The 88,931-nt window shown below is 72.5% G+C and carries 74 protein-coding genes, 1 tRNA gene and 5 pseudogenes; 45 read left to right on the forward strand and 35 right to left on the reverse strand.

Annotated features, from left to right (window positions below; all coding sequences use genetic code 11):
• Positions 1-126: 126 nt before the first annotated feature.
• Positions 127-795: pseudogene (locus AC0ZLC_RS30750) on the reverse strand (phosphatase PAP2 family protein); the annotation flags it as partial.
• 147 nt (positions 796-942) lie between these two features.
• Between AC0ZLC_RS30750 and AC0ZLC_RS30755 the strand changes: the two are divergent.
• The gene (locus AC0ZLC_RS30755; protein ID WP_476755216.1) at positions 943-2,562 is read left to right on the forward strand and encodes an ABC-F family ATP-binding cassette domain-containing protein; all 1,620 of its coding nucleotides are present in this window, start codon (positions 943-945) and stop codon (positions 2,560-2,562) included.
• 149 nt (positions 2,563-2,711) lie between these two features.
• Positions 2,712-2,930 (forward strand): DUF6158 family protein, encoded by a 219-nt coding sequence (locus tag AC0ZLC_RS30760; protein ID WP_358854579.1) that lies wholly within the window; start codon positions 2,712-2,714, stop codon positions 2,928-2,930.
• A gap of 182 nt (positions 2,931-3,112) precedes the next feature.
• Here the strand turns inward: AC0ZLC_RS30760 and AC0ZLC_RS30765 are convergent, their stop codons facing one another.
• Positions 3,113-3,664 (reverse strand): type 1 glutamine amidotransferase domain-containing protein, encoded by a 552-nt coding sequence (locus AC0ZLC_RS30765; RefSeq protein ID WP_476755217.1) that lies wholly within the window; start codon positions 3,662-3,664, stop codon positions 3,113-3,115.
• 195 nt (positions 3,665-3,859) lie between these two features.
• The gene (locus tag AC0ZLC_RS30770; protein ID WP_476755218.1) at positions 3,860-5,659 is read right to left on the reverse strand and encodes a thiamine pyrophosphate-requiring protein; all 1,800 of its coding nucleotides are present in this window, start codon (positions 5,657-5,659) and stop codon (positions 3,860-3,862) included.
• 241 nt (positions 5,660-5,900) lie between these two features.
• Here AC0ZLC_RS30770 and AC0ZLC_RS30775 point away from each other — a divergent pair, with 241 nt between their 5' ends.
• The 4 genes from AC0ZLC_RS30775 (at position 5,901) to AC0ZLC_RS30790 (ending at position 10,735) form a co-directional block, all read left to right on the forward strand.
• Complete coding sequence (locus AC0ZLC_RS30775) at positions 5,901-6,695, forward strand: RNA polymerase sigma factor SigF (protein WP_476755219.1); 795 nt, start codon at positions 5,901-5,903, stop codon at positions 6,693-6,695.
• Between the two features lie 523 nt (positions 6,696-7,218).
• A complete protein-coding gene (locus AC0ZLC_RS30780; protein ID WP_476755220.1) occupies positions 7,219-8,031 on the forward strand; it encodes a hypothetical protein in 813 nt (270 codons plus the stop codon).
• A gap of 146 nt (positions 8,032-8,177) precedes the next feature.
• On the forward strand, positions 8,178-9,425 hold the full coding sequence (locus AC0ZLC_RS30785) for an aminotransferase class I/II-fold pyridoxal phosphate-dependent enzyme (protein WP_476755221.1): 1,248 nt from the start codon (positions 8,178-8,180) through the stop codon (positions 9,423-9,425).
• A complete protein-coding gene (locus AC0ZLC_RS30790; RefSeq protein WP_476755222.1) occupies positions 9,422-10,735 on the forward strand; it encodes an MBL fold metallo-hydrolase in 1,314 nt (437 codons plus the stop codon). The genes AC0ZLC_RS30785 and AC0ZLC_RS30790 overlap by 4 nt, the downstream gene beginning before the upstream one ends.
• On the opposite strand, the pseudogene AC0ZLC_RS30795 reads toward AC0ZLC_RS30790, so the two are convergent.
• Both AC0ZLC_RS30795 and AC0ZLC_RS30800 read right to left on the reverse strand, forming a co-directional pair.
• Positions 10,623-11,255, reverse strand: a pseudogene (locus AC0ZLC_RS30795) (DedA family protein); the annotation flags it as partial. The gene AC0ZLC_RS30790 and the pseudogene AC0ZLC_RS30795 sit on opposite strands and share 113 nt — an antisense overlap.
• Complete coding sequence (locus AC0ZLC_RS30800; RefSeq protein WP_476755223.1) at positions 11,252-12,025, reverse strand: MBL fold metallo-hydrolase; 774 nt, start codon at positions 12,023-12,025, stop codon at positions 11,252-11,254. The gene AC0ZLC_RS30800 and the pseudogene AC0ZLC_RS30795, both read right to left, overlap by 4 nt.
• Positions 12,026-12,130: 105 nt before the next feature.
• Between AC0ZLC_RS30800 and AC0ZLC_RS30805 the strand changes: the two genes are divergently transcribed.
• The 5 genes and pseudogenes from AC0ZLC_RS30805 to AC0ZLC_RS30825 all read left to right on the forward strand — a co-directional run bounded on the left by AC0ZLC_RS30805 (position 12,131) and on the right by AC0ZLC_RS30825 (position 16,066).
• A complete protein-coding gene (locus tag AC0ZLC_RS30805) occupies positions 12,131-12,562 on the forward strand; it encodes a hypothetical protein (protein WP_476755279.1) in 432 nt (143 codons plus the stop codon).
• A 155-nt stretch (positions 12,563-12,717) separates the two neighbouring features.
• On the forward strand, positions 12,718-14,832 hold the full coding sequence (locus AC0ZLC_RS30810) for a phage holin family protein (RefSeq protein WP_476755224.1): 2,115 nt from the start codon (positions 12,718-12,720) through the stop codon (positions 14,830-14,832).
• A 231-nt stretch (positions 14,833-15,063) separates the two neighbouring features.
• A complete protein-coding gene (locus tag AC0ZLC_RS30815; protein WP_476755225.1) occupies positions 15,064-15,492 on the forward strand; it encodes an OsmC family protein in 429 nt (142 codons plus the stop codon).
• 131 nt (positions 15,493-15,623) lie between these two features.
• Positions 15,624-15,737, forward strand: a pseudogene (locus AC0ZLC_RS30820) (Hsp70 family protein); the annotation flags it as partial.
• A 35-nt stretch (positions 15,738-15,772) separates the two neighbouring features.
• Positions 15,773-16,066 carry a hypothetical protein gene (locus AC0ZLC_RS30825; protein WP_476755286.1) on the forward strand — a complete coding sequence of 98 codons (294 nt, stop codon included), beginning with the start codon at positions 15,773-15,775 and terminating at the stop codon, positions 16,064-16,066.
• Positions 16,067-16,160: 94 nt separating this feature from the next.
• Here AC0ZLC_RS30825 and AC0ZLC_RS30830 read toward each other — a convergent pair whose 3' ends face one another.
• Positions 16,161-17,024 (reverse strand): helix-turn-helix domain-containing protein, encoded by an 864-nt coding sequence (locus tag AC0ZLC_RS30830; RefSeq protein ID WP_476755226.1) that lies wholly within the window; start codon positions 17,022-17,024, stop codon positions 16,161-16,163.
• Between the two features lie 225 nt (positions 17,025-17,249).
• Positions 17,250-18,086, reverse strand: a complete 837-nt coding sequence (locus tag AC0ZLC_RS30835; protein WP_476755227.1) for a helix-turn-helix domain-containing protein — start codon at positions 18,084-18,086, stop codon at positions 17,250-17,252.
• Between the two features lie 132 nt (positions 18,087-18,218).
• Between AC0ZLC_RS30835 and AC0ZLC_RS30840 the strand changes: the two genes are divergently transcribed.
• The 3 genes from AC0ZLC_RS30840 to AC0ZLC_RS30850 all read left to right on the forward strand — a co-directional run bounded on the left by AC0ZLC_RS30840 (position 18,219) and on the right by AC0ZLC_RS30850 (position 21,428).
• Positions 18,219-18,524, forward strand: a complete 306-nt coding sequence (locus tag AC0ZLC_RS30840; RefSeq protein ID WP_476755228.1) for a 4a-hydroxytetrahydrobiopterin dehydratase — start codon at positions 18,219-18,221, stop codon at positions 18,522-18,524.
• Between the two features lie 4 nt (positions 18,525-18,528).
• On the forward strand, positions 18,529-19,269 hold the full coding sequence (locus AC0ZLC_RS30845; protein ID WP_476755280.1) for a class I SAM-dependent methyltransferase: 741 nt from the start codon (positions 18,529-18,531) through the stop codon (positions 19,267-19,269).
• A 269-nt stretch (positions 19,270-19,538) separates the two neighbouring features.
• The gene (locus tag AC0ZLC_RS30850) at positions 19,539-21,428 is read left to right on the forward strand and encodes a rhamnogalacturonan lyase (RefSeq protein WP_476755229.1); all 1,890 of its coding nucleotides are present in this window, start codon (positions 19,539-19,541) and stop codon (positions 21,426-21,428) included.
• Positions 21,429-21,667: 239 nt separating this feature from the next.
• Here the strand turns inward: AC0ZLC_RS30850 and AC0ZLC_RS30855 are convergent, their stop codons facing one another.
• Together AC0ZLC_RS30855 and AC0ZLC_RS30860 are read right to left on the reverse strand one after the other, a co-directional pair.
• A complete protein-coding gene (locus AC0ZLC_RS30855; RefSeq protein WP_476755230.1) occupies positions 21,668-24,334 on the reverse strand; it encodes a cellulose binding domain-containing protein in 2,667 nt (888 codons plus the stop codon).
• Positions 24,335-24,477: 143 nt separating this feature from the next.
• Positions 24,478-27,393: a glycoside hydrolase family 48 protein gene (locus tag AC0ZLC_RS30860; protein WP_476755231.1), complete on the reverse strand. Its 2,916-nt coding sequence runs from the start codon at positions 27,391-27,393 to the stop codon at positions 24,478-24,480.
• Positions 27,394-27,646: 253 nt separating this feature from the next.
• On the opposite strand from AC0ZLC_RS30860, the gene AC0ZLC_RS30865 reads away from it, so the two are divergent.
• The 3 genes from AC0ZLC_RS30865 to AC0ZLC_RS30875 all read left to right on the forward strand — a co-directional run bounded on the left by AC0ZLC_RS30865 (position 27,647) and on the right by AC0ZLC_RS30875 (position 30,822).
• A complete protein-coding gene (locus AC0ZLC_RS30865; RefSeq protein WP_476755232.1) occupies positions 27,647-27,958 on the forward strand; it encodes a hypothetical protein in 312 nt (103 codons plus the stop codon).
• 11 nt (positions 27,959-27,969) lie between these two features.
• Complete coding sequence (locus tag AC0ZLC_RS30870) at positions 27,970-29,706, forward strand: glycoside hydrolase family 6 protein (RefSeq protein WP_476755233.1); 1,737 nt, start codon at positions 27,970-27,972, stop codon at positions 29,704-29,706.
• A gap of 192 nt (positions 29,707-29,898) precedes the next feature.
• Entirely contained in the window at positions 29,899-30,822 is a 924-nt protein-coding gene (locus AC0ZLC_RS30875) for a class I SAM-dependent methyltransferase (protein WP_476755234.1), read from the forward strand.
• 123 nt (positions 30,823-30,945) lie between these two features.
• Here AC0ZLC_RS30875 and AC0ZLC_RS30880 read toward each other — a convergent pair whose 3' ends face one another.
• From AC0ZLC_RS30880 to AC0ZLC_RS30890, 3 genes are all read right to left on the reverse strand, one after another.
• A complete protein-coding gene (locus tag AC0ZLC_RS30880) occupies positions 30,946-31,737 on the reverse strand; it encodes an aldo/keto reductase (protein WP_476755281.1) in 792 nt (263 codons plus the stop codon).
• Between the two features lie 282 nt (positions 31,738-32,019).
• Positions 32,020-33,846: an AMP-dependent synthetase/ligase gene (locus AC0ZLC_RS30885; RefSeq protein ID WP_476755235.1), complete on the reverse strand. Its 1,827-nt coding sequence runs from the start codon at positions 33,844-33,846 to the stop codon at positions 32,020-32,022.
• Positions 33,847-34,157: 311 nt separating this feature from the next.
• Positions 34,158-35,027 carry a LysR substrate-binding domain-containing protein gene (locus AC0ZLC_RS30890; RefSeq protein ID WP_476755236.1) on the reverse strand — a complete coding sequence of 290 codons (870 nt, stop codon included), beginning with the start codon at positions 35,025-35,027 and terminating at the stop codon, positions 34,158-34,160.
• A 164-nt stretch (positions 35,028-35,191) separates the two neighbouring features.
• Between AC0ZLC_RS30890 and AC0ZLC_RS30895 the strand changes: the two genes are divergently transcribed.
• Positions 35,192-36,244 carry a bile acid:sodium symporter family protein gene (locus AC0ZLC_RS30895; protein ID WP_476755282.1) on the forward strand — a complete coding sequence of 351 codons (1,053 nt, stop codon included), beginning with the start codon at positions 35,192-35,194 and terminating at the stop codon, positions 36,242-36,244.
• Here the strand turns inward: AC0ZLC_RS30895 and AC0ZLC_RS30900 are convergent.
• Together AC0ZLC_RS30900 and AC0ZLC_RS30905 are read right to left on the reverse strand one after the other, a co-directional pair.
• Positions 36,138-37,373, reverse strand: a complete 1,236-nt coding sequence (locus AC0ZLC_RS30900; protein WP_476755237.1) for a hypothetical protein — start codon at positions 37,371-37,373, stop codon at positions 36,138-36,140. The two genes, AC0ZLC_RS30895 and AC0ZLC_RS30900, sit on opposite strands and share 107 nt — an antisense overlap.
• Positions 37,374-37,383: 10 nt before the next feature.
• The gene (locus AC0ZLC_RS30905; protein ID WP_476755238.1) at positions 37,384-39,261 is read right to left on the reverse strand and encodes an exo-alpha-sialidase; all 1,878 of its coding nucleotides are present in this window, start codon (positions 39,259-39,261) and stop codon (positions 37,384-37,386) included.
• A gap of 399 nt (positions 39,262-39,660) precedes the next feature.
• On the opposite strand from AC0ZLC_RS30905, the gene AC0ZLC_RS30910 reads away from it, so the two are divergent.
• A complete protein-coding gene (locus AC0ZLC_RS30910) occupies positions 39,661-40,203 on the forward strand; it encodes an isochorismatase family protein (RefSeq protein ID WP_476755239.1) in 543 nt (180 codons plus the stop codon).
• Positions 40,204-40,312: 109 nt separating this feature from the next.
• On the opposite strand, the gene fdhD is transcribed toward AC0ZLC_RS30910, so the two are convergent.
• Positions 40,313-41,161 (reverse strand): formate dehydrogenase accessory sulfurtransferase FdhD, encoded by an 849-nt coding sequence (gene fdhD, locus AC0ZLC_RS30915; RefSeq protein ID WP_476755240.1) that lies wholly within the window; start codon positions 41,159-41,161, stop codon positions 40,313-40,315.
• Positions 41,162-41,434: 273 nt separating this feature from the next.
• On the opposite strand from fdhD, the gene AC0ZLC_RS30920 reads away from it, so the two are divergent.
• The 15 genes from AC0ZLC_RS30920 to AC0ZLC_RS30990 all read left to right on the forward strand — a co-directional run bounded on the left by AC0ZLC_RS30920 (position 41,435) and on the right by AC0ZLC_RS30990 (position 57,614).
• Positions 41,435-42,139 (forward strand): PRC-barrel domain-containing protein, encoded by a 705-nt coding sequence (locus tag AC0ZLC_RS30920; RefSeq protein WP_476755241.1) that lies wholly within the window; start codon positions 41,435-41,437, stop codon positions 42,137-42,139.
• Positions 42,140-42,451: 312 nt separating this feature from the next.
• Entirely contained in the window at positions 42,452-43,390 is a 939-nt protein-coding gene (locus AC0ZLC_RS30925; RefSeq protein ID WP_476755242.1) for a beta-ketoacyl-ACP synthase III, read from the forward strand.
• A 169-nt stretch (positions 43,391-43,559) separates the two neighbouring features.
• Positions 43,560-44,234, forward strand: coding sequence for a GntR family transcriptional regulator (locus AC0ZLC_RS30930; RefSeq protein WP_476755243.1), 675 nt, complete (start codon positions 43,560-43,562; stop codon positions 44,232-44,234).
• Positions 44,235-45,000: 766 nt separating this feature from the next.
• Positions 45,001-46,011 carry an AraC family transcriptional regulator gene (locus tag AC0ZLC_RS30935; protein ID WP_476755244.1) on the forward strand — a complete coding sequence of 337 codons (1,011 nt, stop codon included), beginning with the start codon at positions 45,001-45,003 and terminating at the stop codon, positions 46,009-46,011.
• A gap of 105 nt (positions 46,012-46,116) precedes the next feature.
• Positions 46,117-46,338, forward strand: a complete 222-nt coding sequence (locus AC0ZLC_RS30940; RefSeq protein WP_476755245.1) for a hypothetical protein — start codon at positions 46,117-46,119, stop codon at positions 46,336-46,338.
• Between the two features lie 97 nt (positions 46,339-46,435).
• Positions 46,436-46,969 carry a MauE/DoxX family redox-associated membrane protein gene (locus AC0ZLC_RS30945; RefSeq protein WP_476755246.1) on the forward strand — a complete coding sequence of 178 codons (534 nt, stop codon included), beginning with the start codon at positions 46,436-46,438 and terminating at the stop codon, positions 46,967-46,969.
• Positions 46,970-46,974: 5 nt separating this feature from the next.
• Positions 46,975-47,529, forward strand: coding sequence for a TlpA family protein disulfide reductase (locus AC0ZLC_RS30950; RefSeq protein ID WP_476755247.1), 555 nt, complete (start codon positions 46,975-46,977; stop codon positions 47,527-47,529).
• Positions 47,526-49,385, forward strand: a complete 1,860-nt coding sequence (locus AC0ZLC_RS30955) for an ABC transporter ATP-binding protein (RefSeq protein WP_476755248.1) — start codon at positions 47,526-47,528, stop codon at positions 49,383-49,385. Before AC0ZLC_RS30950 ends, AC0ZLC_RS30955 begins: the two co-directional genes overlap by 4 nt.
• Positions 49,382-50,050 (forward strand): S26 family signal peptidase, encoded by a 669-nt coding sequence (locus tag AC0ZLC_RS30960; RefSeq protein WP_476755249.1) that lies wholly within the window; start codon positions 49,382-49,384, stop codon positions 50,048-50,050. The genes AC0ZLC_RS30955 and AC0ZLC_RS30960 overlap by 4 nt, the downstream gene beginning before the upstream one ends.
• 164 nt (positions 50,051-50,214) lie before the next feature.
• The gene (locus AC0ZLC_RS30965) at positions 50,215-51,396 is read left to right on the forward strand and encodes an ROK family protein (protein WP_476755250.1); all 1,182 of its coding nucleotides are present in this window, start codon (positions 50,215-50,217) and stop codon (positions 51,394-51,396) included.
• A 156-nt stretch (positions 51,397-51,552) separates the two neighbouring features.
• On the forward strand, positions 51,553-53,091 hold the full coding sequence (locus AC0ZLC_RS30970; protein WP_476755251.1) for a sugar ABC transporter ATP-binding protein: 1,539 nt from the start codon (positions 51,553-51,555) through the stop codon (positions 53,089-53,091).
• Entirely contained in the window at positions 53,088-54,107 is a 1,020-nt protein-coding gene (locus tag AC0ZLC_RS30975) for an ABC transporter permease (RefSeq protein WP_476755252.1), read from the forward strand. The genes AC0ZLC_RS30970 and AC0ZLC_RS30975 overlap by 4 nt, the downstream gene beginning before the upstream one ends.
• Before the next feature lie 28 nt (positions 54,108-54,135).
• Positions 54,136-55,194: a substrate-binding domain-containing protein gene (locus AC0ZLC_RS30980; protein WP_476755253.1), complete on the forward strand. Its 1,059-nt coding sequence runs from the start codon at positions 54,136-54,138 to the stop codon at positions 55,192-55,194.
• A 76-nt stretch (positions 55,195-55,270) separates the two neighbouring features.
• Positions 55,271-56,512, forward strand: coding sequence for a Gfo/Idh/MocA family protein (locus tag AC0ZLC_RS30985; RefSeq protein ID WP_476755254.1), 1,242 nt, complete (start codon positions 55,271-55,273; stop codon positions 56,510-56,512).
• Positions 56,513-56,543: 31 nt separating this feature from the next.
• Positions 56,544-57,614 (forward strand): sugar phosphate isomerase/epimerase family protein, encoded by a 1,071-nt coding sequence (locus AC0ZLC_RS30990; RefSeq protein ID WP_476755255.1) that lies wholly within the window; start codon positions 56,544-56,546, stop codon positions 57,612-57,614.
• A 167-nt stretch (positions 57,615-57,781) separates the two neighbouring features.
• Here AC0ZLC_RS30990 and AC0ZLC_RS30995 read toward each other — a convergent pair whose 3' ends face one another.
• Positions 57,782-59,131: a DUF2254 domain-containing protein gene (locus AC0ZLC_RS30995; RefSeq protein WP_476755256.1), complete on the reverse strand. Its 1,350-nt coding sequence runs from the start codon at positions 59,129-59,131 to the stop codon at positions 57,782-57,784.
• 144 nt (positions 59,132-59,275) lie between these two features.
• On the opposite strand from AC0ZLC_RS30995, the gene AC0ZLC_RS31000 reads away from it, so the two are divergent.
• From AC0ZLC_RS31000 to AC0ZLC_RS31010, 3 genes are all read left to right on the forward strand, one after another.
• Positions 59,276-59,363, forward strand: a tRNA-Leu gene (locus tag AC0ZLC_RS31000).
• A 156-nt stretch (positions 59,364-59,519) separates the two neighbouring features.
• Positions 59,520-59,942 carry a hypothetical protein gene (locus tag AC0ZLC_RS31005; RefSeq protein WP_476755257.1) on the forward strand — a complete coding sequence of 141 codons (423 nt, stop codon included), beginning with the start codon at positions 59,520-59,522 and terminating at the stop codon, positions 59,940-59,942.
• A gap of 102 nt (positions 59,943-60,044) precedes the next feature.
• Positions 60,045-62,816, forward strand: a complete 2,772-nt coding sequence (locus AC0ZLC_RS31010) for a KGGVGR-motif variant AAA ATPase (RefSeq protein WP_476755258.1) — start codon at positions 60,045-60,047, stop codon at positions 62,814-62,816.
• A 135-nt stretch (positions 62,817-62,951) separates the two neighbouring features.
• On the opposite strand, the gene AC0ZLC_RS31015 is transcribed toward AC0ZLC_RS31010, so the two are convergent.
• The 11 genes from AC0ZLC_RS31015 to AC0ZLC_RS31065 form a co-directional block, all read right to left on the reverse strand.
• Positions 62,952-64,478 carry a DEAD/DEAH box helicase gene (locus AC0ZLC_RS31015; protein WP_476755259.1) on the reverse strand — a complete coding sequence of 509 codons (1,527 nt, stop codon included), beginning with the start codon at positions 64,476-64,478 and terminating at the stop codon, positions 62,952-62,954.
• Between the two features lie 319 nt (positions 64,479-64,797).
• A complete protein-coding gene (locus AC0ZLC_RS31020) occupies positions 64,798-65,001 on the reverse strand; it encodes a cold-shock protein (RefSeq protein WP_100580096.1) in 204 nt (67 codons plus the stop codon).
• A 460-nt stretch (positions 65,002-65,461) separates the two neighbouring features.
• Positions 65,462-65,863, reverse strand: coding sequence for a hypothetical protein (locus AC0ZLC_RS31025; RefSeq protein ID WP_476755260.1), 402 nt, complete (start codon positions 65,861-65,863; stop codon positions 65,462-65,464).
• 535 nt (positions 65,864-66,398) lie between these two features.
• Complete coding sequence (locus AC0ZLC_RS31030; RefSeq protein ID WP_476755261.1) at positions 66,399-67,367, reverse strand: alpha/beta fold hydrolase; 969 nt, start codon at positions 67,365-67,367, stop codon at positions 66,399-66,401.
• Positions 67,367-67,600: an acyl carrier protein gene (locus AC0ZLC_RS31035; protein ID WP_476755262.1), complete on the reverse strand. Its 234-nt coding sequence runs from the start codon at positions 67,598-67,600 to the stop codon at positions 67,367-67,369. The genes AC0ZLC_RS31030 and AC0ZLC_RS31035 overlap by 1 nt, the downstream gene beginning before the upstream one ends.
• Positions 67,601-67,648: 48 nt before the next feature.
• Entirely contained in the window at positions 67,649-68,689 is a 1,041-nt protein-coding gene (locus AC0ZLC_RS31040) for a beta-ketoacyl-ACP synthase III (protein ID WP_476755263.1), read from the reverse strand.
• A gap of 199 nt (positions 68,690-68,888) precedes the next feature.
• Positions 68,889-69,752 (reverse strand): glycosyltransferase family 2 protein, encoded by an 864-nt coding sequence (locus tag AC0ZLC_RS31045; protein ID WP_476755264.1) that lies wholly within the window; start codon positions 69,750-69,752, stop codon positions 68,889-68,891.
• The gene (locus AC0ZLC_RS31050) at positions 69,740-70,753 is read right to left on the reverse strand and encodes a glycosyltransferase (protein ID WP_476755265.1); all 1,014 of its coding nucleotides are present in this window, start codon (positions 70,751-70,753) and stop codon (positions 69,740-69,742) included. Before AC0ZLC_RS31050 ends, AC0ZLC_RS31045 begins: the two co-directional genes overlap by 13 nt.
• The gene (locus AC0ZLC_RS31055; RefSeq protein ID WP_476755266.1) at positions 70,750-71,820 is read right to left on the reverse strand and encodes a glycosyltransferase family 4 protein; all 1,071 of its coding nucleotides are present in this window, start codon (positions 71,818-71,820) and stop codon (positions 70,750-70,752) included. The genes AC0ZLC_RS31050 and AC0ZLC_RS31055 overlap by 4 nt, the downstream gene beginning before the upstream one ends.
• Positions 71,817-72,929, reverse strand: coding sequence for a glycosyltransferase (locus AC0ZLC_RS31060; protein ID WP_476755267.1), 1,113 nt, complete (start codon positions 72,927-72,929; stop codon positions 71,817-71,819). Before AC0ZLC_RS31060 ends, AC0ZLC_RS31055 begins: the two co-directional genes overlap by 4 nt.
• Positions 72,930-73,248: 319 nt before the next feature.
• A complete protein-coding gene (locus AC0ZLC_RS31065) occupies positions 73,249-74,058 on the reverse strand; it encodes a CDP-alcohol phosphatidyltransferase family protein (protein WP_476755268.1) in 810 nt (269 codons plus the stop codon).
• A 108-nt stretch (positions 74,059-74,166) separates the two neighbouring features.
• Here AC0ZLC_RS31065 and AC0ZLC_RS31070 point away from each other — a divergent pair, with 108 nt between their 5' ends.
• The 5 genes and pseudogenes from AC0ZLC_RS31070 to AC0ZLC_RS31090 form a co-directional block, all read left to right on the forward strand.
• The gene (locus AC0ZLC_RS31070) at positions 74,167-75,147 is read left to right on the forward strand and encodes a zinc-dependent alcohol dehydrogenase (RefSeq protein ID WP_476755269.1); all 981 of its coding nucleotides are present in this window, start codon (positions 74,167-74,169) and stop codon (positions 75,145-75,147) included.
• A 153-nt stretch (positions 75,148-75,300) separates the two neighbouring features.
• Positions 75,301-75,699, forward strand: a complete 399-nt coding sequence (locus AC0ZLC_RS31075; protein ID WP_358853004.1) for a 6-pyruvoyl trahydropterin synthase family protein — start codon at positions 75,301-75,303, stop codon at positions 75,697-75,699.
• Positions 75,696-76,892: a glycosyltransferase family 4 protein gene (locus tag AC0ZLC_RS31080; RefSeq protein ID WP_476755270.1), complete on the forward strand. Its 1,197-nt coding sequence runs from the start codon at positions 75,696-75,698 to the stop codon at positions 76,890-76,892. The genes AC0ZLC_RS31075 and AC0ZLC_RS31080 overlap by 4 nt, the downstream gene beginning before the upstream one ends.
• Positions 76,889-77,818 carry a class I SAM-dependent methyltransferase gene (locus AC0ZLC_RS31085; protein WP_476755271.1) on the forward strand — a complete coding sequence of 310 codons (930 nt, stop codon included), beginning with the start codon at positions 76,889-76,891 and terminating at the stop codon, positions 77,816-77,818. Before AC0ZLC_RS31080 ends, AC0ZLC_RS31085 begins: the two co-directional genes overlap by 4 nt.
• A 68-nt stretch (positions 77,819-77,886) precedes the next feature.
• Positions 77,887-79,020 (forward strand): annotated as a pseudogene (locus tag AC0ZLC_RS31090) (lysylphosphatidylglycerol synthase transmembrane domain-containing protein); the annotation flags it as partial.
• A 290-nt stretch (positions 79,021-79,310) separates the two neighbouring features.
• Here AC0ZLC_RS31090 and AC0ZLC_RS31095 read toward each other — a convergent pair.
• Complete coding sequence (locus AC0ZLC_RS31095) at positions 79,311-80,030, reverse strand: creatininase family protein (RefSeq protein WP_476755283.1); 720 nt, start codon at positions 80,028-80,030, stop codon at positions 79,311-79,313.
• Positions 80,031-80,251: 221 nt separating this feature from the next.
• On the opposite strand from AC0ZLC_RS31095, the gene ribA reads away from it, so the two are divergent.
• Entirely contained in the window at positions 80,252-80,944 is a 693-nt protein-coding gene (gene ribA / locus AC0ZLC_RS31100) for a GTP cyclohydrolase II (RefSeq protein ID WP_476755272.1), read from the forward strand.
• 45 nt (positions 80,945-80,989) lie between these two features.
• On the opposite strand, the gene AC0ZLC_RS31105 is transcribed toward ribA, so the two are convergent.
• From AC0ZLC_RS31105 to AC0ZLC_RS31115, 3 genes are all read right to left on the reverse strand, one after another.
• The gene (locus AC0ZLC_RS31105) at positions 80,990-82,216 is read right to left on the reverse strand and encodes a serine hydrolase domain-containing protein (protein ID WP_476755273.1); all 1,227 of its coding nucleotides are present in this window, start codon (positions 82,214-82,216) and stop codon (positions 80,990-80,992) included.
• A 71-nt stretch (positions 82,217-82,287) separates the two neighbouring features.
• Positions 82,288-83,760 (reverse strand): MFS transporter, encoded by a 1,473-nt coding sequence (locus tag AC0ZLC_RS31110; protein WP_476755274.1) that lies wholly within the window; start codon positions 83,758-83,760, stop codon positions 82,288-82,290.
• On the reverse strand, positions 83,757-84,332 hold the full coding sequence (locus AC0ZLC_RS31115; protein ID WP_476755275.1) for a TetR/AcrR family transcriptional regulator: 576 nt from the start codon (positions 84,330-84,332) through the stop codon (positions 83,757-83,759). The genes AC0ZLC_RS31110 and AC0ZLC_RS31115 overlap by 4 nt, the downstream gene beginning before the upstream one ends.
• Positions 84,333-84,440: 108 nt before the next feature.
• On the opposite strand from AC0ZLC_RS31115, the gene AC0ZLC_RS31120 reads away from it, so the two are divergent.
• Complete coding sequence (locus AC0ZLC_RS31120) at positions 84,441-84,941, forward strand: TIGR03618 family F420-dependent PPOX class oxidoreductase (protein WP_476755276.1); 501 nt, start codon at positions 84,441-84,443, stop codon at positions 84,939-84,941.
• On the opposite strand, the gene AC0ZLC_RS31125 is transcribed toward AC0ZLC_RS31120, so the two are convergent.
• Positions 84,894-85,859: an NAD(P)-dependent oxidoreductase gene (locus tag AC0ZLC_RS31125; RefSeq protein WP_476755277.1), complete on the reverse strand. Its 966-nt coding sequence runs from the start codon at positions 85,857-85,859 to the stop codon at positions 84,894-84,896. The genes AC0ZLC_RS31120 and AC0ZLC_RS31125 overlap by 48 nt on opposite strands.
• A 298-nt stretch (positions 85,860-86,157) precedes the next feature.
• Here AC0ZLC_RS31125 and AC0ZLC_RS31130 point away from each other — a divergent pair, with 298 nt between their 5' ends.
• Positions 86,158-86,721 (forward strand): TetR/AcrR family transcriptional regulator, encoded by a 564-nt coding sequence (locus tag AC0ZLC_RS31130; protein ID WP_476755284.1) that lies wholly within the window; start codon positions 86,158-86,160, stop codon positions 86,719-86,721.
• 487 nt (positions 86,722-87,208) lie between these two features.
• On the opposite strand, the gene AC0ZLC_RS31135 is transcribed toward AC0ZLC_RS31130, so the two are convergent.
• The 3 genes and pseudogenes from AC0ZLC_RS31135 to AC0ZLC_RS31145 all read right to left on the reverse strand — a co-directional run.
• Positions 87,209-87,814 carry a histidine phosphatase family protein gene (locus AC0ZLC_RS31135; RefSeq protein ID WP_476755278.1) on the reverse strand — a complete coding sequence of 202 codons (606 nt, stop codon included), beginning with the start codon at positions 87,812-87,814 and terminating at the stop codon, positions 87,209-87,211.
• A 5-nt stretch (positions 87,815-87,819) separates the two neighbouring features.
• The gene (gene gnd / locus AC0ZLC_RS31140) at positions 87,820-88,698 is read right to left on the reverse strand and encodes a phosphogluconate dehydrogenase (NAD(+)-dependent, decarboxylating) (RefSeq protein WP_476755285.1); all 879 of its coding nucleotides are present in this window, start codon (positions 88,696-88,698) and stop codon (positions 87,820-87,822) included.
• A gap of 15 nt (positions 88,699-88,713) precedes the next feature.
• Positions 88,714-88,931 (reverse strand): annotated as a pseudogene (locus AC0ZLC_RS31145) (glucose-6-phosphate isomerase); the annotation flags it as partial.

Consider the following 88,931-nt stretch of genomic DNA (forward strand, 5'->3'; position numbering starts at 1 on the left):
GGGTCTGGCGCGTGCAGCTGCAAGGCGGAGGAGGGAGTCGACGCGGAGCGTCGGCGACCGACGACAACGCCGCAGATGTGCGCGCCAGACCCCGCGACGCCGGCCTGATCCAAACGACAGGCCCTAGTCGCCCACCATGACGTGACCCTCGCCGTCGGGCAGCGCGGGCGCGTCCGCGCCGGGCCGGACCGGGGGCGGCATCCGGTCCCGGTCCTCGGTCGGAACGAGGCCGCGCACCACGTACGCGGCCCCCACCCCGAGGGCCGCGCCGACGAGCACGTCGCTCGGGAAGTGGACACCTGTGTACACGCGGGAGAGGGCCACCGCGGTCGCCAGAGGTGCCACCGCGGCTCCCCAGCCGCGGGACTCCATGGCCACGCCCGTCGCGAAGGCCGCGGCCGACGCGGAGTGCCCGGAGGGGAACGACGTCGTGATGGGCTGCCGTTTCAGCCGCCGGACCAGCGGGACGGGGTCCAGCGCGGGCCGGGTGCGGCGCACCGAGCGCTTGCCGACGGTGTTGATGGTGGCGGACGCCAGGGTGAGTGAGGCGAGACCGCGGGCGGCGGCGCGGCGGGCCCGGGGGCCGCGGGTCGCGGCGAGCGCCGCCGCCGTCGCGAACCAGAGCACGCCGTGGTTCGCGCTCCGGCTCAGCCGCGGCAGCAGGCGGTCGCAGCCCGGCCAGTGCCGTGCCGCGACCTCCTCGAAGAGGCGGCAGTCGGCCGCCAGGAGCCGGTCTCGGAGCACGTGGTGGCCAGGAGGGCGGACGGTGAGGTCGACGTCTGGGGTCGCAGTCATGGGGATTCTCGTACCCAGGGGCGGACGATTCCTGCCCGGGCGCCGGCACCGGGTGCAGGGGTGCAGGAGACCCGGGACCGGGTCACGCCGGCACCCTGCGGATATGCGTTTGCCCGGCGGGCCCGGCGCCCCGGACAATGCATGACCATGGGACACCTCGAAGCCGCACATCTTGAGTACTACCTCCCCGACGGGAGGCCGCTGCTCGGCGATGTGTCGTTCCGGGTGGGGGAAGGGTCCGTCGTGGCCCTCGTCGGCCCGAACGGAGCGGGGAAGACGACCCTGCTGCGCCTGATCTCCGGAGAGCTGAAGCCGCACGGCGGCACGGTCACCGTGACCGGCGGCCTCGGCGTGATGCGCCAGTTCGTCGGCTCGGTGCGGGACGAGACGACCGTCCGTGAACTGCTGGTGTCCGTGGCGCCGCCGCGCATCCGCGAGGCCGCCCGGGCGGTCGACGTCGCCGAGCACGGGATCATGACCGTCGACGACGAGGCCGCCCAGCTGAGGTACGCGCAGGCACTCTCCGACTGGGCCGAGGTCCGCGGGTACGAGTCCGAGACGCTCTGGGACATCTGCACCATGGCGGCGCTCGGCGTGCCCTACGAGAAAGCGCAGTGGCGTCAGGTGCGGACGCTGTCCGGAGGCGAGCAGAAACGGCTCGTGCTGGAGGCGCTGCTGCGCGGCACCGACGAGGTGCTGCTGCTCGACGAGCCGGACAACTACCTCGACGTCCCCGGCAAGCGCTGGCTGGAGGAGCGGCTCAAGGAGACCCGCAAGACGGTCCTCTTCGTCTCCCACGACCGTGAACTGCTCGCCCGCGCCGCCGAGAAGATCGTGAGCGTCGAGCCCAGCCCCACCGGCGCGGACGCCTGGGTGCACGGCGGCGGTTTCGCGACGTACCACGAGGCACGCAGGGAGCGCTTCGCCCGCTTCGAGGAACTGCGCCGCCGCTGGGACGAGAAGCACGCCCAGCTGAAGAAGCTCGTGCTGAACCTGCGTCAGGCGGCCTCCATAAGCCACGAGTTGGCGTCCCGGTACGCGGCGGCGCAGACCCGGCTGCGGAAGTTCGAGGAGGCCGGCCCGCCGCCGGAGCCGCCGCGCGAGCAGGACATCAGGATGCGGCTGCACGGCGGCCGCACCGGCGTGCGTGCCGTCACCTGCAAGGGACTCGAACTCACCGGCCTGATGAAGCCCTTCGACCTGGAGATCTTCTACGGGGAACGCGTCGCGGTGCTCGGTTCCAACGGCTCGGGCAAGTCGCACTTCCTGCGCCTGCTGGCCGGCGGGGACGTGGCGCACACGGGCGAGTGGAAGCTCGGCGCCCGTGTCGTGCCAGGCCACTTCGCGCAGACGCACGCCCACCCCGAGCTGGCGGGCCGCCCCCTGCTCGACATCCTGTGGACCGAGCACGCGCAGGACCGGGGTGCCGCCATGTCCAGGCTGCGCCGCTACGAGCTGACCGCCCAGGCCGAGCAGCGCTTCGAGAAGCTGTCCGGCGGGCAGCAGGCCCGTTTCCAGATCCTGCTCCTGGAGCTGGAGGGCTCCACGGCGCTGCTTCTCGACGAGCCCACCGACAACCTCGACCTGGAGTCGGCGGAGGCCCTCCAGGAGGGTCTTGAGGCGTACGACGGGACGGTGCTGTCAGTCACCCACGACCGCTGGTTCGCCCGGTCCTTCGACCGCTATCTCGTCTTCGGGTCGGACGGCCGGGTACGGGAGACGGCCGAGCCGGTGTGGGACGAGCGCCGGGTGGAGCGGGCCCGGTAGCTCCACGGAGGCCGTGGGCCCCGGATCTTCGTAGAGTGGAGAGGACAGGCGAGTTCCACGGCTCCCTCCCGGAGGCCGCTCGGGGTGGTGCCGGCCGGGCGGGCACCCGGACCGCACCGAAGGATCACGACGACGATCGGGGTACCGCGATGACCGGAGTCGACCCGGGCCGGCTGGACGACCAGCAGCTGATGAGAGAGCTGGAGACGATCCACCGCACGCGCCACGACACGCTCCTGCACGGTTCCAACGACGCACTGCGGATCCACAACGAGCGCATGGCGCAACTCGAGGGCGAGTACCTGCGCCGCCACCCGCGTCGCCCGATCACGCCTGGCCGCACCCGGGAGGGCGCCCGGGAGCGCTGAACCGCCCCGACGTGCTGAAACGCTTGGCGCCCCTGAAACGCATGGGCGCGCCTGACCGGCACGCCGGGGTACCGGCCTCGTGACCGTGCCGACACGCAGGACGACGCGCTGACACGTGCGCCGCGACCCGTGGCCGGGCTCTTCTCGGGCCCGGCCACGGGTCGCGGCACGTCGGGGGAGTCTCAGCCGGTCTTCCGCGTCCCCTTCGCGAACTCGGCGAGGAACGCCTCGTCGAACGCCTTGAGATCGTCCGGCTTGCGGCTGGTCACCAGCGTGTTCGGCCCGTGGTCGCAGGTCTGCACCTGCTCGTCGACCCAGGTGCCGCCCGCGTTGGTGATGTCCGTGCGCAGGCTCGGCCACGAGGTCAGGACACGTCCGGAGACGACGTCCGCCTCGACCAGGGTCCACGGCGCGTGGCAGATCGCGGCGACCGGGCGGCCCGAGTCGAAGGAGTCGCGTACGAAGGACACCGCCCGCTCCTCCATCCGCAGGGCGTCCGGGTTGGCCACGCCGCCCGGCAGGACCAGCCCGTCGAAGGAGTCGGCGGACACGTCGCCGACGACCTCGTCCACGGGGAAGGTGTCCGCCTTGTCGAGGTGGTTGAAGGCCTGGATCTCGCCCCGCTCCGTCGAGACCAGGACGGGCTCGTGGCCCGCGTCGGTCACCGCCTGCCAGGGGTCGGTCAGTTCGATCTGCTCGACGCCCTCCGGCGCCACCAGGAACGCGATGCGCATGGTGTTCGGTCTCCTTTCCCGGCCCGGGGGCGGACCGCGTGCGCGGCCGCTCCGTCAGCCGGCGTCCGCCGCCCGCGGGCGGCGCGGTGGTTCCTCGTCGGTCCCGGACCGCCGCGGCGGTCCGGTGTGCACGACCGCCTCGTCGCGTACCCGTCCGTCCGGGGACGACACATGCGCCGGCGGCGGCCGGGATGATCACTTCCCGCGCTTGTCGTGGCCCGGCAGGAATTCCTGGACCTTGGCCTTGAGGCCCTGGCGGATCATGGCGCCGCGGTCGGCGTCGCCCTTCAGGACGGCGGCCGCGGTGGACTCCATCTGCTCCCAGGTGGCGTGCGGCGGAATGGGCGGCACCGCGGGGTCGGTGAGGAACTCGATCACCGCCGGGCCGTCCGCCTCAAGTCCCGCGCGCCAGGCCGCCTCGACGTCCTCCGGCTTCTCCACCCGGATACCGGTCAGCCCCAGGGAGCGGGCGAAGGCGGCGTACTGCACGTCGGGCAGCTCCTGCGAGGGCAGGAACGAGGGGGCGCCGCCCATGGCCCGCAGCTCCCAGGTGACCTGGTTCAGGTCGCGGTTGTTCCATACGCCCACGACCAGCCGGGGGTCCTCCCAGCGGTCCCGGTACTTCGCCGCCGTGATCAGCTCGGCCAGCCCGTTCATCTGCATCGCCCCGTCCCCGACGAGCGCGATCACGGGCCGGTCCGGGTGGGCGAACTTCGCGCCGATCGCGTAAGGCACCGCGCAGCCCATCGTCGCCAGGGTGCCGGAGAGGGACGACCGCATGCCGGACCGCATCGTGAGATGGCGGGCGTACCAGTTGGACGTCGACCCGGAGTCGGACGTGACGATCGCGTTGTCGGGCAGCAGCGGGTCCAGGGACCGCGCGACGTACTCCGGGTTGATCGGGTCGGCCGACTGCTCGGCCCGGCGCCGCATCACCTCGCGCCAGCGCGTGACGTTCGCGCAGACCGTGTCGTACCACGCGCGGCCCCGGTCCCCGTCCAGCAGCGGGATGAGCCGCTCCAGTGTCGCCTTCGCGTCGCCGACCAGATTCACCTCGTACGGATAACGCATCCCGATCATGTGCGGGTCGAGGTCGATCTGCACGGCCCGCGCCTTGCCGAACTCCGGCAGGAACTGCGAGTACGGGAAGGAGGACCCGATGGTCAGCAGGGTGTCGCAGTCGCGCATCAACTCGTACGAGGGACGCGTGCCGAGCAGGCCGATCGACCCGGTGACATAGGGGAGTTCGTCGCTCAGCGCGTCCTTGCCGAGCAGGGCCTTGGCGACTCCGGCGCCGAGCAGCTCGGCGACCCGCTCCACCTCCGCGCGGGCCCCCGCCGCGCCCTGGCCGATCAGGATCGCCGTCCTTTCACCGGAGTTGAGGACCTCGGCGGCCCGCTCCAGGGACTCCTGCGAGGGGGCCGTGGACCACGAGCCGAAGTCCAGGCTGGAGGGGACCATCTTGAACTCGTGCGTGGGCGGCGCGTAGTCGAGCTCCTGCACGTCACCGGGGATGATCACAGCGGTGGGGGCGCGGCGCGCGTACGCGGTGCGGATCGCGCGGTCCAGGACGTTCGGCAGCTGCTCGGGGACGGTCACCGTCTCCACGAAGTCCGACGCGACGTCCTTGAAGAGCGTGTGGAGGTCGACCTCCTGCTGGTACGAGCCGCCCATCGCGCTGCGGTGGGTCTGGCCGACGATCGCCAGCACCGGGACATGGTCGAGCTTGGCGTCGTACAGCCCGTTCAGCAGGTGGATCGCGCCGGGCCCCGACGTGGCCGCGCACACGCCGAGCCGGCCGCTGAACTTGGCGTATCCCACCGCCTGGAACGCGGACATCTCCTCGTGCCGCGACTGGACGAACCGCGGCTGGTCCTGCGCCCTGCCCCAGGCCGCCAGCAGGCCGTTGATGCCGTCCCCGGGATAGCCGAAGACCTGCTCCACGCCCCACTCGCGCAAGCGCTCAAGGACGTGATCGGCGACCTTTGTGCTCATAACGGGACCTCCCGAAGAAAAGGGGTACAGACGTACCGCTTACCGAGTCACCACCCCTCACCCGCGAAAACCTGTGGAGTTTGCCGCGCATGACCCGGGGCAGGCGCGTCTCAGTGCTTCGGACAGGAGGCACGTCCGTGGGAGCGAACGAACCGCGCCCCGGGTGTTTCCGTCCGCGCGCGGGCGCGCTCCCACGGTGACTGTCCATCTCAGGCACCCCTCAAGGGAGTTGCGACACACCATGCGAAGCCAAGCGAGCGTGAAGCACCACCCGCACGACGACGCCCCCGACACCGCCGAAGCATTCCGCAGGCTCGCCGCGCTCCCCGCGGGCCGGCAGCGTGACGCACTCCGGGACCGGATCGTGGAAGCCTGGCTGCCGATGGCCGAACGGCTCGCCGGGCGGTTCCGCAGCCGCGGCGAGAGCTACGAGGACCTGCGCCAGGTCGCGGCACTCGGGCTCGTCAAGGCCGTCGACCGGTACGACCCCGAGCTCGGCAACGCCTTCGAGAGCTACGCCGTTCCCACCATCACCGGCGAGATCAAGCGGCACTTCCGCGATCACATGTGGACCCTGCACGTGCCGCGCCGCGTCCAGGATCTGCGCAACCGCGTGCGGTTCGCCAGCCAGGACCTGTCGCAGACCATCGCCGGCCGCAGGCCCACCGTCGCCGAGATCGCCGAGCACGCCCGGATGAGCGAGGAGGAGGCGCTGACCGGCCTCGAGGCGCTGGAGAGCTTCACGGCGCTCTCGCTCGACGCCGAACTGTCGGACAGCGGGGACGGCTACTCGCTCAGCGACGCCCTCGGCTCGCACGACCCGGCCCTGGACACCGTCATCGACCGGGAGGCCGTCAAGCCCCGCCTTCAGGCGCTGCCGGAGCGGGAGCGCGCCATCCTCTACATGCGGTTCTTCAACGACATGACGCAGAGCCGCATCGCCGACGAGCTCGGCATCTCGCAGATGCACGTCTCACGGCTGATCAGCCGCTGCTGCAGCCGGCTGCGTGAACAGATCATGCGCGACGCCGCGTAGCGCTCCGCCGGGTTGACCTGGTGGCGAGGCGCGGCTGGGCCGCGCCTCGCTTTCGCGTGTGCGGCCGGAGCCTGACGCCGGCGCGCGGGCGGACGCCGACGGTGCCGGCCGGAAGGCGGGGCGCGGGTCCCGTCCGCGGGGGTCACGGGTGCGGGCTTGCTTGCCCTTGCGGGGTCACCGCGGTTGCCGCCTTCGGGTGGGTGCGGCCCGGCTTCAGGTCGGTCCGTGCCCGCGTGGGTCAAGCCGCCTTCGAGTGTCTCTCAGGGTGCCGTCGCCCGGTGCGCGGGTCGGCGCCGCCGGGGCGCCCGCCTTCCGGCGTACCGGCTGCTGCCGTATCCCTGTCGGTGCGGCGGGTTCCGGACTGCCTCCGCGGCCTCGGCGAGGGCCCCGTGTCCCCCGTCCGGTGGCTCGGGTAGTGCGAATGGGCCCGGTGGCGAGCGGGGCGGCGCCGGCGGGGCTGTCATGGGGTCTGGGGGCACGACGGCCGTGCCCTCACCGGAGACCGGCTGAAGGAGCCCATCCCATGCGCCGTACCGCCCGTGTCCTGTCCGCCACCGCCCTGACCAGTGCCGCCCTGGGTGCATTCGCCTCGGCCGCGTTCGCGGGCCCGGCCGCGGAGGACGGTCCCCGTACCGTCGCCCCGGGCGCGGTCACCGCCCCCGTGGCCCGCGACGAAACCGGCGCGAGCGCGCCCCCACACGCCGATGCGGGCCCGGAGGGCGACGAGGACCGCCGCGCCGGGGCGTACCCGGTCGCCGCCGAAGAGGGGACACCGGCCCCCGCTTCCGGCCCGGCCGCGCCCCTGCCCGTCACGGAAGCGGATCCGCGGGCCGTGGGCCCGGACGCCGTCAGGCCCGAGGACGCGGGCCCGGACGCCACGGAAGCGGGAACCGCGAGCGGCCGCGCGGACGACGTGCGCCCCGGCGACGTCGGGCCGGACGCCGTGGGGCCGGACGCCGTGCGGCCCGAGGACGTCGGCCCCGGCGTCGGTGACCTCGGCGGTGTGGAACCGGACGCCGTCGGGCCGGACTCCGTCCCCGAAGGGGTGGGGCCCGGCGCCCGGAGTCCCGCGCCCGACGAGCACCAGGCATCCCGCGACGGCGCCACCCGCGACGGCGCCACCCGCGAGGGCACCGCCTCCCGCGAGGGCACCGCCTCCCGCGACCCCGGCGAAGACCCCGCCGTCGGCTCCCGGCACGGCGTGCGCGCCGGAGAGGGCGGTGCCTTCACCGACTCGCTCCCGGCGCTGATCGCCGGCGGCGTCCTGATCGCCGCCGCGGTCGGCGCCGCCGCCTACCGGCTGCGGAGCGGGGGCCCCACCGGCCGCCGCCGCTGAATCCGTGACGGGCGCAACCGGACGGTCACCCATGGCTCCTGGGGTCCCGGGGTAGGGAGATGCCCAGGGCGACGAACGGTACGGGACCGGCTCACCGGCCCCGGGCGAGGACAGGGCACGGCACCACGGACTGCGCGGAGGCACGTATGCGGCGGACGTACCCGGAGGGGCACGGTCCCGTTCGCTACGGCCCACCCCTGCCCGATCAGGGCCTGCCCCTGCTGCCCGGACTCTCCGACGTGCTCGCCGCGTCCGCCGGCCGGGCAGGCGCCGAACCCGCGGGCGGCGGTCCCGCGCTGCTCGACGCCGCCTGCGGCTACTGGGCCCGTCGCGGACTGCCCGCCGGTCCCGACCGGGTGGCCGCCTCGCCCGGCGCCCCCTCCCTGCTGCTCGCGCTGACCGCGGCGGTCGGCGGCGACGTCCTGCTGCCGCGGCCGTGCGCCGCCTGGTGGGCCCCGCAGACCCGGTTGCTGGGGAGATCCGCGTTCCATGTGGCGACCCCCGCCGAGTGCGGTGGCGTCCCGGACCCGTACGCGCTCCTGGAGACCGTGCGCAGAGTCCGCGCCGAGGGCGGCGACCCGCGGCTGCTCGTACTCTCCGTCGCCGACGACCCCACGGCCACGGTCGCGCCGCCCGAGACCGTCCACGAGGCCGTGGAGGCCGCCGTCGGCGAGGGCCTGCACGTGATCAGCGACGAGACCTGGCGCGACACCCTGCACCAGCCCCTCGACACCGTGTTCCTCAGCCCCGCCGAGATGCTGCCGGACGACGTCACCGTCCTCACCGACCTCTCCGGGCCCTTCCTGCCGCTCGGCTGGCCCGCCGCCGTCGCCCGCCTCCCCGGCACCCCGTACGGCTCCGCGCTGCGCGCCCGCGTCCTCGACGTGCTGACCGCGCTCGGCGCCCGGCTCGCCGACCCGGTCGCCGCGGCGGCCGCGTACGCGCTCGAGGAACCCGGCGAGGTCACCGAACGGCTCACCGCGGCGGCCCGCCTGCACGCGGCCGTGGCGCGCGCCGTGCACCGGGCCGTGGTCGACGCGGGCGCCCTCGCCAGGCCGCCGCGGGCCGGCCGGCACACCTACGTGGACCTCGGCCCGCTGCGCGATGCGCTCGCCGACCGGGGTGTCGGCGACTCCCAGGAGCTGGAGGACCATCTCACCGCCCGCCTCGGCCACCCCGCACCGGGCGGCCACCGCTTCGGCGACGACCTGGCGGCGCTCCGGGTGCGACTGTCCACCGGTCCGCTGCTCGGTACGACGGCACAGGAGCGCGAGGAATGCCTCACGTCACCCTCGCCGTTGGAACTGCCGCACGTGCAACGCGCGTTGACCCACCTGGGTTCGGCCTTCGACGAACTACGCGACGACGCTCAGCGATGGGAGCCTCCTCGATGACGCAGCAGTCCGAATCGACCGCGACGACTCCGCAGGACACCGAAGGCCCGGCGTCCGCGCCGCGCCCGGAGGCCGGGCCGCCGCCCGCGCTCACCCCCCACGAAGCTCTCGAATCCCTCGCCCCCCACGAAGCCCTCGTCCTGCACGAGAGGCGCGACGCACCCGCACCGCCCGCCGAGCCGCGTCCGCTCGGCGAACGGCGGTCCTGGCCGCGGTCCTTCGCCGACCGGCTCACCGCGCCGCTGCCCGGACTGCGCGCCTTCGCGCGCTTCGCCCGCGAGGGCGCGCTGCGGCCCGACGCCGACGGCCTCGCCGACGTCCCCCGGCTGCCGTACGCACCGGGCCCGCTGCCCCGGGTGGACGCCCGCACGGTCGCCGTCTCCTGGGCGGGGCACGCGAGTTGGGTGATCCGGATAGGCGGGCTCACCATCCTCACCGACCCCGTCTGGTCCCGCAGGATCCTCGGAACCCCGGCCCGCGTCACACCCGTCGGAGTGCCCTGGAGCGCGCTGCCCCGCGTCGACGCGGTCGTCATCAGCCACAACCACTACGACCACCTGGACGCCCCGACGCTGCGCCGACTGCCGCGCGACACACCCGTGTTCGTGCCGGCCGGACTCGCCCGCTGGTTCAGGGGCCGCCGGTTCACCGCGGTCACCGAGCTCGACTGGTGGGAGGCGGCCGAACTGCACGGCGTCCGCCTCGACTTCGTCCCCTCCCACCACTGGTCCAAGCGCAGCCTGACCGACACCTGCCGCACCCTGTGGGGCGGCTGGGTCCTGACGGACGGCGACGGACAGCGCGTGTACTTCGCGGGCGACACCGGCTACGGCCACTGGTTCTCCCGCATCGGCCGGCGTCACCCCGGCATCGACCTCGCCCTGCTGCCCATCGGCGCGTACGAGCCCCGCTGGTGGCTCCGCGACGTCCACTGCGACCCGGAGGAGGCGGTGCGGGCCGCCGTCGACCTCGGCGCGCGCCGCATGGCGCCCATGCACTGGGGCACCTTCATCCTCTCGGCGGAACCCGTGCTCGAACCGCTCACCCGGGTGCGGGCGGCCTGGGAGAAGGCGGGCCTGGACCGGGACGACCTGTGGGACCTGCCGGTGGGCGGCTCACGCGTACTGACGGAACCGGCCCCGGCCGCGCCGCGGACCGGCCCGACCGCACGGGAGGCGCGGCACACTAGGCCACGCCGCGGACCCGGCGCCACAGTGCGGGTGCCGCGCCGACCAGCAGCGTCAGGACGACGGCCGCCACCACGCCCTCCCAGGGCTCCTCGAAGAGGGAGCCGCCCAGGATGCCGATGAGCTGGTAGGTGAGCGTCCAGGCGAGACAGGCCGGGATGTCGCCGCGGGCGAAGGTGCGCAGGGGCATCCTCGCCATCAGGCAGGCGAGCATCACCGGGATACGGCCGGCCGGGACCAGCCGGGACAGCACCAGGACGGCGACGCCGTGGTCGTCCAGCTTCCGCTGGGCCTGCGCGAGGCGCTCCTCGGGGGCGCGGTCGCGAAGAGCCGCCAGCCAGCGCGAGCCGTTCTTCGAGTACGTGCCCCGCCTGCCGAGCCAGTACAGCGAGATGTCGCCGAGGAACGCCGCGAGCGACGCCACTCCGAAGACCAGGGCCAGCGAGAACGGCGACGTCTGATGGAAGGCCACCACCGCCGCGGAGCTGACCAGCGCCCCCGTCGGCACGACCGGCACCAGCGCGCCGATCAGCACCAGCAGGAACAGCGACGGACAGCCGAGCGCCTGCTGCGTGGACTCGGGCGGGACCGTCGCACCGGCCGTGCCCGCCGCGGACAGGACGACCGCGGACCCGAGGATCACCGGGCGACCTCCGGCCGTATGCTCTCGCCGTGCCCGAGCCGGTGCACCGCGACCTCCGGCGCGCACTCGGCCGCCCGGCGCACGAACTCCTCACCCGGCGTGTGGAATTCATGGGGGCGCACAGCGTCCATCCCGATCGGCCAGTACGTGCCGTGGTGCACCGGTACCGCGGTGCGCGGCGCCAGCTCGGCCAGCGCCCGGGCGGCGCGCCCGGGGTCCATGTGCCCCTCGCCGAGGAACGGCCCCCAGCCGCCGACCGGCAGCAACGCCACGTCGACCTCGCCGACCTCCGCGGCCATCGAGTCGAACAAATCGGTGTCCCCCGCGAAGTACGTCCGCGCCTCGCCCTCGATCACGAAACCGAGCGCGGGCGCCCGGTGCGGCCCGACCGGCAGCCGCCGCCCGTCGTGCGCCGCGTGCACCACCCGGACGTGCAGTGCGTCCAGCCGGACCCGGTCTCCCGGAACGACCTCGGTGAGGCGGAGGTGACGGAGCCCGCGCAGTCCCGGAACCGCCCGCGGCGCACCGCGCGGAACCAGCACCCGCGTCCCCGGCTCCAGGCGTGCCAGCGAGGGAACGTGCAGGTGGTCGGCGTGCAGGTGCGAGATCAGGACGGCGTCCGCGACCGCGGCCGCCGCCGGGGGCGGCGCTCCGGCGCGGCGCCGCAGATGCGCGAGCCTGCGCGCGAACAGCGGGTCCGTGAGCACTCGTGTTCCCGAGTCCTCCACCGTGCAGGTGGCGTGACCCCACCAGGTGATCTCCACCGGCACTCCCTTTGCCTCCTTCGCGCGACTCCCCCCGAGCCTACGGGCAGGAGTAGGGTCGGCGGCGAAACCCGGAGGTGAGGGGAGACGCGACCGCGTGCCCCGGCCCACATCCTCCGCTTCGTTCGAGCAGGGGGGAGCCCCTTGGTGCGTGTCACGGCGATCGCCAGTCTGACGCCGCTGGAGGAGCTGGACGCGGATCCGTTCCTCGTCGACTCCCGCAGCCAGCACGCGATGTGCGCCCGCTGGGCCGCGGAGCGCGGCTACGTCGTCACCCGCGAACTCCTCGTCGGCGGACTGCGCTCCGACCACTGCGCGCTGTGGGACGACGTCGAGGCGGGCCTCGTCGACCTGTTCGTCGCGCCCAGCCGCCGCGTCCTGGAGCGTGCCCTCGCCTCCGTCGACGAGTTCGCCGCCGAGTGCGCGAGGCGCGGGGTGCGGGTCGAGACGGTCGGCCGCGCCGAACCCTCCTACGACGCCCGGATGAAGGCCAGCGTGCACCGCCGCCTGTCGATGCCGACGGCGGGCTACGACGGCCGCTGAGCCGCGCCACCGGTACCGGGACCCCCGCGCGGGACAGCTCCACGGGTGACATCCGGGCCGCTCCGGGCGTTGTGACAGGCTGGGAGGCGGCCCGCGCACGGGGCGGGCCGTGAGGGCTCGCGTTCCGGCGGGTCGGGACGCAAAGGTGGCTGGGCGTGGGCGGCGGGCGTTGGCGGAGCGTGCTGAGCGGGGTGTGGCGGAGCGTCACCGTCTGGGCCGCGTCCACGGTCACGATGCTCGTGCTCGCCGGGGCGCTGCCCGACTTCCAGATCCAGTCGGACACCGGGGACAGCGCGACCCGGATCGCGCTCACCGCGGCGGCCGGCGCCGGGGTCTTCGGACTGCTGTCGTCGCTGGTCTGGCCGCTGCTCGTCCGGGCGCTGCTCCTCGTGCCCGCCCTCGTGCTCGGACTGCTGGTCTTCTTCCTCAACGGTTCCCTGCTGCTGATCGCCCTGCGGATCAACCCCTCGGGACGGGGCGAGGCCGCCCCCGAGACCGCCGTGGTGGTCGCCGCCGTGATGTCGGCCGTCGCCTCGGCCACCGGCGCCGCCCTCGTCGTACGGGACGACGACGCGTACCGGCGCAGGCTCTACCGCCTGGCGGACCGGCGGCGGCGGGCGTCCGGCCGGACGGGCCCGTCCACTCCCGGCACCGTCCTCCTCCAGCTCGACGGCGTCGGCCACGACGTGCTGGAGGAGGCGGTGCGCAAGGGCGTCATGCCGGCCGTGGCCGAGTGGCTCGGCGCGCGCCCGGCCGCCGGGCGCAGGATCCCGCCGCGAGCCGGCCGCGGACCCACCCACCGGCTCACCGCCTGGCGCACCGACTGGTCCAGCCAGACCGGCGCCAGCCAGCTCGGCATCCTGCACGGCACCAACCACGACGTCCCCGCCTTCCGCTGGTACGAGAAGGACCGCGGCGAGGTGATGGTGTGCAACCGCCCCTCGAGCGCCGCCGAACTGCAGCGCCGGGCGGTCGAGCACACCGGTGACGGGGGCCTGCTCGCCTTCGACGGCGCCAGCCGGGGCAACCTCTTCAGCGGCGGCGCCGAACAGCTCGCGCTGGTGCTGTCCATGGCGGCCAGGCGCGGCCGCGGCAACCGCTCCCGGGCGGGCTACTTCGCGTACTTCAGCGACCCGGCCAACGCCGTGCGGACCGCCATGTCGTTCGTCGCGGAGGTCTTCAGGGAGGTCGGCCAGTCCACGCGGGCCCGCGTCCGCAAGCGCAGGCCCCGCGTCAAGCGCGGCGGGCTGTACCCGTTCATCCGGGCCTTCGCGACCGTCGTCGAGCGGGACGTCGTGGTCGCGGCCGTCATCGGCGACATGCTCGCCGGCCGTGCCGCGGTCTACGCGGACCTGGTGGCGTACGACGAGGTGGCGCACCACTCCGGGCCGCGCAGCCGTGACGCCGAGCGGGTCCTGGAGCGGCTCGACCGTTCCCTCGCGCTGATCGCCAAGGTGGCCGAGCACGCACCGCGGCCGTACCGGATCGTGCTGCTCTCCGACCACGGCCAGAGCCCGGGGGAGACCTTCCTGACCCGGTACGGGCTGACCCTGGGCAGTCTGGTGCGGGCCGGCTGCGGTCTGCCCGTGCCGCGCCGGGCACGGCGCACCCACAGTGGCGCCGAGGCGCGGTCCGCCGTACGGGCCGCGCTGCGCAGGCCGGTCGAGGAGGACGCGGAGCAGTACCGTCCCTCGCACCGCCGCGCGGAGCCCCTCGTGCTGGCGTCCGGGAACCTCGGGCTCGTCTCCTTCCCGGACGTGCCGCACCGGATGAGCCGGGAGGAGATCGACCGCCGTCACCCGGCGCTGCTGTCCACGCTCGCCAACCATCCCGGCATCGGCTTCGTGCTCGTCCGGAGCGAGGAGCACGGCGGCCTCGTCCTCGGGGCGCACGGCGCCGAAGTGCCCGTGGACGAGCTGAGCGACGCACACCCCGGTCCGCTCGCCGACTTCGGGCCGGGCGCCGCCGCAGCGGTGCGGCGCACGCACGCGTTCCCGCACACCGCCGACATCATGGTCAACTCCTGGTACGACCCGCAGGAGGGCGAAGTCCTCGCCTTCGAGGAGCAGATCGGTTCGCACGGCGGGCTCGGCGGGGACCAGGGGCGTCCCTTCCTGATGGCGCCGGTGACGCTGTCCCCGCCGGCCGAGGACGGCGGCGAGCTGGTCGGCGCCGAGCAGGTCCACCGCGTACTGCGGCGGTGGCTGCGGGAGTCCGACGGTCCCAGGGTGCCGCAGGCGGCCCGGCACAAGGACCGGCGGGCCGTGTGACGGCGCGCTGCCGGGCCACTCCTCCGGGGGGCGCGTGCGGGGGCGTCAGGCCGTGCCTCCCCAGGAGCCCTGCGTGCAGGCCGGCGTTCACCGCCATTCCCGCCCGGAGACCGGAGTTGCTGCCCGGGTCTCGCGACCGTGCGGCCGGTCTTTCGCGTCACCCGAGCCGGAGTGTGATCGGATAGGGGGCACGAAAGCCCGGGAACGGGACCCCACCCGAAAGGACTCACCGTGGCAACCACGCGCTCCGCACACACCGTGTGGGAAGGCAGCCTGTTCAAGGGCAACGGCGTCGTCACCTTCGACTCCTCCGGCAGCATCGGAGAGCAGCCGGTGTCCTGGGCGTCGCGCGCCGAGGAGGCGAACGGCAGGACCAGCCCCGAGGAGCTGATCGCGGCCGCCCACTCCAGCTGCTTCTCCATGGCCTTCTCGAACATCCTCGACAAGGCAGGCACGCCCCCGACCAAGCTGGTCACCTCCGCCGACGTGTCCTTCCAGCCCGGCGAGGGCATCACCGGCATCCACCTCACGGTCGAGGGCACCGTGCCGGGGATCGACGAGGAGGCCTTCGTCGCCGCCGCCGAGGACGCCAAGGTCAACTGCCCGGTCAGCCAGGCGCTCACCGGCACGACGATCACGGTGTCCGCCAAGCTCGCCTGACCCCTGTACGCACGAGATGCCGCGCTCCTCGCACGGGGCGCGGCATCGTCGTGTCTGGTGCGCGGCATTGACAGATCCGTACCCGAGTTCTGAGCTGGAGAGGGGAAGGGCCGGGTCGGAGGGGGACGGACATGGCACGTGCGGTCGGGATCGACTTGGGTACCACGAACTCGGTGGTGGCCGTCCTGGAGGGCGCTGATGCCAACGCCGAGGGCGCGCGCACCACTGCCTCCGTGGTCTGCTGGACGGTTCGGCCGACACGAACGCGCTGCGGGCCGGCGTGGAGAAGCTGGCCTCGGTCAGCCGGCAGATGGGCCAGGCCATGTACGCGCACGCCCAGCAGCAGTCACCGTGTCAGCGGTCACCGTGCGAGCAGCCGCGGGAGCGGGCCGGTGAGCCCGCGCCCGTGGACGAGGACGGCGTGGTGGACGCCGAGATCGTCGACGACGACAGCAGGAACGGAGCCGACGGGAACGGCGGCGAAGACACGCGCGGCGGCGACGGCAGGGGCAGCGGGGAAGGCAGGGGCGGCGGGGGAGGCAGGGGCGGAGCGGAAGACACGGCCCGGGGCTGAACGGGCGTGATCCGGGCGGCGTTCGGTGGGACCCGGCACATCGCCGGACATCGCCGGACGGGACCCGGCACACCGCCGGACATCGCCGGACGGCTCAGTAGCGCTCGCGGTACGTCCGCAGCAGCGCCTTGGTCCGCTCGGCGGAGGCCGCCCGCGCCGACATGTGGTCCAGCACCTCCAGATGATGGGCCACCTCCTGGCGCGAGTCGAGATAGAGGGCGCCGGTCAGGTACTCGCTGTAGACCATGTCGGGCAGCTCGGGCTCCGCGAAACGGAACAGCGTGAAGGACGTGTACGTCCCTGGATGCGGGCCGGCCGCGTACTCGGCGATCTGGAGCGTGATCTCGTCGTTCTCGGTCGCCTCGAGAAGCCGGTCGATCTGGTCGCGCATGACCTCACCGCGGGTGCTCACGGGACGCCGCAGCACCGTCTCGTCCATGATCACCCAGAAGCGGGGCGGCTGTTCGCGCGTGAGCAGCTTCTGGCGGGTCATGCGCAGGGTGACATACCGCTCGACGGCGGCGGGGTCACTCTGTCCGACGGTCCCGGCCTCCATGACGGCGCGCGCGTATTCCTCGGTCTGGAGCAGCCCGGGCACGAAGTGCGGCTCGTACGACCGGATCATCCGGGCGGCGCCCTCCAGGCTGATGTGCATGCTGAACCAGTCCGGCAGCACGTCGTGGAACCGCTGCCACCACCCCGCCCGGTTCGCCTCCTCGGCCAGCGCGACGAAGCCCGCCACCTCGGCGTCCGGCACGCCGTACGTCGCCAACAGCACCTGGAGATACGGGATTTTGAGCGCGACCTCGGCCGTCTCCATGCGCCGTACGGTCGCCGGGGCCACGCGCAGCACGCGCGCCGCCTCCTCGCGCCTCAGACCGGCCGCCTCCCGCAGTTCCTGGAGCCGCCTGCCGAGCACCACTTGCCCCACGGTGGGCGCAGGACGCCGCTCACTCAACGCCACGCCTCCCCTACGCGTCGAAGTCCGGATGCAGTGTGCCATGTTCCGCTGCTTCTCTCAGCGCCCACGGCGACTTCCCTGTCACACCCCCACCGCACCCGCTGTCGCATGACCTGCCGGGTGATCGACCCGTGTCCGTGCGGACGGGAGCGCGGCGGCGCTCTCGCCCACCTCACCCCGGGCCGGTTTCGCGCTGTTCCAGCCCACCGCCCTCAAGACACGTCAGGGCGTGAGCGTGTGCAGGTACTTGACCGTCGCCGGGTCGGCCGGGAGCAGCGTCTCGATGGCCAGCTCGGAGACGGTCACGTCCATGGGGGTGTTGAAGGTGGAGATGGAGGAGATGAAGGACAGCGTCCGGCCCTCGTGCTCGATCCGCATCGGCAGCGCGAAGTACGGCACCGGCTCGGCCGGTCCGACCACGTCGGTGTCCTCGGACGCGGGCACCGGGTAGGCGGCGACCTCCTCGTACAGCTCCCGCAGCGGCCGCGAGCGGTGCAGGGCGATCTGCCGTCCCGCCTGGGCGAGCAGGTGCCCGCGCCACTCACGGAGATTGCGGATGCGCGGGGCCAGACCCTCCGGGTGCAGGGTAAGCCGCAGCGCGTTCAGCGGCTGCGTCAGCAGTGACTCGGGGATGTCGCCGAGCAGCATCATGACGCCCCGGTTCGCCGCGACCACGTTGTACATCGCGTCCACGACGAGCGCCGGGTAGGGCTCGTAGCCCCGGATGAGGCGCTCCATGCCCTCGCGCAGCGCGTCCAGCGCCGGGTCGTCCAGCGGCGTCTGCGGGTAGCGGGGCGCGTAACCGGCCGCCAGCAGCAGCGCGTTGCGCTCCCGCACGGGCACGTCCAGGTGCTCGGCCAGCCGGAGCACCAGCTCCTCGCTGGGCTTGGAACGCCCCGTCTCGACGAAGCTGATGTGCCGGGCCGAGGACCCCGCCCGGAGAGCCAGCTCCAACTGGCTCACCCGCCGCTGCTCCCGCCAGCCCCGCAGCAGCGGGCCGACGCCTCTGTGCGGTGCGGTGGTCGGGGGCACGGCGGCATCGGACGTGACTCTGGTCATGGGAGGACCGTAGTCGAGGGGATGCGCGCGAACGAGTCGTGTGCCGCGCGCGATCCCGCGGCCGGCCGCACTCCTGTGGCAGGCTCGGGGAAACACCACTGCGGGTGCCCGCCGTACGGAAGGACCGAGGTCATGGCCGTCGAGCCGTTGTCGCCGAAAGAGATCGAGGACCGTCTGGCGGAGCTGCCGGGCTGGTCCCTGGAGGGAGACCGGATCGCCCGCTCCTACCGGCTCGGCTCGCACTTCGCGGCGACGGCGATGGTCGTGCACATCGCCCAGGTGCAGGAGGAACTCGACCACCACTCCGATCTCACGCTCGGCTACGACACCGTCTCCCTGACCGTGAACACGCACAGCGCCGGCGGCGCGGTCACCGCCCTCGACTTCGGACTCGCCCGCCGGGTGGAGGAACTGGCCGCGGCGCACGGTGCGAGCTGAGACCGTGCTCGACTACGACAAGGAAGCCGACGCCTACGACGCGACGCGGGGCGGTGAGCCACGGGCGGCTGCCGCCGCCGACGCGGTCCTCGGGCTGGTGCCCGAGGACGCCCGCACGCTGCTCGACGTCGCCTGCGGCACCGGGATCGTGACGCGTCGTCTCGCGGCCGGGCGGCCCGGGCTGAGCGTGGCGGGGGTGGACGCGGCACCCGGCATGACGCGGATGGCGGCACGACGCACACCCGGGGCCGTGGTCCTCGCCGACAGCCGTGAACTCCCCTTCCCGGAACGCTCGTTCGACGCCGTCACCTCCTTGTGGCTGCTGCACCTCGTGGACGGGCCGAAGGACGTCCGCGCGGTCGTCGCCGAGTGCGCGAGGGTGCTGCGGCCCGGCGGCGTCTACGTCACCACCGTCGACAAGGCCGCCGCCCACGACGTGGGCAGCGACATCGACGCCGTACTGGCCGCGCGCCCGACCCGTCCCGCACAGGACGCGGCCGAGCGCGTCGAGACGTACGCCCTCGCGCACGGCCTCGCTCCCGCCGGACAGGCGCGTTTCACGGGGCGCGGCCAGGGGCGCAGTCCCCGCGGCACGGTGGCGGACCTGCGGCGCGGCTGGTTCACGCAACTCCCGCCGGACGGGCCGCCCACCGAGCGGCTGATCGAGCGGCTCGAAGCTCTGCCCGGGCAGCAAGTCCCGCGTGCGGAACCGCAGTTCACCCTGCGGGCTTTCCGCAGGACCTGAGCCCCGGCACGCGCCGCCCACCGCTCAGGAAGCGGCGCGGCACGCGCCCGGTCCAGCCCTGGCCGGGCGCCGGCGTCTCGTCGGGTGGCCCGGGGAGCGAGTCGGCGACGCAGGCGTCCTGGCCGGGCGAGGTACTGGGACCCGCGGAACTGCGTGATCCGCATCGTTCACACCGCTGGACCTTCGGCCGCCCGGTACGGCAACTCCTGTGCGTGCGGCGGCGACTGAGAGGCACAGAGCTCGTCTGTTCCTCCCAGGAGGTGTCCACCGTGCAGTACCCGCACTCGCACAGTCACCGCAGACGCAAGGTCTCCCGCCCCCGCCTTCTCCTGTCCACCGTCGTCTGCGGCGCGCTCGCCGCCGCCGGACTCACCGCACTGACCGCCGGCACGGCGTCCGCCGCGACCGCCCGCCAGGTGGAGAAGCTCGACCGCGGTGTGGTCAGCGTCCACACCGACAACGGCAACCTGGTCGGCTGGCGCTGGCTCGGCACCGACCCGGACAACGTGTCCTTCAACGTCTACCGCGGCGGTACGAAGGTCAACTCCACCCCCGTCACCGGCTCCACGAACTACTTCCACTCCGGGGCGCCGGACTCCGCCGACTACACCGTCCGCGCGATCGTGAACGGCGTGGAGCAGGCCGACTCGGTGCACGCGATCCAGTTCCGCACGGGATACAAGGACGTGCCCCTGACCCCGCCCGCCGGCGGCACGACCCCCGACGGAGTCGCGTACACCTATGAGGCCAACGACGCCTCCGTCGGCGACCTGGACGGTGACGGCGCGCTCGACTTCGTCCTCAAGTGGCAGCCGACCAACGCCAAGGACAACTCCCAGTCCGGGTACACCGGCAACACGATCGTCGACGGCATCGAGCTCGACGGCACCCGGCTCTGGCGCGTCGACCTCGGCAGGAACATCCGCTCGGGCGCGCACTACACGCAGTTCCAGGTGTACGACTACGACGGCGACGGCAGGGCAGAGGTCGCCATGAAGACGGCCGACGCGACCACCGACGGCCAGGGCAGGGTCATCGGCAGCGCCTCCGCCGACCACCGCAACTCCAGCGGGTACGTGCTCTCCGGGCCCGAGTACCTGACCATGTTCAACGGCCAGACCGGCGCGGCCATGGGCACCGTCGACTACGTCCCGGCCCGCGGCACGGTCTCCTCCTGGGGCGACTCGTACGGCAACCGTGTGGACCGGTTCCTCGCCGGTACCGCGTACCTGGACGGGGTCCGGCCCTCACTGATCATGGCGCGCGGCTACTACACCCGCAGCGTCGTCGCCGCCTGGGACTGGCGCAACGGGGCGTTCACCCGGCGCTGGACCTTCGACTCCAGCTCCTCGACCAACAGCGGCAAGGGGTACGACGGCCAGGGCTCGCACAGCCTGTCCGTCGGGGACGTCGACAACGACGGCAAGGACGAGATCGTCTACGGGGCGATGGCCGTCGACGACAACGGCAACGGCCTGTGGACCACGAGGACCGGGCACGGCGACGCCCAGCACCTGGGCGACCTCGATCCCTCGCACCCCGGCCTGGAGTACTTCAAGGTCTCGGAGTCCACGTCCCAGCCCGCCGAGCTGTACATCGACCCCGCCAACGGGCACGTCGACTGGAGCCTCGCGGCCTGCTGCGACAACGGACGCGGCGTCGCGGCCGACATCTGGGCGGGGAACGACGGAGCCGAGATGTGGTCCGCCGCGGACACGTCGGTCCGTGACGAGTCCGGCGCCGTCAAGGGCCGCGAGCCGTCCTCCGTCAACTTCCTCTCCTGGTGGGACGGCGACACCAGCCGCGAACTGCTGGACGGCACCCACATCGACAAGTACGGCACGTCGTCCGACACCCGCCTCCTGACGGGCACCTCGGTCCACTCCAACAACGGCACCAAGGCGACCCCGTCCCTGTCCGGGGACCTCTTCGGCGACTGGCGCGAGGAGGTCGTCTGGCCCACGTCGGACAACAGGGCCCTGCGCATCTACTCGACCCCGACGCAGACCACCACGAGGATCACGACACTCCTCCACGACACCATGTACCGCACGGGCCTGGCCTGGCAGAACACCGCCTACAACCAGCCCCCGCACCCGAGCTACCACCTGGGCGGCGGAATGCGGACAGCACCCCGGCCGACCGTCTACACGCCCTAGGAAAGAAGGAGGGGGGCGGCCCGGCCCCGGCCGGGGGCCCCGAACGCGAGGCCTCCGCCCGCCCGGCGCGGACGGGGGCCCGCGTGCCCCGCCGGGCGACCACGTGGTACTCGGCGAGGCAGATCGCGGACACGGCCAGGCACCCAGACGCGGCAAGAGCCCCGCCCGTCACGGGCGAGGCTCTCGAGCAGACGTGTGACTGCGAGCCGGGATCTTGGCCGCGCTCGATCCCCGCCGCGTCAGGTCACCGTGCAGGTCCGGTCCCCCACTCTGAACGACGTCGGTTTGCCGTTCGAGCCCGTCCAGTTCCCCGTGAAGCCGAAGCTCACGGTGGAGCCGGCCGCCACCCGGGCGTTCCAGCCGAGGTTCTTCGCGGTGACCGCCGGACCGGACTGCGTGGGGTCGGCGTTCCACATCTGGGTGACCTTCTGGCCGTCCGGGAAGGTCCAGTCGAGCGACCAGCCGGTCCACGCGGCGGAGCCCGTGTTGACGAGGGACACGTCCGCCTGGAAGCCGCCCGCCCACTGGTTGGTGACCTTGTACGTCACCGCGCAGGCGCCCGTCGGCACCGGATCGGTACCGCCCCCGCCGTCCCCGGTGCCGGCGGTGTCCCCGTAGACGATCCCGCGCCCGTTCGTCGACACGTACACGCGCCCGTACACCCGCGGGTCACCGGTGATGGCCGCGCCGGTCCAGCCCCACTGGTGGGCGTCGTCGTTGATGCGCGTCCAGGTGGCACCCTTGTCCGCGGAGCGGAAGATGCCGCGTACGCCGCCGATCTTCGCGCTCGTGTACAGCGTCTGGTACGAGGCGCCGGGTGCCGCCCTGCCGAAGCCGACGGTGTCGGCCTGGTCGACGCCCGGCACCTTCGTGAAGGTCGCGCCGCCGTCCGTGGAGTGCCACAGCCCGTACGCGCCGTCACTCGCGCCACCCGCCAGCCAGACGTCCCCCTTCGTGCCGGGCAGCGCCTTGAAGCGCACGCTGTCCCCGCTCGGCAGGCCTGCCGCCTGCGAGGCCGTGAACGTGGCGCCGCCGTCGGAACTGACGTAGAACTTGCCGGACTTGAATCCGTAGAAGGTCTTGGGGTCCACCCGGTCGGACTCGACGACCGCCCCGGCCGGGATGCCGCTCGACGCGGACCACGAGGTGCCGAACCCGCTCGCGTGCTTCACCCCGGTGCCCTCCGGACTCCACACGAAGCGGCTGCCGTCGGCGGCGGCGGCCACCGTGCCGCCGCCGCTCACCCCCGCCGGGTCGGTGCCCGCGAACCAGTTGGCCCCGTTGTCGGTGGAGAAGGCCACGTGCGGGCCGGAGTCGAGATTGCCGACGCGCACCACCGTCCCCGGGTCGCTCTCGGCGAAGTCGAGGCTCGTGGTCGAGGTGAAGTTCGGCGAGGTGTACATCATCGGCGGCACCTTGCCGAGGTCCGTGTGCCGGAACCCGCCGATGTCACCGAGCGCGCTGAGGAGTTGGGCGCCACCGGAGGGGGGAGCGGCGAGGTCGTTGACGGCCGTCTCCTCCAGCCCCCGCACCATCGGCGTGATGGTGAACTTGCTTCCGCCGTCCCAGTTCGTCAGGTTCTCCGTGCCGTGGACCGTCGCGCCCGTCCCGTACATCATCCGGTCGGAGTCGAACGGGTCGATCTCCAGCGCCTCGGTCATCCACCCCAGTTTCGGCGCTTGTTCGGGCGGCGAGGGATTGGCTCCCCAGGACAGCCAGGGCACGGACGAGACGTCCATCGTGTAGCGGTTCGACCGGTCCGGGTACGAGGTGTAGTCCCAGGCCTTCGTCCAGGTGCCCCCGCGGTCGGTCGAGCGGAAGATCTGCGTGTCCGGCCACCAGGAGCTGTACGCCGTGGCCATCACGGTGCCGGGGTGCTGCCGGTCGAGGGTCAGCCCGCTGAACCCGTAGTACGTGTCGGCCTCCGCGACCGGGCTGATGTCCGTCCAGGTCCCCGTCCCGGTCGCGTACCGCCACAGCCGGCCCCTGCCGCCGTCGTACGGGCCGCCGGTGTCGCTGTAGGCGAGGTAGAGGTAGCCGTTCACGGCGTCGAGAACACCCTTGTGCGCGAGGTACCCGGTGGGCTGGCCGGGCAGGCGGGACCAGCTGGCGCCGGCGTCCGTCGAGCGGTAGACGGCGTTGTCCTTGTCGGCGACCCCGACGTACACGGTCTGCGTGGCGCGCCCGGACGATCCCGTGGACTCGTCGAAGGTGACCCAGACGATGCCCTGGTTGTCACTGGCGTAACCGCTCGTGTCGGTCGGGTCCTGGGCGTAGGTGCCGGCGTTCGGGAAGTTCGTGACCTGCGACCAGCTCGCACCCGAGTCCGTCGAGCGCCACAGGCCCTTGCCGCTGGGCGCCCCCAGGTACAGCACGCTGTTCCTGTTCGGGTCGACGGCGAGGCGCTCGCCCATCCCGCGGCCGGGCATGTTGCCGCCGAGCTTGAACGGCAGATCGGCCTTCTGCCAGCTCGCGCCGCGGTCGGCGGAGCGCAGCACGGCGCCGTTCGTCGGGTCCCAGCTGTTGGTGTACGTGCCGACGGCCGCGTACACCTTGTCCGGGTCGGCGGAGTCGGAGGCGAGGCTGACGACCCCGGTGTGTCCCCAGTCGGCCCAGCCGACCGAGTCGAGCAGCGGCGTCCAGGTCTTCGACGACTGCACCCACCGGTAGGCGCCGCCGATGTCGGTGCGGGCGTAGGCGAGGTTCTTCTCGGAACGGTTGAAGACGATGCCGGGCACGAAGCCGCCACCGTCGACGCGCGCGTTCCTCCAGGTGTAGGTGTCGGCGGCGACGGCCGCCTTCCCTGCCGCCGCCGCCGGGGCTTCGGCGGCCAGTGCGGGCGGGGTGCCGGCCAGCAGACCGGCCGCCAGTGCCAGCACGGCCGTGAGGATGCGGGTTCTTCGCACGGTGGGGTCCTCTCCGGGGGGACGAGGGGCGTGGAAAGACGCGAAGACCGGGCGGTCCCCCGGTGCGGCGAGGGACCGCCCGGCCACGGCCCCGCCGTCCGTGGGACGGGCGGCGGGGCCTCGGTACGCGGAGCGAGCGGGGACTATTCGAGGAGCTCCGCGTACGAGCCCATGGCGAGGGCTATGTCCGCCTGGGCCCAGAACCGGTGGTACGTGAACGTGGGCGCGGCGCCGCCCGCGAGATAGCTCTCGATCTTCGACCACGCCGGGTCGTTCTTGTAGAAGGACCGCATCGAGGCGAACGTCGACGAGGAGTTGATCGTGTCGCCGTTCGGCATCTTGCCGGTCCAGCCGCTCGGGACGTACACACCGTCGTCGAAGCGGTTGTAGTCGGCGCGGGTCTCCGGGACGGCGACGCCGAGCGCGTCCTGGTTGTGCTCCCACATGCCGTCGAGCAGCGCCTTCGCCGTCGTCTTCGCCTCCGTGTCACCGGACCGGTCGGCGTAGTACGTCAGGGTCTTGGCGTACGCGGCCGCCACGCCGACGTCGTTCGTGTAGTCGGCGACGGTGACGTGCAGGGTGCTGTTGGCGCCCGGACTCGACGCGTTCCAGGTGTCGGGCTTGCCGGACCACTTGAGCGTGGACGGGACCTGGAAGGTGCCGTCCGGGTTGACGGTCGTCTTGGACAGGGCCCAGTCGACCCACTTGTCGAGCACGGCCTTGGCGTCCGCGTTCCCCGTCTGCTGGTAGTACTCGGCGACCCGTTCCATGGACCACGCCTGGAAGCCGAACCACTGGTTGGACGGCGGGTCGTGGTACACGGGCTTCTCGTCGTAGTACATGCCGTAGAAGGTGGGCGTCCCGGCCGGCGGGGTCGCGTAGCGGCCTCCCCAGCTGTTGGTCGCGCCGCCCGCGATGGCGCCCTCGTCCGACTGGAGCCAGCGGTAGAACTCCAGCTGCCGGCCGAGCGACTTGGCCCAGTCCGCCTGCCCCGTCGTCGACTTGGGCTTCAGGTCGGCGTTCTGGCTGAGGGCGTAGGCGGCCAGGGGGTTCTGGTAGCCGCCGTGCGTGTGGCTGGAACCGATGCGCCAGGCCCAGCCCGCCGAGGCGTCGGTGGCGCCGCCCCAGGCGTAGTACCAGGACATCAGGTAGTGCGAGGCGTCCTTGCCGGTGCCGGCCGGGCACGCCGACGGCCCCACGCAGTTGCCGATCTTCTTGAAGTACTTGTCGTACATGGAGTAGCGCAGGTAGTCGCCCATCTTCGCGGCCTTGCCGAGGGTCGTCGACACGTCCGCGCTCTTGCCCTGCTCCTTGGCCCAGACGTCGGCCCAGTAGGCGGCCTGCACGGCGCGGGCGTCGGCGTCGGGGGCGTTGGTGAACTTCCACTGCTTGGCGTAGGAGGCGTCGCCGGTGAACAGATCCAGATAGCCGTTGGGACCGCCGTACTTGAAGGCGTCACAGGTCGGCTGGGGGATCGTCTCGAAGACGGACTCCTGCGGGCCGCGCTGGAAGGTGTTGATGTACGAGGGACCGGTGGCCGTCGGCCCCGCCTCGCACTTGCCGGGCTCGTTGCCGTAGCCGTAGACGTTGTCCACGTCCTGCAGCCAGTGCATTCCGTAGATGTCGTCCGTGCCGTACGCGCTCTTCAGCTCGGCGGCGATCGGGTCGGGACCGACCGACACCCCGCCGTCGAGCTTGGCCGGGTACTCGTTCGGAGTGTCGTACTCGGGCGCGTACGTGGCCGGCTTGGCGGCGTTGTAGAAGGAGTTCGTCGGCTGGTCGGCGTGCGTGGGGATCATGTACGTTTCCATGGTCTTCCACGCGGCGTTGAACCTGGACCAGTCGCCGGTGACCTTCCCGTACATGGCCTGCAGCCAGATCAGATAGCTGTACGCCTCCGACGTCGTCTCGTGCCCGTGGTCCGGAGCCTCGACGATCAGCGTCTCCACCGAGTGGTAGGGGATGCCCTCGGGGGAGAAGTAGCCGTTCGCCGGGTTGGTGATCTTTCCGTACAGCTCCAGGAACCGGGCGTCGTAGGCCTTCGACGCGGCCAGTTGCGTCACGGTGACGGTCGCCTTCGTGTGACCGGTCGCCGAGGCCGTGAAGGTGGCCGCACCGGTGCCCGACGCGTCGGCCGTGACGGTCACCTTCTGCGCCGTGTTCCAGTTGGACGGCGTGAAGGTGAGCGAGGAGCCGCCGGTCACGGACAGGCCCGTGTTGCCGCCGGTGCGTGCCACGGAGACCGTGACGTTCGCGCTCGGCTTCGTCGACAGCTTGACCTCGAACGTTCCCGACTTGCTCTGCTGGACCCCGAGTTGGGACGGAGAGGCGACCACGGCCGGTCCCGACGCGACCGTGATCCCGACCGGGGTGGAGTCGGCCGAGGCCCCGAGGCTGTCGTACGCCTTCGCGACCAGCGAGTGGCCTCCGGCCGCGAGCGAACTCGTGGAGAGCGTGTACGGCGCGCTGGTGTCCGTGCCCAGCAGGGTCGTGTCGTCGTAGAACTCGACCTTGCTGATGGTCGCGTTGTCGGCCGCCGCGGCGGTGGCGGCCAGCGGGACCGGATCGCCCTGCGTGTACACGGCGCCCGCGGTGGGCGACGTCAGCACGGTGACCGGCGGCTGGTGCGCGCCGGCGCAGGTCGTGCCGTTGACGGCGAAGGAGGTGGGAGCGGCGTTGGTGCCGCTGTAGGTGAACTGCGCGCCGGTGGTGACGGCGGCCCCGGCGGCGATCGTCCCGTTCCACGACGCGTTCTTCGCGGTGACCGTCTTGCCGGCCTGGGACCAGGTGCCGTTCCACCCGTTGGTGAGGGACTGGTTTCCGGTGTAGGCGTACGTGAGGGTCCATCCGCTGATGGCTTCCAAGCCGCGGTTGGTGATCGTCAGATCCGCCGTGAACCCGGAGCCCCAGTCGTTGGCCTTGTAGTCGACGCTGCATTGAACTGCTGCCGCCTGAGCGGGAGTTGAGCTGGTGCCCAACATGGTGAGCGGCAGCGCCAGGGCCGCCGCGACGGCGGTCCACATCCGTCGCGCGGTACGGCGTCTGCGTCTGGAGTGCATGTGCTGGTTCCTCCTTGCGGCTCGGAGAAAGGGGGGAGGAGCAACAAGCCTTGAACCAGTGGGAGCGCTCCCATGATGGGGAGAGGGCTGTGAGGGGTCAAGGTGCTTGAAGAGTCGAAATGATTCGATTGATCGACAGTGCATCTCCTCTGTTCTTTGGCGGCACTTGGCGCTAGCTTCATCGGCACCAGTGGGAGCGGTTCCATCAGTCGACGTGTCGGACACGACACGCCTGAACTGCAAGGAGTCGCTCATGCAACACCCCCAGCGTCCGGCATTTCCCGTGGTCGGCGCCGAGGTCTGCCTCGACGCCGACGGCACAGCCGGAAGGCTGCTCGGCGTCAACCGCGCCGTCGGCACCCGAGCCAGGAATCTGATTCCGGCCGGCGGCCCCGCGTACCCGCACGATCTCGGCCAGTGGCCGGCAAACCCACCCGGCGATCCGGCGGGCAGGGTCGCCGCCGCCTGGCATGTCAACGGCCCCTCCCTGATCGGCGAGCACGACGGAACCCCCATGTCCTACGGCACCGGGCCGCGCTACCACCCGCGCTCCCTCAACGGATAGGAACCCCGCACATGAGCCGTACAAGAACAGCCCTACTGGCGGCACTCGCCCTGCTCGCCGGCGGTACGGGCACCGCATTCGCGGCCGTCGCAGGGGACGTCGGCCCCACGGCCGTCCCCTGCACCGTCGACTACAAAGTGCAGAACCAGTGGGACACCGGCTTCACCACCGCCGTGACCATCACCAACCACAGCGCCGCCAAGTCCTCGTGGTCACTGAAGTGGTCGTACGCCGGGAACCAGAAGGTCACCTCCGGCTGGAACGCGAAGCTCAGCCAGAGCGGCGCCGCCGTCACCGCCGCCAACGAGAGCTACAACGGCTCACTGGCGAACGGCGGTTCGGTCAGCTTCGGCTTCAACGGCACGTACAGCGGGACGAACGCGCTGCCCGCCACCTTCACCCTCGACGGTGTGACCTGCAACGTCGACGGCGGCGGAGGCACCGACCCGACGGATCCCCCGACCACCCCGCCGCCGACCACCCCGCCGCCGTCCGGCGGCAAGGCGGACAACCCGTACGCCGGTGCCAAGGTGTACGTGAACCCCGAATGGTCCGCGAAGGCCGCGGCCGAACCGGGCGGCACGAAGATCTCCAACCAGCCCACCGCCGTCTGGCTCGACCGCATCGCCGCCATCAAGGGCGCGAACGGCGGCATGGGCCTGCGCGCCCACCTGGACGCGGCGCTCAAGCAGAAGGGCTCGGGCGAGCTGGTCGTCCAGCTGGTCATCTACGATCTGCCGGGACGGGACTGCGCGGCCCTTGCCTCCAACGGAGAACTGGGCCCCACGGACATCGGCAGGTACAAGACCGAGTACATCGACCCGATCGCGGCGATCCTGGCCGACCCGGCCTACGCCGGTCTGAGGATCAGCACCGTCATCGAGCCCGACTCCCTGCCCAACCTGATCACCAACGCGGGCGGCACCAACACCACCACCGACGCCTGCGTCACGATGAAGAGCAACGGGAACTACGAGAAGGGTGTGAGCTACGCCCTGGACAAACTGGGCGCCATCCCGAACGTCTACAACTACATCGACGCCGCTCATCACGGCTGGCTGGGCTGGGACACCAACCTCGCTCCCTCCGTCCAGCAGTTCTACAGGGTCGCCACGACCAACGGCGCGAGCGTGAGCGACGTGGCCGGCTTCATCGTCAACACCGCCAACTACAGCCCGACCACGGAGCCGAACTTCAAGGTCACCGACAGCGTCAACGGGCAGACGGTACGTCAGTCGAAGTGGGTGGACTGGAACCAGTACGTGGACGAGCAGTCCTACGCCCAGGCACTGCGTGACAAGCTCGTCGCGGCCGGATTCAACTCCGGGATCGGCATGCTGGTCGACACCTCCCGGAACGGCTGGGGCGGCTCCGCCCGGCCCACCGGCGCCGGTCCGCTGACCTCGGTGGACGCCTATGTGAACGGTGGTCGCGTCGACCGCCGCATCCACGCCGGCAACTGGTGCAACCAGAGCGGTGCGGGCCTCGGTGCGCGGCCGACCGCGGCCCCGGCCGCCGGTGTCGACGCCTACGTGTGGGTGAAGCCTCCGGGTGAGTCCGACGGCGCCAGCTCCGTCGTCGACAACGACGAGGGCAAGGGCTTCGACCGGATGTGCGACCCGACGTACACCGGCAACGCCCGCAACGGGAACAGCATGTCGGGGGCGCTGCCCAACGCGCCGCTGGCCGGGCACTGGTTCTCGGCACAGTTCCAGGAGCTCCTGAAGAACGCGTACCCGGCGCTGTGACGACCGGATGAGCGAGCCCGTCAGGGGCCGGCGGCGCTTCTCGCGCCGCCGGTCCCCGGCGGCCCGCCCGTCCCGGCCCCCACGGACCTGGCTCCTCGACGCCGACGCGTTTTGCCGTTCGCGCAACACGACTGGCCGTTTCCGGGAGTGGCGGAGCACGCTGACCGCATCCCGAACGAGAGGTCCGGAACCATGGCACACGCTCACGACCACGGCGGCCCCGCCCACGCGGGCCCCGCCCCCGGGGGTCACGCCCACGCGGGTCACGATCACACCCACATGGACTTCGCCGAGATGCTCCCCGTGCTGGAGCAGGAGGCCGAGCTGTTCACACCCCTCTACACGAGCGCGGCGGCCTGGCTGCGGGAGCTGCAGCCCGCACCCGGTCTGATCGTGGACGCGGGCAGCGGCCCCGGCGTCATCTCCTGTCTGCTCGCCGACACCTTCCCGCAGGCGCGTGTCGTGGCCGTCGACGGTGCGGAGCCGCTCCTCGAGCGGGCCCGCGCCCGCGCCGGGAGCCACGGCGTCGCCGACCGCTTCAGCACCCTGTGCGCCGAACTCGGCGACGGTCTGGGCGAGTTGGAGTACCCGGCCGACCTGCTGTGGGCCAGCAGGTCCCTGCACCACGTCGGCGACCAGCGGGCCGCGCTCGCCGGTTTCGCACGCAGCCTCGCGCCCGGCGGTACGCTCGCGCTCCTGGAGGGCGGCCTGTCCCCGCGCTTCCTGCCGCGCGACGTCGGCATCGGCCGCCCCGGCCTGGAGTCCCGGATCGACGCGGTCCACGAGCACTGGTTCACGGAGATGCGCGCGGGACTGCCCGGCGCGGTGGCCGAGACGGAGGACTGGCCCGCCCTGCTGACCGCGGTGGGTCTGCGGCACGTCGCCACCCGCACGTTCCTGCTCGACCTGCCCGCCCCGCTGTCCGAGAAGGCCCGCGCCTTCGTCGTCACGATCCTGAACCGGCGCCGCGAGGGCCTCGCGCACAGCCTCGACGCCGACGACCTGGCCACCCTCGACCGGCTCCTCGACCCGGACGACGAGGCGAGCGTCCACCACCGCCCGGACACGTTCGTCCTGCTGGCCCACACGGTGTACGCCGGGGTGAAGGGGGAGTAGCCGACACCGAGCGCGCGGGCGGGCGCCCCGGCGGTGAAGCTCTGGCCGGGGCGCCCGCCCGAAATGTCCCGCGCCGCTGGCGCCGGGAGGAGAAGCTGACCTCCGTCAGGGAGGTGCCGTCCCTCAGACCACGTCGAAGGTGGCCGGGTCGGGACCCAGCCGGCGGTTCTCGTCGAGCGCGCTGATCGCCGCCATGTCCTCGGCGTCCAGTTCGAAGTCGAAGACCTCGATGTTCTCCTTGATCCGCGACGGCGTCACGGACTTGGGGATCACGACGTTGCCCAGCTGGATGTGCCAGCGCAGCACGACCTGGGCCGCCGTGCGCCCGTGCTTGCGGGCGATGGCCACGATCGCCGGGACCTCCAGCAGGCCCTTGCCCTGGCCGAGCGGGGACCAGGCCTCCGTGGCGATGGCGTGCTTCGCGTGGTACTCCCGCGACCCGCCCTGCTGGAGGTGCGGGTGCAGCTCGATCTGGTTGACGGCCGGGACGACCGACGTCGCCTCGAGCAGCTTCTCCAGGTGCTCCGGGAGGAAGTTGGAAACACCGATGGCCTTGGCGCGGCCGTCCGCGTGGATCTTCTCGAAGGCCTTGTACGTGTCCGTGGACGTGCCCCGGGACGGCAGCGGCCAGTGGATCAGGTACAGGTCCACGTAGTCCAGGCCGAGCTTCTCCAGCGACGTGTCGAAGGCACGAAGGGTGGAGTCGTACCCCTGGTCACTGTTCCAGAGCTTGGTGGTGACGAAGAGGTCCGAACGCGGGACGCCGGAGGAGGCGATGGCCTTGCCCGTGCCCTCCTCGTTGCCGTAGATCGCCGCGGTGTCGATGCTGCGGTACCCGGCCTCCAGTGCCGTGGCGACGGCCTGCTCCGCCTCGTCGTCCGGGACCTGCCAGACGCCGAAACCCAGCTGCGGCATCTCGACGCCGTTGTTCAGGATGATCGGGGGGACCTTGCTCACTAGCTCTCGATCCTTCAGTTCGTCGGGTGGTACTCCATCGTCAACGATCACAGCGCGTGATGCATTCCTGAGTGCCCAATTAGCTCGGGGATGGGCGAGGGGAACCGGATATTGGCCGAAAATGGCCCTGAAGCACGAGGATGGTTGACGGGACCCGCGATGATCTCCGCGACGGCCTCGATGTCCCCCTCGGCGGGGCCGGCCGGAAGCCCGTCCGGATCATGGGCCGGTCGACAGCCCTCAGGCGCGGTACAGGGCCTCGACCTCGGCGACGTACGCCTTCTCGATCGCCTTGCGCTTCAGCTTCAGCGACGGCGTGAGCAGTCCGTGTTCCTCGGTGAACTGATGGGCCAGGATCCGGAACGTGCGGATCGACTCCGCCTGCGAGACCAGCGTGTTAGCGGCGACCACCGCGCGCCGCACCTCGGTCTCCAGGTCGGCGTCGCGGACCAGTTCGGACGGGGTCATCCGCTGTTTTCCGCGCATCTGGAGCCAGTGGTCGACGGCCTCCGAGTCGAGGGTGACGAGGGCGGCGATGTACGGCCGGTCGTTGCCGACGACGATGCACTGCGCGACCAGCGGATGGTCGCGCACCCGCTCCTCCAGGACGCCCGGCGAGACGCTCTTGCCGCCGGAGGTCACCAGGATCTCCTTCTTGCGGCCGGTGATCGTGAGGTAGCCGTCCTCGTCGAGGGAGCCGAGGTCGCCGGTGGCCAGCCAGCCGTCGTGCAGCGCGGCGTCCGTGGCCTTGGTGTCGTTCAGGTAGCCCTGGAAGACGTTGCCGCCGTGCAGCCAGATCTCCCCGTCGTCCGCGATGTGCACGGTGGTGCCCGGGATGGCCTGGCCGACGGTGCCGAACCGGGTGCGCTCGGGCGGGTTCGCGGTCGCCGCGGCCGTTGACTCGGTGAGGCCGTACCCCTCGTAGATGGTGACCCCGGCGCCCGCGAAGAACAGGCCGAGCCGGCGGTCCATGCCCGAGCCGCCCGACATCGCGTGCTTCACCCGGCCGCCCATCGCCGCGCGCACCTTGGCGTAGACGAGCTTGTCGAAGACCTGGTGCTGCATCCGCAGGGCGGCCGACGGGCCGGGGCCGATGCCCCAGGCCTTGTCCTCGATCGCGTCGGCGTAGCGCACGGCGACTTCGACGGCCTTCTCGAAGGCCCCGGCTCTGCCTTCCTTCTCCGCCTTGCGGCGGGCCGCGTTGAAGACCTTCTCGAAGATGTACGGCACGGCCAGGAAGAAGGTCGGCTGGAAGGCGGCCAGGTCGGGCAGCAGGGCCGCCGCGTTGAGCTGCGGCTGGTGGCCGAACCGGACCCGGCCGCGGATCGCGGCGACCTGCACCATCCGCCCGAAGACGTGCGCGAGCGGCAGGAAGAGCAGCGTGGCCGCCTCGTCCCCGCGTCGGGAGTGGAAGACCGGCTCCCAGCGCTCGATGACGGTGTCGGTCTCGAACATGAAGTTGGCGTGCGTGAGCACACAGCCCTTGGGGCGGCCGGTGGTGCCGGAGGTGTAGATGATCGTGGCGACCGAATCGGGGGTGACGGCGCGCCGGTGCCGGTGCACCACCTCGTCGTCGAGGTGCGCCCCCGCCTCGTACAGCTCCTGCACCGCGCCCGCGTCGAGCTGCCACAGCTTGTGCAGTTGCGGCAGCCGGTCGACGACGGTGGCGACCGTCATCGCGTGGTCCTCGTGCTCGACCATCACGGCCGCGACCTGCGCGTCGTGCAGCATCCAGAAGACCTGCTCGGCGGACGACGTCGGGTAGACGGGCACCACTTGGGCGCCGATCGTCCACAGCGCGTAGTCGAAGAGGGTCCACTCGTACCGGGTGCGGCACATGATCGCGACCCGGTCGCCGAACCGGACGCCCTGGGCGAGGAGCCCCTTGGACAGGGCGAGCACCTCGTCGCGGAACTCGGCGGCGGTCACGTCACGCCACTGCCCCTGGTCGTCCTTGCGGCCGAGGGCGACGCGCAGCGGGTCCTCCAGGGCATGGTCGAACACAACGTCGGCCAGACCGCCCACCGGCGGCGGCGACGCCGGCGGAGGGTTGGTGAACTCGCGCAAACCCGCTCCTTGTGGCGCTCGGCACAGCGCCGTGAAAGCTACCTCACGGACGGATCGGACGGGAGGGGGCGAAGACACCGGGCGGCCCGGTGTCCGCCCTGGCCGGTCGAGGAAATGCGCGCACATGGGGAAGGGCCGGACAGATTACTTACGGTTCGGTAAGTTTCGGTGCCGTAATCTCCACGGAATCTGTACGACCCCCCTCCGCGGGCCCCCGGGCACCCGGTGTCACCGAAGCGGAATCACCGGCTCCTGCCCCTGGATGCCGACGGCCGCCGCGGCGCCACCGTGACCGGCGCGGGGCGCCGGTGCTACCCGCGTCCCCGGTGCAGCCGGTCGCCGCCCCCCAGGATCGCCGCCGCCAGTGCGTCCGCCGCGTCCTGGGCCGCGGGGCGGCGCCGCCCGTGGACGACGACGAAGTCGACCTCGCCCAGCTCCGGAAGTCCCGCCCGCTCGGGCATCGGGACCAGGCCGGGCGGGACCAGCCCCCGGGAGTGGGCCATCACGCCGAGGCCCGCGCGGGCCGCCGCGATGAGGCCGCTCAGGCTGCCGCTCGTGCAGACGACGCGCCAGGGGCGGCCCTCGCGTTCCAGCGCCTCCAGGGCGAGGGCGCGCGTGATGCCGGGCGGCGGGTACACGATGAGCGGGACCGGCCGGTCGGGTTCCAGCCGCAGCCGCTCCGCGCCGATCCAGACCAGCTCGTCGTGCCAGACCAGCTCGCCGCGCGGGTCCTCGGGCCGGCACTTCGCCAGCACCAGGTCCAGCTTCCCCGCCGCCAGCCGCTCGTGCAGCGTCCCCGACAGCTCCACCGTCAGTTCCAGGTCGACCTCGGGATGGTCGTGCCGGAAGCCCTCGAGGATCTCCGGCAGCCGGGTCAGCACGAAGTCCTCCGAGGCGCCGAACCGCAGCCGCCCGCGCAGCCGCGTCCCCGTGAAGAACGCAGACGCCTGGTCGTGCACCTCCAGGATCCGCCGCGCGAAGCCCAGCATCGCCTCGCCGTCCTCCGTGAGCTCCACGGAGTGGGTGTCCCGCGAGAAGAGACGGCGTCCCGCGGCGTCCTCCAGACGGCGCACGTGCTGGCTCACGGTCGACTGCCGCAGCCCGAGCCGCCGGGCGGCCCGGGTGAAACTCAGCGTCTGCGCCACGGCCAGGAAGGTACGCAGCTGGGAGGGGTCGTACACGGCGCCACGTTATCGCGGGAGGCGATCACAGTCAGAGTGGTATGACGGATTCCCGATCATGCCGCGGGGGAGGACGATGAAGTCAGGGCACGCCCCGACCAAGACGGACGACGCACCGAACGAAGCAGTGGAGCACCGTGAAACGCCTGCAGTGGCCGAGCTGGATGCCGATCGACCCGTACCTCCTCATGCTGCTCGGGACGGTGGGGCTCGCGGCCCTGTTCCCGGCGCGGGGGACGGCGGCCGATGTGGCGTCGGGTGCGTCCACCGCCGCGATCGCCTTCCTGTTCTTCCTCTACGGGGCGCGGCTGTCCACCCGCGAGGCGATGGACGGCCTGCGCCACTGGCGCCTGCACGTCACCGTGCTGGTCTGCACCTTCGTGGTGTTCCCGCTGTTCGGCACGGCCGCCCGCGGCCTCGTCCCGGTCCTGCTGACCGACCCCCTGTACCAGGGCCTCCTCTTCCTCACCCTCGTCCCGTCGACCGTCCAGTCGTCGATCGCCTTCACGTCCATGGCGCGCGGCAACGTGCCCGCCGCCATCTGCGCGGGATCCTTCTCCTCGCTCGCGGGCATCGTCCTCACCCCGCTGCTCGCGGCGGCGCTGCTCGGCAGCGGCGGCGGCGGGTTCTCCGCGGACTCCCTCGTCGCGATCGTGCTCCAGCTGCTCGTCCCGTTCCTCGCCGGACAGCTGCTGCGCCGCTGGATCGGCGGGTTCGTCACGCGTCACAAGAAGGTCCTCGGGTACGTCGACCGCGGCTCGATCCTCCTCGTCGTCTACACCGCGTTCAGCGAGGGCATGGTCCAGGGCATCTGGCACCGGGTCAGCGCCGTCCGGCTCGCCGGACTCCTGGTCGTCGAGGCCGTCCTGCTCGCCCTGATGCTGGCGCTCACCTGGTACGGATCGAAGGCGCTGCGCTTCAGCCGCGAGGACCGGATCGCGATCCAGTTCGCCGGTTCCAAGAAGTCCCTCGCCTCGGGGCTGCCCATGGCGAGCGTCCTCTTCGGGGCGCACGCCTCCCTCGCCGTGCTGCCGCTGATGCTCTTCCACCAGATGCAGCTCATGGTCTGCGCGGTGATCGCCAAGCGCCGCTCCCGCGACCCCGAGGCGGTCACGGAGGCGGTCCCAGCCGCAGCGTCACGAACCGCGGTCGGTACAGGGACACGTTCCGGCTCAGGTTCGCCTGCGCCGAAGCCCCCGTCGCGTCCAGCCAGTTGACGTCGTAGCTGAGGACCAGCCGGCCGCCGCCGCTCAGTGCCGGATGCGCCTGCGGGTTGTACGCGGCCACGTCGCCCGCGGGCAGCGACGGGCTGAGACCGCGCAGGGGCCCGTGCCAGGGCCCCGCCGGCGAGCACGCCCAGTACGACGTGAGAGTCGTCAGGCCCCGCGTGCCGGCGGCCATCGTGAACAGGACGTACGTGCCGCCGTCGCGCACCACCGTGAACGCGCTGCCCACACCCCTGCGCGTCCCGTCCCCGAGCACCGGCGCCGGGCGGGCCCGCGCCGCCCACCGCGAGCCGTCCCAGTACTCCCAGGCACCCGGCTCGCCCAGCCCGCCGCGCGGTACGCGGGCGACGTACGCCGTCGAGACCCGGCGCCCCGCGGCCTGCGCGTCGTTGCCGCCGAAGACGTACGTCCGGTTACCGGCGTCCAGCGCCGAGGTCCCGAACAGGACGCGCCGGGAGGCGTCCGCGAGGCCACGCTGGTCCAGGACCGTCCGGACGCCCTCGAGCCGCAGGCCGGGCAGCGAGAGCGTGGCGACCTCGGTGGCGGTGGGCACCCCGTAGATCCACGGGGCCCCGCCCGCCGTACGGGTCCACAGCAGGACCCGCACGACGCGCTCCGCCGAGCCGGGGGAGCGGGGCTCGACCCGGGCCGCCACCGGCCAGCGCCACTGTCCCGCCCCGGGGTCCGGGAACAGCGGGGCGGGCAGCGTGCGCTGCAACCGGCCCGACGCGGACATCACCACGGCCGAGTTGCGCACCATCGGCGCCGAGGTGTCGCGCCAGCTGGAGGACTCGCCGACGGGATTGGGCGGCCCGTGCACCTGGCCGAGATAGGTGTCCGAGAACAGCCACAGCACCCGGCCGTCCGGCAGCCGCAGCGAGTGGGTTCCGTCGCCGCCCGTCCAGTCGTCGGTGCGCACCGGATCGTTCCCGTACCGGGCGAACTCGCCCGTCAGTCCCCGGTCGGCCTTCCAGGACGTGACCGTACGTGCCGTGCACGCCCCGCCGCCCTCCCGGTCGCGGTCCGGGAGGGCGGTCAGCAGCACGGCCGCGCAGACGAGGGCCAGCAGGACACCGACGCCGGTTCCCGTACGCCGTCGTGCTCGTGCGTCGTCGGACACGGACGGGACGTTAGTGGCCGCCGCTCACCCGGTCCATGGGCAACCGTACGACGGTGTCCCGGGTCACAGCCGGCTCGCCCGCGCGCACGGCGGTCAGCTCCTCGTCGCTCAACGCCCGGTCGTAGACCCTCACATCGTCGATCGCGCCGGTGAAGTGGGCGCGTCCGTCCATCCGTTGACCGAGGTGGACCCCGAACGGCGAGTTGCGGCTCACCGATCCCGGGACGTCCGCCGTGCCGAGCGACGCGCCGTCCACGGTGAGCGTGAGCCGCCCGCCGCCCCGGCGCAGCGCGACGTGGTGCCACCCGCCGTCGTTGTACGCGTCCGTGGTCCGCACCGAGGCGGAGGCCGGCGGTGCCGCGCCGTTCCGGGCGGTCATCAGGCCGGTGATCCGGTGGGACGCGGGTTCGCCGCGCAGCCACACCTGCGGCTGCGAGGTGCCGATCCCGCCCATCCACAGCAGCGGCTGCTCACCGGTCGTGGCCGTGTAACGGAACCACAGGGACGCCGTGAAGTCCTTCGTCCCGAGGGGCAGCCGGTCCTGGTGGGGCAGGCGTACGGCGTCGTCGGTGCCGTCGAACGCGAGCGCCCCGCCGAACGCGCCGGTCGTCGTCCGCGCGCCGCCGAGGACCAGGGCCCGCCTCGCGTGCGGGGCGCGGTCGGCCGTCGTTGGGTCGGGGCCGCGGCGCGGCGTCAGCCAGTCCGTGGTGAAACGCGCGAAGCGGATCTCGTCGCGGGCGTCGACCGCCCCGCCCTCGTACAGCAGCCCCACACCGTCGCCGCCGACACGTACCAGGTCGGAGTACCCGGACCAGTCGGTGGTGACGACCGTGCCGCGGTCCACGCTCTCCCAGGTGCGTCCGCCGTCGTACGAAGAGCGGATCATCATCGTGCGCCGGCGGTCCGGGTCGCCGGGGCAGGCCAGCAGGAGCCGGTCGCCGACGCGCAGCACGGAGCCCTGGACCTGCGGGGTGTAGAGGTCCGGGAGGTCGCGGAAGGGCGTCACGAAGCTGTCGCCGCCGTCCCGGCTGACGGTCTGGGTGCGGTGGCCGAGGTCGGTGCCGTCCTGTTCGCGTCCGCTGACGAGGAGGGATCCGTCGGCCCGCTCCGTGAGCGTCATCTCCGAGGGCTTCTGGCGGAAGGTGCCGTCGCCGGCGACCGGCCACGAGTCCCTCGCGCCGATGTCCCAGTGGTCGCCGCCGTCGTCGCTGGTGATCAGCGCGGCGTGGTTGGCGGTGACCCGGCCGCCGTTCCACGTCTCGGTGTTGACGGTGAACACCAGGCGTCCGGCGTGCCTGCCGCGGGTGAGCTGGATGCCGTGCACGGGCCCGGTGGCGTACCAGGAGTTCCAGTCGGCGGGCAGGATCTCGTCGCTCAGGTCACGCGGCCGCGACCAGGTGAGGCCGTCGTCGTCGCTGTACTGGAGGTGCGGGGTCCGGTCGCAGGGCACCGAGCAGCTCCCGCTGTCGGTGCGGCCCGTGTTGTACGTCTCCGCCAGGAGGATGCGTCCGCTCTCGCGGTCCACGACGGGGGCCGGGTTGCCGTGCGTGTCGCCGCCGCCGTCGTTGACCACCCGCAGCGGGCCCCAGGTGCGTCCGCCGTCCGTGGAGCGCTTGACCACGATGTCTATGTCGGCCGAGTCCCCGCAGTTGAGGACACGCCCCTCGGCGAAGGCCAGCAGGGTGCCCTCGGTCGTCCGCACGACGGCCGGGATGCGGAAGCAGGCGTAGCCGGGATCCTGGGAGGCCCTGAAGAGGACCTGCTGCTCGAACTCAGCCGCCGGGGGCGCCGGTTCGGCCCCGGCGGGCGCCGGTAACGCCAGCAGTGCGGCGGCTGTGAGGACGGCTGTCAGGGTGGATCTCAGACGTGCGCGGAGACTTGACGGCATGGTGCGGCCCTGCCCTTCAGGCGTCTGGACAATCTGGACATCCCACGTCCAACGTTCGCGGCACCGACGCTACTTGGGCGCTCGTACGCCCCACAAGGACCGTGCGGCAGGGGATCGGCGCGGCGTGGGGCCAGGCCGCGACCGCCCGCGGGCCCCTGGGCCTGGCGGCGGTCCCGGCACCGTGGAGCGGGAGCGCGGTGGGGCAGATCCCGCGGTCCGGCGGGGCGGCGAACGCGGTGTCGCGGATCGGGGGTCCGCGGGCGGGGGGTGTGGCGGATCGTCGTCCCGCGGACGGCGCGGTGGGCCGCACCCGGACGGCCGCCGCCGAACGTGATCAGTTCACGCACCCGTCGATCCGGATTTCCGGTACGGACCGCGGGAGCGGGCTAACGTTCCGTCATGACCGCACCTGAAGCCGAGCCCCGGCTCGCCCTCGACCCCGCCCGCACCGCGCTGGTGCTCGTCGACCTGATGGACCGGATCGTCGGCCTGCCCCTGGAGCCCCGCAAGGGCCCCGAAGTCCTCTCCGCGGCCCAGCGGGTGGCCGACGCCTTCCGGACCGTCGGCGCGCCGGTCGTACTCGTCCGGGTCGAACGGCCGGGTGTTCCCGAGCAGCCGCCCGGCAGCGGTCTGGTCGCCGGGCTCGCCGCCGACGGAGACATCGAGATCGTGAAGCGGACGATCGGCGGATTCCAGGGCACGGGACTGGACGAGCGGCTGCGCGAGCGCGGCGTCACCACCGTGGTGCTCGGCGGCGTCGCCACCAACCTCGGGGTCGAGTCCACGGCCCGCGCGGCCGGTGACCTCGGCTACGACCTGGTCTTCGTCGAGGACGCCATGGCCGCTCTCACGGGCCCCGAGCACGCGGCCTCCGTCACCTTGGACTTCCCGCGCCTGGGCACGGTCGTGCACTCCTCCGAGGTGCACTTCACCGCACGCTGAGCGCGCGTTCCCTCCAAGGGCCGGCGGACGGGCAGAGGCGGGGCCCCCTTGCGGCGCAGGGGGCGCTTCCCGCCGGTCGGGGCCCCGCCGCCGTGTCGCGGGGAGCCGGTCAGTCCTGGGCGGCCGCGGCCCGCAGGGCGATACGGTGCTCGCCCGCGTACACGTTCATGGAGGCGCCGCGCAGGAACCCCACCAGCGTCAGTCCCGTCTCGGCCGCGAGGTCCACCGCCAGGGACGAGGGAGCCGAGACCGCCGCCAGTACGGGGATGCCGGCCATCACCGCCTTCTGCGCCAGCTCGAAGGACGCCCGGCCGGAGACCAGCAGAACGGAGCGGGACAGCGGCAGCGAACCGCCCTGAAGGGCCCGGCCCACCAGCTTGTCGACGGCGTTGTGCCGGCCCACGTCCTCCCGGACGTCGAGGAGTCCGCCGCTCTCGTCGAACAGGGCCGCCGCGTGCAGGCCCCCGGTCCGGTCGAAGACCCGCTGCGCCTCGCGGAGCCGGTCGGGGAGGCTCGCGAGCAGCTCGGGCGTCAGCCGCACCGGGGGAGTGTCGTCGATCGTCCAGCGGGCCGTCGTACGCACCGCGTCCAGGCTCGCCTTGCCGCACAGACCGCACGAGGACGTGGTGTACACGTTGCGTTCCAGTGTGATGTCGGGGATCACCACGCCGGGAGCGGTCCGCACGTCGACGACGTTGTACGTGTTCGATCCGTCCACGGTCGCGCCGGCGCAGTACACGATGCTCTGGAGCTCGTCGGCGGCGCCCAGTACGCCCTCGCTGACGAGGAAACCCGCCGCCAGCGCGAAGTCGTCGCCGGGGGTGCGCATGGTGATGGCGAGCGGCCTGCCGTTGAGCCGGATCTCCAGGGGCTCCTCGGCGACGAGCGTGTCGGGGCGGGTGCTGACGGCCCCGTCCCGGATACGGATCACCCTGCGTCGTTCCGTGACTCGTCCCATGTCCTGATCAGCCCCGGTTCTGTACGTGCTGGCGGCCGGGAAACGGCCCTTGCTGCGGAGTGGCCGAGGGTCACCGGCCGTCGTGCGGAGAGGTGACCTTCACCGTCTCATTGTCGGGCACGGGGCGAACGCGTCGGCGGCCCGCTCCGCCGCGCTCGTGGGGCGGGCCGCCGTCACGCGGCGGTCCGCAGGGATGATCGGGGCACTTCGAGTTTTTTATGACCTTATGCCGGATAGGTAACCGGTAACCGCACAGCGAAGTGGAGGGCGGAGATGATCACACGAGAGCAGATCCCGACGGTGCTGGATCATCCGGTCTACGACGTCGAGGGCAACAAGATCGGCGACGCCAAGCACGTCTTCCTCGACGATGCGACCGGTCGGCCGGAGTGGGTGAGCGTCAAGACGGGCCTGTTCGGCACCAGCGAGTCCTTCGTGCCCGTCCAGGACGCCTCGATGGTCGCGGGCCACCTGGAAGTGCCCTACCCCAAGGACATGGTCAAGGACGCGCCCAATGTCGACGTCGACGCAGGCGGCCACCTGTCCGTACCGGAGGAACACCACCTGTACGAGTACTACGGCATTGCCTGGGACGCCGCCTGGCAGCAAACCGGCCAGGCAGGTGAAGGGGGCGGGGCTCGCGCCGGAGCCACCGCGTCTCCCGACACCGCCGCGGCAGGCGCCCCGGAGAGCCGCTACGAGGACACGACCGCCTCCGGCATCGCCCGGAGCGGCGAAGAGCGCCCAGACCCCGCCACCTCGCAGAGCGACTACGACAACACCACCGCGTCGGGCATCGCCCGCAGCGGCAATGAGCACGAGGAGGACACCGTCTCCGCCGGCTCCGACAGCCCCGGGGAGGCATCGACGAGCGTCGACGAGCCGGTGCGCGGCACCCGACGCGGAGAATCCGAACGAGCCAGGCTGCGCCAGTACACCGTCGCCGACGAACAGCAACGCCGTCCCGATACGCCGTGAAGTTGCCGACCGGGCCCGTCGCAGGTGCGGCTGCGCCCGGCTGGGATCGGAGACCTCGCAGATCAGATCCGTTGCACGGGTGTGCCGGGAGGGAGGGAGGGACAGGGGCTCGCCGAGCAACGCGCTCCCGGTCCACCGTCCCCAGGTCGGCGAAGGGCGGGTACGCGTGCGTAAGGTGTCCGGCCGTCCGGCGGCCTGACAGAAGCCGACAAGCCTGGCGCCCCATTCCTGTGGCATCACCTGCCGTCGTACCCGTGAGTCACTGATCAGACTGGTGGATCCCGCTACCCAAGGCAACGAGGGGGACCACCCATGAACGGCTCACGGATCACCGCCGTCGGTCACTACCAGCCCGCCCGGGTTCTCACCAACGAGGACCTGGCAGGCCTGGTCGAGACGAGCGACGAGTGGATCAGGAGCCGCGTCGGCATCCGCACCCGGCACATCGCCGGGCCCGACGAGCCGGTCGACGAGCTGGCCGGCCACGCCGCCGCCAAGGCGCTCGCCGCGGCGGGCCTCGTCCCCGCGGACATCGACCTGGTGCTCGTCGCCACCTCCACGGCGATCGACCGCTCCCCGAACATGGCCGCGCGGGTCGCCGCGCGCCTCGGCATCCCGTCCCCGGCCGTGCTGGACCTCAACGTCGTCTGCGCCGGGTTCACGCACGCCCTGGCCACCGCAGACCACTCGCTGCGGGCCGGGGCGGCCACCCGGGCCCTGGTCATCGGCGCCGACAAGATGTCCGAGGTGACGGACTGGACCGACCGCACGACGTCCGTCCTGGTCGGCGACGGGGCGGGGGCCGTCGTGCTCGAAGCGTCCGACGACCCCGGTATCGGCCCGGTGCTGTGGGGGTCGGTCCCGGAGATGGGGCACGCCGTCCGCATCGAGGGCACGCCCGCGCGGTTCGCGCAGGAGGGGCAGAGCGTGTACCGGTGGGCGACCACCAAGCTCCCGGCGATCGCCCGCCGGGCCGTCGAGCGCGCCGGGCTCACCCCGGAGGACCTCGCCGCGGTCGTCCTGCACCAGGCGAACCTGCGGATCATCGAGCCGCTGGCCGAGAAGATCGGTGCGGTGAACGCGGTGGTCGCCCGTGACGTCGTCCACTCCGGGAACACCTCGGCGGCCAGCATCCCGCTCGCCTTCTCCAAGCTCGTGGAGCGCGGGGAGATCTCCACGGGCGACCCCGTGCTGCTGTTCGGCTTCGGCGGGAACCTCTCCTACGCGGGGCAGGTCGTCCGCTGCCCGTGAGTGCCCCGGGGACGCCCTCGTCGGAGCTGGTGTGACGAGCGCGCGCTCCGGCTCCTCCGCGATGGTGCGCCGTGGACTGTAGACGAAAGGCAATTCATACTGCCACCACGGATGCCGTGCTCCCGCAGTCGCCAGGCTGGTGCCGTCGCCGCCCAGGAGGGAGACCGCGATGTCGTCCACCGGACTGCCGCATGGGGCGGTACCCAGGCTCGAACGACCCGGTCCGCTGCGTGACCGTGTCTACGAGGCGCTGCTCGAACTCATCACCACGCGAGTGCTGGTGCCGGGGCAGCACCTGGTGGAGAGCGAGCTCGCCGGGCATCTGGGAGTCTCCCGGCAGCCGGTCCGCGAGGCCCTCCAGCGGCTGAACACCGAGGGCTGGGTCGATCTGCGGCCCGCCCAGGGCGCGTTCGTGCACGAGCCGACCGAGCGGGAGGCCGACCAGCTCCTCACCGTGCGTACGCTTCTGGAGGCCGAGGCGGCCCGGCTCGCCGCCTCGACGGCGGGCGCCGCGGGCGTCGCCGCGCTCGAGGAGCTGTGCGCGGAGGGCGAGCGGGCGGTCGCCGCCGACGACGTGGACGCCGCCGTCGCCCTGAACGCCCGCTTCCACACCACGGTGACGGAACTCGCCGGCAACACGGTCCTCGCGGAACTCGCCGCGCAGGTCGAGCGGCGCGTCCGCTGGTACTACACCCCGGTCGCCCGGCAGCGCGGTCACCAGTCCTGGCGGGAGCACCGCGAGCTGATCGCGGCGATCGCGGACCGCGACGAACAGCGCGCCGCGACGGTGTCCCGCGCCCACACGGAACACACGCGCAAGACGTACCACGAGCGCGAGCGGTAGACCGCGGGGTCCGCGCTCCGGTCCGGGTGGCCGGGCGCCTGCACCTGCCCTGAACAGCCGATTCCACTTCAAGGAGAGCCAAAATGCTCGCGGCCCGCTCCGGGATCGGGGATAACTGTCAGTGCTCCCAACGGGGGGAGTCGCACATCGCACCGCCGAGGGAGCCGAGCATGTTTCGTGCACATCGACCGGGCCGACGGCCCGATCCGGCCGGCACGGCGTCCGAGCCGCCGCCGACGTCCACTCCGTGTCGCCCGCGCACGACTGCGGGGCAGCACGGACCGTGACCGGGGTCTGACGTTCGGCCGGACTGAACGGTCCCTGCGCGAGCGCGATACGCGCCCCTCGGACCGGAGTCGAACGACACGAGGGACCCAGGTGGGGAGCCGGCCCACCCGAGAGCAGCGGCACCCCGAGACACGTCGAGCGGATCCGCCGCCGCGCCACTTGGCTGCGGGCGAGCGCCGCCGGAACAGAAGACGTGCCGTCACCCACGGTGTTCCACGGGGTGCGAACGCGACGCTCCGGCAACACTGCCGCACAGACGTGCTGTCAGCCACGTCCCTGTCGCCCCGACGGCACCCCGCGACCCGCGGGTCCGGACACGGCTGACGCATCGCGGGGCCCTTCGCCCGCAACGCGCGTGGTCCTTGGCCCCGGTCCGCGCACCGGCCCCGGCACGCGCTCGGCCTCGCCGGCCGGCCTGCGGGGCCGTCCGTCTCACCGGGTGCCGGCCCGCTTCCGTCTCACCGACCGAGGAGTACGAGTGGAGAACGTCCCGGAGTCCGTCCTGTACGAGGGGCGTGACCTGGCGCGCATGCACAGCGTCGTGGCCGCCCAGTTCGCCCCGCACCGGCTGAGAATGCTAGGGAAGCAGACCGGGCCGGCTCGCTTCCGGATGAGCAGCTCAGCGGGTGACATGTCCGTCTACCACTTGGCCCACGGGGCCGACGTGGAGATACGCCCCGCCGTGCAACACGGCCTGTACCTGATCCACATTCCCCGGGCCGGTCACAGCGGTCTGGTCGTCGACGGTGAGCCCGTGGCCACCGCGCAGGACGTGGTCAGCCCCGGACAGCGGCTGGAGATCCGCCGTTCCCACGACAGCGACATGATGATCCTGCGTATCCCACGCCCGGTCGTCGACCGGGCGATCGAGTCGCGCGGCATCCCCGTCGACCGGGGTGAGCCGGTCCGGTTCACGCCCGCCATCGACATCCGGTGTCCCGGCTCACGGGCCTGGCTGCGCACGTTGCACGCCTACGCCGAGGCCTTGCGGAGCGGGCTCCTCGCCGGCTCGCCGCTCGGGACGCGTCACTTCGAACAGCTGCTGGTGCACGGGCTGCTGGACAGCCAGCCCAGCGGCCTCAGCGAATCCCTGCGCCGCTCCTCCCGGCACGCCACGCTGCCGAGCGCACTGCGCCGGGCGATGACGTACTGCGAGGAGCACGCCCGTGAACCGCTGTCCACCGCCGACATGGCGCTGGCCTCGCGGCTGAGCGTCCCGGCGCTGAGAGCCGCCTTCCGCGCCCACCTCGGCACCACCCCCCTGATGTACCTGCGCAGGGTCAGACTCGCCGGCGCGCACCGGGACCTGCTCGCGATCGCCGAGGGCCGGGACGACGGCACGGTCACCGACGTGGCGCTGCGCTGGGGCTTCGTCCATCTCGGACGATTCGCCGCCTTCTACAAGGCCGTCTACGGCACCGCGCCGTCGAGGACGGCCGGCCTCCGTGGCTATCCGGAAACCACTCGGATCCGATCCTCCTGTGGATAGTTCACCAACTGCCGCACGCCTAGCGTTGCTTGTGCAGGAACGGGTCCACCCGGACCCGACCGGCCGGGGATCCGGCCGATGGACACAGATGCAGAAAGGGAGACCATGCGCACACTTACCGCTGTTGCCGACAAGCTGCTGAGCCACGTCGTTCCGAGTCAGGCGGCGCACGCCACGTCGTCCGGAGCCAATGGCTGCTGGATCGAGCAGAGGGTCTGCAACCCGCACTGCCCCTTCTGGTACTACAAGGAGGACCTCTACTGGAAGTGCAGCGACGGCACGTCCTTCTGGTCGCAGACGGGCTGCACGGAATCCGACAACTGCTGAACGGTGCCCGCATGTCGGCACAGTGACGTGACATGAACGAGGCGTCGCGCCCCGGTGATAGCGGGGCGCGACGCCGTCATCCAGAGGTGAACCCTCCATGGCCCATGTTCTCATCTCCTGCCGTGCCTTCATCTCCCTCGTGTTCGTGCTCTCCGTGGCGGGGAAGCTCAGAAACCGCCCCGCGTATCGCGGATTCACCGACTCGGTGCGGGCGTTGGCGCCCCGCCTCCCCGCCGGGCCCACCGCCGTGGCGGTGATCGTCACGGAGGCGGTGACCGTCGTCCTGCTCGCGCTGCCGATGACGTCCCTCGCCGGATTCGTGCTCGCCACCGCACTGCTGAGTGCCTTCTCCGTGGCGATCGGTGCGACGGTGCGGCGCGGTGAGCAGGTCGCATGCCGCTGCTTCGGCGCGGCCTCCTCGGCCCCCGTGGGCACCGCGCATCTGGTCAGGAACGCGTTCCTGCTGGCCGGTTCGCTGACCGGTGTGCTCTGCGCGCTGACGCCGGGCGGGGACGCCGGTGGCTTCGCGGGCGTGACCACCTCGCTCGTGTTCGGCGCCGTGGCCGCCGGCATGACGCTGCTCACCGACGACATCTCCCGGCTGTTCCGGCCGCTCAGGCAAGAAGGGTAAGAACCATGCCGTACGTCATCGCACTGACCGTCCTGTTCGGAGCACTCTGCGTGGTGAACATCGCGCTCACCGTGGGGGTTCTGCGGCGGCTGCGCGAGATCGAGGAACGGACCGCGTACAGCGGACTGGATCTGACCCCGGGCACTCCCGACGTGATGCTGGCGGTCGGTGAGCGGGTGGGCACGTTCACCACCGTCACAGCCGAGGGCGAGCACCTGTCCGACGACTTCCTGACGGACGGGCACACGGTGGTCGGCGTCTTCGCGCACGGCTGCGGCAAGTGCGACGAGCGGCTGCCGGAGTTCGTCTCGTTCCTGCGCAAACGCGGAATCTCCCGCGAGCGCGCACTCGCCCTGCTGGTGGGAACGCCCGAGCAGGTCCGGGAGAAGCGCGCGCTGGCCCAGCCCGTGGCCACCGTGGTGATCGAGGAACTGGACGGTCCGGTGTCCCTGGCCCTGGCCGCACGGGTGTACCCGGCGCTCGCGGTGATCGGCCCGGACAAGGTGGTCCGGGCGGCGGGTTCACTGATCGGGAACGTGTCGGCCTTGGTGGACGCGTGACGACGACGCGGGCGATCATCAAGGCCCTGCGGCTGACCTGGCGTGCCTCGCGCGGGGGAATCTGCGTCCTCGCGCTGCTCACACTCGCGAGCGCCGTGACCCCCGTGGCCGCCGCCTGGCTGACCAAGTCGCTCCTCGACCTCCTCACTCAGGGAGGTGGAGCGGAACGCGGTCAGGTCGTCCTCCTGGCGGTGGGCCTGGGCACCGCGGGACTGCTCACCGGCTGCCTGCCGCATGTGCTCATGTACGCCAACAAGGAGTTCGAGCGTGCCGTGGGCCTGCTGGCACAGCAGCAGCTCTACGAGGCGACCGGCCGACTCGTGGGGCTGGCCCGGTTCGAGGACCCGGCGTTCGTGGACCGCCTCCGCCTCGCGCAGCAGCACGGCGGCGCCACTCCGGGCGTGCTGGTGGCCACGGTGCTGTCCGTGGTGCGTGCGGTGGCCATGGCCGGCGGATTCCTGGGCTCGCTGCTGGTGCTCGCCCGGTGGCTGCCGGCGGTCGTCGTCGTGTCCGTCGTGCCGGTGCTGGCGACGGAGATGTGGCTCGCCAGGCGCAGGGTGAACGCCTACTGGCAGATCGGCCCGACGGAACGGCGCGAGATCTTCTACCGGGAACTGCTGACGAACCTCCAGGCCGCCAAGGAGATACGGCTGTTCGACATCGGCGGACAGCTCTCGGCGCGGATGACACGGGAGAAGGTCAAGGCCGACTCCGTCAGGGCGAGGCTCGACCGACAGGAGCTGGCGGCCCAGACACTGGCGGGTCTCGTCACCGCGAGCAGCGCGGGCGCGGCGGTCATCTGGGCGGTGCTCGCGGCGCTGGGCGGGCGGATCTCCCTCGGTGACGTGTCGCTGATGATCACGTCCGTGGCCGGAGTCCAGTCCGCGGGCTCCGGGCTCATGCGGGACATCGCCAAGTCCCATCAGCAACTGCTCATGTTCCGGCACTACCTGTCCATCGTCGACGGTGGAGTGGACCTTCCGGTGCCGGAGAAGCCGTCGCCGGTCCCGGAGCTGTCCTCGGGCATCGAGTTCCGGGATGTGTGGTTCCGTTACTCACCCGGCCATCCGTGGGCGCTGCGAGGCGTCAGTTTCCGTGTCGCTCACGGCCGTTCCCTCGGGCTGGTCGGGCGCAACGGCGCGGGCAAGAGCACGATCGTGAAGCTGCTCTGCCGGATGTACGACCCCGAACGGGGTGCGGTCCTGTGGGACGGTGTGGACCTGCGCGACCTGGATCCGGCGGAGCTGCGGCGCCGGATCGGCGCGGTGTTCCAGGACTACATGACGTACGACCTGAGCGCCTACGAGAACGTCGCGCTGGGCGACCTGCCGAACGCCTCGCCCGAGCGGGTGACGGAAGCGGCACAGCGGTCGGGCGCGGACGCCTTCGTCCGGGAACTGCCCCACGGATACGACACCTTGCTGTCCCGGATCTTCTTCCAGGGCGACGAGGAGGGCGGTGACAGCGACCGGGGCGTGACGCTGTCGGGCGGGCAGTGGCAGCGGCTGGCCATCGCGCGGGCGTACCTGCGCGGGCGCCAGGACCTGCTGATCCTGGACGAACCCAGCTCGGGTCTGGACGCCGAGACCGAGGCCAGGATCCATCGCCAGTTGCGTGCGTACCGCGGAAGCCGCACGAGCGTGCTGATCTCGCACCGGCTGGGATCGGTACGGGAGGCCGACGAGCTGCTGGTCGTCGACGCCGGTGAGGTGGCCGAGCGCGGGACGCACGACGAGCTGATCGCCTACGGAGGGCTGTACGCGGGCATGTTCGCGGCGCAGGCCGAGGGCTATCGGTCCAGGGGCGCCGGCCCGGTGGCGAACGCCGCGGGACATCCCGTGGAGGCGGCAAGGTGACCTGGCTCCTCGCTGCCGGGGCGGTGGCCGCTGTGATCCTCGCCGCCGTCCGGGCGACGCTGGCCTGGGTGCGGCGGGCCGTCGTGCTGGTGCTGGTGCACGGCCGGAGCATGAGTCCGGCCTACCTGCCGGGCGACTGGGTGGTGGGCCGGCGCGTGGCGGCGACGCGACTGCGCCGTGGCGATGTGGTGATTGTGGACATGCCGCCGACCGGGCGGGCACCCGAAGGCCGCGCGCTGCTGGGCCGGCTGACGATCAAGCGGATCGCCGCCCTGCCGGGCGATGCGCTGCCCCCGGACGTGCCGGGCGGGGAGCCGGGCGCACCGGTGCCTGCCGGTCACGTGGTGGTCCTGGGCGACAACCAGTCCCTGAGCACGGACTCCCGGCATCACGGCCCGGTGCCCTCGGCATGGATCGTCGGCAGGGCCGTGCGCAAGGCGGGCCTGCCCGGAATGAGGACGGTCCAGCCCCGGGACGCGCCTCTCGCGCACCGCTCCGGCGCCGGGACCGATCCTGTGCCGCACCGCTCCGGCGCCGGGACCGATCCTGTGCCGCACCGCTCCGGCGCCGGGACCGATCCTGCCCCGCGGCGCTCCGGCGCCGGGACCGATCCTGCGCCGCACCGCTCCCATGCCGGGACCGATCCTGCGCCGCCGCCGGACTGAGCGAGGCCCCATCCGCAGCGCCCCGCACGCCTTTGTCCTGTGAGTGGCGAAAGTCTGCGGCAATTCGTGCGCCACTTCTTCCCACCCCCGGCGCCCGCTGCTACGTTCACCTCGAAAGCCCGACGGACAGGGCCGGTTGAGGCGGGGAGGGGCATGTGAGACGCATGACGGCTCGACCCGCGAACGCGCACCAGGCGCGGCTGCTGCGTCTGCTGCGGGACGGCGGCCCCAACTCCCGTGCCCAGCTGGGCGACCAGATCGAACTCTCGCGGTCGAAGCTGGCCGTCGAGGTGGAACGGCTCCTGGAGACCGGCCTGGTGGTCGCCGACGGACTCGCCGCGTCCCGCGGCGGCCGCCGCTCCCACAACATCCGGCTCGCACCCGCACTGCGCTTCCTCGGTGTCGACATCGGGGCGACCTCGATCGACGTGGCCGTCACCAACGCCGAGCTGGAGGTCCTCGGGCACATCAACCAGCCCATGGACGTACGCGAGGGCCCCGTCGCGGTCTTCGAGCAAGTCCTCGCCATGGCAGCCAAGTTGCGGACGTCCGGCCTCGCGGAGGGCTTCGACGGCGCCGGCGTCGGCGTGCCGGGGCCGGTCCGTTTCCCCGAGGGCGTCCCCGTCGCCCCGCCGATCATGCCCGGCTGGGACGGCTTCCCGGTCCGTGAGGCACTCAGCCAGGACCTCGGCTGCCCGGTCATGGTCGACAACGACGTCAACCTGATGGCCATGGGGGAACAGCACGCGGGCGTCGCACGCTCCGTGGGCGACTTCCTCTGCGTCAAGATCGGTACCGGCATCGGCTGCGGGATCGTCGTCGGCGGCGAGGTGTACCGCGGTACGACGGGCAGCGCGGGCGACATCGGGCACATCCAGGCCGTGCCCGACGGCCGCCCGTGCGCGTGCGGGAACCGCGGCTGCCTGGAGGCCCACTTCAGCGGTGCCGCACTCGCCCGCGACGCGACGGAGGCGGCGCAGCAGGGACTCTCGCACGAGCTCGCGGCGCGACTGGACGCGGCGGGCGCGCTGAGCGCCGTCGACGTCGCCGCCGCGGCCGCCGCGGGCGACGCGACGTCCCTCGACCTCATCCGTGAGGGCGGCAACCGGACCGGCCAGGTCCTCGCCACCCTGGTCAGCTTCTTCAACCCGGGTCTGGTGGTGATCGGCGGCGGGGTGACGGGCCTCGGCCACACCCTGCTCGCCGCGATCCGCACCCAGGTCTACCGCCAGTCGCTGCCCCTGGCGACCCGCAACCTACCCATCGTGCTGGGGGAGTTGGGCCCCACCGCCGGAGTGATCGGCGCGGCCCGGCTCATCAGCGACCACCTCTTCTCACCCGCGTAAGGCCCAAGGCCGCACAGGCCCGCACGTCGCCTCACCCGCACGTCGCTCCGCCCTGCCCCGAACCCCACCTGCCCCGACCTCGCCCGCGCCCGCAAACGCCCCGCCCCGCGAACGCCCCGCCCTGCAACCGGCCCGCACCCGCCGAGGGGAACCGTCATGGCACCAGAACCACCGCTGCTCACCATGTCCGGCATCACCAAGTCGTTCCCCGGAGTCCGGGCCCTGGACGGCGTCGACCTCGAGGTCCAGGCCGGCGAAGTGCACTGCCTGCTCGGCCAGAACGGGGCCGGCAAGTCCACCCTCATCAAGGTCCTGGCCGGCGCGCACCAGCCCGACGGCGGCACGATCGGCTGGCGTGGCGAAACGGTCACGCTCCGGTCGCCGATCGCCGCCATGCGTCTGGGCATCGCCACCATCTACCAGGAACTCGACCTGGTGGAAGGCCTGTCGGTGGCCGAGAACGTCCACCTCGGGCACGAACCCACGGCCGCCGGATTCGTCGTACGGGGCAAGGCGGCCCGGGACTCGACCGCCGCGCTGCTGCGCCGGCTCGGGCATCCGGAGATCGACCCCGCCCGGCTGGTCGGCGACCTGTCGGCGGCCCAGCAGCAGATCGTCTCCATGGCCCGGGCACTCTCCCACGACGTACACCTCATCGTCATGGACGAACCGTCCGCCGCCCTCGACCCCGACGAGGTGGACAACCTCTTCCGCATCGTCGGCGACCTCACCGCGGAAGGAGTCGCCGTCGTCCACATCTCCCACCGCCTGGAGGAGATCCGCCGCGTCGGGGACCGCGTGACCGTGCTCAAGGACGGACGCGCGGTCGCGGTCGGACTCCCCGCGAAGTCCACGCCGACGCGCGAGGTGGTGGCGCTGATGACGGGACGCGACGTCGAGTACGTCTTCCCGGACCGGCCCGCGCGGCAACCGTCCGGAGAGCCGGTGCTGACCGTCCAGGGCCTCGCCAGGGAGCGCGAGTTCGCGCCACTCGACCTGGAGCTGCGCCCCGGCGAGATCGTCGGCATCGCGGGACTCGTCGGGTCCGGCCGCTCCGAGATCCTGGAGACGGTCTACGGAGCGCGGAAGCCGAGCGCCGGCCGCGTCCTCGTGGACGGACGCCCCTTGCGGCCCGGCAGCGTACGCGCCGCCGTCCGCGCCGGACTCGGGCTCGCTCCCGAGGAACGCAAGGCCCAGGCCCTGCTGATGCTGGAGTCCGTCACCCGCAACGTGTCCGTCTCCTCCATGTCCCGCTTCTCCCGTGGGGGCTGGGTCGACCGGCGGGCGGAACTCGGCGCGGCTCGCGCCGCCACCCGGGAGTTGTCGCTGCGCCCCGACAACCCCTCCGTGCCGGTGCGGACCCTCTCCGGCGGCAACCAGCAGAAGGCCGTCCTCGCCCGCTGGCTGCTGCGCGGCTGCCGGGTGCTGCTGCTCGACGAGCCGACCCGCGGCGTCGATGTCGGAGCGCGCGCCGAGCTGTACGCGGTCATCCGCCGGCTGGCCGACGAGGGACTCGCCGTCCTGCTGGTCTCCAGCGAAGTGCCCGAGGTGCTCGGGCTCGCCGACCGCGTACTCGTACTGCGCGAAGGCCGGGTCGTCCACACGGCACCCGCCCGCGAACTCGACGAACACCGCGTCCTCGACCTCGTCATGGCAGGCGGGCCGGAGGCCGGCGAAAGGAGCCCGGTGTCATGACGCAGCCCGTGTCCCCGCCCAGGGGAGACACCCGCACAGCGGCGCCGGCCAAGGAACACCCGCCGTGGCGGACGTTCACGGCCCGGGCCGACATCCGCACCCTCTCGCTCCTCGGGGTCCTCGCCGCGCTGACCGTCGTCGGAGGCATCACCAGGCCCGACGAGTTCCTCGACACCCGCAACCTCCAACTCGTGCTCACCCAGGCCTCGGTGATCGGTGTCGTCACGGTCGGCATGACCTTCGTCATCACCTCCGGCGGCATCGACCTGTCGGTCGGCGCGGTCGTCGCGCTCGCCTCGGTATGGGCGACGACGGTCGCCACCCAGGAGTACGGCTTCACCGGCGTCCTCTTCACCGCGGTGATCGTCGGAGCCGGCTGCGGCCTGGTCAACGGCCTCCTCATCGCCTACGGGGCGATGGTCCCGTTCATCGCCACGCTCGCCATGCTGGCCTCCGCCCGCGGTCTCGCCCTCCAGCTCACCGACGGCAGGACGCAGATCGTCACCGTGGACGGCGTGCTGAGACTCGGCGAACGCGACGCGTACGTGCTGGGCGTTCCCCCGCTCGTCCTCGTCTTCGCCGTCGTCACCGTCGTCGGCTGGCTGATCCTGAACCGCACCACGTTCGGGCGCCGCACGCTCGCCGTCGGCGGCAACGCCGAGGCGGCACGGCTCGCGGGCATCGACGTACGGCGGCAGCGTCTGTACCTGTACCTGCTCTCCGGACTGTGCTGCGGAATCGCCGCGTTCCTGCTGATCGTCCTGTCCGGCTCGGGCCAGAACACCAACGGCAACCTGTACGAACTCGACGCCATCGCAGCCGCGATCATCGGCGGCACGCTGCTCAGCGGCGGCCGCGGCACCGTCACCGGCTCGGTGCTCGGCGTCCTGATCTTCACGACGATCACCAACATCTTCGCGCTCAACAACCTGCAGACCGACGTCCAGCAGATCGCCAAGGGCGCGATCATCGTCGCCGCCGTGCTCGTCCAGCGCCGCACCGCGTACACCACCTGAGCCGCACCGTACGGAAGGGCCCACCGCCATGCCAGAACCCACGAGCCGCACGAGTCGCACGAGCCGCAGAGGACTGCTCTTCGGGACCGCCGCCGTCTCGGTCGGAGCCTTCCTCACCGGCTGCACCAGCAACGAGTCCAAGGACGAGAAGCCGGCCGCGAACGACCAGCCGGCCGCCGACGACAAGCCCGGCAAGCAGGTCACCATCGGCTTCGCGGGACCGCAGGCCGACCACGGCTGGCTCAACGCGATCAACGACAACGCGAAGAACCGCGCGAAGAAGTACCAGGACGTCACGCTGGAGATCACCGAGGGCTCCAACGACACGGCCGCGCAGATCGGCCAGATCGAGACGCTGATCAACAAGAAGGTCGACGTCCTGGTGGTGCTGCCGGCCGACGGCAAGGCCCTCACGCAGGTCGGCCTGAAGGCCATGCGCGCGGGCATCCCGGTCGTCAACCTGGACCGGATCTTCAACTCCCCGCAGGCGTACCGCTGCTGGATCGGCGGCGACAACTACGGCATGGGTCTCAGCGCCGGCCACTACATAGGCGAGAAGCTCAAGGACACGCGGAACGCCCGCGTCATCGAACTCGCCGGCCTGGACAACCTGGAACTCACCAGGCAGCGCACCGACGGCTTCGACGCCGCCCTCGAGAACTACCCGAACATCCGGAAGGTGGCCCGCCAGGCCGCCGAGTTCACCGTCGAGTCCGGCCAGTCCAGGATGGCCCAACTCCTCCAGGCGCAACCCAAGTTCGATGCCCTGTGGAATCACGACGACGACCAGGGTGTGGGCGCGCTGCGGGCCATCGAGCAGGCCGGACGCGACGACTTCCTGATGGTCGGCGGCGCCGGCGCGCTCTCCGCCTTCCGGGCCATCGAGGCCGGCGACAGCGTCCTCAAGGCCACCGTCCTCTACCCGCCGACCATGGCCGCGTCCGCGATCGACCTCGCCCGCGCCCTCGGCCAGGGCAAGGGGGTGAGCGGTCTCGCCGAGTTCGAGATCCCGGCCTCGCTCACGCTCCATTCGGCCGTCGTCGACAAGGAGAACGTCGACCGCTACATGCCCACCGGCTTCAAGTGACGGGAGCCCGCCCGGCGCCGGTCCGCCGCGCCGGGCCCGACCCCGACCGCGCCACGACGAAGAGGAGGACATCGGCATGGGACAGCCGCACCAGCGCGAGGAAGCCGGGGCCGAGGCGGGGAAGCCGCCCCTCGGCGTGGGCCTGATCGGCTACGCGTTCATGGGCGCCGCCCACTCCCAGGGCTGGCGCACCGTCGGCCACGTCTTCGACCTGCCGCTGCGCCCGGTGCTCGCCGCCGTCTGCGGCCGGGACGGGCAGGCCGTGCGGGCGATGGCCGACCGGCACGGCTGGGCGGCGGCCGAGACCGACTGGCGAGCCCTCATCGCCCGTGACGACGTCGACCTCGTCGACATCTGCACACCCGGCGACAGCCACGCCGAGATCGCCCTCGCCGCGCTGGCCGCGGGCAAGCACGTGCTGTGCGAGAAACCTCTCGCGAACTCGGTCGCGGAGGCGGAGGCGATGACCCGGGCCGCCGAGGACGCCGCCCGGCGCGGCCAGGTGTCGATGGTCGGCTTCAACTACCGGCGGGTGCCCGCCACCTCGCTCGCCCGGTCCATGGTCGCCGAAGGACGCCTCGGAGCCCTGCGGCACGTGCGGGTGACCTACCTTCAGGACTGGCTGGTGGACCGGCAGTTCCCCCTGACCTGGCGACTGCGCAAGGAGCTGGCCGGTTCGGGCGCCCTCGGCGACCTCGGCGCGCACATCGTCGACCTCGCGCAGTATCTGGCGGGGGAGCCCGTCATAGGGGTGTCCGCCCTCACCGAGACGTTCGTACGGGAGCGGCCGCTGCCCTTCGGCGCGTCCAGCGGTCTGTCGGCGGCCGGAGTGCCGGGTGACGGCGCCGGCGACCCGCCGGCCGCGCTCGCAACGGTCACCGTCGACGACGCCGCCCTCTTCACCGGCCGCTTCGCCTCCGGCGCCCTGGCCTCCTTCGAGGCCACCCGGTTCGCGACCGGACGCAAGAACGCGCTGCGGATCGAACTCAACGGCGAGCGCGGGTCACTGGCCTTCGACCTGGAACGCCTCAACGAGCTCTCCTACCACGACCACACCGAACCGGGCGCCTACGCGGGCTTCCGCCGCATCCTCGTCACCGAACCCGGCCACCCCTACCTGGACGCCTGGTGGCCGCCCGGTCACGGCCTCGGCTACGAACACACCTTCACCCACCAGGCCCGCGACCTCGTGCGGGCGATCGCCGCCGACCGGCCGCCCCTGCCGTCCTTCGCCGACGGGCTCCAGGTGCAGCGCGTGCTGGCCGCCGTCGAGGAGAGCGCCGCGAAGAACTCCGTCTACACGCCCGTCCCGGCCTGAGGCCCCACCCGGCCCGAGGAGGCACCAGAGCATGCCCCGCACCTTCACACTCTTCACCGGCCAGTGGGCCGACCTGCCGCTCGAAGAGGTCTGCGGCCTCGCCCGCGACTTCGGCTACGACGGACTCGAACTCGCCTGCTGGGGGGACCACTTCGAGGTCGACAAGGCGCTCGCCGACCCCGCGTACGTCGAGTCGCGTCACCGGCTTCTCGACAAGTACGGTCTCAGGTGCTGGGCGATCTCCAACCACCTGGTCGGCCAGGCCGTCTGCGACGCCATCATCGACGAACGCCACCGGGCCATCCTGCCCGCCCGTATCTGGGGCGACGGTGAAGCCGAGGGCGTACGCCGCCGGGCCGCCGCCGAGATGGCCGACACCGCGCGCGCCGCGGCCGCCCTCGGCGTCGACACCGTCATCGGCTTCACCGGCTCGGCGATCTGCCACCTGGTCGCCATGTTCCCGCCCGCCCCCGAGACGATGATCGAACGCGGCTACGAGGACTTCGCCACCCGCTGGAACCCGGTCCTGGACGTCTTCGACGCCCAGGGAGTGCGGTTCGCGCACGAGGTCCACCCCGGCGAGATCGCCTACGACTACTGGACCACGCAGCGTGCCCTGGAAGCCGTCGGCCGCCGTCCCGCCTTCGGCCTGAACTTCGACCCGAGCCACTTCGTGTGGCAGGACCTCGACCCCGTCGGCTTCCTCTACGACTTCCGCGACCGCATCTACCACGTCGACTGCAAAGAAGCCCGCAAGCGGCTCGACGGCCGCAACGGCCGCCTCGGCTCGCACCTGCCCTGGGGCGACCCGCGGCGCGGCTGGGACTTCGTCTCCGCGGGCCACGGCGACGTCCCCTGGGAGGACGTCTTCCGGATGCTGCGCTCCATCGGCTACAGGGGGCCCGTCTCGGTCGAGTGGGAGGACGCCGGCATGGACCGGCTCCAGGGCGCACCCGAAGCGCTGGCCCGCCTCAAGGCGTACGACTTCGAGCCGCCGTCGGCCTCCTTCGACGCGGCGTTCGGCGGCAACGACCGGGGAACTCCGGCGGACCTGCCCGGCCCGCGGGACACCCCTGGCCCGCCCACGACACCTCCGGGGTGACGGCACCCCGGCGAAACGCGGGTCCAGGTGCGGCGGTGGCGCCCGGCTGCGAACCGGCCGCCGTCGCCCCGGCGTCGGGGAACTTCCCCGCGCACCACCTGATGCCGTGAGGTGGCGGCGGGCTGATGCCGTTTGGTGACGGTGGGCGCCGCCCGCCGCGCTCGCCGCTATCCGATGCCCTGCCGGTCGGGCGCGAGCGCGAAAGCCCGGTCGGCAGCCTCGGGAACCGCCCGCTCCACGGCCCGCTCCAGCAGCGCACGGTGCCGCTGCAGGGGCTCGCGCCGCTCCGGGGGCGTGATCCGCAGCAGATCGTCCAGTCCGGCCACCAGCCGCCGCGTCACCTGGGGGGTGTCGACGGCGCACCCCCGGATCTCGGCGAACCCGAGATCCACCAGCTCCGGCCAGCCCGGCACGGGCTGCACCAGCCGCACGTCCCCCTGCCGGTCGCGGTGCAGTGCGGCGCCGAGCGGCAGGCCGGACACGGCGGTCAGGAACTGCACGATGCGGTCCAGCGCCTGCACAGCGGTGGTCGGGTCGTTCACGGCGGAGGACAGCGCGCGCAACGCGATGTCGGACAGCTGCCGCAGCCCGAACCCGAGATCCTGGTGGAACGTGCGCTCGACCCCGACGGAGACGGTGTGGCGCAGGAACCGCCGGGCGGGCGCGGGTCCGCCGTGCACGGCCAGTACCGGGGTGCCCGGCACGACGAAATCGCCGATCCGCGGGATGAGCCGCAGTACGACGCCATGCTGACGCGCGGCCCGGACCAGCTGGGCGACGTGCACGTCCCGCAGCACTCCGGCGCGCCCCTGGTGGGTGATCAGCGCGGTCTCGGGTGCCAGCTCCGCCTGGTCGTCCGCCGCCGTGCCCTCGCGCCCGGCCGCGGGGACGGTCGTGCGCGCGATCACCGCGAACGACTCCCGGGTGATCCGGTCGATGACATGGCCGACCCGCATGAGCCGCAGCATCGCGTTCACGTACATCACGAAGAGCAGCAGACTCAGCCCGACCATGAGCAGGGTCAGGGCGGACTGCACCAGCGGCACGGACACGACGAGCCGGGGATCGCGCTCGCCGTCGAAGCCGGTCAGCACGAGGAGCGACAGCACGAACGTCGCGAGGAAGACGGCGAACGTGGCTTTGGTGATCCGGCTCCGTACGAAGATCCGCACGACCCGGGGGCTGAACTGGCCGCTCGCCATCTGCAGCGCGACGAGCGAGATGCTGAACACCACACCGATGAAGGTCATCATCGCCGAGCTGACCGTGGTCACCACGACCCGCGCGTCGTCGGCGATCTTGAGAAGCTTCTCCAGCGCGTCATAGTCGTGCGACTCCTGCAGCGACTCGACGATCCTGGAGTCGAGTTCCGACGCCGCCGCCCACACGAAGAGGACGAGCAGCATCGCCGCTGTCGGCGCGAACCAGAACGTGTCGCGTACGTGCTCCCGCAGCGGCGACAGCGCCAGGGGGCGGCGCCCCTTCCGGCCGTCCCCCGTAGTCGTCCAGTGACCCATGGTGAGACTGTAGGCACACCCGCGCCCGGCCTCCCGGCACCGCTCCGAGGGCACGGATACGCAGGTGAAACGCACCTTGAAAGCTTGGTATTGTTGTCCATGTCGCCGAGCGGGGAACACCCTCGCCCAGGCGGCAGACACCTGGTCCGGGTGGCGGAATGGCAGACGCGCTAGCTTGAGGTGCTAGTGCCCTTTATCGGGCGTGGGGGTTCAAGTCCCCCCTCGGACACCAGTGAAATCCCCACGGTTGTGAACCGTGGGGATTTGACGTTTTCGTGCGGGTCGAGATTGATCTCGGCCCGCACTGCCATGTCTGGCCGGGGCGGGGGATGTGCCCGCTTCCAGGGTGGGCCCTTGGTCCGGCCCGCCGTGTGCGAACATCGGCCGCATGGTTCTTCCGGTGGGCGTGCACGCCTTGCGTAGGCGGCGCGCGGAGCTGAGGGCGAGCGCGGACGCGGTGTCGGGGCGAGGGGACGGCGCGTCCTGCGGACTGCTCCTGTTCTACGCCGCCGAATGCGGGCTGAAGGAGCGGCTGTTGGTCCGACGCGGGCAGCGGGACACCACCGCACTCGAGCCCACGCACGACCTCCGGGCGCTGGCCAAGGAACTGAACTTGCCCCGGGCGATCGACGCCGTCCTGAACCGCATGCAGAGCTGTCGACTGGGCGGCCCCGACGCGGGCACCCTCGCACTCTCCGACCTCCATCAGGCGTGGCGTTATGGTGCGAGACTCCATGCGGAAGACGAGAAGAAGGCGCAGGAACTGCTGCGTGGTCTCATCGACTGGTGCGAGAACGACGCGCGAAGCTGACCGGCCGGTCATGGGGCAGGAGCCCCGACGAGACGCGTGGTGCGGACACGGTGGGCGTGCAGGACAGAGAATCGAAGAGGACCGAGAGGACACCGCAGCACGATGGCCGGACCGAACAGCCTGGACGGACTCGACAGCCTGGGCGGACTGACGGCGCCCGAGCATCTCTTCACCTGGGTCGACGTGGACGAGCACCTGACCAGACTCGCCATGCGCGGAGAGTGGCCGGCCTGGCTGATCGCTGCTGACGGCTGGTGGGAGAGTCTGGAGCTGATCACCGAACCGGGTGTTCGACCCGAAACCGTACGGGACTGGCTGAACGAGACGTTCGGAGGCGGATCCGCGGTCGAGATCGACGGCTCCCTGCTGCTGAGGCTCGACGATCCGCGTGCGAGGGAACTGGTCGGTCTGCAGGTGCACATCGAACCTTCGACGGAAGGCGTCACAGGGCGGAGGCTGCCTCTGTTGCGGGAGAAGCACATCACCCGGGGCCTCGCCGACCGGCTCCGCCGACCGGACGACGACCGGTTCGCGGGGGACGTACAGCTCATGGCTTTCCACTCCTTCAAAGGAGGGGTCGGCCGCACCGTGCACGCCGTGGCGGCTGCTGATGCCATGGCCCGGGAAGGGCGGCATGTGCTTCTGATCGACGCCGACCTGGAAGCCCCTGGCATCACCTGGATGCATCGTGCACAGGGCGGCCAGTGCGACTTCGCCTACGAGGACTTCCTGGCCCTGTTGCAGGGATCGCGGGACGACCACTGGACGGCGGCCGTCGACATCGCAGCTCGTTACCTCCCCAATCAGCAGGCGGGCCGCTACCCAGGAGGCGGCCGGCTCACGCTCGTGCCCACCAGCCGCCGGGACACCTTGTGGCCGGCCCGGATCGAACCCGCTGATCTGCTGACGCCCAGCCGTTCCCCCTACTTCCTGACCGAGGCGCTCGCGGCGCTGGGCGAGCGACTCGGTGCCGACGTCGTCGTGATCGATCTGCGGGCCGGTGCGTCCGAACTCGCCGCGCCGGTGCTGCTCGACCCCCGAGTGCAGCGGATCTTCGTCACGACCATCAGCCACCAGTCGCTCGCTGGTACGGAGCAGCTGATCCGCCAGCTCGGACAGAAGGCACCCACGGTGCAGGGTGTGGATCCGGCCGGGGCCGTGATCGTCACGCAATACCGGGAGGATTCCCACACCGCTCTGGCAGAGCAGGCCCGGGAGCGGCTCACCGCAGCTCTGACCGCTGCCCTCGGCAGAGCTGCGCACCATGATGACGGTCAAACCAATGACGGGGCCGGCGAGGTCGTCGTCGAAGCAGACATCGACGTGCTGGTCCGGCCCGTGCTCAGTCGGTTCCGAGAGGAGCTGCTCGGGCTGCCCTCGCAGTGGGACAGCGTCCTGGAGGTGATCAACGGTTGCGGGATCAGCGATGTGCTCCGTCCGTTGCTTCCGGTACGCGGGCCGAGTGGGCACGAGGCTGGGGCGGCGCGCGAGGCGGACATCCAGCGACTCCGGGACGGCCTGGCCAGGACGGCCAAGGGCTTGGTGTACGCCGAGGGCGAGGGCCTCGCGTCCGTGGACGGTTTCCTGGTCACCGACCCACTGCGCAAACTCCTCAGTGATCACCGTACGGAACCGCCGATCGCCCTCGTGGTCGGAGCCAAGGGAGCGGGCAAGACCTTCCTCTTCGCCAAGGCGTGCGCGGCCGGACGGTGGGAGCGATTCGCCGAGACCGCGGGCGTCGACGGCGTCCAGCTGACGCTGCCAGTGGTGCCCGTACTCGAATCGGCGAACCTTGAACCCGGACTGGCCGACCCGCAGACGCTGCGGGACAACTTCGCGGAGGAGCACACCAGGGCCGGCTCCACCATCAGGCCCAGCAGCGGCCAGGCGGTACGCGACCGTCTGCGGAGTGGTCTCGCCGACCTGCGTGGCGACGATGACCTTGCCTGGCGCAGGCTCTGGCTGGAATGCCTCGCCCTGGCCGCCGGGATGTGGGACGAGAACAGTCGTGAGAGCGCCGAGGACGCACTCGTGTTCTGGAGTCCCAGGGCCCCCGCGCTCTTTGTGATCGACGGGCTCGAGGACCTGCTGCAGAATCTCGACACCGAGACCAAGAAGACGGCATTGCGCGTCCTGCTCGTCGACGTCCTGGGATGGCTGCGTGCATTGCGGGGAAGGCCGTACGGGCTGGTCGTCTTCGTCCGCAAGGACTTGGTCACACGGGCCGTACGACAGAACAGCGGCCAACTGCTCGCACGGTACGACCGCTACGCCCTGAGCTGGGACGACGAAGAGGCACTCCGTCTCGCCCTCTGGGTGTGCGGGCAAGCCGGGGCGCTGCCGGAGCCGGTGCCCGCCCACGCGATCAGGGACATGGGGTACGACGACCTGGTACAGAATCTGATCCAGGTGTGGGGTTGGAAGGTCGGTTCGGAGAAGTCGCGGGAAGCACGCTCGCACCTGTGGGTGCCTGCTGCGCTCGGCGACTACCAGGGTCAGGTCCAGGCTCGCGACGTAGTCGTCTTCCTCGCGGAGGCGGCCAAACTGTCGCTGGGGCAGGACGGTTGGGAGGACCGGGTGCTCGCACCCGTCGCCATGCGCAAAGCGCTCCTGGCCTGCAGCAACAACAAAATCGAAGCTACCGCTGCCGAGAACCAGGAGGTAGGGGAACTGCTTGAGAAGCTGGCGCAGGCGAAAGGTGTCTCAGTGCCCTTCAACCTGGACGATGTGGGCCTGGACAGCGAGGAAGCCGACACCCTGATCGCCTTCGGCGTGCTTGGCAGGGGGTCCGACGGGCGCTACTCAGTTCCTGAGATCTACCGGCACGGTCTCGGCTACACGACGGAGCGAAGGGCCAAGGTGCTGGGAAACTGACGGTTCCGCGAGGCTCCCGCGCTCCAGCCGAGATCCGCCCTTTCCGAAGTCCGACGCGATGGCCGGGCCGGGCGATGGCGATCGAGGACGGTCAGCCGTCGGGCAAGCCCGAGTGCGCCGGGCCCCGGCCCGGGCTCACGCGCCGCGGCGGATCCGGGCTGCCTTGCGGGCCTCGGCGGTCAGGCGTGCCTCCGTGGCCCGGCGGGACTCGCCGCCGGTGCGACCGGGACGGGTGCCCATGCCGCGGAACGGGGCGCCGCCGCGCTTGGGGCGCTCCGTGACCGGCGTGCTGCCCGCGACGGGAACACCGGACGGGGCCTGCGCGCCGGTGATGCGGCTCAACTCGGCTTCACCGGAACGGACTTGTGTGATCCGGGGCCTGATGCCCGCCACCGACATCAGGCGCGTCATGTCACGGCGCTGGTTGGGCAGGACGAGGGTGACGACGCTGCCGGACTCGCCGGCGCGGGCGGTACGGCCCCCGCGGTGCAGGTAGTCCTTGTGGTCGGCCGGCGGGTCGACGTTGACGACGAGGTCGAGGTCGTCGATGTGGATGCCGCGCGCCGCGACGTTGGTCGCCACCAGCACCGAGACGCCGCCGGACTTGAACTGGGCGAGCGTGCGGGTGCGTTGGGGCTGCGACTTGCCGCCGTGCAGCGCCGCGGCCTTCACCCCGCTGCCCCGCAGGTGCTTGGTGAACTGGTCGACCGCGTGCTTGGTGTCCAGGAACATCAGCACGCGTCCGTCGCGGGCCGCGATCTCGGTGGCGGCGGCGTACTTGTCGGCGCCGTGCACGTGCAGCACGTGGTGTTCCATGGTGGTGACCGAGCCCGCGGACGGGTCGACGGAGTGGACCACCGGGTCGTGGAGGTAGCGGCGGACCAGCAGGTCGATGTTGCGGTCCAGCGTGGCCGAGAACAGCATCCGCTGGCCGTCCGGGCGTACCTGGTCGAGCAGTTCGGTGACCTGGGGCATGAAGCCCATGTCGGCCATCTGGTCCGCCTCGTCGAGGACGGTGATGTTCACCCGGTCCAGACGGCAGTCCTTGCGCTCGATGAGGTCCGAGAGCCGGCCGGGCGTCGCGACGACGACCTCGGCCCCGGAGCGCAGCGCGCTCGCCTGCCGCCCGATCGACATGCCGCCGACCACGGTGGCCAGCCGCAGCTTCAGCAGCCGGGCGAACGGGGTGAGCGCGTCGGTGACCTGCTGGGCCAGCTCGCGCGTGGGGACGAGCACCAGGGCCAGCGGCTTGCGCGCCTCGGCGCGCTGTCCGGCGGTGCGTGCGAGGAGCGCCAGCCCGAAGGCGAGCGTCTTGCCGGATCCGGTACGCCCGCGGCCGAGGACGTCACGGCCCGCGAGGGAGTTCGGCAGGGTGGCGGCCTGGATCGGGAACGGCTCGTGCATGCCGAGACCGGTGAGTGTCTCCAGCAGCTCGGCGGGGAGGTCCAGCTCCGCGAAGGCCGTCACGGCGGGGAGGGCCGGGGTGACCGTGACAGGCAGGGCGAATTCACCCTGCGGCGCGGACGGCCGTCGCCCGGGGCCGTCCGAACGGGTGACGGGGCGCCCCTGGCCCTGCGAGCGGAAGCGGGCACCCCGGTCGGTGCCGGAGCCGTCGTTGCGCTTCCCGGAGTAACGGTCGTTCGTGCGAGCTGAACGGTTCATGGAGAACCTTCCTCGATATGGCACCGATATGGCACGTATCGAGGAATTCCCGGCAACGGTGGGCCGAACGAATTGCAAGAACGAGCCGAATGCGAGACAAAGTCCGGCCGGTCGCCCGGCGCGGCTGTCAGGGGCCCCGGGCCGCGAGGGCCGGAAATCCACTGGAATGGGTGACGGGTCCCGGGTCACCGGCCCCGTCGGGGACGGGGAAGGACCCGGTCCGGTCGTAGGCGGGCGTCGGACGGACCGCCCGCGGAACGCAACAAGCTGGGGCCCCACCGCGAGGTGTGGGCCCCAGCTGTCTCAGGCGCTGTCAGCGTCAGGCGGGAGTGATGTTCTCCGCCTGGGGGCCCTTCTGGCCCTGCGTGACGTCGAAGTTCACCTTCTGGCCTTCCTGGAGCTCGCGGAAGCCCTGGGCGGCGATGTTCGAGTAGTGGGCGAAGACGTCCGGGCCGCCACCCTCCTGCTCGATGAAGCCGAAGCCCTTTTCCGCGTTGAACCACTTAACGGTGCCAGTAGCCATGTCTAATTCTCCTTCGGGGCTGTGCCCTGGGGCCCGCACTGTGTGGACCCCGGCGTCGCCGTGAGGAACCCCGTCCGGAAAACAGCACCGGAAATACAAAAGTGCCCGACGACGATAGGTCGTCCAAGGCACTTGAAGTTTACGGGAACCACAACTGCAACTGAGATTGAGCCTAGCACGGTGTCCGCCCGAAGGCGCGGCAAGTACGATTTCCAGCGCGATGTCGTGTCTCCGCGGCCGCAATTCTCACTTCGCTGACGCATCTTTTCTACGGCTGGCGGCCAGGACTCCCGGGTCGGCCCGGTCACCGGGGGCTCGCCCTCGTCGACCGGTTGCCCGCCATGGCCGACGCAGTCACGGCGACCGCCGACACCGTCTTCAACGCCGTGGACGCGGATGGCGACGGCCGTATCTCCCCGGCGGAACACCGCACGCTCGTCGAGCCTGCCGTGCGGCGTCCCTACGCCTTCCGCGCGTCGGCGAGCCGGTCCAGTTCGCGCATCGCCTCGGCGTGCGCGCTCATCCGGCGGCTCAGCGAGCCGGTCGTGAACAGCGCGACGCCGGCGACCGACACCGGGACGGAGAGGCCGAGGACGGCGAGCGCCTCGGGCCAGTCGCGTTCGTTCTGGCAGTAGTCGTAGCGCTGGAGACCGTCGTTGGCCGTGCCGCGATCCGTGAACAGGCGCGACTCGCACTCCGCGGGGTACTGGTCGTCGGGCTTCCTGTCGACCTCGTACGGCGTGAGCACCAGCACGGCGCACCAGGCCCACAGGAGCCCCGCCAAGGCGAGCAGGCCGATGCCCCAGGCGCGTATCCGCCCGGACCGGTCGCGGAAGTCGAGGTCGTACTCACGTGATCGCACGGCGGACGAATGTAGCGGCCGTGACACGGACTCGCCGACAGGGTGACGTCCGTGGCCGCTCAGGACAGCGCGTTGCGCACCCACGCCTTAGAGGTCGCCTTCGACCTCGGTCGTGACGGCATGCCGACGGGCGTCGTCCACACCACCTGCGGCTGGGCACGGACCCGGCCGCCTCGACGACCCTCGCGCTGCCCGTCGCCGCGTTCCGCGCCGCGCACCCGCCGGCCAGGGTGCAAATCCGCTCCCGGCTGTCGGCCAAGGAGCAGCACCGCCGGACTGCGCGCCCACGAACTGGACGTGGCAAGGGCTACCGCCCACAACTCCCGCCGAGGTCACCGCGGCCCTCACCGAGGCGCCGGCTTCCGGCGGCCCCGCGCTCGATCGCGTGATCGACCCCTCGGCGGGCACCGAGAGCGAACCCAGCGCACACCTCGGCCCGAAGGGCATCACCGTCGGCACCATCACCCCGGCGGCCGGGTGAGCGACTCGCCGCCGTGAGCGCGCAGCCGCTTCCCGGAAGCCGAGGCGGTCGGCTTCACCGGGGTCCGGGCAGGCGCTCCGGCGCCGTGCAGTACGGCAGGCCGTCGAGCGGGCGGTCCGTCAGGAAGCGCAGCAGCAGGTCGGCGTACTCCGCCTCCCGTTCGAGGTGCACCATGTGGTCGGCGTCCCGCACGAGGAGGAAGACCGAGTCGGCGATGGCGGCCGCGACGGCACGGTTCTCCTCGGGCGTACTGGTGTGGTCGTGCTCGCCGGTGAACACCAGCGCGGGCACGGAGTCGATGCCCTCGGGCGGGATGGGGTCGGCGGCGAGCAGCCGCTCGTGGCAGACGGCGTGACGGCGCGCCTCGGCCGGGGTGATGGCGGTGAACTGGCGCCGCAGCAGCCGGGCCACGGCCGGCGCCTGGACCACCCGCTCCGTGCGGGCCGTGTTCAGCAGCCCTGCGACGGCACGGTCGGCGGCCGCCTGAACGGCGGTCTGTGCGCGGGCTCCCTCCTGCCCCAGGGTGGCCCCCACGCCCCTCATGTCCTCGCACAGTGACCTGAGGCGTGGGTTCATGCCGCGTGCCGCGCCGACCAGCACCAGCCGGGCGACGCGGTCCGGACGGCGCAGTGCCGCGCGGTAGGCGATCGGTGCGCCGTAGGAGGCGCCGAGGAGATTCACCCGGTCGTGGCCGAGCCGGTCCGCGACGTGCAGGGCGGCGTCGGCGAGGACGTCGAAGCCCTCCTCGGCGGGCAGGTCGTCCGCGGTGCCGGTGCCGGGCAGGTCGACCAGCACCAGCGGCATGTGTCCGGTGAGCCGGCGCTCCAGCCGGGGCCAGGCGTACATGTCCTGCAGCGCGCCGCCCAGCAGGACCAGGGGTTCGGTGGCCGGCGCCTCGTCCGAGATGATGACGCGGCAGGTGTAGCGCAGGCCGCGCCAGTCGAGCCGTACGACGTCCTCGTGGGTGCGGTCCGGCGGGAGCCAGGGCGGTGCCGTCCACGCGGCGGTGGCGGCGGGCAGCATCAGGAACCCCCGGCGGCCCGCCCGGCGATGAGATCCGCCAGGGCGTTGACCGTGGGGACGGCGGCGAGCTCCTTCTCCGGAATGACCAGTCCCATCCGGTCCTCCAGGTGCATGGACAGCACGGTCACCGCCATCGAGTCGATGCCCGCGCCGGCCAGCGTCGCGTCCGGGGTGATCGGGGCGGCGGGCAGGCCGGCCTGCGTCGTCAGGATCCCCTTGAGTTCTTCCAGCAACGTGTGCGTCTCCTTGCGTACTCATCCTTGCGTGCCGGGCGGCGGACCTCAGAGCTCCGCGGTGATCCCCGGCGGCCAGACGAGGGTCGTGGCGGCCCACGCCAGTCCGCTGCCGAAGGCGACGACGAGCACGCGGTGCCCCGGCTTCAGCTGCCCCTCGTCCGCGGCATGGGCCAGCAGCAGGGGTACGGAGGCGGCGGCGGTGTTGCCGACCCGGTCGATGTTGGAGGGGGTGCGCTCGGCGGGGATGCCGAGGGCGTCGGCGACACTGGCGCCGATGCGGCCGTTGGCCTGGTGAACGATCAGGCGGTCGACCTCGTCGAGGGTCCAGCCGGCGGCCGCCACCGCGTCCCGGGCCGCCCGGCTCATCCGGCGCACGGCATGCCGGAAGACCTCGTTCCCGCGCATGTGAACGAAGAAGTCACCGGCGGGCGCGGAGTGACGTCCGTCGCGCTGACGGGCACCGCCGGCCGGGATGGCGATGGCGTCGGCGAGCCCGCCGTCGCTGCCCCAGGCGAAAGGCCCCAGGGCGCCGTCCTCGCCGGGGGTGCCGGCCTCCAGGACCACGGCCCCCGCCCCGTCGCCGAACAGGGGCGCGGTGGCGCGGTCGTCGGGGTCGATGACGGCCGACATCGTCTCGGCGCCGACGACGAGGACCCGGCGGGCGGTGCCGGCGCCGATCAGCCCGGCGGCGACGGCCGCCGCGTGCACGAATCCCGCGCAGCCCGCGGTGATGTCGAAGGCGACCGCCTCCCGCAGCCCGAGCCGGTGCGCGACGGCGGGCGCGGTGGCGGGGCAGTGGTGATCGGGGGTGGTGGTGGCCAGCACCACGGCGTCGACGGTGTCCGCCCCCGCCGACCGCATCGCCCGGCGTCCGGCGTCCACGGCCATGTCGCCCGTGGACACGTCCGGGTCCGCGCGACGGCGTTCCCGGATTCCGATGCGTTCCCGGATCCACTGGTCGCTGCTGTCCAGCCGGGCGCACAGTTCCTCGTTGGTCACCCGGCGGGACGGGAGCCAGGAGCCCACGCCGGTCAGCACCGCGACGGTGCCAGGACCGGGAGGAGCCGCTGTAGTTGGGGCATTCATGTACGCAACGTACATGACCTACAACAGAAAGTTATCGTGGTGCGGGCCGGGGTCGTGTACCTCGTACGGGGGAGAGCGCAGCCGGAGGCCCTGCGGGGCCGGCGGGCTTGTCCGGCCCGCCCCTTTCGACACGGTGGCCTGCGGGGCGCCCGCGCTGACGGCGGGCGTACGGGCGGGCGGCGGGCGCGGGCGTGCGGGGTCATCCTCCGGGCGCGGGACCGGCGGGCGGCGGCGCGTTCGCCGTCCTGATCCAGCTGTCGTTGTGCGGGTCGTGCCGTACGAGGCCGAGGCGTGCGAAGTCCTCCAGCCAGCCCCGCATGGGCCAGTGGCCCCAGCGCCGGTTGAAGAGGGCTCCGTTGCGCAGGATGTCGTCCAGGTGCTCGACGGGGGGCCGGCTCACCGCGTGGTGCTGGTGGTAGGCCGGGGCGCCGCCGAGCCAGGCGATGCCGACGCCCGCCTCCGCGGCCAGCAGCGCGAAGTCGGTGTCCTCGCCCCCGTAGCCGGTGTACGCCTCGCAGAAGCCGCCGATGCGTTCCCAGGCGGCCGCCGTCGTGGCGAAGGACAGCGACCAGAAGAGGGCCGGGTCCGCCTCGTCGACGATCTCGTCCGGTCCGGGCACCGGCCGGGCGGGGTGCGGCTCGGCCAGGGCGGGCAGGTCGTCGAGCCGGTACCCGCCGGGCGGCGGCGGGGGCAGGTAACCGACGGAGCCGCAGAGAATGCTGGTGTCGTCGGCCAGTGCGGCGTAGCGGGCGATCGTCCGCGGACCCGGCACGCAGTCCACGTCGAGGAAGACGAGGCAGTCGGCCCCCGCGGCGAGGGCGCGCCGCGCTCCGGCGTTGCGGGCCGCCGCCAGGGGCAGTCCGCGCGTACCGGGCGGCCGCTCCACGGCGACGGGGTCGCCGGCCGGATCGCCGCGGGCCACCAGCCGCCCCGCCTCGGCGTCGTCCATCGTCACCACCACGTAGTGGTCGGGGCGCAGGGTGCCGGCGGCCAGCGCCCGCTGCTGGAGGGCGAGGTGGTCGTGCCGTCCGGCGACCGGGGTGATCACTGCTACGCGACGCACGACGCCTCCTCGGCCGACGAGCCGGCGAGCCGGTCCAGGAAGGAGGCGGCCCGCCGGGCGCCGTCCCCGTACGACCACCGGGCCCAGCCGGCCCCGCCGAGCCGGACCGCGCCGGACAGGACGTCAGGCCACTCCCGGGCGGCGGGCCAGGACGCCCGGACGAGCGCGATACCGCCCTGTGCCAGGGCGCGGCCGGTGGCGCTCTGCTCACCGAACGGCCGGTCCTGCGGGATCACCACGGCCGGCCGGCGCGCCGCCGCGCACTCGGCCAGAGCGTTCTGGCCGCCGTGGGTGACCACGACGTCCGCTGCGCACAGCAGCGGCCAGGGGTCGGCGGCCCAGGTCCCGCCGCCGCCCAGGACCGTCCACTCCCAGTCCGGGGTGGCGCGGCGGGCCGGTGCGAGCAGGGCGTCGTCGACGTCACCGCCCCCGGCGCCCAGCATCACCAGGACGCGGCGCCTGCTGCCGGACGGCGCCGTCCCGGCCGGGCGCGGCCGGTCGTCGTGGCGGGAGAAGGCGCCCGCGTGCAGTGTCTTCGCGTACCAGCGCTCCGGCCAGCCCGGCTCCACAAGCTCCGCGGGCCACGGGGCGAGCAGGCCGCGCGCCAGGTCGTAGGCGAAGGTGTGGGCCGGATCCCGGCGCTCACCGCGCATGGCGGCGACGACGACGGGCACGCCGAGGAGCCGGCCGAGCCCGGCGATCTCCACGGACACGTCGCTGACCAGCAGCGAAGGGCGAGCACGCGTGATCCAGTCGGCGACCAGCCGCATGCGCTCGCGGTAGCCGCCGTGGCCCGCGGGTGCCCAGTGCAGCCGTCCGTTGGCCGTGACGTCCGTGAGCGGACCGCCGGTGTCCAGCGGCAGGCGCACCCAGGGGCCCCGCCAGTCCGCGGGGCGGGGCAGGCTCGACAGTCCGGTGACCGGGCGCTCGGTGTGCCGGGCGATGCAGACGGCCCGGTGCAGATGACCGCGCCCGTGGTGATGGACGTAGTAGCCGATCATGCCGCCATCAGCTCCTCGTAGAGCAGCTCGTACTGGTCGGCCATGGTGTCCAGCGAGCAGTGGCGCACCGCGCGCTCCCGGCAGGCGGTCCGGTCGAGCGCCATCGTCTCCCCGATCGCCCCGGCCAGCGCCGTCGTGTCCGGCCAGGGCGCCAGCCGGCCGCAGTCGGGGGTGAGGATCTCCCGCAGCGCGCCCCGGTCGAAGCCGGCGACCGGGGTGCCGCAGGCCAGCGCCTCCGCCACCACGAGTCCGTACGGTTCGTCCCAGCAGGGCGTGGCAAGGGCGGCCCCTGACCGGCCGACCAGGGCCACCAGCTCGTCCCGGGTCAGGTGCCCCTCGTAGGAGACGCCGTCGCCCAGTCCGGGGGCGATCCGGCGGTCGAAGTAGTCGCGGTCCGGTGTCGGCCCGGCCAGCCGCAGTGGCAGACCCGCCTTGCGTGCCGCCTCGATCGCCAGGTGCGGGCCCTTCTCCGGTACGAGCCGGCCGGACCACACCAGGTCCGTGCCGCCGGGTCCCGGACGCCAGCGCCGGGTGTCGACCCCGTTGAGGATGACGCGCGCCGAGGGGATCAGCGGCGACCAGGCCCGCGCCGTGTGATCACTGACCGCGGCGAAGTGTCCGCAGCGCCCCGGGCTGGTCTGGACGGCCGACTCCAGCCACGGCGTGGGCGGCGTGTGGAGCGTGGTCACCACCGGGATCCGCAGCGCCGGTGCCATAGCCACGGGCAGGTAGTGGAGGCTGTTGTTGTGGATGATGTCGTAGGGGCCGCCGTCCTGGGCCAGGTCGACCATCAGCCGCAGGTAGGCGTGGTGCTCGGCGAGTGACGAGGGGTCCGTCATGGACAGGTCCGCCCGCGCCGCCTCACTGAACTCGGCGCGGTGGACCGGTAGTTCGCGCACACCGAGGGCGGGATCCGAGCCCGCTCCGGCGAACAGCGTGATGTGGTGGCCCCGGCGGCCGAGTTCCCGGGCCAGGGACCACGTGTGGGCCTCGAGTCCGCCCGCGAAGGGCTCTTTGATGGGGTAGCGCGCGGAGGCGATCAGCGCGACCCGTAGGGGCCTGCTCATCGCAGCAGGTCCTCGTAGAGCGCCCGGTGCGCGGCGGCCACGGCACGCCGTTCCGCGGCTCGCTGTGCCGGGTCGGCCCGGGGCGCCGGACGCCCGGCGTGGGCGGCCTCGACCGCGGCGCGCAGGGAGGGGCGGTCGGGCCCGTCGTCGTTCATGCGGTAGACGTGGCAGGGGCGCTGCTCGGCGTAGTGGCCGCAGTCGGGGACGGCGACGGCCGTGCCCAGGTCGTAGCAGGCCTCCAGCCACCCCGAGTGCGTGCCGAAGGCGTACGGCAGCACCGAGAGGTCCAGGGAACGCAGGTAGCTCCACAGCTCCGCGTCGTCGAAGTAGTGGTGGACGTGCAGGTCGATACGGCCGGCGTCGGCCAGGGACCGCAGGGCGGCCAGCGTCCCGGGCGCGTGGGCGTGGGCGCGGGGGTCGGCGGTCTCCGTGTGGATGTCGACCCGCAGCCGCGCCCCGGGCAGGTCCGCCACCAGGTCGGCGAGCGCGCGGATCACCGGCAGGGGCCGCATGTTGGGGCGGATGCTCTTGGCGTGTACGCCGATCACGAAACCGGGGTGCGGCGGACGGGGCGCCGACAGTTCGGGTTCCTCGACGACATGGGGGTGGGGCAGCACCCGCGCGGTACGTCCCCACAGCAGTTCGATCCGGTCGGCCGCGCCCCGGGTGAGCGTGACCAGGCGGTCGGCGGCCGGGACGAGGACGTCGAGCGCGGCCCGGTGGGGGCGGGGATCGGGCTGGTGCGGATTGCGGAGGTCGTGCACCGTCTGGACGAGCGGCTTGCCGTGCCGGCGCAGTGCCGCCACCAGGGCGCTCAGCTCGGCCGGCGACTGCGCGTCGAAGCCGAAGTGCAGATGGAAGACGTCGAAGTCCCGATGGTGCGCCTCGACCCAGGCCGGGTCGAGCATGACCGGCGGCCACCAGCGCTGGGAGGTGCTCGGAGCGCCGGTCGGGCGCGGGTCCGGCAGCAGATCCACGGTGCCGTCCCCGTCCGGGGGCTGCAGATGCGCCACGTAGACGTGCCCGGCCGGCACGGACGCGACGCGGATGCGGCGCTGCCGGCGAGCGGCCCGCAGTGTCGTGGGCGTGGGGTCCACGAGGGTCTTCACTGGTTGCCTCCCTGCGGGACGGCCGCTCCGGTCGGTGCGGCCGAGTGGTCCCGGAGTACCCACGCCGACAAAAGGGATGTATACGGCGAGGGGGAAATATCGCAGCCAGTGAGGAACGCGTGACGGACCGGGCGGACGGCTTCACCGGGCGACCACCGGCGCCGAACCGCTGAGGACCCCGGAAGAAGCGGCCCGCCGCCGCGGCGGGACCGCGTACGCCGGGAAGAACGCGGCGCACGGTACGGCGAGGATCAGGACCGCGGCGAGAGGCGCCTCGGCGCACCCGGTGGTCGGGTGGTGCGTCTCTCCCCGCCGGCGGTCAGGGCCTTGCCCGCCCGGCACCGCCGACCGCGGCCGGGCGGACGCCCGACGGCACATCGGGTCCGTGTTCCGCCGGCCAGGCCGGCAGCGGCTCCGGGTCGGCCGTCCGCCACAGCCACGCGATGTCCCGCCCGAAGGACCAGCTCAGCAGCGCCAGCGCAAGCAGGACCAGCGCGAAGGCCAGCGGATGGGGCAGCACCCCCGCCCCGGCGACCAGCAGCACGATCCCCTGGAGCGCCGCCACCGTCTTGCGCGCCAGGCTCGGCGCCAGCGGCCCGTTCAGCCACGGCAGAGCCCGTGCCGCCGCCACGAACACGTACCGCATCGTGCCGATCAGCAGCACCCACGGTCCCAGCGACATGGCGACGTACACACTCAGCACCAGGATCAGGAACGCGTCGACCTCCATGTCGAAGCGGGCGCCCAGCGCCGACGACGTGCCCGTGCGGCGGGCGACCTTGCCGTCCACGCCGTCCAGGATCAGCGCCACCGCCGTCAGACCGACGAACAGCGTCAGCGGGGGCGAGCTCTCGAACGAGTCCGCGACCAGCGCCGTGACACCGCCGACGAGAATCGCCCGTCCGAGGGTGACGCGGTTCGCGGGTCCGAAGGGGAGGGGCTGCGAACGGCGCAGGGCCCGGTTGAGGACGGCCCAGGTGGCGATCCCGAAGGCCAGGCCCGTGAGCCAGCCCGCGGGTCCCATCCCGATCGCCGTCCCCAGGAGGGCGAGGAGCAGCAGCTGCGCGCCCGCTCCCACCGCCGTCTCCTGCTGCGCGAGCCTTGCGTCGTACGTGTGGTTCAGGGCCACCGTTCACCCTCCGGCCGAGTGACAGATTCGATCATCGCCGCGTACGTTGTGCGCGACTTCTCATCGCTGCGTACGTGGGGAGTCGGCCGATCGTTCAGGAGGACGCACATGCAACCCACAGCCCGCGCCTTCTGGTTGCGCTCCCCGGGGCACGGTGAGATCAGGGAGTCCGCCCTGCCCGCGCCCGCCGGGGACGAGGTCCTGGTGCGGTCGCTGTACTCCGGTGTGAGCCGCGGCACGGAGACCCTCGTCTTCCGTGGCGGTGTGCCGGAGAGCCAGTACCGCGCGATGCGGGCGCCGTTCCAGGAAGGCGACTTCCCCGGTCCGGTGAAGTACGGCTACCTCAGCGTCGGAGAGGTCGAGGAGGGCCCGGCCGCCCTGGTCGGCAGGACCGTCTTCTGTCTCGCGCCCCACCAGACCCGGTACGTCGTCCCCGTGAGCGCCGTCACCGTCGTCCCGGACGACGTCCCGGCGGGGCGGGCGATCCTCGCCGGGACCGTGGAGACCGCGGTGAACGCCCTCTGGGACGCCGCCCCTCTGATCGGCGACCGGATCGCCGTGGTCGGCGGCGGCATGGTCGGCTCGTCCGTCGCGGCACTGCTCGCCCGGTTCCCCGGAGTACGCCTCCAGTTGGTCGACGCCGATCCCGCACGCGCCGAGGTCGCACGGGCGGTCGGGGCCGCCTTCGCGCTGCCCGGGGAGGCCGCGGGCGACTGCGACCTCGTCGTCCATGCCAGCGCCACCGACGCCGGCCTGGCACGCTCACTGGAACTGGCCGCCACGGAGGGAACCGTGCTCGAACTGAGCTGGTACGGGGACCGGAAGGTCGCGGTGCCGCTCGGCGAGGCCTTCCACTCCCGGCGCCTCGTCCTGCGCAGCAGCCAGGTCGGCTCCGTCTCCCCGGCCCGGCGCGGCAGCCGCGACTACGGCGACCGGCTCGCCCTCGCCCTCGAACTCCTCGCCGATCCCGCCTTCGACGCGCTGATCACCGGCGAGTGCGCCTTCGAGGAACTGCCCGACGTCCTGCCCCGGCTCGCCTCCGGTGAGATCCCGGGGCTCTGCCACCGAGTCCGCTACCCAGCCGGCTGAACCCCCGGACAGCCGCCTGACCTCGCGGGGAACCCCGCAAGGGCCCCCGAAAGAAGGGGAACCGGCGGCTGAACAACGCGTACGGGGCAGCCGTACTACTCGGCATGGCCCCCGGCAAGGGGATCAGACGCACCGCACCTGGAGGGTCGTCCGTTGTTCAGTATCACCGTCCGCGATCACCTCATGATCGCCCACAGCTTCCGCGGCGAGGTCTTCGGACCCGCACAGCGCCTGCACGGAGCGACGTTCCTCGTGGACGCCACCTTCCGCCGCGCCGAGCTGGACGACGACAACATCGTCGTCGACATCGGACTGGCCACACAGGAGCTCGGCGCCGTGGTGAGCGACCTGAACTACCGCAACCTAGACAACGAGCCCGACTTCGCCGGCACCAACACCTCGACGGAGTTCCTCGCCAAGGTGATCGCCGACCGCCTCGCCGACCGGGTGCACGCCGGCGCGCTGGGCGAAGGGGCCCGCGGTCTCGCCGGCATCACCGTCACCCTGCACGAGTCCCACATCGCCTGGGCGAGTTACGAGCGTGCCCTGTGACCGACGTGACCCTGGAACAGGTGGCCGCCGGCCGGCCCGCCCTGGACTACGTGCCCGTGCAGCACGCGGCCCTCAAGAACGCCGAGATCATCCCCATGTCCCTCAGCTCCGTGCACTTCGTCATGCCCGGTGGGGTCGACGACCCGGCCGCACCGAGCGGCGGCAACGCCTACGACCGCCGGGTCTGTCTCGACCTGCCCGGCTTCGGCTGGCAGGTCCGCCGCCACACCGTCGCGGGTGACTGGCCCCGGCCCGAGCCGGCCGCGCGTGCCGAACTCGCCCGCACCCTGGCCGAGTTGCCCGACGGCACCGTCGTCCTGCTGGACGGACTCGTCGCCTGCGGCGTCCCCGAGGTCGTCGTCCCGGAGGCCAGGCGGCTGCGCCTGGCCGTGCTGGTGCACCTGCCCCTAGGCGACGAGCGGGGCCTCGACCCCGCCGTCGCGGCGGAGCTGGACGCACTGGAACGCACGACGCTGCGTGCCGTGCCGGCCGTGGTGGCCACCAGCGAATGGGCGGTCCGCCGGCTCGTGGCCCACCACGGACTCGCCCCCGAGCGCGTCCATGTCGCCGTCCCCGGCGCCGACATCGCCCCTCTCGCCCCCGGCACCGACGGCGTCTCGCGACTGCTCTGCGTCGCCGCCGTGACCCCCCGCAAGGGACAGCACCGGCTGGTCGAGGCCCTGGCGACCGTCACCGACCTGCCCTGGAGCTGCACCTTCGTCGGCGGGCTCGCACAGGAACCGGAGTACGTCGCCCGACTCCGCCGTTCCATCGACGAGTTCGGGCTCGGGGACCGGCTGCGTCTGACGGGTCCGCAGGCCGGCGCGGAACTCGACGCGAGCTATGCCGCCGCCGACCTCATGGTCCTCGCCTCGTACGCCGAGACGTACGGCATGGCGGTGACCGAGGCGCTCGCCCGCGGAATCCCCGTACTGGCCACCGACGTCGGCGGCGTGCCCGAGGCGGTGGGGCGCGCGCCGGACGGCGGGGTGCCCGGCATCCTCGTACCGCCGGAGGACCCGGCGGCCCTGGCCAGGGAGCTGCGCGCCTGGTTCGGGGAGGCCGACGTGCGGCGCAGGCTGAAGTCCGCCGCCCGCGGGCGCCGGGCCGCCCTCGGCGGCTGGGCGGCGACCGCCCGGAGCCTCGCGGGTGTCCTCGGGCGGCTCCGGCAGGAACCGGGGAGGGCCGCATGAACGCGACGACGACTCCGTCCGGAACACCGGAACACACGCGGACGTCCGGCGCACCGGCGAAGGACGAGGTCGTCGCGGGCGCGGGATCCGTCGAGGTGCCCCGATTCGCGCCCCGCTGGCTTCAGTTGCGCGAAGGCGCGGACGCCGACGCCCGCGCGCACGACCTGCTCGACCCGCTGCGCATCCGGCTCGCCAACCTGCCGCGGCGCGGCAACGGCACGGTCGTCCACGACCTCGGCTGCGGAACCGGATCCATGGGCCGCTGGCTCGCACCCCTCCTCGACGGCCCCCAGCACTGGGTCCTGCACGACCGCGACCCCTACCTGCTGCACTTCGCCACCGTGGGGGCGCCCCGCGCCTCCGCCGACGGCAGCCGGATCACGGTCACCACGCAGCGCGGCGACATCGGGCGGCTGACCGCGGACGGCCTGGCCGGCGCGTCCCTGGTGACGGCGTCCGCCCTGCTGGACGTACTCACCCGTGACGAGGTGGACGTGCTCGCCGCGGCCTGCGTCGGCGCCGGCTGTCCGGCGCTGCTCACGCTCTCCGTCGCCGGAAGCGTGCGGCTGACCCCGGCCGACCCGCTGGACGGCGAGATCGCCGACGCCTTCAACGCACACCAGCGCCGCGGGGAGCTGCTCGGCCCCGACGCCGTCACCGCGGCCCGCGAGGCCTTCACGCGGCAGGGCGCGACCGTACACGTGCGGTCCAGCCCTTGGCGGCTCGGTGCCGCGCACGCCGAGCTGACCGCGGAGTGGCTGCGCGGCTGGGTCGCGGCGGCCGTGGAACAGCGCCCCGGGCTGGCCACCCCGGCCGAAGCGTTTCTGCGCCGCCGGCTCGCCGAGTGCGAGGCGGGCGAACTTCGGGTGGTGGTCGAGCACAGCGACCTCCTGGCACTGCCGGGCCCGGCGGGCGGCTCGTCGTGAACGGGCGGGGGGCGGTGACGGGCGGCCGGGTCACCGGCGCGCGGGCCGTGGGGCGGTCCTCGGCCGCGGTGGCCGAGGCGGGGCCTGGCACCGGCGCGGACGCCCGCACCGGGGCGAGTCCGGCGCGAGGAGCCGCCCGGGGGCGCGACCGTGCCCGGGCCCTGCTGCCCCGTGTCGGCTCCCCGGCGGCGCGGACCCACGTCGGCACGGTCGCCGGATCCCTCATCCTCGGCGTGCTGCTGTGGCGGCTCGGCACCGGTGTCTTCCTGGACGGGCTGCGACGCATCGACGGGACGGCCCTGCTCCTGGGGCTCGGCCTGGGCCTGCTCACCACCGTCTTCAGCGCCTGGCGCTGGTGCCTGGTCGCCCGGGGCCTGGGCATCCGGCTGCCGCTCGGCGCGGCCGTCGCGGACTACTACCGCGCCCTGTTCCTGAACGCGGCGCTGCCCGGCGGCGTCCTCGGTGACGTGCACCGGGCGGTGCGGCACGGACAGAGCACCGGTGACCTCGGCCGCGGTGTCCGCGCGGTCGTCCTGGAACGGACGGCGGGGCAGGCGGTCCTGTTCGTCGCCGGCGCGGGGGTCCTGCTCACGCAGCCCTCGCCGGTCCTGACGCAGGCCCGTCACCTCACCGGACTGCTCGCGCTCGCCGCGCTGGGCGCCCTGGCGGTCGTGGCCGCGGTCCGGATGGGCCGGGCGCCGGGCTCCTCGTCCCGTCGTCGCGCCGTGCGCGCCGCTCTCGCCGAGGCACGTCAGGCGCTGCTCGCCCGTGGCAGCTGGCCCGGCCTGCTGGTCTCCTCGACCGCGGTGCTGGCCGGTCATCTCGCGATGTTCCTGCTCGCCGCCCGGGTCGCCGGATCGACCGCGTCCGCCGCCGAGCTGCTGCCCCTCGCTCTGCTGGCCCTGCTGGCCATGGGCCTGCCGCTGAACGTCGGCGGCTGGGGTCCCAGGGAGGGGGTCACGGCCTGGGCCTTCGGCGCGGCGGGGCTCGGCGCGAGCACGGGACTGGGCGTCGCCGTCGTGTACGGCGTGCTCAGCTTCGCGGCGGCGCTGCCGGGTGTCCTCGTGCTGATCGCCCGGTGGTACGGCGGGGCCCGGCGCTCCCGCGCGAATACGGTGCCTGCGGGGGCGGTTTCCCCGGTCACGTCACCGGCGTCGGTTCTCGCGGGGGCGGTTTTCCCGGTCACATCATCGGCGTCCGACCTTGCGGGGGCGGTTACCTCGGTGACGTCACCGGCGTCGGTTCTCGCGGGGGCGGCTCCCGCCGTCACGTCTCCCGCGTCCGCCCCCGCCGTCCCGCACCCCGCCGTCGAACCCGCCCGGGCCCCCGGCACAGCACACGCGCGCCTCGTCGTCGTACCGGCACCGGCGCGTGCCGTCCCGCACGGTGCCGTCCCGGTCCCCGCGCCCGGTACGGGCCCCCTCCGCAACCACCACGCCTCTTCGGCGCCCTTTCCGCGCTCACCTCCCGCGCGGCCGACGAGCGCGGCGCGTCATGGGAGGCGACGGCCGGCGGCCGCGTCTCCCGGGAGTTCCGCCGCCGAGGTGAGCAGGGAGAAATACGTGCCGAAGGATTCGACCAGCTCCGCCAGCAGGGCTTTCCCTTTCTCCGCGGAAGCCAGTGACGGCCGCCCGACGACCCCGGACCCGGTATAGGCGGACATGCCGACGGTGAGCAGATGCCTGCGGTCGTCGGCGAGGAAATCGGTGGTCTCGTAACCGGGTCGTACCGACTCCGGATGGGCGTGCAAAAGGATGGAGGTCTCTATTTCCCCGGCGTGCATGTCGCTGAGGAGGGAGGTCTGCACACCCGCCCCCACGCGCGCCGACTCCCAGTCCTCCGCCGCGGGGAAGAGCGCCATTCGTGTGCCGCTGCCGACGGATTCCTGAACGACGTTTCCCAGGACGTAATTCCCGCCGTGTCCGTTGACCAGGACCAGGGCGTCGACGCCCGAACGCCGCAGCGATTCGGCGATGTCCCGCACTACCGCGTGCAGGGTCACGGAGGAGATGCTGACGGTTCCCGGCCAGGCGGCGTGCTCGTGGGAGCAGGAGATGGTCACCGGAGGAAGGAGGTGCACGGGATGGGCCTCGGCTATCCCGCGCGCTATGGCGCAGGCCACCAACGTGTCCGTGGCCAGCGGAAGAAAGGCGCCGTGCTGCTCGAAGCTGCCGACCGGCAGGACGGCGACCTGGCGTGCGACACCGTCCATGCGGTCGCGTACGTCCTGCGACGTGTCCGCCGGAGCGAGGGAGTTGCGCACCCGCGCCGGGAACTCGCGGACCGGGGACGGCCGATTTCCGGGGGGCGTCGCGGAAATGTCCGTCGGCGCCGTCCCGGCCTCCGTCGGCTCGATGCCCGAAGTGCTCATGTCGTCCCGGCCTTTCGTCTCGTACCGCCAGCGCTGGCGCTTTAGCAGATAGGAACCAGATCATGACAGAGAACGTCGGCGTGCTCGGCGGACAGGCCCGGTCCACGGGTGTCACCCGGGTCGTGACGGCCCCGTTGCCCACCGTGTACGGCGATTTCCAGGCCGTCGGATACCTGGATCACCGCACCGGGGAGGAACAGATGGTCCTGGTGCACGGGGACATCGGGGAGGAGCAAGTACTCACCCGGCTGCATTCGGAGTGCCTGACGGGCGACGCCTTCGGGTCCACGCACTGCGAGTGCGGCCCCCAACTCGTCAGGGCACTGCGTGAGATCGTCGCCGAGGGGCGCGGTGTTCTCGTCTACCTCCGGGGGCACGAGGGCCGGGGGATAGGCCTGCTGGGCAAGCTGCGGGCGATGAAGCTCCAGGCGGAGGGGCTGGACACGGTCGAGGCGAACCTCGCCCTCGGTCTTCCGGTGGACGCCCGCGACTACCGGGTGGCGGCGGACATGCTGCACGACCTCGGTGTGCGCTCGGTGCGGCTCCTGTCGAACAACCCGCGCAAACGGGAGGCCCTGCTGCGCAACGGCATCAAGGTCGCCGAGCAGGTCCCGCTGCTGATCGAGCCCTGCGAGGAGAACCTCGGCTACCTGCTCACCAAGCGCGAGCGCCTCGACCACCACCTGCCGCACCTGGACGACGTCCCGGCGGAGGCGGTCTTCTGCGGCTCGGTGAAGGGCACCGGCGAGGAGTGAGACAGGACGACGGAGGCCCGCCGCCGGGCGGGCCTCGGCCGCCCCTCAGTCCACGACCGCCTCGTGCGCCAGCCGTCGTACGTCGGGGAAGACCGTGTGCGAGCCCGTCGGCCGCAGCTGGGTGAGGAACTGCACGGTGAGGTCCCGGCGCGGGTCGACCCAGAACGTCGTACTGGCCACTCCGCTCCAGCCGTACGAGCCGAGGACGGCCGGAGCCGCGGTCACGGCCGGGTCGATCACGACCGAGACGCCGAGGCCGAAACCGAGCCCCGCGTTGCCCGGTTCGTCGTGCCCGGGGCTGCCGTGGGTGCGGATGTCGACACCGCCGGGGAGCTGATTGGAGGCCATCAGGTCCACGGTCTCCGGGGCCAGCAGCCGGACGCCGTCCAGTTCGCCGCGGCGGCGCAGGAACTCCATGAAACGGTGGTAGTCGTGGGCGGTGGCCACCAGTCCGCCGCTGCCGGACAGCAGCCGCGGACGGCCGTGCAGGGGCAGCCCGGCGATCGGGGTGATGCCGCCCCCGCCGTCCTCCCCGTACAGCTCGGCGAGCCGGCCGGACTGCTCCCGCGTGACGTGGAACCCGGCGTCCGTCATCCCGAGCGGTCCGAAGATCCGCTCGGCGAAGAACACGTCGAGATCCCTGCCCGACACCACCTCGACGACCCGGCCGAGGACGTTCGTGGCGACCGAGTAGTTCCACCGTGCGCCCGGCTCGAACTGCAGGGGCAGACGCGCGTACACCTCGCAGGTCGTGGCGAGGTCGGCGCCCGCCGGCACGGACGACTCCAGGCCGGCCTGCCGGTACAGCGCGTCGACGGGATGCCGGTGGTAGAAGCCGAAGGTCAGACCCGCGGTGTGGGTCAACAGGTGCCGGATCAGCAGGGGTCGCGCGGCCGGCCGGGTCCTGACGTCGGGTCCCGACCCCGCCACGTAGACCTGCGGGTCGGCGAAGGCGGGGAGATGGCGGGCCACGGGGTCGTCGAGGCCGATGCGTCCCTCTTCGAGCAGCATCAGGGCGGCGACCGAGGTGACGGGCTTGGTCATCGAGTACATCCGCCACAACGTGTCGGCGGTGACCGGGAGATGCGCCGCCAGGTCACGGTGCCCGTACGCCGTCAGGTGGGCGACGCGGCCGTGGCGGGACACGGAGACGAGGTAGCCGGGGAGCCGGCCCGCGTCGACCAGGCGCGCGAAGTGCTCGTCCAGCCGGACGAGCGCCTTGGGATCGAGCCCGGCCTCGCCCGGCTCGACCTCTTGCTCCAGGGTTCCCATGACTCTCCTCCCGGCCGCGGCCCGAGGGACCGGCTCACCTCCATGGTCTCGTACCCGGCGGCCGGCGCGTCCTACGGGGCTTCCTTGGTGTGCGGTACTTCCCGGGACCCGGGCACGGGACGCGAAGGGGCAGCGGCGGCGGTCGCGTCCGGCCGTCCCGGCAGGGCGCGGCCGAGCAGCGTCCCGAGCGCCGAGACGCAGGCGAGGACGGTCAGGGCGGGGCCCGTCTCGACGCTCGTGTGCGTGATCATCGTGGTGGCGACGGCCACTCCGACGGCCGGTCCGACGTTCATCGCCGTCTGCTGGAGCCCGCCCGCCACACCGGCCGAGCCGGCGGGCGCCCGGCGGACGACGACAGCCGTCGCGGTGACCATCACCGCCCCGAACCCGGCGCCCAGCAGCAGGAAGCCGGCGCCGATGTGCGCCGCGGTCGCCCCCTGGCCGAGCCGGGACAGCACGAGGATGCCGAGGGTGAGCAGCGTCATGCCGGTGACCGCTGTCCGCCGGGATCCGAAGCGCCGCATCAGCATCGCGGAGAGGGGCGCGCCGAGGATCATCATCACGGGCCCGGGAAGCGCCCGCAGGCTGCTCTGCAGCGGGGTCAGGCCGAGGACGTCCTGAAGGAAGTACGTGCCGACGAACAGGGTTCCGAACATCGCCGCCGACGCGGTGACCAGCATGCCGAGCGCCGCGCCGATGGTCGCCGAGCAGCGGATCCCGGCCGGCAACAGCGGGCTTACGGTGCGCCGTTCGTGGCGCACGAAGACAGTTCCAAGGACCAGGACGGCCAGCAGCCCCAGGACGGTGCCCTGCGAGCCGTTCGCCGAGGACGTGCCGACGAGCGTGTGCACCAGGCAGGCGAGGGCGGCGGCGAGCAGACAGGCGCCTGGCACGTCGAGCGGAGTGCGTGTCGGGGCGGGGCCGAGGGCCGTGGCCGTCCCCTTCTCGCCCACGGATCCCCCGACCCCGGGTGCGGGAGCGAGTGCCCGGGCGGGGTCGCGGACGACGAGCGCCAGCGCGCCCAGCACCAGCGCGGGTACGACGTTGAGGAAGAACACGGCACGCCAGCCCAGTTGGGTGACCAGCACCCCGCCGACGACGGGGCCGGCCGCCGCCGCCACTCCGACGCCGCTGGTGCGCAGCGCGACCGGCATGCCGAGGCGGTCGGGCGGGAACGCTGCGCGCAGCATCCCCAGGGTGGCCGGCTGGAGCAGCGCACCGAAGACTCCCTGCGCCACCCGCAGCCCGATCACCCAGCCGATGCCCGAGGACAGGCCGATCCCCGCCGAGGCCGCACCGAAGCCCAGCACTCCGGTGGCGAAGACCCGCTGGTGGCCGTAGCGGTCGCCGAGCCGCCCCGAGAACACCAGCAGGGAGGCCACCGCGATGAGATAGCCCGTGCTCGTCCACTGGACCTGGGCGAAGGAGGCGTGCAACTCCCGGCGGAGCGTGGGCTGCGCGACGGACAGCACGGTGCCGTCCAGGGCGACGATCGCGGCGCCGGCGACGCTGCTCGTCAGGGTGAGCAGGCGATGCGGTGTCATCGGCCTGCCGTCCCGAGGTGCGCGTCAACCGCCGTACGCAACAGGGGTATGAAGTCGTCGGTGCCCGTGGCGAGTTGCAGGCTTCCCCAGCTCCACAGCGGGGCGATGCCGTGCAGGTTCGCCCACAGGGCGCCCGCGACGAGCGGCGCGTCGGCCTCCGGGCGCACCCGTCCGACCAGGTCCACCAGCACGCCGAAGAGCGGCAGGCTCGTCTCGCGAAGCCCCAACTCGTCGCTTCGTAGCAGATCGTGACGGAACATCAGCTCGTACATACCGGGGTTGGCGAGGGCGAAGTCCAGATAGACGCGGCCCAGCGTCAGGAGGCTGTCGCGCGGGTCGGCCGCTTCGTCGAGCGCCTCCGCGGCCCGCGCTCCGAGGTCGGTGAAGCCGCGCCGCGCGATCGCGGACAGCAGGGTGAGGTGCGTCGGGAAATGGCGGCGTGGGGCGCCGTGGGAGACCCCCGCGCGCCGGGCGATCTCGCGCAGGGACAGCGCCTGTGCCCCTTCGGCGGTGACCAGGTCGACGCCGACCTGGATCAGACGGGCGCGCAGCCCTGGTTCCGGCTCATGCATGGACACTGTCTACCAGGCGTAGTAGACAGTGTCTACGCCGACCGCTCCCGGATCGCGGAAGGGGCCACGCGTGGAATGCCTCCGGCGGGCCGGAGCGTTGACGAAGGCATGACTCACGAGGCGAACGACGGGATCGGCGCGGATGGCGCGCACCAGGCCGAGCGGAGCGGGCGGGCCCGGGAGGCGCAGGACGCCCTGCTCACCCTGTTCTCGGAGTGCGACGGGGGAGTGCTGGTCACCCTCAAGCGCGATGGCCGGCCCCAGCTGTCGAACGTGAACCACGCCTACTACGCCGAGGAGCGGACCGTCCGCGTCTCGCTCACCGATGACCGCGCCAAGACCCGCAACCTGCGCCGGGATCCCCGCGCGTCGTACCACGTGACCAGCGACGACCGGTGGGCGTACACGGTCGCCGAGGGCACCGCGGATCTCACGCCGGTCGCCCGCGACCCGCACGACGAGACCGTCGAGGAGCTGGTCCGGCTCTACCGCGACGTCCAGGGCGAACACCCGGACTGGGACGACTACCGCGCCGCCATGGTCCGCGACCGCCGCCTCGTCCTACGGCTCCGGGTGGAGCGCGCGTACGGCATCCCGCGCGGGCGCTGACCCGTCGGCGAGGGGGCTCGGCCGGCCGTTCGCGGACGTCTCGTGGCCGTCGCCGGTCCTGGCCTCGATGGCGCGCAGGACGGCGACCATGTCCGATCCGCCGTGCCCGAGCGACACGGTCTCGTCGAAGAGGGCGTGGCAGACGTCCAGAAGGGGCGACGCGAGGCCCGCCCGCCGCGCGGCCCCGGCGATCAGCCGGTTGTTCTTCAGGACGTCCAGAGCCGCCGCCTGCACCGTGAAGTCCTCGGTCAGCAGCTTGGGCGCCTTCATGCGGGAGACCCCGCTGGCCATCGGTCCTGCGTCCAGCACGTCGAGGAACAGCCGGCGGTCGAGGCCGTGCCGGTCCGCGAAGTGGAAGGCCTCTCCGAGACCGGTCACGAGTGTGATCAGGAACAGGTTCACCGAGAGCTTCATCAGCAGCGCGTTCGGGACCGGACCGCAGTCGAACGTCTCGTGGCACATCGGGGCGATGAGGGGGCGTACGGCCGCCACGACCGCGTCGTCCCCGGCCAGCATCGCCACGAGCCGTCCGTCCTGCGCCGGCACCCGGGAGCCCGACACCGGCGCCTCCGCGTAGCGGCCGCCCGCCGCCCGGACGTCGGCCCCGAGGTCCCGTGAGTACTCGGGCGACGTAGTGCCCATGTGCACGACGGTGCGCCCCGCGACCCGGACCGCGAAGTCGGGGGTGCCGCGGCCCAGGACCGCGTCGGTGGCCGCCTCGTCGGCCAGCATCAGGAACGTCACCCGGGCGCGGGCGAGGACCTCGGCGGCGGTTGCGGCGATGTCGGCGCCGGCGGCCCGCAGGGGTTCGGCCCGGGCGGCGGTGCGGTTCCAGACGATCAGGGGAGTGCCGGCCCGGGCCAGATTCAGCGCCATCGGCTGCCCCATGACTCCGAGGCCGAGGAAACCCACGTACACGACGCACCGCCGTCCCTGGCCCGCGCACCGGTGGGCCCCGCCGCTCACTGACTATGACGGCTGTCATAGTACTCCGCTCCATGACGGCTGTCATAGTGGAGGGGCGGGCCCTCCCCGCGACCGCGCGGTGCAGTGCGGTCCGCGGTGGGTGCGTGCATGAGCCGCCCGGCCATTCCGGGCGGGCGCGAGGCGGGCAGGACGGGAGTCGGACATGGCAGATCCCGGGCGGACGGCGGCTTCCGGGCGGAGCGCGGAACCGGGGAGAGGGGCGGATGCGGGGCGGGGGCCGCGCGAGCGGATGGTCTTCAGCGCCGCGCAGCTGATCCGGCGCCAGGGAGTCGCCGCGACGGGGATGCGCGACGTCGCCGTGCACGCGGGGGCGCCCCGTGGTTCGCTCCAGCACTACTTCCCCGGCGGCAAGGAGCAGTTGGTAAACGAGGCGGTGGACTGGGCCGGCCGTTACGCGGGCAAGCGCGTGGCCCGCTTCCTCGCCGAACTGGACGAGCCGAGGCCGAGCGGGCTGTTCGCCGCGATGGTGCGGCAGTGGACCGACGAGTACGGCTCGCTCGGGTTCGCGGCCGGCTGCCCGGTCGCCGCCGCGACGGTGGACTGCGCGGAGTCCACCGAGTCCACCCGGGCCGCTGCCGCCGCCGCGTTCGCCTCCTGGAACCGGCCGGTGGCACAGGCGTTGACGGACATGGGCGTGCCGCCCGAACGTGCCGAACCGCTCGCGACACTCATGATCAGTGCCCTGGAGGGCGCGCTCCTGATCGCCAGGACCGAGCGGGACGTACGCGCTCTGACGACCGTGGCCCGTGAGCTGGGCCCGCTCCTGGACGCCGCCGCCGACCGCGCCGGCTGACCTCGAAGCCACCACGCCAGGCGGGAGTTCAGCGCGCCAGTACGCCGGCCCGGGCGCGCGCCGGCCGGGGAGGACCCCCGGCCGGTGCGCGCCCGGTGCGCGCCGGGCTCCGCGCACACCGGCCGTCCCTGAACCCGGCCGGTGTGCGTGAAAATCGAACTCTACGGTGCCGGGCGCACGATGTCCGCCCGGCACCGTCCCTCGACCGGCCCCGGGGCTCCGCTCCGCGGCGCGAACGGTCCGCCCGGTCGGCCGGTCGGACCCGTTCCGGCGGACCGGGTCGGCGGTCGGCCCCTGAAGTGGCCGCGGTCGTCCGCGGCGCGTGCGGGTGCCGACGGCTGGGGGCGCCGCAGGACGGCGGCCGACTCCGTACGCCGAGAGGTTCCGGTCCGCCTGGGCGGGCGGACCGGAACCTCTCCGGGGGTGCGGCGACTTCTGCCGCAACGTCTGCGCAACTTCCGCAGCGACTTCCGCGGCGGTGCGGAAGCTAGTGGACCGGCACAGCGGTTCCCGGGCTGTTCCATTCGGCGATCACCGGACGCTCGTGCTCGGTGGAGAGCCGGCCGACCGTCCCGGTCGCGAGCTGGAACAGCCGGCCATCCGCCGCGGAGAGACCCAGGTAGCGGGCGGTCAGCGCGCGCAGGAAGTGCCCGTGCGCGACCAGGACCACGTCCCCGTCGTCGAGCGCCGGCGCCACCCGGGACAGCACACGGTCGGCGCGCCGTCCCACCTCGTCCGGGGACTCGCCCGGATGACCGTCCGGTCCGGCGGGCACCCCGTCGTCCCACAGGAACCAGTCGGGCCGGGTCCGGTGGATGTCGACGGTCGTGACGCCCTCGTACGCGCCGTAGTCCCACTCGCGCAGATCGGGCTCCCGTACGGCACCGGCCAGGCCGGCGATCTCCGCGGTGCGGACCGCGCGGGCCAGGGGACTGGTGAGCACCAGGGCGAAGGTCCGGCCGGCGAGCAGCGGGGCGAGCGACCTGGCCTGCTCCTCACCCCGCCGGGTCAGGGGCAGGTCGGTCCAGCTGGTGTGCTGTCCCGAGGCGCTCCACTCGGTCTCGCCGTGACGGACCAGCAGGAGGTCGCCCATGACGCCTACTTCGCCGATTCGACGGCGTGGCCGCCGAACTGGTTGCGCAGTGCCGCGATCATCTTCATCTGCGGGGAGTCGTCCTGCCGGGACGCGAAGCGGGCGAAGAGCGACGCGGTGATCGCCGGCAGCGGTACCGCGTTGTCGATGGCCGCCTCGACGGTCCAGCGGCCCTCGCCGGAGTCCTCGGCGTAGCCGCGCAGCTTGCCGAGGTGCTCGTCGTCGTCCAGGGCGTTGACGGCGAGGTCGAGCAGCCAGGAACGGATGACCGTGCCCTCCTGCCAGGACCGGAAGACCTCGCGCACGTCGGTGACGGAGTCGACCTTCTCCAGCAGTTCCCAGCCCTCGGCGTAGGCCTGCATCATCGCGTACTCGATGCCGTTGTGGACCATCTTGGAGAAGTGGCCGGCGCCGACCTTGCCCGCGTGCACGAAGCCGAAGTCTCCCTCCGGCTTGAGGGCGTCGAAGACCGGCTGCACCTTCGCGACGTTCTCCGCGTCGCCGCCGACCATCAGGGCGTAGCCGTTCTCCAGGCCCCAGACGCCGCCCGAGACACCCGCGTCGACGAAGCCGATGCCCTTGGCCGCCAGCTCGGCGGCGTGCTTCTCGTCGTCGGTCCAGCGGGAGTTGCCGCCGTCCACGATGGTGTCGCCGGGCTCCAGCAGGTCGCCGAGCTCGTCGATGACCGACTGGGTCGGGCCGCCCGCGGGGACCATCACCCACACCACGCGGGGACCTTCGAGCTTCTCGACGAGTTCGCCGAGGCTGCTCACGTCCGAGACGTCGGGGTTGCGGTCGTAGCCGATGACGGTGTGGCCCGCGCGGCGTATCCGCTCGCGCATGTTGCCGCCCATCCTGCCGAGGCCTATGAGACCGAGCTGCATCGTGGTCATGTCAGTTCACTTCTTCCGGAGAGTGCGGTAAGCGGCCACGAGGGCAGCGGTGGAGGGGTCGAGACCGGGCACCTCGGTGCCGTCGGTGAGGGCGGGCTCGACGCGCTTGGCGAGGACCTTGCCGAGCTCGACGCCCCACTGGTCGAAGGAGTCGATGTTCCAGACCGCGCCCTGGACGAACACCTTGTGCTCGTAGAGGGCGATCAGCTGGCCGAGGACGGAGG

The organism is Streptomyces sp. GLSS-08 (assembly GCF_056387915.1).

Bases quoted from the DNA above. Each gene is read 5' to 3' on its own strand.
- AC0ZLC_RS30755 (WP_476755216.1), top strand. From the start codon at position 943: ATGGGACACCTCGAAGCCGCACATCTTGAGTACTACCTCCCCGACGGG.
- AC0ZLC_RS30760 (WP_358854579.1), top strand. From the start codon at position 2,712: ATGACCGGAGTCGACCCGGGCCGGCTGGACGACCAGCAGCTGATGAGA.
- AC0ZLC_RS30765 (WP_476755217.1), bottom strand. From the start codon at position 3,664: ATGCGCATCGCGTTCCTGGTGGCGCCGGAGGGCGTCGAGCAGATCGAA.
- AC0ZLC_RS30770 (WP_476755218.1), bottom strand. From the start codon at position 5,659: ATGAGCACAAAGGTCGCCGATCACGTCCTTGAGCGCTTGCGCGAGTGG.
- AC0ZLC_RS30775 (WP_476755219.1), top strand. From the start codon at position 5,901: ATGCGAAGCCAAGCGAGCGTGAAGCACCACCCGCACGACGACGCCCCC.
- AC0ZLC_RS30780 (WP_476755220.1), top strand. From the start codon at position 7,219: ATGCGCCGTACCGCCCGTGTCCTGTCCGCCACCGCCCTGACCAGTGCC.
- AC0ZLC_RS30785 (WP_476755221.1), top strand. From the start codon at position 8,178: ATGCGGCGGACGTACCCGGAGGGGCACGGTCCCGTTCGCTACGGCCCA.
- AC0ZLC_RS30790 (WP_476755222.1), top strand. From the start codon at position 9,422: ATGACGCAGCAGTCCGAATCGACCGCGACGACTCCGCAGGACACCGAA.
- AC0ZLC_RS30835 (WP_476755227.1), bottom strand. From the start codon at position 18,086: ATGACCAGAGTCACGTCCGATGCCGCCGTGCCCCCGACCACCGCACCG.
- AC0ZLC_RS30840 (WP_476755228.1), top strand. From the start codon at position 18,219: ATGGCCGTCGAGCCGTTGTCGCCGAAAGAGATCGAGGACCGTCTGGCG.
- AC0ZLC_RS30860 (WP_476755231.1), bottom strand. From the start codon at position 27,393: ATGCACTCCAGACGCAGACGCCGTACCGCGCGACGGATGTGGACCGCC.
- AC0ZLC_RS30865 (WP_476755232.1), top strand. From the start codon at position 27,647: ATGCAACACCCCCAGCGTCCGGCATTTCCCGTGGTCGGCGCCGAGGTC.
- AC0ZLC_RS30870 (WP_476755233.1), top strand. From the start codon at position 27,970: ATGAGCCGTACAAGAACAGCCCTACTGGCGGCACTCGCCCTGCTCGCC.
- AC0ZLC_RS30875 (WP_476755234.1), top strand. From the start codon at position 29,899: ATGGCACACGCTCACGACCACGGCGGCCCCGCCCACGCGGGCCCCGCC.
- AC0ZLC_RS30880 (WP_476755281.1), bottom strand. From the start codon at position 31,737: ATGCCGCAGCTGGGTTTCGGCGTCTGGCAGGTCCCGGACGACGAGGCG.
- AC0ZLC_RS30895 (WP_476755282.1), top strand. From the start codon at position 35,192: ATGCCGATCGACCCGTACCTCCTCATGCTGCTCGGGACGGTGGGGCTC.
- AC0ZLC_RS30905 (WP_476755238.1), bottom strand. From the start codon at position 39,261: ATGCCGTCAAGTCTCCGCGCACGTCTGAGATCCACCCTGACAGCCGTC.
- AC0ZLC_RS30910 (WP_476755239.1), top strand. From the start codon at position 39,661: ATGACCGCACCTGAAGCCGAGCCCCGGCTCGCCCTCGACCCCGCCCGC.
- fdhD (WP_476755240.1), bottom strand. From the start codon at position 41,161: ATGGGACGAGTCACGGAACGACGCAGGGTGATCCGTATCCGGGACGGG.
- AC0ZLC_RS30920 (WP_476755241.1), top strand. From the start codon at position 41,435: ATGATCACACGAGAGCAGATCCCGACGGTGCTGGATCATCCGGTCTAC.
- AC0ZLC_RS30925 (WP_476755242.1), top strand. From the start codon at position 42,452: ATGAACGGCTCACGGATCACCGCCGTCGGTCACTACCAGCCCGCCCGG.
- AC0ZLC_RS30930 (WP_476755243.1), top strand. From the start codon at position 43,560: ATGTCGTCCACCGGACTGCCGCATGGGGCGGTACCCAGGCTCGAACGA.
- AC0ZLC_RS30940 (WP_476755245.1), top strand. From the start codon at position 46,117: ATGCGCACACTTACCGCTGTTGCCGACAAGCTGCTGAGCCACGTCGTT.
- AC0ZLC_RS30945 (WP_476755246.1), top strand. From the start codon at position 46,436: ATGGCCCATGTTCTCATCTCCTGCCGTGCCTTCATCTCCCTCGTGTTC.
- AC0ZLC_RS30950 (WP_476755247.1), top strand. From the start codon at position 46,975: ATGCCGTACGTCATCGCACTGACCGTCCTGTTCGGAGCACTCTGCGTG.
- AC0ZLC_RS30965 (WP_476755250.1), top strand. From the start codon at position 50,215: ATGACGGCTCGACCCGCGAACGCGCACCAGGCGCGGCTGCTGCGTCTG.
- AC0ZLC_RS30970 (WP_476755251.1), top strand. From the start codon at position 51,553: ATGGCACCAGAACCACCGCTGCTCACCATGTCCGGCATCACCAAGTCG.
- AC0ZLC_RS30975 (WP_476755252.1), top strand. From the start codon at position 53,088: ATGACGCAGCCCGTGTCCCCGCCCAGGGGAGACACCCGCACAGCGGCG.
- AC0ZLC_RS30980 (WP_476755253.1), top strand. From the start codon at position 54,136: ATGCCAGAACCCACGAGCCGCACGAGTCGCACGAGCCGCAGAGGACTG.
- AC0ZLC_RS30985 (WP_476755254.1), top strand. From the start codon at position 55,271: ATGGGACAGCCGCACCAGCGCGAGGAAGCCGGGGCCGAGGCGGGGAAG.
- AC0ZLC_RS30990 (WP_476755255.1), top strand. From the start codon at position 56,544: ATGCCCCGCACCTTCACACTCTTCACCGGCCAGTGGGCCGACCTGCCG.
- AC0ZLC_RS30995 (WP_476755256.1), bottom strand. From the start codon at position 59,131: ATGGGTCACTGGACGACTACGGGGGACGGCCGGAAGGGGCGCCGCCCC.
- AC0ZLC_RS31005 (WP_476755257.1), top strand. From the start codon at position 59,520: ATGGTTCTTCCGGTGGGCGTGCACGCCTTGCGTAGGCGGCGCGCGGAG.
- AC0ZLC_RS31010 (WP_476755258.1), top strand. From the start codon at position 60,045: ATGGCCGGACCGAACAGCCTGGACGGACTCGACAGCCTGGGCGGACTG.
- AC0ZLC_RS31015 (WP_476755259.1), bottom strand. From the start codon at position 64,478: ATGAACCGTTCAGCTCGCACGAACGACCGTTACTCCGGGAAGCGCAAC.
- AC0ZLC_RS31020 (WP_100580096.1), bottom strand. From the start codon at position 65,001: ATGGCTACTGGCACCGTTAAGTGGTTCAACGCGGAAAAGGGCTTCGGC.
- AC0ZLC_RS31030 (WP_476755261.1), bottom strand. From the start codon at position 67,367: ATGCTGCCCGCCGCCACCGCCGCGTGGACGGCACCGCCCTGGCTCCCG.
- AC0ZLC_RS31040 (WP_476755263.1), bottom strand. From the start codon at position 68,689: ATGAATGCCCCAACTACAGCGGCTCCTCCCGGTCCTGGCACCGTCGCG.
- AC0ZLC_RS31050 (WP_476755265.1), bottom strand. From the start codon at position 70,753: ATGATCGGCTACTACGTCCATCACCACGGGCGCGGTCATCTGCACCGG.
- AC0ZLC_RS31055 (WP_476755266.1), bottom strand. From the start codon at position 71,820: ATGAGCAGGCCCCTACGGGTCGCGCTGATCGCCTCCGCGCGCTACCCC.
- AC0ZLC_RS31070 (WP_476755269.1), top strand. From the start codon at position 74,167: ATGCAACCCACAGCCCGCGCCTTCTGGTTGCGCTCCCCGGGGCACGGT.
- AC0ZLC_RS31085 (WP_476755271.1), top strand. From the start codon at position 76,889: ATGAACGCGACGACGACTCCGTCCGGAACACCGGAACACACGCGGACG.
- AC0ZLC_RS31095 (WP_476755283.1), bottom strand. From the start codon at position 80,030: ATGGACGGTGTCGCACGCCAGGTCGCCGTCCTGCCGGTCGGCAGCTTC.
- ribA (WP_476755272.1), top strand. From the start codon at position 80,252: ATGACAGAGAACGTCGGCGTGCTCGGCGGACAGGCCCGGTCCACGGGT.
- AC0ZLC_RS31105 (WP_476755273.1), bottom strand. From the start codon at position 82,216: ATGGGAACCCTGGAGCAAGAGGTCGAGCCGGGCGAGGCCGGGCTCGAT.
- AC0ZLC_RS31110 (WP_476755274.1), bottom strand. From the start codon at position 83,760: ATGACACCGCATCGCCTGCTCACCCTGACGAGCAGCGTCGCCGGCGCC.
- AC0ZLC_RS31115 (WP_476755275.1), bottom strand. From the start codon at position 84,332: ATGCATGAGCCGGAACCAGGGCTGCGCGCCCGTCTGATCCAGGTCGGC.
- AC0ZLC_RS31120 (WP_476755276.1), top strand. From the start codon at position 84,441: ATGACTCACGAGGCGAACGACGGGATCGGCGCGGATGGCGCGCACCAG.
- AC0ZLC_RS31130 (WP_476755284.1), top strand. From the start codon at position 86,158: ATGGTCTTCAGCGCCGCGCAGCTGATCCGGCGCCAGGGAGTCGCCGCG.
- AC0ZLC_RS31135 (WP_476755278.1), bottom strand. From the start codon at position 87,814: ATGGGCGACCTCCTGCTGGTCCGTCACGGCGAGACCGAGTGGAGCGCC.
- gnd (WP_476755285.1), bottom strand. From the start codon at position 88,698: ATGCAGCTCGGTCTCATAGGCCTCGGCAGGATGGGCGGCAACATGCGC.